At 63.5% G+C, this 112,903-nt stretch carries 103 protein-coding genes, 2 tRNA genes and 2 pseudogenes; 48 read left to right on the top strand and 59 right to left on the bottom strand.

Annotated elements, in window-relative coordinates; genetic code table 11:
• Positions 1 to 19: 19 nt before the first annotated feature.
• From gloA to BGP02_RS19470, 16 genes are all read right to left on the bottom strand, one after another.
• Positions 20 to 421, bottom strand: a complete 402-nt coding sequence (gene gloA / locus BGP02_RS19545; protein WP_026132205.1) for a lactoylglutathione lyase — start codon at positions 419 to 421, stop codon at positions 20 to 22.
• Between the two features lie 111 nt (positions 422 to 532).
• Complete coding sequence (locus BGP02_RS19540; RefSeq protein ID WP_286799046.1) at positions 533 to 1,411, bottom strand: M48 family metallopeptidase; 879 nt, start codon at positions 1,409 to 1,411, stop codon at positions 533 to 535.
• Positions 1,412 to 1,496: 85 nt separating this feature from the next.
• On the bottom strand, positions 1,497 to 2,300 hold the full coding sequence (locus BGP02_RS19535; RefSeq protein ID WP_017235208.1) for a lysophospholipid acyltransferase family protein: 804 nt from the start codon (positions 2,298 to 2,300) through the stop codon (positions 1,497 to 1,499).
• Positions 2,301 to 2,391: 91 nt separating this feature from the next.
• The gene (gmhB, locus tag BGP02_RS19530; protein WP_017235209.1) at positions 2,392 to 2,985 is read right to left on the bottom strand and encodes a D-glycero-beta-D-manno-heptose 1,7-bisphosphate 7-phosphatase; all 594 of its coding nucleotides are present in this window, start codon (positions 2,983 to 2,985) and stop codon (positions 2,392 to 2,394) included.
• A 32-nt stretch (positions 2,986 to 3,017) separates the two neighbouring features.
• A complete protein-coding gene (glyS, locus tag BGP02_RS19525) occupies positions 3,018 to 5,147 on the bottom strand; it encodes a glycine--tRNA ligase subunit beta (RefSeq protein ID WP_017235210.1) in 2,130 nt (709 codons plus the stop codon).
• The gene (gene glyQ, locus BGP02_RS19520) at positions 5,144 to 6,082 is read right to left on the bottom strand and encodes a glycine--tRNA ligase subunit alpha (protein WP_017235211.1); all 939 of its coding nucleotides are present in this window, start codon (positions 6,080 to 6,082) and stop codon (positions 5,144 to 5,146) included. The genes glyS and glyQ overlap by 4 nt, the downstream gene beginning before the upstream one ends.
• Before the next feature lie 205 nt (positions 6,083 to 6,287).
• Entirely contained in the window at positions 6,288 to 7,844 is a 1,557-nt protein-coding gene (gene lnt / locus BGP02_RS19515) for an apolipoprotein N-acyltransferase (protein WP_268566920.1), read from the bottom strand.
• A gap of 48 nt (positions 7,845 to 7,892) precedes the next feature.
• Positions 7,893 to 8,768 (bottom strand): CorC family transporter, encoded by an 876-nt coding sequence (locus BGP02_RS19510; RefSeq protein ID WP_017235213.1) that lies wholly within the window; start codon positions 8,766 to 8,768, stop codon positions 7,893 to 7,895.
• A gap of 152 nt (positions 8,769 to 8,920) precedes the next feature.
• Positions 8,921 to 9,607: a gamma-glutamylcyclotransferase gene (locus tag BGP02_RS19505; RefSeq protein WP_286799045.1), complete on the bottom strand. Its 687-nt coding sequence runs from the start codon at positions 9,605 to 9,607 to the stop codon at positions 8,921 to 8,923.
• Positions 9,608 to 9,618: 11 nt separating this feature from the next.
• Positions 9,619 to 10,146 (bottom strand): rRNA maturation RNase YbeY, encoded by a 528-nt coding sequence (gene ybeY, locus BGP02_RS19500; protein WP_286799044.1) that lies wholly within the window; start codon positions 10,144 to 10,146, stop codon positions 9,619 to 9,621.
• Complete coding sequence (locus tag BGP02_RS19495; protein ID WP_130027980.1) at positions 10,143 to 11,204, bottom strand: PhoH family protein; 1,062 nt, start codon at positions 11,202 to 11,204, stop codon at positions 10,143 to 10,145. Before BGP02_RS19495 ends, ybeY begins: the two co-directional genes overlap by 4 nt.
• A gap of 120 nt (positions 11,205 to 11,324) precedes the next feature.
• The gene (gene miaB / locus BGP02_RS19490; RefSeq protein WP_286799043.1) at positions 11,325 to 12,668 is read right to left on the bottom strand and encodes a tRNA (N6-isopentenyl adenosine(37)-C2)-methylthiotransferase MiaB; all 1,344 of its coding nucleotides are present in this window, start codon (positions 12,666 to 12,668) and stop codon (positions 11,325 to 11,327) included.
• Positions 12,669 to 12,880: 212 nt separating this feature from the next.
• On the bottom strand, positions 12,881 to 13,810 hold the full coding sequence (locus BGP02_RS19485; protein WP_017235218.1) for a metal ABC transporter substrate-binding protein: 930 nt from the start codon (positions 13,808 to 13,810) through the stop codon (positions 12,881 to 12,883).
• Between the two features lie 11 nt (positions 13,811 to 13,821).
• Positions 13,822 to 14,685: a metal ABC transporter permease gene (locus BGP02_RS19480; RefSeq protein WP_268566918.1), complete on the bottom strand. Its 864-nt coding sequence runs from the start codon at positions 14,683 to 14,685 to the stop codon at positions 13,822 to 13,824.
• Positions 14,682 to 15,497, bottom strand: coding sequence for a metal ABC transporter ATP-binding protein (locus tag BGP02_RS19475; RefSeq protein ID WP_286799042.1), 816 nt, complete (start codon positions 15,495 to 15,497; stop codon positions 14,682 to 14,684). The genes BGP02_RS19480 and BGP02_RS19475 overlap by 4 nt, the downstream gene beginning before the upstream one ends.
• Entirely contained in the window at positions 15,494 to 15,616 is a 123-nt protein-coding gene (locus tag BGP02_RS19470; protein ID WP_017232876.1) for a hypothetical protein, read from the bottom strand. Before BGP02_RS19470 ends, BGP02_RS19475 begins: the two co-directional genes overlap by 4 nt.
• Positions 15,617 to 16,674: 1,058 nt before the next feature.
• Here BGP02_RS19470 and BGP02_RS19465 point away from each other — a divergent pair.
• The 4 genes from BGP02_RS19465 to BGP02_RS19450 are packed head-to-tail and all read left to right on the top strand — an operon-like array spanning position 16,675 to position 21,876.
• Positions 16,675 to 18,597: a PrkA family serine protein kinase gene (locus tag BGP02_RS19465; RefSeq protein WP_017232877.1), complete on the top strand. Its 1,923-nt coding sequence runs from the start codon at positions 16,675 to 16,677 to the stop codon at positions 18,595 to 18,597.
• A 15-nt stretch (positions 18,598 to 18,612) separates the two neighbouring features.
• Positions 18,613 to 19,875: a YeaH/YhbH family protein gene (locus BGP02_RS19460; RefSeq protein WP_017232878.1), complete on the top strand. Its 1,263-nt coding sequence runs from the start codon at positions 18,613 to 18,615 to the stop codon at positions 19,873 to 19,875.
• 37 nt (positions 19,876 to 19,912) lie between these two features.
• On the top strand, positions 19,913 to 21,457 hold the full coding sequence (locus BGP02_RS19455; protein WP_017232879.1) for a SpoVR family protein: 1,545 nt from the start codon (positions 19,913 to 19,915) through the stop codon (positions 21,455 to 21,457).
• Complete coding sequence (locus tag BGP02_RS19450) at positions 21,457 to 21,876, top strand: VOC family protein (RefSeq protein ID WP_017232880.1); 420 nt, start codon at positions 21,457 to 21,459, stop codon at positions 21,874 to 21,876. Before BGP02_RS19455 ends, BGP02_RS19450 begins: the two co-directional genes overlap by 1 nt.
• A gap of 13 nt (positions 21,877 to 21,889) precedes the next feature.
• On the opposite strand, the gene BGP02_RS19445 is transcribed toward BGP02_RS19450, so the two are convergent.
• The gene (locus BGP02_RS19445) at positions 21,890 to 23,257 is read right to left on the bottom strand and encodes a GGDEF domain-containing protein (protein WP_286799041.1); all 1,368 of its coding nucleotides are present in this window, start codon (positions 23,255 to 23,257) and stop codon (positions 21,890 to 21,892) included.
• A gap of 888 nt (positions 23,258 to 24,145) precedes the next feature.
• Between BGP02_RS19445 and BGP02_RS19440 the strand changes: the two genes are divergently transcribed.
• From BGP02_RS19440 to BGP02_RS19410, 7 genes are all read left to right on the top strand, one after another.
• The gene (locus tag BGP02_RS19440) at positions 24,146 to 24,880 is read left to right on the top strand and encodes an ABC transporter permease (RefSeq protein ID WP_017232882.1); all 735 of its coding nucleotides are present in this window, start codon (positions 24,146 to 24,148) and stop codon (positions 24,878 to 24,880) included.
• 53 nt (positions 24,881 to 24,933) lie between these two features.
• Positions 24,934 to 25,842, top strand: a complete 909-nt coding sequence (locus BGP02_RS19435; protein ID WP_026131754.1) for a glycine betaine ABC transporter substrate-binding protein — start codon at positions 24,934 to 24,936, stop codon at positions 25,840 to 25,842.
• 48 nt (positions 25,843 to 25,890) lie between these two features.
• Positions 25,891 to 26,538, top strand: coding sequence for an ABC transporter permease (locus BGP02_RS19430; RefSeq protein ID WP_017232884.1), 648 nt, complete (start codon positions 25,891 to 25,893; stop codon positions 26,536 to 26,538).
• Positions 26,535 to 27,734, top strand: a complete 1,200-nt coding sequence (locus BGP02_RS19425) for an osmoprotectant ABC transporter ATP-binding protein OsmV (RefSeq protein ID WP_017232885.1) — start codon at positions 26,535 to 26,537, stop codon at positions 27,732 to 27,734. Before BGP02_RS19430 ends, BGP02_RS19425 begins: the two co-directional genes overlap by 4 nt.
• 166 nt (positions 27,735 to 27,900) lie before the next feature.
• Entirely contained in the window at positions 27,901 to 29,148 is a 1,248-nt protein-coding gene (locus BGP02_RS19420) for a mechanosensitive ion channel family protein (RefSeq protein WP_017232886.1), read from the top strand.
• A gap of 36 nt (positions 29,149 to 29,184) precedes the next feature.
• Positions 29,185 to 29,328 (top strand): hypothetical protein, encoded by a 144-nt coding sequence (locus tag BGP02_RS19415; RefSeq protein ID WP_017232887.1) that lies wholly within the window; start codon positions 29,185 to 29,187, stop codon positions 29,326 to 29,328.
• On the top strand, positions 29,316 to 29,459 hold the full coding sequence (locus tag BGP02_RS19410; RefSeq protein WP_083902231.1) for a type II toxin-antitoxin system PemK/MazF family toxin: 144 nt from the start codon (positions 29,316 to 29,318) through the stop codon (positions 29,457 to 29,459). The genes BGP02_RS19415 and BGP02_RS19410 overlap by 13 nt, the downstream gene beginning before the upstream one ends.
• Before the next feature lie 95 nt (positions 29,460 to 29,554).
• On the opposite strand, the gene BGP02_RS19405 is transcribed toward BGP02_RS19410, so the two are convergent.
• A complete protein-coding gene (locus BGP02_RS19405) occupies positions 29,555 to 30,679 on the bottom strand; it encodes an alkene reductase (RefSeq protein ID WP_017232888.1) in 1,125 nt (374 codons plus the stop codon).
• Between the two features lie 177 nt (positions 30,680 to 30,856).
• Entirely contained in the window at positions 30,857 to 32,143 is a 1,287-nt protein-coding gene (locus BGP02_RS19400; RefSeq protein ID WP_017232889.1) for an MFS transporter, read from the bottom strand.
• 210 nt (positions 32,144 to 32,353) lie between these two features.
• On the opposite strand from BGP02_RS19400, the gene BGP02_RS19395 reads away from it, so the two are divergent.
• Positions 32,354 to 33,121 (top strand): TetR/AcrR family transcriptional regulator, encoded by a 768-nt coding sequence (locus BGP02_RS19395; protein ID WP_261939726.1) that lies wholly within the window; start codon positions 32,354 to 32,356, stop codon positions 33,119 to 33,121.
• 60 nt (positions 33,122 to 33,181) lie between these two features.
• On the opposite strand, the gene BGP02_RS19390 is transcribed toward BGP02_RS19395, so the two are convergent.
• Entirely contained in the window at positions 33,182 to 33,778 is a 597-nt protein-coding gene (locus BGP02_RS19390) for a helix-turn-helix domain-containing protein (RefSeq protein WP_369751557.1), read from the bottom strand.
• 203 nt (positions 33,779 to 33,981) lie between these two features.
• Here BGP02_RS19390 and kbl point away from each other — a divergent pair, with 203 nt between their 5' ends.
• On the top strand, positions 33,982 to 35,199 hold the full coding sequence (gene kbl, locus BGP02_RS19385; protein ID WP_286799099.1) for a glycine C-acetyltransferase: 1,218 nt from the start codon (positions 33,982 to 33,984) through the stop codon (positions 35,197 to 35,199).
• Between the two features lie 2 nt (positions 35,200 to 35,201).
• Complete coding sequence (locus BGP02_RS19380; RefSeq protein WP_261939727.1) at positions 35,202 to 36,167, top strand: NAD-dependent epimerase/dehydratase family protein; 966 nt, start codon at positions 35,202 to 35,204, stop codon at positions 36,165 to 36,167.
• Between the two features lie 157 nt (positions 36,168 to 36,324).
• Here BGP02_RS19380 and BGP02_RS19375 read toward each other — a convergent pair whose 3' ends face one another.
• Complete coding sequence (locus tag BGP02_RS19375; protein WP_017232894.1) at positions 36,325 to 36,468, bottom strand: hypothetical protein; 144 nt, start codon at positions 36,466 to 36,468, stop codon at positions 36,325 to 36,327.
• Between the two features lie 441 nt (positions 36,469 to 36,909).
• Here BGP02_RS19375 and BGP02_RS19370 point away from each other — a divergent pair, with 441 nt between their 5' ends.
• On the top strand, positions 36,910 to 37,794 hold the full coding sequence (locus BGP02_RS19370; protein ID WP_261939728.1) for an outer membrane protein: 885 nt from the start codon (positions 36,910 to 36,912) through the stop codon (positions 37,792 to 37,794).
• Positions 37,795 to 37,865: 71 nt separating this feature from the next.
• Here the strand turns inward: BGP02_RS19370 and BGP02_RS19365 are convergent, their stop codons facing one another.
• Complete coding sequence (locus BGP02_RS19365; protein ID WP_017232896.1) at positions 37,866 to 39,182, bottom strand: ABC transporter ATP-binding protein; 1,317 nt, start codon at positions 39,180 to 39,182, stop codon at positions 37,866 to 37,868.
• A gap of 10 nt (positions 39,183 to 39,192) precedes the next feature.
• On the bottom strand, positions 39,193 to 40,932 hold the full coding sequence (locus tag BGP02_RS19360; protein ID WP_017232897.1) for an ABC transporter permease: 1,740 nt from the start codon (positions 40,930 to 40,932) through the stop codon (positions 39,193 to 39,195).
• Between the two features lie 466 nt (positions 40,933 to 41,398).
• On the opposite strand from BGP02_RS19360, the gene BGP02_RS19355 reads away from it, so the two are divergent.
• A complete protein-coding gene (locus BGP02_RS19355; RefSeq protein ID WP_286799037.1) occupies positions 41,399 to 43,000 on the top strand; it encodes a tetratricopeptide repeat protein in 1,602 nt (533 codons plus the stop codon).
• On the opposite strand, the gene BGP02_RS19350 is transcribed toward BGP02_RS19355, so the two are convergent.
• Positions 42,982 to 44,055: an AI-2E family transporter gene (locus BGP02_RS19350; protein WP_017232900.1), complete on the bottom strand. Its 1,074-nt coding sequence runs from the start codon at positions 44,053 to 44,055 to the stop codon at positions 42,982 to 42,984. The genes BGP02_RS19355 and BGP02_RS19350 overlap by 19 nt on opposite strands.
• Positions 44,042 to 45,007, bottom strand: a complete 966-nt coding sequence (locus tag BGP02_RS19345) for a LysR family transcriptional regulator (RefSeq protein WP_017232901.1) — start codon at positions 45,005 to 45,007, stop codon at positions 44,042 to 44,044. Before BGP02_RS19345 ends, BGP02_RS19350 begins: the two co-directional genes overlap by 14 nt.
• 185 nt (positions 45,008 to 45,192) lie before the next feature.
• On the opposite strand from BGP02_RS19345, the gene BGP02_RS19340 reads away from it, so the two are divergent.
• Positions 45,193 to 45,972 (top strand): TerC family protein, encoded by a 780-nt coding sequence (locus BGP02_RS19340; RefSeq protein WP_017232902.1) that lies wholly within the window; start codon positions 45,193 to 45,195, stop codon positions 45,970 to 45,972.
• Positions 45,973 to 46,145: 173 nt separating this feature from the next.
• Positions 46,146 to 46,466 (top strand): TFIIB-type zinc ribbon-containing protein, encoded by a 321-nt coding sequence (locus BGP02_RS19335; protein ID WP_026131758.1) that lies wholly within the window; start codon positions 46,146 to 46,148, stop codon positions 46,464 to 46,466.
• A gap of 112 nt (positions 46,467 to 46,578) precedes the next feature.
• Here BGP02_RS19335 and BGP02_RS19330 read toward each other — a convergent pair.
• The 4 genes from BGP02_RS19330 to BGP02_RS19315 form a co-directional block, all read right to left on the bottom strand.
• Positions 46,579 to 46,655: transfer RNA gene (locus BGP02_RS19330), tRNA-Met, on the bottom strand.
• 180 nt (positions 46,656 to 46,835) lie between these two features.
• Positions 46,836 to 48,494: an MFS transporter gene (locus tag BGP02_RS19325; RefSeq protein WP_026131762.1), complete on the bottom strand. Its 1,659-nt coding sequence runs from the start codon at positions 48,492 to 48,494 to the stop codon at positions 46,836 to 46,838.
• Between the two features lie 171 nt (positions 48,495 to 48,665).
• A complete protein-coding gene (locus tag BGP02_RS19320; RefSeq protein WP_017232932.1) occupies positions 48,666 to 50,309 on the bottom strand; it encodes a sensor histidine kinase in 1,644 nt (547 codons plus the stop codon).
• 50 nt (positions 50,310 to 50,359) lie between these two features.
• The gene (locus BGP02_RS19315) at positions 50,360 to 51,049 is read right to left on the bottom strand and encodes a response regulator transcription factor (protein WP_017232933.1); all 690 of its coding nucleotides are present in this window, start codon (positions 51,047 to 51,049) and stop codon (positions 50,360 to 50,362) included.
• 202 nt (positions 51,050 to 51,251) lie between these two features.
• Here BGP02_RS19315 and recA point away from each other — a divergent pair, with 202 nt between their 5' ends.
• The 8 genes from recA to BGP02_RS19275 all read left to right on the top strand — a co-directional run bounded on the left by recA (position 51,252) and on the right by BGP02_RS19275 (position 59,813).
• Positions 51,252 to 52,316: a recombinase RecA gene (recA, locus tag BGP02_RS19310; protein WP_017232934.1), complete on the top strand. Its 1,065-nt coding sequence runs from the start codon at positions 51,252 to 51,254 to the stop codon at positions 52,314 to 52,316.
• 99 nt (positions 52,317 to 52,415) lie between these two features.
• The gene (gene recX, locus BGP02_RS19305; RefSeq protein ID WP_286799035.1) at positions 52,416 to 52,961 is read left to right on the top strand and encodes a recombination regulator RecX; all 546 of its coding nucleotides are present in this window, start codon (positions 52,416 to 52,418) and stop codon (positions 52,959 to 52,961) included.
• A gap of 309 nt (positions 52,962 to 53,270) precedes the next feature.
• A complete protein-coding gene (locus BGP02_RS19300) occupies positions 53,271 to 53,957 on the top strand; it encodes a DUF2889 domain-containing protein (protein ID WP_017232936.1) in 687 nt (228 codons plus the stop codon).
• Positions 53,954 to 55,120 (top strand): ADP-forming succinate--CoA ligase subunit beta, encoded by a 1,167-nt coding sequence (sucC, locus tag BGP02_RS19295; protein ID WP_017232937.1) that lies wholly within the window; start codon positions 53,954 to 53,956, stop codon positions 55,118 to 55,120. The genes BGP02_RS19300 and sucC overlap by 4 nt, the downstream gene beginning before the upstream one ends.
• A gap of 82 nt (positions 55,121 to 55,202) precedes the next feature.
• Positions 55,203 to 56,084, top strand: a complete 882-nt coding sequence (sucD, locus tag BGP02_RS19290; protein ID WP_017232938.1) for a succinate--CoA ligase subunit alpha — start codon at positions 55,203 to 55,205, stop codon at positions 56,082 to 56,084.
• Positions 56,085 to 56,239: 155 nt separating this feature from the next.
• Positions 56,240 to 56,968 (top strand): TerC family protein, encoded by a 729-nt coding sequence (locus tag BGP02_RS19285; RefSeq protein WP_026131763.1) that lies wholly within the window; start codon positions 56,240 to 56,242, stop codon positions 56,966 to 56,968.
• Positions 56,969 to 57,197: 229 nt separating this feature from the next.
• Positions 57,198 to 57,722, top strand: a complete 525-nt coding sequence (locus BGP02_RS19280; protein ID WP_017232940.1) for a pilin — start codon at positions 57,198 to 57,200, stop codon at positions 57,720 to 57,722.
• 294 nt (positions 57,723 to 58,016) lie between these two features.
• On the top strand, positions 58,017 to 59,813 hold the full coding sequence (locus BGP02_RS19275; protein ID WP_157211396.1) for a PglL family O-oligosaccharyltransferase: 1,797 nt from the start codon (positions 58,017 to 58,019) through the stop codon (positions 59,811 to 59,813).
• 82 nt (positions 59,814 to 59,895) lie between these two features.
• On the opposite strand, the gene thiD is transcribed toward BGP02_RS19275, so the two are convergent.
• The gene (gene thiD, locus BGP02_RS19270) at positions 59,896 to 60,738 is read right to left on the bottom strand and encodes a bifunctional hydroxymethylpyrimidine kinase/phosphomethylpyrimidine kinase (RefSeq protein WP_017232942.1); all 843 of its coding nucleotides are present in this window, start codon (positions 60,736 to 60,738) and stop codon (positions 59,896 to 59,898) included.
• Positions 60,739 to 60,955: 217 nt separating this feature from the next.
• On the opposite strand from thiD, the gene BGP02_RS19265 reads away from it, so the two are divergent.
• From BGP02_RS19265 to BGP02_RS19235, 7 genes and pseudogenes are all read left to right on the top strand, one after another.
• Positions 60,956 to 61,126, top strand: coding sequence for a rubredoxin (locus tag BGP02_RS19265; RefSeq protein ID WP_006400971.1), 171 nt, complete (start codon positions 60,956 to 60,958; stop codon positions 61,124 to 61,126).
• Between the two features lie 240 nt (positions 61,127 to 61,366).
• Positions 61,367 to 62,755, top strand: a complete 1,389-nt coding sequence (locus BGP02_RS19260; RefSeq protein ID WP_286799017.1) for a hypothetical protein — start codon at positions 61,367 to 61,369, stop codon at positions 62,753 to 62,755.
• A 144-nt stretch (positions 62,756 to 62,899) separates the two neighbouring features.
• Positions 62,900 to 63,469, top strand: a complete 570-nt coding sequence (locus BGP02_RS19255; protein WP_017232134.1) for a YqgE/AlgH family protein — start codon at positions 62,900 to 62,902, stop codon at positions 63,467 to 63,469.
• A complete protein-coding gene (gene ruvX / locus BGP02_RS19250) occupies positions 63,466 to 63,894 on the top strand; it encodes a Holliday junction resolvase RuvX (protein ID WP_017232133.1) in 429 nt (142 codons plus the stop codon). Before BGP02_RS19255 ends, ruvX begins: the two co-directional genes overlap by 4 nt.
• A gap of 98 nt (positions 63,895 to 63,992) precedes the next feature.
• Positions 63,993 to 64,946, top strand: a pseudogene (locus BGP02_RS19245) (aspartate carbamoyltransferase catalytic subunit); the annotation flags it as partial.
• A 7-nt stretch (positions 64,947 to 64,953) separates the two neighbouring features.
• A complete protein-coding gene (locus BGP02_RS19240; RefSeq protein WP_026131631.1) occupies positions 64,954 to 66,222 on the top strand; it encodes a dihydroorotase in 1,269 nt (422 codons plus the stop codon).
• A gap of 12 nt (positions 66,223 to 66,234) precedes the next feature.
• Positions 66,235 to 67,065 carry a lysophospholipid acyltransferase family protein gene (locus BGP02_RS19235; protein WP_017232130.1) on the top strand — a complete coding sequence of 277 codons (831 nt, stop codon included), beginning with the start codon at positions 66,235 to 66,237 and terminating at the stop codon, positions 67,063 to 67,065.
• Positions 67,066 to 67,189: 124 nt separating this feature from the next.
• On the opposite strand, the gene BGP02_RS19230 is transcribed toward BGP02_RS19235, so the two are convergent.
• The 6 genes from BGP02_RS19230 to BGP02_RS19205 form a co-directional block, all read right to left on the bottom strand.
• Positions 67,190 to 68,197, bottom strand: coding sequence for a symmetrical bis(5'-nucleosyl)-tetraphosphatase (locus BGP02_RS19230; protein WP_315973481.1), 1,008 nt, complete (start codon positions 68,195 to 68,197; stop codon positions 67,190 to 67,192).
• A 96-nt stretch (positions 68,198 to 68,293) separates the two neighbouring features.
• Positions 68,294 to 69,385 carry an MraY family glycosyltransferase gene (locus BGP02_RS19225; protein ID WP_286799014.1) on the bottom strand — a complete coding sequence of 364 codons (1,092 nt, stop codon included), beginning with the start codon at positions 69,383 to 69,385 and terminating at the stop codon, positions 68,294 to 68,296.
• Positions 69,379 to 70,521, bottom strand: a complete 1,143-nt coding sequence (locus BGP02_RS19220) for a glycosyltransferase family 4 protein (protein WP_017232127.1) — start codon at positions 70,519 to 70,521, stop codon at positions 69,379 to 69,381. Before BGP02_RS19220 ends, BGP02_RS19225 begins: the two co-directional genes overlap by 7 nt.
• 19 nt (positions 70,522 to 70,540) lie before the next feature.
• Positions 70,541 to 71,671, bottom strand: a complete 1,131-nt coding sequence (locus BGP02_RS19215; RefSeq protein WP_017232126.1) for a glycosyltransferase — start codon at positions 71,669 to 71,671, stop codon at positions 70,541 to 70,543.
• Entirely contained in the window at positions 71,668 to 72,804 is a 1,137-nt protein-coding gene (locus BGP02_RS19210; RefSeq protein ID WP_286799013.1) for a glycosyltransferase family 4 protein, read from the bottom strand. The genes BGP02_RS19215 and BGP02_RS19210 overlap by 4 nt, the downstream gene beginning before the upstream one ends.
• A gap of 4 nt (positions 72,805 to 72,808) precedes the next feature.
• Positions 72,809 to 74,026: an oligosaccharide flippase family protein gene (locus BGP02_RS19205; protein ID WP_017232125.1), complete on the bottom strand. Its 1,218-nt coding sequence runs from the start codon at positions 74,024 to 74,026 to the stop codon at positions 72,809 to 72,811.
• A gap of 357 nt (positions 74,027 to 74,383) precedes the next feature.
• On the opposite strand from BGP02_RS19205, the gene BGP02_RS19200 reads away from it, so the two are divergent.
• The 4 genes from BGP02_RS19200 to waaA all read left to right on the top strand — a co-directional run bounded on the left by BGP02_RS19200 (position 74,384) and on the right by waaA (position 79,206).
• Complete coding sequence (locus tag BGP02_RS19200) at positions 74,384 to 75,781, top strand: phosphomannomutase/phosphoglucomutase (protein ID WP_017232124.1); 1,398 nt, start codon at positions 74,384 to 74,386, stop codon at positions 75,779 to 75,781.
• Between the two features lie 252 nt (positions 75,782 to 76,033).
• Positions 76,034 to 77,002 (top strand): lipopolysaccharide heptosyltransferase I, encoded by a 969-nt coding sequence (gene waaC, locus BGP02_RS19195; RefSeq protein ID WP_232424512.1) that lies wholly within the window; start codon positions 76,034 to 76,036, stop codon positions 77,000 to 77,002.
• 5 nt (positions 77,003 to 77,007) lie between these two features.
• The gene (kdoO, locus tag BGP02_RS19190) at positions 77,008 to 77,895 is read left to right on the top strand and encodes a Kdo hydroxylase KdoO (protein ID WP_026131630.1); all 888 of its coding nucleotides are present in this window, start codon (positions 77,008 to 77,010) and stop codon (positions 77,893 to 77,895) included.
• Positions 77,896 to 77,898: 3 nt separating this feature from the next.
• Positions 77,899 to 79,206, top strand: coding sequence for a lipid IV(A) 3-deoxy-D-manno-octulosonic acid transferase (gene waaA / locus BGP02_RS19185; protein WP_261939834.1), 1,308 nt, complete (start codon positions 77,899 to 77,901; stop codon positions 79,204 to 79,206).
• Positions 79,207 to 79,218: 12 nt separating this feature from the next.
• Here the strand turns inward: waaA and BGP02_RS19180 are convergent, their stop codons facing one another.
• From BGP02_RS19180 to BGP02_RS19170, 3 genes are read right to left on the bottom strand one after another with little or no spacing between them, the layout of a single operon-like run.
• Positions 79,219 to 79,542, bottom strand: a complete 324-nt coding sequence (locus tag BGP02_RS19180; RefSeq protein WP_017232120.1) for a rhodanese-like domain-containing protein — start codon at positions 79,540 to 79,542, stop codon at positions 79,219 to 79,221.
• A gap of 33 nt (positions 79,543 to 79,575) precedes the next feature.
• A complete protein-coding gene (locus tag BGP02_RS19175; RefSeq protein ID WP_026131629.1) occupies positions 79,576 to 80,244 on the bottom strand; it encodes a protein-L-isoaspartate O-methyltransferase family protein in 669 nt (222 codons plus the stop codon).
• Between the two features lie 60 nt (positions 80,245 to 80,304).
• Complete coding sequence (locus tag BGP02_RS19170; RefSeq protein ID WP_017232118.1) at positions 80,305 to 80,991, bottom strand: TetR/AcrR family transcriptional regulator; 687 nt, start codon at positions 80,989 to 80,991, stop codon at positions 80,305 to 80,307.
• 98 nt (positions 80,992 to 81,089) lie between these two features.
• Here BGP02_RS19170 and BGP02_RS19165 point away from each other — a divergent pair, with 98 nt between their 5' ends.
• From BGP02_RS19165 to BGP02_RS19150, 4 genes are all read left to right on the top strand, one after another.
• Positions 81,090 to 81,872, top strand: a complete 783-nt coding sequence (locus tag BGP02_RS19165; protein WP_286799010.1) for an SDR family NAD(P)-dependent oxidoreductase — start codon at positions 81,090 to 81,092, stop codon at positions 81,870 to 81,872.
• 5 nt (positions 81,873 to 81,877) lie between these two features.
• A complete protein-coding gene (locus tag BGP02_RS19160; protein WP_286799009.1) occupies positions 81,878 to 82,141 on the top strand; it encodes a YkgJ family cysteine cluster protein in 264 nt (87 codons plus the stop codon).
• Between the two features lie 68 nt (positions 82,142 to 82,209).
• Positions 82,210 to 82,851, top strand: a complete 642-nt coding sequence (locus BGP02_RS19155) for a DUF1439 domain-containing protein (protein ID WP_286799008.1) — start codon at positions 82,210 to 82,212, stop codon at positions 82,849 to 82,851.
• Positions 82,852 to 82,938: 87 nt separating this feature from the next.
• Positions 82,939 to 83,781, top strand: a complete 843-nt coding sequence (locus tag BGP02_RS19150) for an undecaprenyl-diphosphate phosphatase (protein ID WP_150550599.1) — start codon at positions 82,939 to 82,941, stop codon at positions 83,779 to 83,781.
• Positions 83,782 to 83,829: 48 nt separating this feature from the next.
• On the opposite strand, the gene trmB is transcribed toward BGP02_RS19150, so the two are convergent.
• From trmB to BGP02_RS19115, 7 genes are all read right to left on the bottom strand, one after another.
• Positions 83,830 to 84,630, bottom strand: a complete 801-nt coding sequence (trmB, locus tag BGP02_RS19145) for a tRNA (guanosine(46)-N7)-methyltransferase TrmB (RefSeq protein ID WP_261939738.1) — start codon at positions 84,628 to 84,630, stop codon at positions 83,830 to 83,832.
• A 286-nt stretch (positions 84,631 to 84,916) separates the two neighbouring features.
• The gene (locus BGP02_RS19140; RefSeq protein ID WP_261939739.1) at positions 84,917 to 85,789 is read right to left on the bottom strand and encodes a DUF2894 domain-containing protein; all 873 of its coding nucleotides are present in this window, start codon (positions 85,787 to 85,789) and stop codon (positions 84,917 to 84,919) included.
• On the bottom strand, positions 85,782 to 86,450 hold the full coding sequence (locus BGP02_RS19135; protein WP_017232113.1) for an OmpA family protein: 669 nt from the start codon (positions 86,448 to 86,450) through the stop codon (positions 85,782 to 85,784). Before BGP02_RS19135 ends, BGP02_RS19140 begins: the two co-directional genes overlap by 8 nt.
• The gene (locus tag BGP02_RS19130) at positions 86,447 to 89,473 is read right to left on the bottom strand and encodes a DUF802 domain-containing protein (RefSeq protein ID WP_286799007.1); all 3,027 of its coding nucleotides are present in this window, start codon (positions 89,471 to 89,473) and stop codon (positions 86,447 to 86,449) included. The genes BGP02_RS19135 and BGP02_RS19130 overlap by 4 nt, the downstream gene beginning before the upstream one ends.
• A complete protein-coding gene (locus BGP02_RS19125; protein WP_286799006.1) occupies positions 89,454 to 90,251 on the bottom strand; it encodes a DUF3348 domain-containing protein in 798 nt (265 codons plus the stop codon). Before BGP02_RS19125 ends, BGP02_RS19130 begins: the two co-directional genes overlap by 20 nt.
• Before the next feature lie 73 nt (positions 90,252 to 90,324).
• Positions 90,325 to 91,281: a glycoside hydrolase family 191 protein gene (locus BGP02_RS19120; RefSeq protein ID WP_286799004.1), complete on the bottom strand. Its 957-nt coding sequence runs from the start codon at positions 91,279 to 91,281 to the stop codon at positions 90,325 to 90,327.
• 136 nt (positions 91,282 to 91,417) lie between these two features.
• Positions 91,418 to 91,491, bottom strand: a tRNA-Gly gene (locus BGP02_RS19115).
• Positions 91,492 to 91,907: 416 nt separating this feature from the next.
• Here BGP02_RS19115 and BGP02_RS19110 point away from each other — a divergent pair.
• Positions 91,908 to 93,188 carry a DNA-methyltransferase gene (locus tag BGP02_RS19110; RefSeq protein WP_286799003.1) on the top strand — a complete coding sequence of 427 codons (1,281 nt, stop codon included), beginning with the start codon at positions 91,908 to 91,910 and terminating at the stop codon, positions 93,186 to 93,188.
• On the opposite strand, the gene BGP02_RS22365 is transcribed toward BGP02_RS19110, so the two are convergent.
• The 3 genes from BGP02_RS22365 to BGP02_RS19100 all read right to left on the bottom strand — a co-directional run bounded on the left by BGP02_RS22365 (position 93,106) and on the right by BGP02_RS19100 (position 96,604).
• On the bottom strand, positions 93,106 to 94,338 hold the full coding sequence (locus BGP02_RS22365) for a 5-methylcytosine restriction system specificity protein McrC (protein WP_353744119.1): 1,233 nt from the start codon (positions 94,336 to 94,338) through the stop codon (positions 93,106 to 93,108). The two genes, BGP02_RS19110 and BGP02_RS22365, sit on opposite strands and share 83 nt — an antisense overlap.
• Positions 94,335 to 95,867 carry an AAA family ATPase gene (locus tag BGP02_RS19105; protein ID WP_286799002.1) on the bottom strand — a complete coding sequence of 511 codons (1,533 nt, stop codon included), beginning with the start codon at positions 95,865 to 95,867 and terminating at the stop codon, positions 94,335 to 94,337. The genes BGP02_RS22365 and BGP02_RS19105 overlap by 4 nt, the downstream gene beginning before the upstream one ends.
• A gap of 494 nt (positions 95,868 to 96,361) precedes the next feature.
• Positions 96,362 to 96,604: a helix-turn-helix domain-containing protein gene (locus BGP02_RS19100; protein WP_286799001.1), complete on the bottom strand. Its 243-nt coding sequence runs from the start codon at positions 96,602 to 96,604 to the stop codon at positions 96,362 to 96,364.
• 144 nt (positions 96,605 to 96,748) lie between these two features.
• Here BGP02_RS19100 and BGP02_RS19095 point away from each other — a divergent pair, with 144 nt between their 5' ends.
• Positions 96,749 to 97,315: a hypothetical protein gene (locus tag BGP02_RS19095; protein WP_286799000.1), complete on the top strand. Its 567-nt coding sequence runs from the start codon at positions 96,749 to 96,751 to the stop codon at positions 97,313 to 97,315.
• A gap of 804 nt (positions 97,316 to 98,119) precedes the next feature.
• Here the strand turns inward: BGP02_RS19095 and BGP02_RS19090 are convergent.
• The 4 genes and pseudogenes from BGP02_RS19090 to BGP02_RS19075 all read right to left on the bottom strand — a co-directional run bounded on the left by BGP02_RS19090 (position 98,120) and on the right by BGP02_RS19075 (position 100,545).
• A complete protein-coding gene (locus tag BGP02_RS19090; protein ID WP_261939744.1) occupies positions 98,120 to 98,827 on the bottom strand; it encodes a VIT1/CCC1 transporter family protein in 708 nt (235 codons plus the stop codon).
• Between the two features lie 103 nt (positions 98,828 to 98,930).
• Positions 98,931 to 99,276: pseudogene (locus tag BGP02_RS19085) on the bottom strand (transposase); the annotation flags it as partial.
• Positions 99,277 to 99,367: 91 nt separating this feature from the next.
• Complete coding sequence (locus tag BGP02_RS19080; RefSeq protein ID WP_017234816.1) at positions 99,368 to 99,955, bottom strand: hypothetical protein; 588 nt, start codon at positions 99,953 to 99,955, stop codon at positions 99,368 to 99,370.
• A gap of 29 nt (positions 99,956 to 99,984) precedes the next feature.
• Positions 99,985 to 100,545 (bottom strand): hypothetical protein, encoded by a 561-nt coding sequence (locus BGP02_RS19075; protein ID WP_017234817.1) that lies wholly within the window; start codon positions 100,543 to 100,545, stop codon positions 99,985 to 99,987.
• Positions 100,546 to 100,981: 436 nt separating this feature from the next.
• Between BGP02_RS19075 and BGP02_RS19070 the strand changes: the two genes are divergently transcribed.
• Positions 100,982 to 101,770 carry a deaminated glutathione amidase gene (locus BGP02_RS19070; RefSeq protein WP_017234818.1) on the top strand — a complete coding sequence of 263 codons (789 nt, stop codon included), beginning with the start codon at positions 100,982 to 100,984 and terminating at the stop codon, positions 101,768 to 101,770.
• Between the two features lie 99 nt (positions 101,771 to 101,869).
• Here BGP02_RS19070 and BGP02_RS19065 read toward each other — a convergent pair whose 3' ends face one another.
• From BGP02_RS19065 to BGP02_RS19055, 3 genes are all read right to left on the bottom strand, one after another.
• Entirely contained in the window at positions 101,870 to 103,699 is a 1,830-nt protein-coding gene (locus tag BGP02_RS19065) for an EAL domain-containing protein (RefSeq protein ID WP_261939746.1), read from the bottom strand.
• A 446-nt stretch (positions 103,700 to 104,145) separates the two neighbouring features.
• Positions 104,146 to 104,337 (bottom strand): hypothetical protein, encoded by a 192-nt coding sequence (locus BGP02_RS19060; RefSeq protein WP_017234820.1) that lies wholly within the window; start codon positions 104,335 to 104,337, stop codon positions 104,146 to 104,148.
• A 380-nt stretch (positions 104,338 to 104,717) separates the two neighbouring features.
• The gene (locus BGP02_RS19055) at positions 104,718 to 105,494 is read right to left on the bottom strand and encodes an NAD(P)H-dependent oxidoreductase (RefSeq protein ID WP_286798996.1); all 777 of its coding nucleotides are present in this window, start codon (positions 105,492 to 105,494) and stop codon (positions 104,718 to 104,720) included.
• Between the two features lie 106 nt (positions 105,495 to 105,600).
• On the opposite strand from BGP02_RS19055, the gene BGP02_RS19050 reads away from it, so the two are divergent.
• Complete coding sequence (locus BGP02_RS19050; protein ID WP_017234822.1) at positions 105,601 to 106,494, top strand: LysR family transcriptional regulator; 894 nt, start codon at positions 105,601 to 105,603, stop codon at positions 106,492 to 106,494.
• 3 nt (positions 106,495 to 106,497) lie between these two features.
• Here the strand turns inward: BGP02_RS19050 and zapE are convergent, their stop codons facing one another.
• Positions 106,498 to 107,532 (bottom strand): cell division protein ZapE, encoded by a 1,035-nt coding sequence (gene zapE, locus BGP02_RS19045; RefSeq protein WP_286798995.1) that lies wholly within the window; start codon positions 107,530 to 107,532, stop codon positions 106,498 to 106,500.
• 232 nt (positions 107,533 to 107,764) lie between these two features.
• On the opposite strand from zapE, the gene BGP02_RS19040 reads away from it, so the two are divergent.
• Complete coding sequence (locus BGP02_RS19040; RefSeq protein ID WP_017234824.1) at positions 107,765 to 108,622, top strand: arylamine N-acetyltransferase family protein; 858 nt, start codon at positions 107,765 to 107,767, stop codon at positions 108,620 to 108,622.
• A gap of 108 nt (positions 108,623 to 108,730) precedes the next feature.
• On the opposite strand, the gene BGP02_RS19035 is transcribed toward BGP02_RS19040, so the two are convergent.
• Positions 108,731 to 109,969: an MFS transporter gene (locus tag BGP02_RS19035; RefSeq protein ID WP_268566893.1), complete on the bottom strand. Its 1,239-nt coding sequence runs from the start codon at positions 109,967 to 109,969 to the stop codon at positions 108,731 to 108,733.
• Between the two features lie 98 nt (positions 109,970 to 110,067).
• Here BGP02_RS19035 and BGP02_RS19030 point away from each other — a divergent pair, with 98 nt between their 5' ends.
• A complete protein-coding gene (locus tag BGP02_RS19030) occupies positions 110,068 to 111,048 on the top strand; it encodes a LysR family transcriptional regulator (protein WP_083902361.1) in 981 nt (326 codons plus the stop codon).
• 6 nt (positions 111,049 to 111,054) lie between these two features.
• Here BGP02_RS19030 and BGP02_RS19025 read toward each other — a convergent pair whose 3' ends face one another.
• On the bottom strand, positions 111,055 to 112,032 hold the full coding sequence (locus tag BGP02_RS19025; RefSeq protein WP_017234827.1) for a LysR family transcriptional regulator: 978 nt from the start codon (positions 112,030 to 112,032) through the stop codon (positions 111,055 to 111,057).
• 141 nt (positions 112,033 to 112,173) lie between these two features.
• Here BGP02_RS19025 and BGP02_RS19020 point away from each other — a divergent pair.
• On the top strand, positions 112,174 to 112,903 hold a 730-nt coding region (locus BGP02_RS19020; RefSeq protein ID WP_502688496.1), incomplete at its 3' end, for an ABC transporter substrate-binding protein.

Genomic DNA, 112,903 nt, shown 5'->3' with positions numbered 1-112,903 from the left:
GCGCGCGGACTGGCGGGCTTTACAAGCCGCCCTTGGCCGAATGCTTCTGGATCAATTCGATCTTGTAGCCGTCCGGATCTTCGACGAAGGCGATGACCGTGGTGCCGCCCTTGACGGGCCCGGCTTCGCGGCTGACCTTGCCACCGGCCGCGCGGATCGTGTCGCAGGCGACGTAGGCGTCGTCGACTTCGATCGCCAGATGGCCGAACGCGGTGCCGATTTCGTACTTCTCCACGCCCCAGTTGTAGGTCAGTTCAAGCACCGTGTGTTCCGACTCGGCGCCATAGCCGACAAAAGCCAACGTGTACTTGTACTCGGGGTTCTCGCTCTGACGCAGCAGTTGCATGCCAAGCACACGCGTGTAGAAATCGATCGAGCGCTGCAGGTCGCCGACGCGCAGCATGGTATGGAGCATTCGCATGATGTTTTTAACCGATGGGGACAACGAGAACTCGATTGTACCCGCGCGCATGAAAATGAGCTGCATTCACGCAGCGTTGAGCCATGCTAACGATCAGACGTGACCGTGCGGTCAGAATTCCGGTAGCCACTCGGGCGCATGCGACTTGAGCGTGTCGCGTGCCGACTCGAACTCCGGGAAGATCGACGCCACGGCTTGCCAGAAACGAGGCCCGTGGTTCATCTCCTTCAAATGCGCCAGTTCGTGCGCGACCACGTAATCGATCACACCCAATGGGAAGTGGATCAGCCGCCAGTTCAAGCGGATACGCCCGTCAGCGCTGCAACTGCCCCATCGCGTCGTGGCCGATGACAGCCCCAGCGCCGAATGACGCACGCCGAGCCGCTCGCCATAGACTTCCAGCCGCGTCGTAAAGAGTTTGCGGGCCTCCTGCTGCAGCCAGCCCTGCACGCGGTCGCGCATCTGCTCCGGCGCGGCTTGCGGCGGCAAATCGAGCCACAACGTATGCGTATGGATGTCGTACTGTGCAGCGCGAGCGCTCGCGCCGAGCCGAATCGTCAGCGTGTGGCCGAGGAACGGCAGCGTGGTGGCGTCGGCCCAGATCACACGCGGAATCACACGACGTGCGGCGCGGTCGCGAAATTCGGCGATCTTGTTGAAGATCCAGCGCTTCTTCTCGACCACGGCGGCTTCGACGTCCGCGAGCGTGACCCAGCGCGGGGCCGTGACGGCCAGTCCCGATTCGTCGATCATGAACCCGATGGTGCGTCGTGACGAGCGCTTGAACCGGTAGTAGATGGCATGGCCGTCGAGCACGATCACCCGCTCGCCGGCGGCGGGCAGGCGACGCGGCCCCGAGGCCGCCGACGTGGGTTCATGGCGCGTGCTCGTGTCGCTGGCCGAGGGGCTCTGTGTGACGGAAGGGGCTGGCACGTCCGTGGCCACCCCATTCGCTTCGGCCGCCGGGTTGCCGAACAGATCGAGTTCCATCTGGGGAACAGGTGTCTCATGCCGGGAGCGAGTGTCGCGCATAGCGGATTGGACTTTCGACATGAGACGGTTCCGGGAGATGGCGTCAGGTCCGTGGCGTGGTGTCGGGCTTGTCCGACGAAGCGGGGGAATCCGTCGATTGGGACGCGGTCTTCACCGGCTTTGCCGTATAGGCACTCGGGTCGATACGCACCATCTCGCGCTCGATCCATTCGGTTACGTCGGCGTTGACGGCCTCGGCCGTGCGGCCCGCCGTCTCGATGACCGGCCCGATCGATACGATCACTTCCCCGGGTTTTTTCATGAACGTGTTGCGCGGCCAGACGCGTCCGGCATTGTGCGCGATGGGCACCACAGGCGCGCCGGTCGCCGTTGCGAGACGCGCGCCGCCCGACTTGTACTTGTTGCGCGAGCCCGTCTTCGTGCGGGTGCCTTCCGGGAACATGATGATCCACGATCCTTGGGCCAGGCGCTCGCGACCCTGCGCAACGACCGACTGAAACGCATCGGTGCCTTTGCTGCGATTGATGTGAATCATGCTGAGCAGGCCCAGCGTCCAGCCGAAGAATGGCACGTAAAGCAGCTCGCGCTTGAACACGAAACACAGCGGGCGCGGCATGAGCGCCGGCAGCGCAATCGTCTCCCAGGCCGACTGATGCTTCGACAGCAGGACCGCGGGTGTATCCGGCAGATTCTCCCATCCGATGACCCGGTAGCGCATGCCACACAGCTTGTCGCCCACCCAGATGACCACCTTGCACCAGCCCGCAGCGACCCAGTAGCGTTGCACGCGCGAGAGGAATGGGAAGGAGACGATGCACGCGATGGCGTACGGAATCGTCCAGACGATCTGGAAGATGAAGAAGAGAATCGAACGAAGTTGCAACATCGGATCTTGGCCTGAAATAGGGTGCCGGAGCGATTGTCCTACGCGCGCCGACGCGCGTCCTGGGTAATGTGGCGGGCAAGCGCCGCGCCGCTCACGCGCTCTTGGCGTCCTCTTCGGCGAGCAGGTCGTTCACAAACGCCTGCAGGCTGTCATGCACACGCGTGCCTTCGGGCAGATTACCTGCGGCGAGCGTCTTTTTGCCCTTGCCGGTCAGCACCAGATGCGGGCGTGCGCCGACCGCCGCCGCCGCCTGCAAATCGCGCAGCGAATCGCCCACGGCCGGCACGCCGGTCAGGTCGACTTCGTAGCGGCGCGCGATTTCCTGAAACAGGCCGGGCCTCGGCTTGCGGCAGTCGCAGGCGTCGGCGGCGGTGTGCGGGCAGAAGAACACGGCGTCGATGCGGCCACCGGCGGCGACGGCCAGCTTCGACATCTTCGTGTGCATGGCGCCGAGCGTCGCCATGTCGAACAGCCCGCGCCCCACGCCCGACTGGTTCGTCGCCACGACGACCCGGTAGCTGGCCTGATTCAGGCGGCCGATGGCTTCCAGACTGCCGGGCAACGGTACCCACTCATCCGTCGACTTGATGAACTGATCCGAGTCGGCGTTGATGACGCCGTCGCGGTCGAGAATCACGAGCTTGCGGGCGGCGGGGCCGGGGGTGCGGTCTTTACGCGAATCCATGACGAACAGGCTTCCGGGACATTAAGCCGCAATCAAGCGGCGAGCTTCGAGAGATCGGCCACGAGGTTCATCTTCAGATGCAGATGGCTGAGCAGGGCGAGGCGATTGTTGCGCAGTGTCTCGTCGTCGGCCATCACCATCACGTCGTTGAAGAACGCGTCGACCGCATCGCGCAGGTCGGCCAACGCCGACAGCGCTTGTGCATACTCGTGCGCCCTGAACTTTTCATCCACCACGGGGGTGACCTTGTCCAGTGCGGCGGCAAGTGCTTTCTCGGCCGGCTCGATCAGCAGCGACGCCTCGATGACGCCCTCGGGCGGCGGCGCCGTCTTCTTGAGGATGTTGCCGATACGCTTGTTCGCGGCGGCAAGCGCGTCGGCTTGCGGCAGCGCCGAGAACGTACGCACGGCCTCCAGGCGCTCGATCACATCGCTCAGGTCCAGATAGATCGACGGGGAAACCAGCACCGCCTCGATCTCGTTGGCGGCGTAGCCACGCTCGCGCAAATAGCCACGCAGGCGATCGAGCACGAACTGGTAGACGTCGTTCAGGTACGCGTCGCTGGCGACACCCGACGTAAATTGCTGGTAGGTCACGTTCAGCAGATCCGACAGCATGACCGGCAGGCGCCGCTCGACGAGCATACGCGCGATCCCGAGCGCATGGCGGCGCAGCGCGAACGGGTCTTTCTCCCCGGTCGGTTGCAGGCCGATGCCCCAGATGCCGACGAGCGTCTCGAGCTTGTCGGCCAGCGCCACGAAGAGACCCGTGTCGCTCGCGGGCAGGGCATCGCCCGCGAAGCGCGGCTGATAATGCTCCGAGCAGGCGCGCGCGACGTCTTCGGCTTCGCCATCGTGCCGCGCGTAATACGTGCCCATCGTGCCTTGCAGTTCCGGAAACTCACCGACCATATCGGTCAGCAGGTCGGCCTTGGCCAGCAGGGCGCCGCGCTCGGCCAGCGCCACGGCGTTCTGGTCCGCGCCACGGATCATCTGCGCAATGGCACCGGCCAGTCGCACCAGACGTTGCGTACGCTCGAACTGCGAGCCCAGCTTGTTGTGATAAACGACGTTCGCGAGCTGCGGCACACGGTCCGCGAGCGGCTTCTTCTTGTCCTGCTCGAAGAAGAACTTCGCATCCGCGAGACGCGGGCGCACCACACGCTCGTTACCCGTGACGATCTGCTCGGGCGTGTCGGTGGCGATGTTGGAGACGATCAGGAAACGGTTCGTGAGGCGGCCGCCCTCGGCGAGCGGCTTGTCGGTGAGCGCGAAGTACTTCTGGTTCGTCTGCATCGTGAGAATCAGACATTCCTGCGGCACCGCGAGAAATTCTTCTTCGAAGTGGCAGGCGTAGACCGCCGGCCATTCGACCAGAGCGGTCACTTCGTCGAGCAGTGCGTCGGGCATGATCACATGATCGTTGCCCGCCGCGTCAAGCAACTGCGTGCGAATCGCATCGCGGCGATCCGCGAAACCGGCAAGCACCTTGCCTTCGGAGGCGAGGGTCGAGGCGTAAGCGTCGGCATGCGCGACGACGACGTCGCCGTTCGACAGGAAGCGATGTCCCAGCGTCTGGTTGCCCGAGGCGAGCCCAATCGCCGTGGCAGGCACGACGGTGTCGCCATGCAGCGCGATCAGGCCGTGCACCGGGCGCACGAATTGCACCGTCTCGCCGTCCGGACGCTGGTAGCTCATGACCTTCGGGATCGGCAGTTTGCCGAGCGTCTCGTCGAGCGCCCCTTGCAGCGCGTCGCCCAGTTGGGCGCCCGCCGCCGTGTAGGTGTGGAAAAAGGCCTCGGCCTTGCCATCCATTGCGCGCTCCAGGCGGGCGACCGGCAGGTCGGCAAAGCCCATGGCGGCGAGCTTCTTCGCCAGCGGCGGCGTCGGATTGCCGTCGGCGTCGAGGGCGACGGAGACCGGCAGTACCTTGGCGCGGATGGTCGCGTCAGGGGCGCGCTCGAGCACGTTCGAGATCGAGACGGCCAGGCGTCGCGGCGTGGCGTACGGCGTGACGACGCTCGCGTCCGTGGTGAGGCCGCGCGAGCGCAGGCCGTTGGCAATGCCGTCGGCGAACGCGTCGCCCAGACGCGCCAGCGCCTTCGGCGGCAGTTCTTCGGTCAGCAGTTCGACCAGCAGGGTGCGTTGTGCGGTGCTCATCATGCGGCTTGCGTTTGGGTTGGGGCGGCGGGGGCGTTCAGCATCGGGAAGCCGAGCTTCTCGCGCGAAGCGTAGTAGGCCTGTGCGATCAGGCGCGACAACGCCCGGATACGGCCGATATACGCGGCACGCTCCGTCACCGAGATGGCGCCGCGCGCGTCGAGCAGGTTGAACGTGTGGGCGGCCTTCAAAATCATTTCGTAGGCGGGCAACGCGAGCTCGGCTTCGATGAGGCGCTTGGCTTCGCTCTCATAGTTATCGAAGAAACCGAACAGCATCGGTTGATTCGAATGCTCGAAGTTGTACGTCGACTGTTCGACTTCGTTCTGATGGAACACGTCGCCATAGGTCAGGCGACGCGTGACGGGGCCCTCGGCCGTCTGTTCTTCCCATTCGGTCCACACGAGGTCGTAGACGTTCTCGACCTGTTGCAAATACATGGCCAGACGCTCGATCCCGTACGTGATTTCGCCGAGCACCGGCTTGCAGTCCAGCCCGCCGACTTGCTGGAAATACGTGAACTGGGTCACTTCCATGCCGTTGAGCCACACCTCCCAGCCCAGGCCCCAGGCGCCGAGCGTGGGGTTTTCCCAGTCGTCTTCCACGAAGCGCACGTCGTTTTCGGTCAGATCGAGGCCGAGCGCGCGCAGCGAACCCAGGTACAGGTCGAGAATGTTCTCCGGTGCCGGCTTGAGCACCACCTGGTACTGGTAGTAGTGCTGCATGCGATTCGGATTCTCACCGTAACGGCCATCCTTCGGACGGCGCGACGGCTGCACATAGGCGGCGCGCCACGGCTCCGGGCCGATCGCGCGCAGGAACGTGGCAGTGTGCGAGGTACCGGCGCCGACCTCCATGTCGTAAGGCTGGAGCAACGCACAGCCTTGCTTGTCCCAGTAATCCTGCAAAGTCAGGATGACTTGTTGAAAGGTAAGCATGATGAATTCGCGCGGACGAACAGAAAAAATGCGGATTTTGCGCAGTCTTTTGGCCCGGCCGCGAGCGCGGCCAAAAGACTAAAACATTGAATTTTAGCGGGAATTCGACCCGAACGGGGCGTCGATGCCCTTCGGGTAGCCCGACAGGGGGATTTTCACGGTCCCCCGCGTCATTTCGATGTCGCCGGTGCGACGTCGGCTCGACTCAGCGCGCCCGGCGCGACATGGCCAGTCCGAGGCCCAGCGCGATCAGGGCGAGCCCCAGCGCGGGCAGGTTGCCGAAGCGGACGTATGGCGTGAGGCCGCTGTAGGGCTGTACGCTGCCCGTGAGAGCGCCCGTGGTCATCGTTGGCAGACGGCCCTGTACGCGGCCGTGGGCATCGATGATCGCCGTCGTGCCGGTGTTCGTCGCCCGCAGCATCGGACGTCCCGTTTCGAGCGTGCGCATGCGCGCAATTTGCAGATGCTGGTCGAGCGCGATGGTGTCGCCGAACCACGCGAGGTTGGTCGAGTTGGCGAGCACCGTCGCGGGCTCGGGCATGCTGCGCAGCGTCTGGGCGATTTCCTCGCCAAACAAGTCTTCGTAGCAGATGTCGAGCGCCACGCGCTGGTCGGCGACCGCGAAGCCGCTCGGTGTGGCCGTGCCGCGCAGAAAGTCGCCCAGCGGGATGTGCATCATGTCGACGAACCAGCGAAAACCCCACGGAACGAATTCGCCGAATGGCACGAGATGATGCTTGTCGTAGCGGTGCAGCGTCGCGTCGCGCGGCGTGACGCCGAACAGGCTGTTGGTCAAGTCCGTCGGGCCGCGATCGGTGAGCGTGGCGCCGACGGCCCCGAGCACCACGTGCGAGCCGGTGCGATCGGCGAATTCGCGGATCGGGCCGGCCACATCGGGCGGTATGCCTTGCAGCAACACGGGGAAGGCCGTCTCCGGCGTGATGATGAGGTCCGCCGGTGCGGCCACGATCATGTCGCGATACAAGGCCATCGCGTGATCGATCCCCGCGCGCTCGAATTTCATGTCCTGCGCGATATTGCCTTGCAGCAGCCGAACGGTGAGCGGCTTGCCCGACGGGGTGGTCCAGGCGTGGCGCGCGAGCCCGGCGCCCGCGCCGAGCAGCGCCAGCACACCGACGACCGCCGCCAGCCGCCGGGCGGGCCCAGGCTGTGGTGTCGTGCCGGCGACGGGAAGCACTGCGCGGGCGAGCCAAGCCGCCGCGAGTGCGGCGAGTCCGCCAATGCCGTAGACCCCGATGAGCGGCGCAAAGCCTGCCAGTGGGCCATCGACATGGGCGTAGCCGGGCGACAGCCACGGGAAGCCCGTGAAGACGGTGCCGCGCAGCCATTCCGCGAGCGTCCATGCCCCTGCGAACGCGAGGGTACGCCACAGGCCGCTGGGGGACACCCCACGCGTGATGAACGTCGCCAGCGCCGGATAGATTGCGAGATAGATCGAGAACAGCAGCACGGCTGCACCGGCCATGATGCCGGGCATGCCGCCGTACGTATGCATGCTGATATAGAGCCACCAGATGCCGGACGCGAACGACGCGACGCCGAAACTGCCGCCCAGCCAGAGGGCGTCGCGGCGCGACGCGCTGCGCTCGACGAGCGCGAACAGCCCGGCCATGGCAAGCAGTTGCAGCCACCAGACGTCGCGCGGCGCGAAGGCGAGGGTCTGGGCGATACCGGCCAGGCCGGCGAGCGCGCGGGCACGCCAAGCGGGCCACGAGCGCCGCTCGGGCGCGTGGAGGGTCATTTCCTGCATGGGTCGATGTAGACGTTGATCGGAGCGTGAGTCAAGACGTCAGGCAGTCGGATCGGCGCCAGCCGTTTCCATGCGCCGCAACAGCAGCACGTGAATCTGACGGCCGTCGGCACGCAGCACTTCGAACACGAGATTGCCCAAACGCATGCGCTCGCCACGACGCGGCACTCGGCCGAACTGGTGCGTGATCATACCGCCGATCGTGTCGTTCTCGGCGTCAGTGAACTGCGTGCCGAACGCCTCGTTGAACTGCTCGATCTCGGTGAGGGCACGAATGCGATACGTGCCGTCGGGCGCGGCAATGATGTTGTCTTCTTCCTCGTCGAAGTCGTACTCGTCCTCGATATCGCCGACGATCTGTTCGAGCACGTCTTCAATGGTGATGAGGCCGGCCACGCCGCCATATTCGTCGACGACGATGGCGATGTGATTGCGATTGACGCGGAAATCGTGCAGCAGCACGTTAAGACGCTTCGACTCGGGAATGAACACCGCCGGGCGCAGCATGTCGCGCACGTCGAAGTCGTGATTGGCGTAGTAACGCACCAGATCCTTCGCGAGCAGAATGCCGATGATGTTGTCGCGATTGCCTTCGTACACCGGATAGCGCGAGTGCGCCTGTTCCAGCACGAAGGGGACGAACTCGTCGGGTGTCTGTTCGATGTTGATGGCGTCCATTTGCGCGCGCGGCACCATGATGTCGCGGGCACACAGGTCGGCCACCTGGAATACGCCCTCGATCATCGCCAGCGAATCGGCGTCCATCAGGTTGCGGGCGTGGGCGTCTTGCAGAATTTCAAGCAGCTCCGCACGCGACTCCGGTTCCGGGGAAATCAGATCGGTGAGGCGTTCGAGCAGCGAGCGGGGTTTATCGGTGTTTTTTCGACCGGGTCGACTGGGATATGGGTCGTTCATGACGGCGCGTCCAAGGTGGGCGGACGCCGAGCTGTTACAGGAAGCTCAAGGATACACCAGATGTACGGCAACTCTGCGTCAGTACCGCCGCGTCGCGTGGCGCCGACGTCGTGTCCACGCGATGCGGCGGATTTCAGGACGCACAGACGATCTCAGCGCGCACCGCAGCGGTGCAGCACGGCTTCCAGCGCCGGATCGGGCATGCCGGCGTCGCGCAGCGCCTTGACCGTGCGGGCAACGTAATCGTGCGTTGTGCCGTAGCGACCCTGCGCCTGATCGAAGACCTTGCGGATGATGTCGTCGGGCAGGCGGCCGGCGTAGCTCTTTACATCGCGTCGCATGACAAATGCGAGCGCGGGCGCGCTGCGGCCGTCGGCGAGGGCGCAATTGAGCCATGCCGGACGATACGAGCCCATCGCCATCTCGCGATACCAGAGCGTTTCGAGTTCGGCGCGCGCCCTGGCGGCCGAGAGCCGCAGCGCCACCCCTGCACACGAGCCGCCACGGTCGAGGGCCAGCACGAGTCCCGGTTGCTCGGGGGTGCCTCGATTGACGCGCGACCACAGATACAGACCTCGGTGATAACCGAAGACGCGAGCGTGCAGGCTCTCCTCGACGGGCAGGCCCGGATTCCAGATGAGCGAGCCGTACGCGAAGATCCACAGATCCTCGCGACCATCCCAGTGGGCGAGCGCGGTATCCAGCGAGCCCGCGAGTTCTTGCTGGCTCAGATGACGGGCGTCGCCGAGATCCGGCGGGTACTGGTTGCACCCAGGACCGCTCGACACACTGGCCGGTGGCGTCTCGGGGGCCGTCGGGCGATTGGGGAAGCGGTCCATGCGGTATCGGTTCAGGCGCGGCGCGTGTTGGCCGGTGTGCGGGACTGCGGGGACTTTTCGACCAAGTAAGGGTCGGCGTAGCCGAGACCAGTGAGAATCTCAGTTTCGAGGCCTTCCATCTCCTGTGCCTCATCGTCCGCTTCGTGGTCGTAACCTTGCGCATGAAGCACGCCGTGCACGATCAGATGGGCGTAATGCGCTTCGAGCGTAATGCCCTGTTCGTTCGCTTCGCGCTCGACCACCGGGCAGCACAACACGATGTCGCCCGTTACTGGGTCGCTGTCGTGCTGCGCATAGGCAAACGTGAGCACGTTGGTCGCGTAGTCTTTGCCGCGATAGCCGCGGTTCAGCGTCTGTCCTTCTTCCGCGCCGACGAAGCGCAGGGTCAGTTCGGCGTCGGCGAGCAGCGCGGCCTGCACCCAGCGGCGCAGCGTGGTGCGCGTGAGCAATGCCTTGTGCGTGGCGAACGCCGGACCGGCCACGAACTGGTGCGTCAGCGTGAGTGCATGACGCGGCGAACGCGAGGCTCGCTCGCTCATGCCTTGCCTCGCGATGCGCGGGCGGCGCGCGGGGCGCGTTCGGCCGACACGCGCGCCTCGAGGCTGGCTTCGTCAAGCTGCGCGTGGGCGTCGTATGCATCGACGATGCGGGCGACCAACGGGTGACGCACCACGTCCACGCTGGTAAAGCGGGTCACGGCGATGCCGCGAACGTTCTTCAGGATCACCTGCGCTTCCATCAGGCCGCTCTTCTGGCCGCGTGGCAGGTCGACCTGCGTGGTGTCGCCGGTCACGACCGCCTTGCTGCCGAAGCCAATGCGCGTCAGGAACATCTTCATCTGCTCGGGCGTAGTGTTCTGCGCCTCGTCAAGAATGATGAACGCGTGGTTGAGCGTGCGCCCGCGCATGTACGCGAGCGGCGCGATCTCGATCATCTGCTTCTCGAAATACTTTTGTGTCTTGTCGAAGCCGAGCAGATCGTAGAGTGCGTCGTAGAGCGGGCGCAGGTACGGGTCGACCTTCTGGGCCAGATCGCCGGGGAGAAAGCCCAGGCGCTCGCCCGCTTCCACGGCGGGGCGCGTCAGGACGATGCGCTTGACGGCGTCGCGCTCCAGGGCGTCGACGGCGCAGGCCACGGCCAGATAGGTCTTTCCGGTGCCCGCCGGGCCGATGCCGAATGTCACGTCGTGCGACAGGATCTGCTTGAGATAGTCGCGCTGCGCCGGCGTACGACCGTGCAGATCGCTGCGGCGCGTGTGCAGTACGGGCGATCCGTCTTCCGTCTCGCCGGCGGCAAACGGGTTGTCGTCGCCGTGACGCACGCTCGGAACGAGCCCCTGACGCGACTCCACGAGGCCCAACTGGATATCGTCGACCGACAGCGGCTCGGTCGCGCGGTTGTAAAAGCTCTCGATGGCCTGGGTGGCGATCGCGGCGCTCTTGCCGCGAACGGCGAAGCGATGGCCGCGGCGGGAAATGGAGACGTCGAGCGCCTGTTCAATCTGACGCAGGTTCTCGTCGAGCGGGCCGCAGAGGTTGGCCAGACGGCGGTTGTCGTCGCGCGGTGCGGTGAATTCTTGGACGGGTGCTTTCAAGATGATCCGGTCGGGTGCCTGTTCAGATCGTTCGATGGAGTCGCCGGGGGCAGGCTCGGGCACGCGATGCATGAGGTGGGTGCGCCCGAATCTGCCGGATCCGATCATAGTCGCAAATTTCGGTCAGTGCGTGGTGAGCAATTCACCACGCAGCGAGTGCGGGTAGGCGAGCGTGATCACGACGTCGGTCATCTGGCCGATCAGGTGGGCGCGCTGGGCTTCGGTTGCCGGGAAGTTCACCACGCGGTTGTTCTCCGTGCGGCCTTGCAGCTCGTTGGGGTCCTTGCGCGACACGCCTTCGACGAGAATACGCTGACGCGAGCCGACCATGCGCTGGCTGATGTGCGCGGCGTTCTCCTCGATCACCGCCTGCAAATGTTGCAGACGGCGCAGCTTGACCTCGCGCGGCGTGTCGTCCGGCAGGTTGGCGGCCGGCGTGCCCGGGCGCGGGCTGTAGATGAACGAGAAGCTCGTGTCGTAGCCGATCTCGTGAATCATCGCCATGAGCTTGTCGAAATCCTCTTCCGTCTCGCCGGGGAAGCCGACGATGAAGTCCGACGACATCGACATGTCCGGGCGCACCTGACGCAGGCGGCGGATGATCGACTTGTATTCCAGCGCGGTATAGCCGCGCTTCATCGCCGAGAGTACGCGGTCGGCGCCGTGCTGCACGGGCAGGTGCAGATGGCTCACGAGCTTGGGCACCTTGGCGTAGGTGTCGATCAGGCGTTGCGTGAATTCCTTCGGATGGCTGGTCGTGTAGCGAATGCGCTCGACGCCAGGCACCTCGGCCACGTATTCGATGAGCAGCGCGAAGTCGGCGATCTCGCCGTCGGCCATCGACCCGCGATAGGCGTTCACGTTCTGACCCAGCAGCGTGATTTCGCGCACGCCTTGCTCGGCCAGGCCGGCAATCTCGGTGAGCACGTCTTCGAATGGGCGCGAGACTTCGTCCCCTCGCGTGTAGGGCACCACGCAATAGCTGCAGTACTTCGAGCAGCCTTCCATGATCGAGACGAAGGCGGTCGCTCCCTCGACCTTGGCGGGCGGGAGGTGATCGAACTTCTCGATTTCCGGGAACGAGATGTCGACCTGCGAGCGCCCGGTGGCGCGACGCGCTTCGAGCATCTGCGGCAGACGGTGCAGGGTCTGCGGGCCGAACACCACGTCCACATAGGGGGCGCGCTGCACGATGGCGGCGCCTTCCTGGCTGGCGACGCAGCCGCCGACACCGATGACCAGGTCCGGCTTGATTTCCTTGAGCGCGCGCATGCGGCCCAGATCCGAGAACACCTTTTCCTGCGCCTTTTCGCGTACGGAGCAAGTGTTGAACAGGATGACGTCGGCGTCTTCGGGCGTGTCCGTCTTTTCCAGCCCTTCGGCGGCGCCCAGTACGTCCGCCATCTTGTCGGAGTCATACTCGTTCATCTGACAGCCGAACGTCTTGATATAAATCTTCTTTGCCATTGAGTGTGCGCCGTTCGCAGTGGTTGACCTGGGGGCGTCCGTAATGAATGTTTCAGGGGTTCAGTCTTGCCCGGCCGCGAGAGAGAAGCGGCGGCCCAAACGCAAAAGCCGGCGTGGCCGGCCTGTCCGGACCTCCCTAGCGGGGCCGGTGTGTGGTGCACGCATTATAGCGCGTATGGCGCGTGCACCGCGGAAGGCGGGGCGGTGACCGACTAGCGGTTGTCCTTCATCGCGGCGGCGATGGCGCGCACGTTGTGCTGGAACAACTGAAGGTAGGTCGTGGCTTCCGGATTCTGCGACAGGGCGTCGGAATACAGTTTGCCGTCGACCGTCACCTTGGCGTCGCGGGCGATGCGCTGGATCAGGCGCGGATTGGAGATGTTTTCCATGAAAACGGCCTTGATACCCGTGCGGCGAATCACGCGGATCAGGTTCGCCACGTCCCGGGCGCTGGCTTCGCTTTCGGTCGACACGCCTTCCGGGGCAAGGAACCTGACGCCGAAGCGCTGACCGAGGTAGCCGAAGGCGTCGTGCGACGTGAGGACAACGCGGCGGGCCGGCGGAATCGGCGCGAACTGCTTGTTGGCCCAGGTGATCAGATCATCGAGTGCGCCGCGGTAGTTCCTGGCGCGTTCCGCGTAATAGGCGCTGCCGGACGGGTCCGCTTGCGACAGGGCGGCGGCGATGTTATCGACCATCGTTTTGACACGTTCGGGATCCTGGAACATGTGCGGGTCGGGCACGGTCCTTCCCTCGTCGACCATCGTGCGCGCTTTGAGGCCTTGGGTGACGGTGACGAGCTTGCCGGGATAGTGGCTCGCCTTCATCAAGCGAGGCATCCAGCCTTCGAAGCCCAGGCCATTGACGAAGAAGAGCTTGGTCCCCGAAATCTTGGCGACATCCGCCGGCGTGGGCTCGTAGACATGCGTGTCCTGATCGGGACCGACGAGCGTCGTCACGTCGACCCGGTCGCCACCGACGGACTTGACGATGTCGGACAGGATGCTGAAGCTTGCGGCAACGGGCAGGTGCGTGTCCTGCGCGCGTGCCGGGCTGGCGAGCGCCAGCGCCATGGCGAGCAGTGCGGCGAGGCGCGCCGCGCCAAACCACGATTTGCCAGCCGATTGACCCAATCCGAACATGTTTTCCTCTCTCAAAGCGCCGGGGCCTTGGCCGCATTGGCGTGGCCCGGCGTGGCAAGCAGCGCGCCCAGGTAGGCGATGCCCGCCGTCAGAATGATGGCCGGTCCCGAAGGGCAGGCCAGGTAATACGAAAGCAGCAATCCGATGGCGCTTGACGCGCTCGCGACCAGCCAGGCCACGAGCAGCATGCCCGGCAGCGTGCGGGCGACGAGCCGGGCGGTGGCCGCCGGCAGCATCATCAGTCCCACGGCCATGAGCGTGCCCATCGCCTGAAACCCCGCGACGAGGTTCATCACCGTGAGCACCGTAAAGCCCAGGTGATAGCGCATGACGCCCCTGCCGTGGTCGTGACCGAGAAACGCCGGATCGGCGCTGTCGAGCACGAGACCGCGATAATGCCATCCGAACCATAGGAGCGTCACGGATGCTATCGCGGCCACGAGAATCAGCGACGGATCGTCCACCGCGAGCACCGAGCCGAAGAGCAGGTGCATCAGGTCGACGCTGTTGCCCCATTTCGAGACAATCACCACGCCACCGGCCAGCGCCAATAAATAGAAGCCCGCGAACGAGGCCCCCTCGTCCAGCCGCGTGCGGCGGCTCGACAGTCCGGCGAGCAGGGCCACCAGCAAGCCCGCCACCATCCCGCCGCCCGCCATCCAGGGCAGCGACAGGCCGCCAATCAGGTAGCCGATGGCGGCGCCCGGCAACACCGCATGCGAGAGCGAATCGCCCATCAGGCTCATGCGCCGCAGCAGCAGGAAAACCCCTACCGGCGCGCAGCCGACCGACAGCGCGAGACTGCCGACCAACGCGTGGCGCATGAAGTCGAACTCCGAGAACGGGCCGACGATCAGATCGAGAACCCCGCTCATCGGTGGCCTCCCCCCGAGGTCGTGATCGCGCCCGGCGCGCGCGAACCCCCGTGGGGCGGCAAGCCATAGGCTGCCGACGCGGGGCCGGCAACGCGGGCGGTGTAGCCGCCCGCGCCGGACAAGCCCGCATGCGCGCCGCCAGCCGCACTGTCGGCAGACGGCAGCCCGCCGTGCAGACACTCGGCCGGCGTGCCCGTCGACACCAGCCGACCGGCCATCACGGCGACGTGCGCGAAGCGCTCGCGCACGAGCGGCAGATCATGGAGCACCGCCACCACCGTGCGTCCCTCGCTGCGCCATTGATCCAGCAAGGTGAGCAACAGTTCCGCCGAAGGCAAGTCGATGCCGGTAAGGGGTTCATCCAATAAAACGATCGGGGCGTCTTCCACAATCAGCCGCGCGAAGCGGGCGCGCTGCCATTGCCCGCCGGACAAGGCCTCCAGCGCTTGCGTCCGTTTGTCGGCAAGACCGACGCGTGCAAGGGCCTCGTGAGCGCGCTCGACTTCGTCGCGCCCGAGACGTCGTGCGTCGCCCGTGCGCCGCCATGTGCCGGTCAGCACGTACTCTTCGACGCACATGGGGAATCGGTGGTCAGTCTCGGGCCGTTGCGACAGGTAGGCGACCGGCCCGTCGCAGACGATCTTGCCCGTCGAGGGCTTTTGAAGGCCCGCGAGTGCGCGCAGCAGTGTGGTCTTGCCGCCGCCATTGGGGCCGACGACCGCGCAGAGCACGCCGGGCGCAAAGGTTGCGCTGACGCGATCGAGCGCCACGTTCGGCCCGAAGTGAACCGAGAGATCCTGGCAGCCGATCACGGGGCGACCCCCTGCAGAGCCCAGTACACGAGTGCCCAAAGCGGCAGGAGCACCAGCAACGACAGGACGGTGCGTTCCCAGCCAGCCAGGCGGTAGAGCCAAACGGAAAAACGAATCATGGACGACGCGTGGATGGATTAGGCGTCGGCGCGGCGACGCTCAGACACAGTTTGCAACTGTGTAATAAATGCAACAAGGTTGCATTATGGCACGAATCGATGCGTGTCGCTGTGCTCATGGATCGTCGGGGCCCTTGGGCTCGAGCGGTCTGCGAGGCGTGCCGGGACACAGCACGTTACATATCGGCGCAGCAGAGTCGGGCGAACCGGCGTAACATGGGTTCAAGCTCGGGTCACTGGCACGCTGTTCGCTTCATTCCAGGGATCGGCAATTTGCAAGGCATTGATGAGACGGTGGCATGGTGGGGTGCAACGGCCTGGGTCGGAACTTTCCGACCGACGGTAGGGCAAGCGCCGCAGGCATGCCGAAATCGCCCAGGAGGTTCGCTCGTTCAGACATCCGGCCGTCGTCGACTTTCCGCTCGCGACACCATGCTTCGCAGCATGACGATCGCACGACCTTCGCGACTTCGCGCAGTCGCGTCGCCTCGACAGGAAAGCACTCCATCACGCGCCCACGTCTTCGCGTTCGTCGACGTCGTCGGGCCGCCCACTTTTTTCTGCAAACGCGTGCGCACGGCGCGCTGAATGTGCGTGGAAAAATCTATCGGATAGATAGCATTCCTTAGTAAACGCCGACGAATTCAAACACGGTCGAATGCAGATAAACCCGAGTGCGCAATGCGTGGGAAATTTGCCGAAAAATCGCGCGGTTTGTGAGGCGGATCCGCTGACGTGCGCAATGCGTAGATGAGGCGCAAACCCGCGTGGAATATGGCGGATAGACGATGCTTAGCGCTGCGGAAAATATCTAGCGACAGTTTTTTTGTTTTGTGCATATGATGAGGTAACGGTTGCAATTTTCAGCGACAAGTTTAAAGTCAACCTAAACCTATTTTGAGTCGTTCATGTGAGGGAGGGGACCGTGCGAAAGGTTTCGCGACAGTCGCTCCGGCATGCAGTGAGCCAGGTCGAAACCTTTGCGCAGTCATCCAGGTCTTAGGCAACAGAGCGGACATCGCGTCGCGATGTTTTCCGATGAGGCGGGGGTGAGGCATATGGATATTTTCAGCCACTACACGACACGTTTCGAAGCACGGAAGGAAGAGGAATACAGCATCCAGGAGTATCTGGAAATCTGTAAGAAGGACGCGACGGCTTACGCATCGGCTTCCGAGCGGATGCTGCGCGCCATCGGTGAGCCTGAGCTCATCGACACGCACCACGACCCGCGCCTTTCGCGGTTGTTCTCGAACAAGATCATCAAGATCTATCCCGCCTTCCGTGACTTCTACGGCATGGAAGACACGATCGAGCAGATCGTGTCGTTCTTCAAACACGCCGCGCAAGGGCTCGAAGAGCGCAAACAGATCCTGTACCTGCTGGGCCCCCCGGGCGGCGGCAAGTCGTCGCTGGCAGAGAAGCTCAAGGCGTTGATGGAAGACGTGCCCATCTATTGCCTGAAGGGATCGCCGGTGCACGAATCGCCCCTGGGCCTGTTCTCGCCCGACGAAGACGGCAAGATTCTGGAGGAGGACTTCGGCATACCGCTGCGGTATCTCAATACGATCCCGTCGCCGTGGGCCACCAAGCGCATGAACGAATTCAACGGCGACATCACCAAGTTCCGTGTGGTCAAGGTGCGCCCGTCGGTGCTGCAACAGATCGCCATTGCCAAGACCGAACCGGGCGATGAAAACAACCAGGACATTTCGTCGCTGGTCGGCAAGGTCGACATCCGCAAGCTCGAGGAATTTCCGCAGGACGACCCGGATGCCTACTCGTATTCGGGGGGCTTGTGCCTGGCCAACCGCGGCCTGCTCGAGTTCGTGGAAATGTTCAAGGCGCCGATCAAGGTGCTCCACCCGCTGCTGACCGCCACGCAGGAGGGCAACTACAAGGGCACGGAAGGTTTCGGTGCGATTCCGTTCGACGGTATCGTGCTGGCGCACTCGAACGAGGCCGAGTGGCAAAGCTTCAAGGGCAACCGCAACAATGAGGCTTTCCTCGACCGGATCTACATCGTGAAGGTGCCTTACTGCCTGCGGGTGACCGACGAGGTGAAGATCTACGAGAAGCTCGTCAAGAACAGCTCGCTCTCCAACGCACCACGCGCGCCGAATGTGCTCAAGATGCTCGCCCAGTTCGCGGTGCTCACGCGTCTGAAAGAGCCCGAAAACTCCAACATCTTCTCCAAGGTCCGAGTCTACGACGGTGAGAACCTCAAGGACATCGACCCGAAGGCCAAGTCGTACCAGGAGTATCGCGACTACGCCGGGGTGGACGAGGGGATGACGGGGATGTCCACGCGCTTCGCCTTCAAGGTGCTCTCCAAGGTCTTCAACTTCGACAACACGGAAGTGGCCGCCAACCCGGTGCACATGCTGTATGTGCTTGAGCAGCAAATCGAGCGCGAACAGTACCCGGGAGAAGTCGAGAAGCGGTATCTCGCCTACATCAAGGAGTATCTGACGGCACCGTTCGTGGAGTTCATCGGCAAGGAGATTCAGACGGCGTACCTGGAGTCGTATTCGGAGTACGGTCAGAACATTTTCGATCGCTATGTGAACTTTGCGGATCTCTGGATTCAGGATCAGGAATATCGCGATCCGAACACCGGCGAGATCCTCGATCGCACCGCGCTCAACGACGAACTGGAGAAGGTCGAGAAGCCGGCTGGGATCACGAATCCGAAAGACTTCCGCAACGAGATCGTCAACTTCGTCCTGCGCGCGCGTGCCAACAACGCGGGCAAGAATCCGCTCTGGACGAGTTACGAGAAGCTGCGCGCGGTCATCGAAAAGCGCATGTTCTCGACCACCGAGGACTTGCTGCCGGTGATCTCGTTCAACGCGAAGTCGTCCAAGGAGGATCAGGAAAAACACGCCAACTTCGTCAACCGTATGGTGGAAAAAGGCTATACCCCGAAGCAGGTCCGCCTGCTCGTGGAATGGTATCTGCGCGTGCGCAAATCCTCGTAAGCAATCGGGGCCACTATGTCAGCAATCATCGACAGACGGCAAAACGGCAAGAACAAAAGCGCCATCAACCAACAGCGCTTCATCAAGCGCTATCGCGATCAGATTCGACGCGCGGTAGCGAAGGCGGTGGCTGGGCGCAAGATTACCGATATCGATGGCAGCGGACAGGTCTCGATCCCGGTCAAGGACATTTCGGAGCCGTTGTTCCACCATGGACCCGGCGGGCGGCGGGAGATGATTCATCCCGGCAATCGCGAGTTCGTGGTGGGCGACAATTTCGAGCGTCCGCCGTCGGGCGCGGGGGGCGGCGGCAGCCGCGCCAGCGACTCGGGAGAGGGCGAGGACGATTTCGTCTTCAACCTCTCGCGCGAGGAGTTCCTGAAATTCTTCTTCGAGGACATGGCCCTGCCGGACCTCGCGAAACGCCGGCTCGCGCAGATTCCGGAATTCCGCAAGGTTCGCGCGGGCTATTCCGTCGACGGCACGCCGTCGAACCTCAACGTCATTCGTACGATGCGCAGCTCGCTGGGTCGCCGCATCGCGCTCACGGCGCCGTACCGCAAGCAGTTGCGTGAGCTGGAGGCCGCGTACGCGGACATTGTCTCGCGTGAGGGCGACACGTCGCCGCGCGCGCTGGCGATGTTGCCGGAGATGTCGCGACTTCGCACGCGCATCGAAGCCATTCCGTACATCGAGAAGCTCGACCTGCGTTATTCGAATCGGATCATGCAGCCTCGGCCGCAGGCGCAGGCTGTCATGTTCTGCCTGATGGATGTCTCCGGGTCGATGGACCAGAGCCGCAAGGAGTTGGCCAAGCGCTTCTTCATGCTGCTCTATCTGTTCCTGCGGCATAACTACGAGCGCATCGATCTGGTGCTCATCCGGCACCACACGACGGCGAAGGAAGTCAACGAAGACGACTTCTTCTATGCCCGCGAGTCCGGAGGGACCGTCGTCTCCAGCGCACTCAAGCTGATGACGGAAATCATCGCGGATCGTTATTCGCCGAGCGATTGGAATATCTACGGGGCGCAGGTGTCCGACGGCGATAACTGGGACGGCGATTCGCCCATCTGCCGCGATATTCTGATGCAGTCGATCATGCCTGCCGTGCAGTACTTCGCGTACGTGGAGGTGGCCAGCGCCGAGCCGCAGAACCTGTGGAACGAATACTTGTCGGTCAAGCAGCGGCATCCGAATTTCGCGATGCAGCGCATCATGGAGGCGGCCGAGATCTATCCGGTGCTGCACGACCTGTTCAAGAAGAAGGCGGCCTGAAAACCGCCCGGCGTCGGCCCCGCAACGAGGACGCATCATGGCGTATATATCCACCGGATCGGAATGGACGTTCGAGCTGATTCAGCGCTACGAGCATGAGATCGCGCGCATCGCGGCGAACTTCAGACTCGACACGTATCCCAACCAGATCGAGATCATCACCGCCGAGCAAATGCTCGACGCCTATGCGACCGTGGGGCTGCCCATCGGCTATCACCACTGGTCGTACGGCAAGCACTTCCTGTCGTCCGAGCGCGGCTACAAGCGCGGACAGATGGGGTTGGCGTATGAGATCGTCATCAATTCGAACCCCTGCATCGCGTATCTGATGGAGGAGAACAGCATGACCATGCAGGCGCTAACCATCGCGCACGCCAGCTACGGTCATAACTCGTTCTTCAAGGGCAATTATCTGTTCCGCACCTGGACGAGCGCCGACGCCATCGTCGACTACCTGCTGTTTGCGCGCAACTACATCACCGAGTGCGAGCAGCGCTACGGCGAACAATCGGTCGAACTGCTGCTCGACTCCTGCCATGCGCTCATGAACTATGGCGTCGACCGCTACAAGCGACCAAAACGCCTGTCGCTGGCGCAGGAACAGGCGCGCCAGAAAGAGCGCGAGAACTATCTGCAAATGCAGATCAACGATCTGTGGCGCACGTTGCCTCATCACCCCCTGCACGATGACGACGAGGACGACGGGCTCGATCCCACCGAGTCCGAAGAGGCACCGTTCCCGGGGGAGCCGCAGGAAAACCTGCTGTATTTCTTCGAGAAGAACGCCCCCAAGCTGGCCCCCTGGCAGCGCGAGATCGTGCGCATCGTGCGCAAGCTCGCGCAGTACTTCTATCCGCAGCGTCAGACCAAGGTGATGAACGAGGGCTGGGCAACGTTCTGGCACTACACGATTCTGCAGCAGCTCTACCAGGAGAAGCTCGTCAACGACGCGTTCATGATGGAGTTCCTGCATGCGCACACGAACGTGGTGTACCAGCCGTCCTTCGATAGCCCGTACTACAGCGGTCTGAATCCGTATGCGCTGGGCTTTGCGATGTTTCAGGACATTCGCCGCATGTGCGAAGCGCCGACCGAGGAAGATCGCCAATGGGCGCCGGACATCGCCGGCACCGACTGGTTGACGACGCTCGACTTCGCCATGCGCAACTTCAAGGACGAGAGCTTCATCCAGCAGTTCCTGTCGCCCAAGGTCATTCGCGATCTCAAGCTGTTCTCCGTGCTCGACGACGACCGCGACAGCCGCCTGCGCGTGACGGCCATTCATAACGACGCCGGCTATCGTGAAATTCGCGAGATGCTCGCGCAGCAATACAACCTCAGCCAGTTGGAGCCGAACATCCAGGTCTCGCACGTCGATCTGCATGGCGATCGATCGCTCACGCTGCGCCATGTGCAGAGCGAACGCAAGCCGCTCGACGATAGCTTCGAAGAGGTGCTCAAGCACGTGGCGCGCCTCTGGGGCTTCACGGTGCGGTTGGAGACGGTGTTCGAGGATGGCCGCAACGAGATGACGCATGAGACCAAGGTCGAGAAGCGGCGGCGCTATGCGCTGAGTGCCTGATGAGGATTCCGTTCGTTGCGCTCGATCACGTGGTGCTGCGCACCAACGACGTCGAGCGGCTCCAGCACTTCTATATCGACGTCCTGGGCTGCACGCTGGAGAAGGTGCAGGCCGACATTGGGCTGGTGCAACTTCGTGCGGGCGACGCGTTGATCGATCTGGTCGACGTCGCCGGCGAAATCGGCCGCCGGGGCGGGGCGGCACCCGGCCCCGAGGGGCGCAATCTCGATCACTTCTGTCTGCGGGTCGAACCGTTCGACGCGGTGGCCATCCGTCAGGAACTGGCCTCGCATGGGGTGACGCTCGGTGAGGTCGTGCCGCGCTATGGGGCGCACGGCGAAGGGCCGTCGTGCTACGTCGACGATCCAGACGGCAATACCGTCGAACTCAAGGGGCCGCCGTTCCGTCCGCTTCGTTGAGTCGGGCGTGGCATCAGGCCGCCAACTGCCCCAGCACGCTTTGATCGCGTCCCTTGTGCTTGGCTTGATAGAGCGCCCTGTCGGCACGCTCGAGCATCGCGCTGATGACGAGCGGCTCGCCGGGTTGCCACGTTGCAATGCCCACGCTGATCGTGATGGCCTCGCCTCTGTCGCGCGCCTTCTCGGGAAGTAGCTCGGTGCTCGCGCGCTTGACCGATTCGCGAATACGGTCGGCCACGCGCAGGGCGGCCTGTTGATCTATTTCCGGCAACACCACCGCAAACTCCTCGCCGCCCAGGCGCACCGCGAAATCGCTCGGCAGCCGAATGCAGTGCTGGATCGTGCTGGCGATACGTTGCAGCACGGTGTCGCCGAACGGATGCCCGTAGCGGTCGTTGACCTGTTTGAAGAAGTCGATGTCGATCAGCAGCAACGACAGGGGTATCGCACGTTGCTGAACCCGGTCGGCAACGAGGCGGATGCGATTGTCGAAATAGCGGCGATTGTAGATGTGCGTGAGCGGATCGACGAAGACCTTCTCGACCAGGTCCGTGTTCGTGAGCGCGAGCGACTGATACTGGCGCGTGATTTCCCAGACCAGGGCAAGCGTTGCCACACCGGGCGATGCCAACGCCAGCAGGCGTGCGGCATACCATTGATACGACGCGTCGTTGGGCGCTGTGAGCGAAAGCAGCAACTGGCACAGCGAGATGGTGACGACCACCCACACGAGCAGAAACAGCTTGTGAGACAGGCGCGTGACGGCCGCGACACGCCACCATAGCGCGACATAAGCGACGAAAAGCCCGTATAGGGCGAGCGTCTCGACGTCGATGCCACCGACCGGAGGCGCCACGATGAGCGGGCGGCCGGTGCCGATCAGCGCCAGTGACACCGTCGCCCAGATGACGAGCACGGTGGCGCCATACCACGCGGCTTCCTTATAGCCGGGACGGATGTGCGGATCGCTGCGCGTGCGTGTATAACTGTGCACGCTCAGCATCACGTACGCTGCGAAGCTCGCTTCGGCCATGAACCAAAGCCAGAAGGGCGCGTGCGTGACATGCGTTGCAATGCCGGCGAGCTGGTTCGCGAGCAACACCCCCTCGGTAAACATGAAGAGTCCGCGCAGCAGGAAGGCGCATCCGAATTGCGCGAAATATCGCTTGCCGTTGTAGAGGTACTGCACGCCGAGCAGACACGCGGTCGACAGGTTAAGAATGCCGCCGGCCGAGACGAGGAAGAACGTCAGTAAGGGGTTGACCTCGCCCTGGATGGCGCGCGCGAAAAATCCGGCGAGCGTGAGTGCGGCGCACGCGACCAGGATAGTGGTTGCGGCGACACGATTGCCGGGTTCGGTACGGCTGATGGTAGTTTTCATAGTTCTTATTCGCCAATCAACGACCTCGTGCTTCGCGCACGATCGCCCTTTTGCCGTTCAACCATCGCGCCCGAGACTGGCCGCAAGATCGTTGCCTCACGTGACAGTCCCGTTTCCCCGATTCTTCGCTAAATAGTTGAAAACTAAGATAAACGTCGGAGAATACACGAGTTTCTTCGGGTTGGCATCCGTTTCGAATGGCGCGCGTTGCATTCCCGTTCGACCCTCGCCGAGGCGCGGATTTCGGACCGCCTGCGCAACGTTTTCGGGCGCGCGAAAGCGCGATGCCGTCGTCGCGGAAAATAAATCGGCGCGGCACGCTGATCCGCTGTGCGGAACTTGGCGTCGACGAAATTCGGAGCGCGCGCGGGGGAATTCCCGCAACGCCAGTGATGACGGTGAATTGAAGCGCGTGCAATTGATTTGTAATCCGACGCATTGTGCGCGATAAGAGCGGATGTTGCACAGAAATGCATGGGATTTCACTCGTAAGGTGGGCGGCGGCTTGGCAGCGACGCACTATCTGTACTAGAATAAAAAAAGCCAATCGCCGCGATTGGCCCATAGAAGCAGAAGTCAGAGGGTTGTCGGTGTTCCTCGTTGCGCCGACATTCCGTTCCATCACGCAATGAGTTTGTGCCGTAGAACATTCGCGCGTTTTCAATAAGCGTGCACCGAGAGGCCCAGGCGCTCATGGCGTCGAAAGCTTGTCTCTCATGTCGCATTTCGCGACGCCTGGTTCGTCACCGTCGTCTTCCACAGACCCTCGGAGCGAACACTTCACAATTCGCAAGGCAGCTAACAGTTGTCATGCTTGTTTGACCGCGTTGTCACGCGGGGCGATTGCTATTGCCCTGCGCCAGCGCTGCCAACCCATTCAAAGGGAGCATGAACGTGGCGAAGCAGTACCGCATTTTCTATTTGGCAGGCTTCGGACTGCTCGGCGTTGCCGTCGCAGTCACCGGTCTGCTGTATTGGCTGGGCGTCGATGCGCTCGTCAAATACCGGGGCGACCTGGTCTATTACACCCAGCAGCACCTCAAACTCGTAGCGATCTCGATGACGATGGCAATCGTGGTCGGCGTGCCCGCGGGCATGCTGATCTCGCGCCCGACGTTCGAGAAGCACGCCGAGCGCGCGGTGCAGATCTTCAATATCGGCAACACGCTGCCGTCGCTCGCCGTGCTGGCGTTGTCGATGGCCGTGCTGGGTATCGGCGATCGGCCCGCCATTCTCGCGCTTTGGCTCGCTTCGCTGCTTCCCATCGTGAGAAATGCGTACGAGGGCCTGCGGCAGGTGCCGCCCGCATTGCGGGAATCGGCGCGCGGTATGGGCATGACGCCCGCGCAAGTGCTGTTCCGCGTCGATCTGCCCAACGCTATGCCGGTCATTGTCGGCGGCATTCGCACCGCGCTTGCGATCAACGTCGGCACCGCGCCGCTCGCGTTCCTGATCGGCGCGGACAGTCTGGGACAGCTGATCTTCCCCGGCATCTATCTGAACGACCCGACGAAGCTGCTGCTCGGCGCCGGCGGGACCGCAGTGCTTGCGCTCGTGCTCGACGGCATCGTCGCCTTCGCCAGCGGCCTCTGGTTCGCGCGCCACGGCGCCCCTGCCCGCTAAGGCAAAGGAGACCCCTACTTATGCAAGTTTCATTTTCTCGTCCGCGCAAGGGCATGGCGCCGCGCTGGTTAAAACGCCTCGGTGCGGCCTGTCTGGCGCTTGGCGTGATCGTCGCGGGCGCCGCGAGCGGCACCGCGCATGCCGAGACCCTCACGGTCGGCGGCAAGAACTTCACCGAGCAGTTGATCCTCTCGGAAATGACGACCCAGTATCTGCGCAGCCTGGGGTACGACGTCGAACTCAAGAATGGTCTGGGCAGTGTCGTCATGCGTCAGGGCATGGAGAGCGATCAGCTCGACATCGTCTGGGAGTACACCGGTACCTCACTGATCGTCTACAACAAGGTCACCGAGAAGCTCGATCCGCAGCAGACCTATGCGCGCGTGAAGGAACTCGACGACAAGATCGGCCTCGTCTGGCTCAACCCGTCGGCGCTCAACAATACGTATGCGTTTGCCATGCCCGGCAATATCGCGCGCGAAGCGGGCATCGAGACGGTGTCGCAACTCGTGGACCGATTCCGAGCCAATCCGAAGATGCAGTTCGCCTTCGATTTTGAGTTTGTCGGCCGCTCGGACGGGCTTGTACCGATGGAGAAGCTCTACGACTTTCATCTCGCGCGACGCAACATCAAGCAGATGGATCCGGGCCTCGTTTATACGGCGCTCAAGAACGCGCAGATCGACGCCGGCCTCGTCTACACGAGCGACGGACGCAACAAGGGGTTCGATCTGAAGGTGCTGGCCGACGACAAGGGCTTCTTCCCGGCGTATGCGGCCACGCCCGTGGTGCGTCAGGCGGTGCTCGACGCCCATCCCGACCTCGCCGACGAACTCAACGCGCTGTCCGCGAAGATCAACAACGAGAACATGCGCGACATGAATGCGATGGTCGACATCGATCATCGTGCCGTTTCGCGTGTGGCGAGTGACTTCCTCAAGCAGGAAGGACTGGTGCAGTGACGGCGATCGCCCGTTGCTTGCCCTGAAAGTGACTGACCGAGGAGTCCCATGATTGAATTTCTCACCTATAACTGGCACCGTATTCTGATTCTCACCGGTCAGCATGCGTGGCTGGTGGCCGCGTCGGTAGGGGCGGCCATTGTGGTTGGCGTACCTCTGGGTGTGCTGGTCACGCGTTTTCGCTGGCTGTCGGGCGCCGTGCTTGGCCTGGCTACCGTCGTGCTCACCATTCCGTCGATCGCGCTGTTCGGCCTGATGATTCCGGTGCTGTCGGTCTATGGCATGGGGATCGGGCCAGCGCCGGCCGTTGCCGCCGTGTTCCTGTATTCGCTGCTGCCGATCATGCGCAACACGAGCCTCGCGTTGCAGCAGATCGACCCGAGCATTCGCGAAGCGGGCATCGGCATCGGCATGACCTTCTGGCAGCGCCTGCGTCTGGTTGAATTGCCGCTCGCCGTGCCGGTCGTGCTGGGCGGCGTGCGCACGGCCGTCGTCATGAATATCGGCGTGATGGCCATTGGCGCCATCGTCGGGGCCGGCGGTCTCGGGGTGTTGATCACCCAGGGAATCAGTCAGAGCGATACCCGGCAGCTTGTCGCGGGTGCGGTCATGGTGAGCCTGCTCGCCATCGTCGCCGACACCCTGTTGCACCGCCTGCAGCGCGTGCTGACCCCCAAAGGAATCCGAACCGTATGATTACACTCGACAATCTCACCAAGCACTTCGTCCAGAAGGACGGCACGCCCATGACCGCCGTGAATTCGGTCAGCCTTGACGTGCCGCCGGGCGAGATCTGCGTCTTCCTCGGCCCGTCGGGCTGCGGCAAGACGACCACGCTTAAGATGATCAACCGGCTCATCAAGCCGACGTCCGGGCGCGTTCTGCTCAACGGCGAAGACACCGGCAACATCAACGAAATCGAACTGCGTCGCCACATCGGCTATGTGATCCAGCAGATCGGCCTGTTCCCCAATATGACCATCGAGGAGAACATCACCGTCGTGCCGCGTTTGCTCGGCTGGGACAAGACACGTTGCCGTGCCCGCGCAACCGAGCTGATGGCGATGGTGGCGCTCGATCCGAAGCGCTATTTGTCGCGTTACCCGCGCGAGCTGTCGGGCGGTCAGCAGCAGCGTATCGGCGTGATTCGCGCGCTGGCCGCCGATCCGCCCGTGTTGCTGATGGACGAACCGTTCGGTGCGGTCGATCCGATCAACCGCGAATCGATTCAGAACGAGTTCCTGCAGATGCAGCGTCAACTGGGCAAGACCGTCATCATGGTCAGCCACGATATCGACGAAGCGATCAAGCTGGCGGACCGCATCGCGATCTTCCGTCAGGGGCGTCTGGTGCAGTGCGCGCAACCCGATGCGTTGCTGGCGCGTCCGGTCGACGAGTTCGTGGCGAGCTTCGTGGGACATGACCGAATTCTCAAGCGCCTGTTGCTGGTGCGCGCAGAAGACGCGGCCACGCCGCAGCCGACCGTCAAGCCGCAGACAACGCTGGCCGAGGCCTACGGCATGATGGACGAACTCGACACGCGCTCGTTGGTTGTCGTTGACGAGAATGCGCGCGCGTTGGGTTACGTTGCGCGTCGCGACACGCGTCATGCGCTCGGGGCGTGCGGTGAGCGGGTGCGCGAATTCAAGGCGTCGGCGGTGGCGGGCGACAACCTCCGGGTGCTGCTCTCGCGCATGTATGAGCACAATCTGGCGTCGTTGCCGGTGCTGGGCGACGACAACCAGTACCTCGGCGAGGTCACGCAGGATTCCATCGCGGACTATCTGAGTTCAGGCAGGTCGCGTGGCAACGGGGGCGGAACGATCACGGTGCCGCCGCCGTCAGGTGCGCCGCATGTGATCGCGAGTGTTCCGTTCGGTGCGACGGTGTAACCTGGCGCCTGATTCGAGACGATGGCTTGCGCGGTCGTCGACGGGTGAGCGTCACTGACATTCGCCCGGCAAGTCAACGAATGACGGCCCGATGTCTGGCCGTCTTTTTTTGTATTCACCTGCGCGGCGCAACGCTCGGGACAATCAGCAGGCAAGGAGTTGCAGGATGACGTGGGAAGCAATGATGGCATGGTTCGACAACGCGCCATGGGCACGGTTGGCCGGGGCGTTGGCGATACTGCTCATGGTGGCGCTGTTGGTGCAAGCGGTGGCGCGGTGCCTGATCGTTCGCGTGGTGCGCATCGTCGTACAGCGTACGGCGAATCGTTGGGACGACGCCTTGCTCGCACATCGCGTTTTTCACCGCGCGGCGCGGATCTTGCCGTACCTCGTGATTCAGTTCGGCATCGCGTGGGTGCCGGATCTGCCGGCGAAGGCGCTCATGATCATCGGCAACGTCGCGCTTGCGATGACGCTGCTCTACGCCACGCTGGCCATCGCAGGCATTCTCGACGCCGCACAAACGGTCTACGCGCTCTCGGAGCACGCGCGCACGCGCTCGATCAAGGGATATGTGCAGTTAGGCAAGATCGCGCTGTATGTGGTCGCGGCGATCGCGATCGTGGCGACGATCATCGACCGTTCGCCATGGCTGCTGCTCTCCGGTCTGGGGGCGATGTCGGCGGTGCTGCTGCTGGTGTTCAAGGACACGATCATGTCGTTCGTCGCCAGCGTGCAACTTACGTCGAACGACATGCTGCGCGTGGGCGACTGGATCGAAATGCCGCAAGTGGGTGCCGACGGCGATGTGGTCGACATCGCCCTGCATACCGTGAAGGTGCAGAACTGGGACAAGACGATCACCACGATCCCGACCTGGCGGTTGATTGCCGAGAGCTTTCGCAATTGGCGCGGCATGCAGCAGTCGGGCGGCCGCCGCATCAAGCGCACGCTGTGTGTCGATGCGGGTAGCGTCGGGTTTCTCGACGAAGCGGAGATTGCGCGCCTGTCGCGGCTGCATCTGCTTGGGTCGTATCTGACGGATAAGCAGCGTTCGTTGGCCGATGCGAATGCGGCGCTGGGCGCGCTGGGCATTGCCGCGGCGGTGCCGGCCAACACCCGGCGGCTGACGAACATCGGCACCTTCCGCGCGTATGCGTTGGCGTATCTGAAGGCGCATCCGAACATTCACGAGGGCATGACGTGCATGGTGCGCTCGCTCGAGCCGTCCGCCACGGGCATCCCGGTCGAACTGTATTGCTTCACCAACACCACGGTGTGGGCCGAGTACGAACGCGTGCAGGGCGATGTCTTCGATCATCTGCTCGCGATCCTGCCCGAGTTCGGCTTGCGCATGTACCAGAATCCGGCGGGTGCGGATCTGGTGCGTTGGCAAGGGCAGCGGGCGGCGTAACCGCGCAGTGACGGGGGAATGACATCGGAGTGGGATATGGATGAACGAGACGAACCGGGTTGTGTGGGGAGTGAACAGAGCGAAATGCCGCCGATTGAACTGGGCGACATGGTCAACGACGAGGAGCGGCAGTTGTGGAGTTTCGGCAACGACTTCGATGAGGAGGAGTGGACGCGGTGAAACGAGGCGAAGTGTGGGCCGTTTCACTGGACCCCGCCATTGGGTGTGAGATCAGGAAGACGCGGCCATGTGTCGTGATTCTTCTCGTACGACTCGCACGACGCATGACGCACGACGCACGACGCGATTGATATTGCACTCGCCAGACAGAAAGGGCTCCCGCAGGAGCCCTTTCTGACGTAGCGCAACGATCCGACGCGAGGGCGTTGCGAGGCGCTACGGCGCGTTATGCCGCCGATTCGTCAAGCGTCGGATAGTCGAGATAGCCGTGCGCGTCGCCGCCGTAAAGCGTGGCGCGATCCAGGTCGTTGAACGGGCCGCCGCGCTGGAGGCGCTCCACCAGATCCGGATTGGCGATGAACGGTTTGCCGAACGCGATGAGATCAGCGCGGTTCTCCTTGCGCGCCTCGATCGCCAGCGCGAGGTCGTAACCGTTGTTGGCCATGAAGGTGCCAGTGAAGCGTTGACGAAGCTTCTGCAGATCGAAACCGTTCTCGACCTCACGGGGACCGCCCGTCGCGCCTTCGACGATGTGCAGATATACGAGGCCGAAACGGTTGAGCTGTTCAACCGCGTACGTGAATACCGGTTCCGGATGGCTGTCGCCGCAATCGTTCGCCGGGCTGACCGGCGAGAGGCGAATGCCGACGCGATCGGCGCCCCACACATCGACGACGGCCTGCGTGACTTCCAGGGTCAGACGCACGCGATTCTCGATGCTGCCGCCGTATTGATCGGTGCGGTGGTTCGTCTTGTCGCGCATGAACTGATCGAGCAGATAGCCGTTCGCCGCGTGGATTTCCACACCATCGAAACCGGCGCGCTTCGCGCACTCGGCAGCATGACGATACTGCTCGACGATGCCCGGGATCTCGGCGGTCTCCAGCGCGCGCGGCGTCGGGTGCGGCTCGAAACCGTGCTCCGTGAAGGCCTTGCCCGCCGGTTGAATCGCCGAAGGCGCGACCGGCAGCGCACCGTCAGGCTGCAGCGACGTGTGCGAGATACGGCCGACGTGCCAGAGCTGGCAGAAGATCTTTCCGCCCTTGGCGTGGAGCGCGTCCGTCACCCCTTTCCAGCCGGCGATCTGCGCTTCGGTGTAGATGCCCGGCGTGAAGGCATAGCCCTTGCCTTGCTGCGAGATGTTGGTGGCTTCGCTGATGATGAGTCCGGCCGACGCGCGTTGCACATAGTACTCGGCGTTCATCGAGCCCGGCACGTCGCCGGCACCGGCGCGGCTGCGCGTAAGCGGTGCCATCACGATACGGTTGCGCAGTTCGAGCGGACCCAGCCGGTACGGCGAGAAAAGGTCCGTGTCGAGCGCGGTGAGTTGAGGGTGTTGCGAGTCCGTCATTGTTCAGGGTCCTGTGAAAATGGGGGATGCTGTCCTGCACAAAACTTGAATAGGTTACGGCAATTGCTGAAATCTCGCCGACGTCACCAAAGGCGACGCCTGTCGATGCAAAAACGCGTCTCGATGCTCGGCAATACGTGTACCGGTGCGAGGCATCACGGCGGCCCGATGGCGGGATTACGCGCCGGCCGGGACGGGCTGACTCGGTGCGCGCCGGTTAATGCGCAGCACCATGAGCGCGCCGATAATGCACACGCCGCCCGAGAGCATCGATGCCATTGTGTAGTTGCCGAGCGTGGCGCGCAGCGAGCCGGCGACCAGGGCGGCCGTTGCTGCACCGAGCTGGTGCCCCGCCACGATCCAGCCGAACACGATGGGGGCCGCGGTTTTGCCGAACACATCGGTCGTCAGGCGCACGGTCGGCGGCACGGTCGCGATCCAGTCCAGGCCGTAGAACAGCGCAAAGAGCGGCAGGCCGAAGAAATCGAAGCCGAACGCATACGGCAGGTAAATCAGCGACAGCCCGCGCAACCCGTAATACCAGAACAGCAACACGCGACTGTTGTATCGATCGGAGAGCCAGCCAGAAAGCGTGGTGCCCACGAGATCGAGCATGCCCATCGCCGCGAGAATGCCGGCTCCCTTGACTTCGGAGAGCCCGTAATCGCTGCACATCGCGATGAAGTGCGTGCCGATGTAGCCGTTGGTGCTCGCGCCGCAGATGAAGAAGCTGAAGAACAAGAGCCAGAAGTCACGCTTGCCGGCCGCCACGCGCAGTACCGACAACGCGTGGGTCAGCGGATTGCCTTGCGCGAGCGGGATATCCGGCGCGTCTTCAGGGGCGCCGACCGGGCGCAGGCCAACCGACCCCGGACGCTCCGGCAGGAGGAACGCGACGAGCGGCAGCACCAGCGCCGCGACGATCGCCACGATCAGCACCACCGGTCGCCAGCCGTGACGCTCGATGATCGCGGCCATCATCGGCAGAAAGACCATCTGACCGGTGGCCGAACTCGCCGTCAGGATGCCCATCGCCAGACCGCGATGCGTGTGGAACCAGCGGTTCGCCACGGTGGCGGCCAACGTGATGGCCGCCACACCCGTGCCGCCGCCGACCATCACGCCCCAGATCAACACCATCTGCCAGGGGGCGGTCATCAGCGACGAAAGGGCCGTGCCAGAGGCGAGCAGCAGCAACGCCACCATGACGGTCGGGCGAATGCCAAAACGCTGCATTGCAGCGGCGGCGAACGGGCCGGTCAACCCGTATAGCGCCAGATTCACCGAAATGGCCAGCGAGATGGTCGCGCGGCTCCAGCCGAAGTCGTGCTCGAGCGGCACCATCATCACGCTGGGCGTCGCGCGAATGCCCGCCGATGCGAGCAGAACCAGGAATATCACCCCGACCACGATCCAGCCGTAGTGGAAGTGACCGTTGATGCGCCTTGCGATGGCTGCCTTCATGGCGGAAATCCTTGCGGGGGATCGGTCTCGTCAGCCGTCCCGGGAACGTTTGCGGGAACCGCGCTGTCTATGGTCAATCGTTAGCATGTGACAGATCGGTAACATTAGGTTGCCATGGTATGAACCGATCGGTAACATGTCAAGTATTCGTTTGCGACGTCCGGGTGCTGCCCGACATCGCGAATCACCGCTTTAGGGGAGTGCCGGATCATGGCCAAATCGACAACGCCTGTCATGCCCGATGTGCCTGGGACGCCGGATCCGGCGACATCAGGGGGAGAAACGACCGCGGTCGCGAAGGCCACGAAGGACGCCAAGCGCAAAGGCACGGTTGTCCCTGCGCGCCGAGGCCGAACGGCGCCGCGCTCGGGCAAGACCGAGCGGCATGTGACGCCAGCGTCCGTCGCGCATCAGTATCTGCTCAATGCGGCCGTGGAACTGTTCCACACTGAAGGGGTGCGCGCCGTGGGCGTGGACGCCGTCGTCAAACGCGCCGGCGTCAACAAGATGTGCCTCTATCGCCAGTTCGCGTCGAAGGACGAGCTGATTCTGGCGTATCTCGATCACATGCAGACGGCGAGTCTGGCGCGTATCGACGAAAGTATCGCAAAACGGCGCGGCGAGCCGCGCGCACAATTGCTGCAAATCTTCGTGGATCTCTCCGAGCGGGCGAGTCGGCCCGGCTATCGCGGGTGCCCGTTCGTGAACGTGGCCGCTGAATTCCCCGACCCGGCGCATCCCGCGCGCCAGTCGGTGGTGAATTACAAGGCGGAAATGGTGCGGCGTTTCACCGAACTCGTCACGGCCGCGGGTTTGCGGGAGCCGGCGCCGTTGGTCGATGCGCTCTCGCTGATTCTCGAAGGCGCTTATGCAGCGAGTCAAACCTTCGGACCCGGTTCGCCGCCGCTCCGCATTTTGCCGACGGTGGCGCGTCAGATCATCGACGCCGGCATGTCGGGTGCGCTGGCCGCCGACTGAGTGCCTTCAGGCCGCTGCTGCCGTAGCGGCCTGCGCCACGCGCGGGTGTTCCGCCCGCGCTTATCCGTGGATCACCACGAGCAGACCACGTGCGACGGATTTGCCGACATTGCGGATCGCGTGGGCGCGGTCGGCGGGATAGCGGGCGGTCTCGCCCGGCTTGGCGCGTCGCGCGAAGTGTTCGACCTCGATGTCGACCTGGCCGTCGAACACCGTGAAGTGTTCGCGCGTGCCCGGATCGTGCGGCTCGGAGACGAGTGCGGCGCCGGGTTGCAGCGTCAGTTCATACCACTCGTATTTGCCCGCCAGCTCCATCGGTCCCAGGATCTTGAGCTGATACGCGTGCTCAGCGCCCGCCAGTGTCGGAATTTCATGCTTGCCGATCACGCGTACCGGCTCGGGGTCGCCCGCCGGGGCGCCCAGCAGTTGGTCGAGGCGCACACCCAACGCATTGGCCAGCCGCCATGCCACGGCAATGGTCGGATTGGCCTTGTCGCGCTCGATCTGCGACAGCATCGATTTGGAGACGCCGGACGCGCGTGAGAGCGTCTCCAGCGTCATGCCGCGCTCTTTGCGCAGTTGCTGAATCATGTCGCCGACCGGCGGCGGGGCGACCGGTGACATCGCCGATGCTGCGGGAGTACTTGCCATATGCATTCCGGGATATTAGAATTTTTCAATATATTGAAATTAGTTCAATATAAAGTATAGTTTCCGATAAGGTGAATGGCTGCATGGTAGCAGAGCAAGCGCTCGATGCCGGCTGCCCTTCGCGACCGGCCGGTACCCACCGATGCCGCTGGATTCCCGCGACGGCGCTGCGCAATGGCGCCGTCGCCCGCACCAAGGAGAGGCGCACGATGACCGCACATACCCCGAAAGCCCGCGAGGGCTTCTACCGTCAACTGACCGAACGACTCGAAGACACGCGCCGGCAGGGCCTTTTCAAACAGGAACGCGTGCTGATGTCGCGGCAGGGGCCGGAGGTCATGTGCGACGACGGGCAGGCGCGTATCAACCTGTGCGCCAACAACTACCTCGGGCTTTCGGGCAGTGAAACGCTCGTCAAGGCCGCGCAGCAAGCGCTGGAAGACTTTGGTTTCGGTTTGTCGTCGGTGCGCTTCATCTGCGGCACGCAAGGTCCGCACAAGGCGCTTGAGGCTCGCATCGCCGCGTACCTCGGCACGGAAGACGCCATCCTGTACGCCGCAGCGTTCGACGCCAATGGCGGCGTCTTCGAACCGCTGTTCGACGAGCAGGACGCGATCATCTCCGACGCCCTCAATCACGCCTCGATCATCGACGGTGTGCGTCTTTGCAAGGCGCAGCGTCTACGCTATGCCCACAACGACATGGACGACCTGGAGCGCCAGTTGCAGTCGGCGATGGGGGCGCGTCATCGCATCATCGTGACCGACGGTGTGTTCTCGATGGACGGCACGATTGCTCAGCTCGATCGCATCGTGGCGCTGGCCGAGCAATACGGTGCGCTCATCATGATCGACGAGTGTCACGCGACCGGCTTCATGGGGCCGACGGGGCGCGGCACGCACGAGCATCACGGTGTGCTCGGCAAGATCGACATCATCACCGGCACGCTGGGCAAGGCGCTCGGCGGTGCGATGGGGGGCTTCACGGCCGGGCGACGCGAGGTCATCGAAACGCTGCGTCAGCGCTCGCGCCCGTACCTGTTTTCGAACAGCCTGGCGCCCGCCATTGTCGGCACGTCGCTCGCTGTGTTCGACGAACTCGAACACTCATCGGCGCGACGTGAGCAATTGCACGAGAACACCGCGTTCTTCCGCCGCGAAGTGGCGGCGCTGGGCTTCACCATCAAGCCCGGCACGCACCCGATCGTGCCGGTCATGCTCTTCGACGCGACGCTCGCGCAGCGTTTCGCGCAGCGGCTTTATGAGCTGGGCGTGATCGCCACCGGCTTCTTCTATCCGGTGGTGCCGCACGGACAGGCGCGCGTGCGCGTGCAACTCTCGGCGGCCCACACGCGCGATCAACTGAACCGGGCGCTGACGGCGTTCGCCCAGGCCGGCAACGAACTCGGCATTCTCAAGCAAGGTTGAACATGGAACGCATCCTCATCATCGGCGCCAACGGTCAAATCGGCAGCGAACTCGTCGACGCGCTGGCCGCGCAGTATGGCAACGAGAACGTCATCGCCACGGACATCGCACCCGGACCGTCACGTCACGCGGTGCATTACGAGACGCTCGACGTGCTCGACGGCGCACGACTGGCCGCGCTGGTCGAGCGCTTCGGCATTACCCAGATCTTCCATTTGGCGGCGCTGCTCTCCGCAACGGGCGAGACCCGGCCGCTCCAGGCCTGGACGCTCAACATGAACGGCTTGCTCAATGTGCTCGAACTGGCGCGCGAACGCCAGGGACTGCGCGTGTTCTGGCCGTCGTCGATTGCCGCATTCGGTCCGCATACGCCGGCCGTCGAAACACCCCAGCTCGCCATCATGGATCCGACCACGATGTACGGCATCAGCAAGCAGGCGGGCGAGCGGCTGTGCGAGTACTACTTCACGAAGTTCGGCGTAGACGTGCGCAGCCTGCGCTATCCCGGCGTGATCAGCTACAAGACGCCCCCGGGCGGCGGCACGACCGATTACGCCATTGAGATCTTCCAGGCGGCGCGTCGCGGCGAGACGTACACGTGTTTCCTGAAGGAAGACGCGACGCTGCCGATGATCCACATGCCCGATGCGGTGCGTGCCACGCTGGCGTTGATGAATGCCGACGCCTCGCGCCTGCGCGTGCGTTCCTCGTACAACGTGGCGGGGGTGAGCTTCGACCCGGCCACGCTGGCGGCGGCAATTGCACGTCGTGTGCCGAGCTTCACGGTGAAATACGCCCCGGACTTCCGCCAGGCGATTGCCGAGACCTGGCCGCATACGCTTGACGATACCCATGCCCGCTACGATTGGGACTGGCAGCCGGCCTTCGGACTGGACGCGATGGTCGACGACATGCTCGCCAACGTGCCACTCGACTGGCATGCGCCGGTCCTGGGCAACGCGGCTTGATCGGGAGCGGGGAGGTGACGGCGGCGCTGAGGAGGAGGTGATGGCGCCGAAAGGCGAGCCGGTGACTGCGAGGGAGATCAGGACAAGCCGAGCAAGGCGCGTGCGATATCGAGTCGTACGCGCCTTGTTGCGTTGCGCGCGGGGATTGCCGTGAACCTTACTTCGGGTGGTGCACGGCGTAGTACGCCAGTGCGGCGATGACCGCACAGGTCACAGCAAAGGCACGTCGGCGCCAGCGGTACGCGGGGGTCAAGCTGATGGCCCGCCCGCGGACGGCTTCTTTCGAATGGTAATAGCTCATATTGCGTCTTCTCGGGTCTGATGCACGGTCTTCGCCGCGGAAAGAACCTGCATGACTGCGCGTCGCTGCGCCCCCCGGTGCATGACCAGCAGGTTCCGCATTCATTATGCGACCGCATAAAAACGACCGCGAATCAGTATCTATACCGATACGTGTGGCCTTTTTGACACGGTCGGATCGCTCGATTCTCCTCAGCGACGACCGCTTCGGCCGGGGAAAATTTCCCGCCGTTTGCCCATCTGCCAATCGTCACGGCCATGCAGCCGATTTTCCCGTCTCGATCGCTCGAGCCGCGTGAATCTCAATTGGCTAAGGATCCGAAGAATCCACATTTCTCCGCTTGCATGCCACCTCACGCGCTGAAACAATGCCGAAAAACGGTGGCCACGCCGATGGCCATCTTCGAGTCGTCTTAGAGAACACGCCTGGGAGGGACGTGCAATGACGCCTAGCACCCGCCGCACCATCGCTTGCGGCCATCGCGGAAGCGCCATCAAGTGCGCCGCGTTCGTCTTCGTTGCCGCCAGCGTGTGTGCGGCCAACGTCTCCGCGCAGGAAGCCATGCTGCGCGCCAACAATCAGGTCTGGGTCGACGCGGGTGCCCAGCAATTGCATTACTGGGAAAATATCGCGCCCGGCAAGAGCGACTCCGAACGGGGAACGATCGCCGCGTTCGCGCTGGGGGCATCGACCCAGCGAGAGCTGTTCAGCGTGTCCAACCTCTATTTCGCTGGCTCGGTGCGTGTCTCGCACGGCAACGTCGATTACGGCGGTTATCTGCAAGATCTGGCGGGCCGCGTTGTCCAGCCGAACTATCAGATGAGCACGCGCTCGACCGCGACGGACGTCACGCTCAAGGCCGGCAAGGCGATTCCATTCCAACTCGGCACCTGGCATGCGCAGGTGATTCCTTACCTGAGCTATAGCTACCGGGACTGGATTCGTGACAGCAGTCGCGACCCGAACGGCTTTTACGAGCGCTATCGCCATCATGTGGTCGGCGGCGGCCTGATGGGGCAGCTCGAAGTCACACCGAAGCTCGTGGCGACCGCAGACGTTCGCGCGGGCGCGATGGTGGGCGCCTCGATGACGCTGGCGGGCTCGCAGAACACGTTCAGCCTCGGCAACAAGCCGGTCGTCGTGGCTGGCTTCGGGCTCGACTATGCGATCGCGCGCAACTTCCACGTGAACGCGAGCTACGAGTGGTCTCGCTTCCAATATGGGCGCTCCAGCGTCACGCAGGTCGCGCCGGGCACGAACGCCTACGAACCCGATTCGAAGACGATCAACCAGACCTGGATGGTCGGCGCGGGCTACGCCTTCTAAAAATGACAACGCCGCGCGCTCAGTCGAGTCGCGCGGCGTTGGATTTCCGGCCGGACGCCGGCGGACGATGATCAGGTCGCGCCTTCCACGTCTTCCAGACTGAACGTCTCCGTGTGGTCGTTGTACGAGAAGATCTCGGCGTAACGTCCCCAGTTGATGGCGGTATCGAGCGTTTCCTGCGCGAGATCGTCCGACATCGAATCTTCCAGCTCCTGCTCGAACCGTACGCGCGGGGCGCGTTGCCCGCGGCGTTCCTGCAGCACGGCGCGAATCTTCGCGGCGAGCGGCACGTGACGCAGCAGATGCTCGGCAAACAGCACCTTGCGTTCCTGCGTGCTCACGTCCACGAAACGTTTGCCGGCGACGGTCAGCAGGATGTCGCCCTCCTTGAGTTCCGCAAAGCCCAAATGGTCGAGGATTTCGGCCACGGGGAAGAGGTCGTCGACCTCGAGCAGCAGCGTCTGTGCGATTTCCGGCAAGTCGGCGCGGCCGTTGTAGGGCGGGCCGGCCAGCGCTTCGAGCAGACCGGCCATCAGGTTGGTCGACACTTCGTGCAGCGGGCTCGACAACTCCAGCGTCATCTTCTGCGTGGTGTGCGCGCTGCGACGCGACGTCATCAGCGCATAGATGTCGTCGACCATCTTGCGGAAGGCCGGGTCGAGACGGTTGCGTCGATGTGGGAACGGTACCTTGATCTCGGCGACCACGCGGCCGGGATTCGACGACAGCACCAGAATCCGGTCGCACATGAACACGGCTTCTTCAATATTGTGTGTGACGATCAGGATCGACTTGATCGGCAACTGCCGCTGGCTCCACAGGTCGAGCAAGTCAGTACGCAGCGTCTCGGCGGTGAGCACGTCGAGCGCGGAAAACGGCTCGTCCATGAGCAGCAGCGTGGGATTGACCACGAGCGCCCGCGCAAAGCCCACCCGCTGGCGCATGCCGCCCGAGAGTTCGCGCGGATAGGCGTTCTCGAAGCCGTCCAAACCGATCAGGTCGATGGCGGCGAGGGCACGGCGGCGACGCTCCTTCGGCTCGACGCCAAGCGCTTCCAGTCCGGCTTCCACGTTTTGCAGCACGGTCAGCCACGGAAACAGCGCGAAGGTCTGGAACACCATCGCCACCCCCTCGGGCGGCCCTTCGAGCGGTTCGCCGAGATAGCGGATGTCGCCCGCGCTCGGCTGAATCAGGCCGGCGATGATACGCAGCAGCGTCGACTTGCCCGAGCCCGAGCGGCCGAGCAGGCCGACGATTTCGCCTTCGTGCAGTTGCAGATTCACACCGTCGAGCACTTGCCGCTCGTCGCTGCCCTTGCGGAAGCCGCGGCCGACGTTGGCGAGCGAGAAGATCTCTTTTCCGGCAATCGGTTGGGTATCGTTCGGCATCACGGTCCCTTTAATTCAGGCGAAGCTTGTTTTCAGCAATGGCGTACATCGGACGCCACAGCAAGCGGTTGAACAGTACAACGAACAGTGCCATCACGGCGATGCCCAGCAAAATGCGCGGATAGTCGCCCGCTTCCGTCATTTGCGCGATGTACGCGCCCAGGCCGTGCGCGGCAACCTTGTCGTTGCCCCACTGCACATATTCCGAGACGATCGACGCGTTCCACGCGCCGCCCGACGCCGTGATCGCGCCCGTCACGTAGTAGGGGAAGATGCCCGGCAGCATGATCTGACGCCACCACTGCCAGCCGCGAATGCGGAAGTTGGTGGCGGCTTCCTTGAAGTCGTTGGGAAACGTCGTCGCACCGGCGATGACGTTGAACAGGATGTACCACTGCGTGCCCAGCACGATGAGCGGCGAGAGCCAGATGTCCGGATTAGCGTGGAAATGGACGATCGCCACCACGAAGACCGGGAACAACAGGTTGGCCGGGAAGGCCGCGAGGAACTGGGCAACCGGCTGGATGCGTTCGGCAAGCTTCGGGCGTAGCCCGATCAGCACGCCCAGCGGCACCCACACCACCGAGGCGATGCCAATGAGCACTACCACGCGAACCAACGTGACCAGACCCAGGCCGAACACGCGAAGCACTTCGGCGACGCCGACTTCGGCCGTCACGAAGGCGCAGATCTTCCAGGCGGCGACCCCGCCCAGCACTACCAGCAGCGCGGCCCACACCCAATCGATCACGCGCGAGAGCGGGGTCTTCGATTCGGAATGGATCGCGGCGGGCAGCGAGAGCGGCATGCGTGCACGCGCGAGCGTACGCAGCAGCTTGCCGAACGGGCGGAGCAGAAACTGAATCGCTCGGGTGCGTTGAATCAGGTTGAGCACCCACGACTCGGGCGCGGCCTGCGAGACGGTGTCTTCCAGACGGAATTTGTCGGACCAGGCGACCATTGGCCGGAACAGGAACTGGTCGTAGATCACAATGACGACGACCATCGCCAGAATCACCCAGCCCACGGCATGCAGATCGCGCTGCACGATCGCCGTGGCGAGATACGCGCCGATGCCCGGCAGCGTCACCGTCTTGTCGCCCACGGTGATCGCCTCGGACGCCACCACGAAGAACCAGCCGCCCGACATGCTCATCATCATGTTCCAGATGAGGCCCGGCATCGAGTACGGTACGTCGAGTTTCCAGAAGCGCTGCCACGGCGAGAGCCGCAGATTCACCGCTACTTCCGAGAGATCGCGCGGCTGGGTGCGCATCGACTGGTAGAACGAAAACGTCATGTTCCACGCCTGGCTCGTGAAGATCGCGAAGATCGCGGCGCATTCGGCGCCGAGCACGCGTCCCGGGAACAGGGCGAGGAAGAAGGTGACCGTGAACGAGATGTAACCCAGCACCGGCACCGACTGGAGGATGTCGAGCATCGGCACGAGCAGCTTCTCGGCCCGGCGGCTCTTGGCCGCAAGCGTCCCATAGACGAGCGTGAAGACGAGCGAGGCGACCATCGCTGCGAGCATGCGCAGCGTGGTGCGCAACGCGTACTCGGGCAGGTTGGCCGGATCGAGCGAGATGACCTCGGTCTGCAGGTTGGCCAGCGGGGCCAACGTCTGACGAATGCCCGACGAGCTGACCATCAGGAAACCGATGATGATCGGGAACGCAATGAAATCCCAGCGGTTGGGAAGCAGGCGTCGCGCAGTGGCGGGGATGAACGGACGGGCTACGCGCGTCATCAAGACCTCTTGAGGATGAGGGGTCGGACGGATAACAGGATTTGGCGTCGGCATGCAGCGCGGCAGCGACGTTGCGCGCGCGCAGGGACGGCAGCGGATGCTACCAGATTGCCCCGTAAAAATATGTTAAAGCGCGTGTCATACGCTGGCAAACCGGATCTTCCAAGAGGAATTGTGGTTTTTATGTTGCACTGCGGGAAAACAAGATTTCGACAGATGATACCCGAGGTGTGTGCGGAGACCGTTTGCGCCGACGCCGGGCCGCAAAATGAGGCTGGGATGATGTGAACTTTATGGGCGTTGCGCGGACCAATTCCCGCGGCTTGCTTCGCGCCGTGCGGTCGTGTAGTGTGCACCGCTCGATCGGGCCACGGCGCCAGTGGCCGGTGGCGCAAGGCGCCCCCGGTGGTCGTGTTGCTTGCCGGCCCGACTCCCTCTCATTCCAAGACAAGCAAGGATGCGCCGCATGACGACGCCATTAGACGCGCGTTGCGAGCGTGCACGACAACTGAGTGCCGCCGGCCGGCTCGACGAGGCGATCGCCGAGTTGCGCCAAGTACTGAAACAATCCCCCGAATTCCTGCCGGCCCTCGAGGGCCTCGCCTACGTCTCGTTGCGCACCAACGCCTTCGAGTCGGCCGCCGACGCCTTCGACCGCCTGATCGCGCTCGTGCCGCAGCCGGGCGCGCAGGCGAGTTTCGACGCCGCGATGGCCAGCCTCCAGGCCGGGCGTCAGATGCGTGCCGAGGCGCTGTTCGACGCCACCGTGCAGCAGTCGCCGGACGTCATCGGCACGATGCACACCATTGGCCTGACCTGGGCGCAGGCGGGCGACAACGCGCGTGCGCTCGGCTGGTTCGAGCGCACGTCGGCCAAGGCGCCGGCGTTGTGGCAGGCGCACTTCAACCGTGGCCGCGCGCTCGGTGCCTTGGGCCGCTACGACGAAGAGATCGACGCATACCGGCTGGCCAACGCCATCGCCCCGCAGCAACCCGATCCGCTGGTGAACCTGGGGGTGGCGCTGCGTGAGCAACACGCGTTCGGCGAAGCGCTGCAATGCTTGCGCGAGGCGGTAAAGCTCGCGCCGGACCATGCGGGCGCGCGCACTAACCGGGCGCAGACAAATCTGCTGCTGGGCGACTTCGAGCATGGCTGGCATGACTACGAGTGGCGCTGGCAGGAAGGCGGTCAGCGGCGGCGCTTCAGCGACCGGCTCTGGGACGGCCGCGCGCCGCTCGCGGGCAAGACGGTGTTCGTCCATAGCGAACCGGGCCTGGGCAATACGTTGCAGTTCGTGCGGTTTGTGCCGCGTCTGGTCGAGAGGGGGGCGAACGTCGTGCTGTCGGTGCAAGCGCCGCTTGTCACGTTGCTGGGCGGCTTCGCGCGCGGGGTGACGGTGCTTGCCGAGCACATACCGGTGCCGTCGTTCGACTGGCAGCTGCCGCTGCTCAGCCTGCCGCATCTGTTGAAAGCGGGGGGCGATGTGGCAACCGTTTTGCCCTACGTGCGCTCGAGCGCAGGGCGGGAGATGATCTGGCGGTCGATGCTGGGCAAGCCGCCGGAAGGCGCGTTGCGGGTGGGCTTCGTGTGGCGCACCGGGCCGTTTCCGCCGCATCGCGACGTGGCGCTTGCGCATTGGGCGCCGGTCTTCGGTGCCGACGCGCATTTCTACGCGTTGCAGGTCGATGTGACCGACGACGAGCGCGCCGAACTGGCCCGGTATGCCAATGTGCATGACATCGGCGCGAAGCTCAGCGATTTTGCCGAGACGGCGGCCGTCATGGCGCAGATGGATCTCGTGATCTCAGTGGACACGGCGGCGCTGCACTTGGCCGGAGCGCTGGGAAAACCGGTCTGGGGACTCGTCGGCTTTACGCCGGACTGGCGCTGGCAGTTATCGCGTCGGGACAGCGACTGGTATCGGTCGCTCACGCTTTATCGCCAGTCGCCGCGCGGCGACTGGGATGGCCTGATGGCGCAGGTCGGGGCTGATCTCGCTACCCTCGTGCATGAAGCGCGGGCGGCTGTGCCGATGGCGGCCCACGGATATCACCCGGCGTCGGCCTGATCGCTGTCGTCGTCGCGCAGGCGCGTATAGATATTCCAGCTGGAGATGAACAGGGCGGCGATGAGCGGTCCGATCACGAAGCCCGTCAGGCCGAAGAGCGACATCCCGCCGAGGGTGGCGATCAGCACGACCCAGTCGGGCAGCTTCGTGTCCTTGCCCACGAGAATCGGACGCAGCACGTTGTCGACCAGGCTCACAATGGTGCCGCAGAACGCAAACAGCACCACGCCCTTCCAGACTTCCCCGGAGAGCAACAGCCAGGTCCCCACGGGCACCCACACGACGGCTGCGCCCACGGCGGGTAATAGCGACAGGAAGGCCATCACCACGGCGGCGAGCACGTAGCCCTGGATGCCGAGGACGGCGAAGATGAAGCCGCCGAGTACGCCTTGCACCACGGCGACGGCGATGTTGCCCTTGACGGTGGCGCGCACGACCGTGGTGAACTGCCGGATCAGTTGGGTTTTGTGACGTTCTTCGAGCGGCAGGGCGCGTCGGACCATCACGCCGAGCACGGTACCGTCGCGCAGCAGAAAGAACAGCAGGTAGAGCATTACGCCGAAGCTCACGAGCAGTTGCGCCGTGTTCTGACCGATGCTCACCAGATAGACCGCGACCAGGCGGCCGATTTGCGCGGCGCCGTCGCCCAGCTTTTGCTGGATCGCGGCGACGTCCTGCACACCGGCCAGATCCATCACTCTATGCACACTCGCGGGCATCCGGTCGAGCAATTGCTGGAAGGCTACCGTGAGTTGGGGAAGATCGGCGCGAAAACGCACGAGTGCCGTGCTGATTTCCTGCGTCAGCATGCCGATCACGAGCGTGAGCGGCAGGATCACGATGAGCAGGATCAGCGCCAGCGTGGCGAGGGCGGCCAGATTCGGCCGGCCGCGCAGACGAGTGAGGATGCGGCGCTGCACTGGCTGGAACAGCACGGCGAGAATCGTGCCCCAGAAGACGGCGCCGAATAGCGGAAACAGAATCCACCCGAACACGATCGTCACGACGAACAGCATGAGGTGGAAGAACTTGCGCTGATCGCTACGACTCGACATGAGGTTTCCTCGCAGATGACGGCGGCGCAGACGGAGACGGCGTGCCAGTCGTTCTTATAGCAGAACCGGCCGTCGGGCCGATTTCACGGATGATTTGTGTCACGAGCGGATGGCCTTCGCCACGTCGCGAGCGAATGGCGTGGATGTCCTCGAAAACCTCGCTAGGGCGGCCCAGCCAGCGCAGGCCGCGCAGCAGCGAGACGTCGCCCGCGCCCGCCTCGCTCAGCGGAAAGACGCCCATGCCGCGTGTGGCAAAGACGGCCATGAGCGCGCTGTCTTCGAATTCGCCGACGATATTCGGGCGAATGCTCTGTGCCTCAAACCATTGATCGAGCCGGGCGCGCAGGGCCGAGTGACCGGTTGGCAGCACGACGGGGAGGTCTGCCAGGCATTGAGGAAACGCGGCTCGCGCGGATTGGCGTACCAGCGATGCCGGCCCATACCAGTCGACCGGCGACGCGACCAGACGTTCGCTTGAGAGTCGCAGCGTAGGGTTATACGGGGCGGGCTGGCTCGCGAGCACGAGGTCGAGCTTGTGTAGCGCAAGTTCGGCGAGCAACTGCTCGTGTTCGCCTTCATGGCAGACGAGCCGCAGCGAGGGCGTGTCGAGCACCGGCGCGAGAATCGCGTGCGCGGCCAGTTTGGAGATACCGTCGGCCAGCCCGATGGCAAGCCTTGCCACACGACCGCTGGCGGCCTCGCGAACGTCGTCGGGGATCGACTGGCCGAGGCGAAAAATCTCTTCTGCACGCCGAAACGCCGCCTGCCCCGGGTCGGTCATTGCGACGCCGCGTCCGGCGGGCTTGAGCAACTGGTGGCCGAGTGATTTCTCGAGCTCGCGCACCTGGGCGCTGATCGTCTGCACGGCCATGTCGAGACGCTCCGCCGCGCGAGCAAAGCCCCCTTCCTTGACGACGACCCAAAAATAGTAAAGATGACGGTAATTCAACATATCGAATGGACTTCGGAAAAACCGAACTATTTTGAAGTATATAACTGGTTTTTGCGAAACATGAGTTCGGGGATCATGCTGTCCTGGACCCGCACCTCGCGTTAGGTGCGGGATAACGAAGGGGCATGGCCGCTGTCGACTGGCGGTGAATGTTCCGATAACCCTAGGGAATCTCTGGCGCACATATGGACTATCTGCTTGCTTTGACGGTTGACCCGGCGGTATGGGCGGCGCTTGTCACGTTGGTGGTCATGGAAGTCGTGCTTGGCATCGACAACCTGATCTTCATCTCTATCCTGACCAACAAGTTGCCGTTGTCGATGCGGGCGCGCGCGCAGCGTATGGGCATTGGTCTGGCGCTGGTCATGCGTCTGGCGCTGCTGGGTACGGTGGCATGGATCGCCAAGCTGACGACACCGCTCTTCGAGTTGTTCGGTCACGGCTTTTCGTGGCGCGACCTGATTCTGATCTCCGGTGGTCTGTTCCTCGTGTGGAAGGCGACGAAGGAGATGCATCAGCATGTGGCGTCGGACACGGACGATGCCGAACACGGCGAGGGCGCATCGACGGCGGGAACGATGGCGACGATCACTGCGCGTGCCGCCGTGGTTCAGATCCTGATGCTGGACCTCGTGTTCTCGATCGACAGCATCGTGACGGCCGTGGGCATGACCGAGCACATCCCGATCATGTTCGTTGCGGTGATTGCCGCCGTGACGGCAATGTTGTTCATGGCGGGGCCGCTCTCGCGATTCATCGAGGCGAATCCGACGGTCGTGATGCTGGCGCTGGGCTTTCTGCTTGTGATTGGCATGACGCTGATCGCGGAAGGTTTCGGGTCACATATCCCGAAGGGTTACATCTACGCGGCGATGGCATTCTCGGCCTTCGTGGAGGGGCTGAACATGTTGACGCGTCGTGCCAAGGCGCGCCGTAAGGCAGAGCAGGGGCGCGTGCTTCACTAGGGGGTGCGGTAACGAAAGCGTAAGTGAGGCGGCGGCGGTCACCACCGCCGTCACTTTTTTTGTCTGACCGCTTCGGTTTTTACGAACATGGATGAACGGAAAAGCAGGTTTTTCCGTGGTGCGACAGCCGATACATTAAGGGCGTTGTCTCATTTACGTGATGGAGCGAAACGATGAAATGTCCTGTATGCGGTACCCCGGATTTGCTGATGGCGGAGCGTCAGGGGGTGGAGATCGACTATTGCCCGAGCTGTCGTGGTGTGTGGCTCGATCGTGGGGAGCTGGACAAGCTGATCGAGCGAACGGAGGGAGGTGGGGCGAGGCCGGCACCTGCGGCGCTCGGCGGCGATGATCAAGGGAATCGTCGCGACTCCCAAGCGTCTTGGCGCGATCATGCTCATCGCGATAGATCTCGTGGGGACGATGACCGAAGTCGCCAGTACGACCAGCCACGCAAGAAGAAGTCGCTGTTCGAGATGTTCGACTTTGACTGACGCCGGCGGGTAACTGACGTTTGCGCCCTTTGGCGTGGGATGCAAAACGTCAGCAGCGCTTTTGTGCGAACCCAAAAAAAACGGCTCCCATCGCTGGGAGCCGTTTTAAATTTGGTGGCGAATCAGGGACTCGAACCCCGGACCTGCGGATTATGATTCCGTCGCTCTAACCAACTGAGCTAATTCGCCGTAGAAGAAAGAGTATAGGTAAGCCCCCATGGGCTGTCAACATATTTTTGCGGAACAACGCAAATAGTCGCCACGACCGCTCGTCCCGCGTCGCCGCCCCGGGTTCCGGAAACGACAACGCCGAGACCCGAAGGCCCCGGCGTTGTTGATCCGTTTCAACCTGTCGGGCAGGTCACCCCATCAATCGTTGGCGTAGATGTCGACGTCCTTGGTTTCCTTGATGAAGAGCATGCCGATCACAAAGGTCGCCAGGGCGATGATGATCGGGTACCACAGGCCGGAGTAAATGTCGCCCTTGGCGGCCACGATCGCGAACGCCGTGGCCGGCAGGAAGCCGCCGAACCAGCCGTTACCGATGTGATACGGCAGCGACATCGACGTGTAGCGAATGCGCGTCGGGAACATTTCCACCAGCATCGCGGCAATCGGCCCGTACACCATCGTCACGAAGATCACCAGAATCGTGAGCAGTACCACGACCATCGGCTTGTTCATCTGCGCCGGGTCAGCCTTCGGCGGATATCCGTCGGCCTTGAGCGTACCGGACATGTCGGCCTCGAACGCCGCAGTCTTTTCCTTCGCATCCGCCGCTTTGCCGTCGACCGACGAAATCACCTTGTCGCCGATCTTCACCGTGGTCATCGTGCCCGCCGGCGCTGCCTGGTTCTCATAGTTCAGGCCGGAGCGCGACAGGTAGCTCTTCGCGATGTCGCACGAACTCGTGAACTTCGACGTGCCCACCGGGTTGAACTGGAACGAGCACTCGTTCGGATCGGCGATCACCGTGATCGGCGAGCGAGCGGTTGCCGCCTCCAGGGCCGGGTTGGCGTAGTGCGTGAGTGCCTTGAAGATCGGGAAGTACAGCAGCGCGGCGATCAGACAGCCCCCCATGATGATCGGCTTGCGCCCGATCTTGTCCGAGAGCGCGCCGAAGAACACGAAGAACGGACTGCCGATAAGCAAGGCCACCGCGATCATGATGTTCGCGGTATTGCCATCGACCTTCAGCACCTGCGTCATGAAGAACAGCGCATAGAACTGGCCGGTGTACCACACGACCGCCTGACCGGCCGTCAGGCCGACGAGCGCCAGGATCACGATCTTCAGGTTCTTCCACTCACCGAACGACTCCCTGAGCGGCGCCTTGGAGGCCTTGCCCTCGGCCTTCATGCGCTGGAACGCCGGCGATTCGCTCAATTGCATGCGGATCCACAGCGACACCAGCAACAGCAGGAGCGACAGAACGAACGGCACGCGCCAGCCCCAGTTGGCAAACGCTTCTTCGCCAATCACCGTGCGGGTGCCAAGAATCACCAGCAGCGAGAGGAAGAGACCCAGCGTGGCGGTCGTCTGAATCCACGACGTGTAGAACCCGCGGCGGCCATGCGGCGCGTGTTCGGCAACGTACGTGGCGGCACCACCGTATTCGCCACCGAGCGCCAGACCTTGCAACAAACGCATGGCGATGAAGATCACCGGGGCGGCGATCCCCCACGACGCGTAGCCCGGCAGCAAACCGACAACCAGCGTCGACAGCCCCATCAGCGTGATGGTTACCAGGAACGTGTATTTGCGACCGACCAGGTCACCGATGCGGCCGAACACGATGGCGCCGAACGGACGCACCGCGAAGCCTGCAGCGAATGACAACAATGTGAAGATGAAAGCGGCCGTCGGGTTGATCCCCGAGAAGAACTGCCGGCTGATGAAAACGGCCAACGACCCGGCCAGGTAGAAGTCGTACCATTCGAACACCGTGCCCAGCGACGACGCGAAGATGACCTTTCTTTCTTCGGCGGTCATCGGCGCATGGGAGGTGGCTGTCGTTGTAGTAGCCATGCGGTTGTCTCCTGTAATGTAAGCACGCCCCTGGGTCGTGCCCGGGCCGCTGCCACTGATTATTGGAGGACAACCTTACCGACGTCTGACGCCAAACTGACTCGAAGCTTACGTTGCTAGGGACTTACCCTCGACTTTGGCTCGATATTGAACGTATTTCGCGTGAATTCGTCACGCATGCGGGTTTTCGATAGGCGCATCGGCGAGGGGGAACGTGACACGAATGAGCGTGCCGGTTGCTTCGGGGTGCTGCGCGTCAACATGGTCGAGCACGCTCACGTCGCCGCGATGGATCTGCACGATCTCGCGCACGATGGCCAAACCCAGGCCGCTGCCGTCGCTGTCACTGCCGAGAATGCGATAAAAGCGCTCGAACACCCGTGGACGCTCAGACGCCGGAATGCCCGGCCCGGTGTCTTCGACTTCGAGATGAACGAAGCCGTCGGACGCCTCATGCCGCAGACGTACCGTCACCTTCCCACCCGTCGGCGTATACCGGATCGCGTTATCGATCAGGTTGTTGAGCAATTCGCGAAGCATCACCGGTTGACCCGACAGATGCACCGAAAACGGCGGCTCCTCGAAGCCCAGATCGATCCGCTTGGCGAAGGCGGCCTGGAACCAGTCCTGCATGGCGCTTCGGGCAAGCACGCTGAGATTGACCGGCGTGAAGGCGGCGGCGTCGTTCGCGCTGTTCTCCGCGCGGGCCAGCGCCAGCAACTGGTTGACGAGGCGCGCCGCCTGCTCGGAACTTACGGCGATCTGCGACAGCGAACGGCGTAATTCGTCGGGAGACGTCTGGCGCAAGGCAAGTTCGGCCTGCATGCGCAGCCCCGCGAGCGGTGTTTTCAGCTGGTGCGCGGCATCGGCGATGAAACGCTGTTGAAGTTTCATATTCTGCTCCAGCCGACTGAGCAGATCGTTCAGCGAACCCACGAGCGGTGCAATCTCTGGCGGGGCCTGGCGCGCTTCGAGCGGCGATAGATCGTCGGGACGCCGCGCGCGGATGTGTTCCTGCAACGCATGCAGCGGCGCGAGGCCGCGCGACAGGCCGAACCACACGAGCACGATAGCCAGCGGCAGGATCACGAACTGCGGCAGGATTACGCCCTTGATGATTTCGTTCGCCAGTTGGCTGCGCTTGTCGAGCGTCTCCGCGACCTGCACGAGCGCCATGCTGCCGGCGGGCGTCACCCGCGGCAAGTCGACGTAGGTGAACGCCACGCGGATGTCGTTGCCGCCCACGGTTTCGTCGCGAAACTGTACGACGCCGGGTTGCGGACGGTCGTCTTCGTGCGGTAGCGGCAGGTCGGGCGTGCCGCCGACGAGTTCGCCCTTCGCCCCCAGCACCTGGAAATAGACGTTGTCGGTGGCGTCGGCGCGCAGCAGATCGCGTGCGGGCATGGGCAGCGTCAGGGTGACTTGGCCGCGGTCCGAATGGACTTGCTGGGCGAGAACATAAGCGTTGGTCTCGAGCGCCCGGTCGAAGGGGCCGTTGGCAATGGATTTCGCGACGAGGTACGTCACGGCAATGCTCATCGGCCAAAGCAGCAGCAGTGGCGCGAGCATCCAGTCGAGGATTTCGCCGAAGAGCGAGCGCGGGGGCGGCTCCGCCTCGTGCTCGAGCGGCGCGCCAAAGCCGGGCCGTACGAACGGATCGGTGTAAGGGTCGAGCCGGTCGAACGGTTCGTCGGCACCGGGCGGCGAGGGAGTGTGCCGTCGTGAGGGGGCGCCCTCAGGTGATGAGGGCGAGTGCGACGACGCGTCCGGGTCCGCAGGCGTGGCGCGATGATGGTGGCGAAAGCTCAGACGCATCGGACGGAGAGGCTAAAGAGGCAGGGGCGGCCGCGGCCGCATTCGGCGGACTATGCCGCATTGGCAGGCGCGGCGGCCGGCTTCTCCAGACAATACCCCAACCCGCGGATCGTGGCGATGCGCACCCCGCTCGGCTCGATCTTCTTGCGCAGCCGGTGCATGTACACCTCGATGGCGTTGTTGCTCACCTCTTCGCCCCAGCCGCACAAGTGGTCTACGAGCTGCTCCTTGGAAACGAGCCGCCCGGTACGCAGCAGCAGGACTTCGAGCAATTCCAGTTCGCGGGCGGACAGGTCGAGCATCTGCTCATTGATATAGGCGGTTCGTCCGACCTGGTCGAAGCTGAGCGGGCCGTGACGGATGACCGTCGAGCCGCCGCCCGCGCCGCGCCGCGTCAGCGCCCGCACGCGCGCTTCGAGCTCGGCCAGCGCGAACGGCTTGGCCATATAGTCGTCGGCACCGAGATCGAGCCCCTTGACGCGGGCGTCGACGCTGTCCGATGCGGTCAGGATCAGTACGGGCAGATGGGAATTGCGCGCGCGCAAGCGGCGCAGGACCTCGTGACCGGGCAGGCGCGGCAGGCCGAGGTCGAGAATCAGCAGGTCGAACGTCTGGGCGCAGAGCGCGGAATCGGCTTCGAGCCCCGTCTTGACGTGATCGACGGCATAGCCCCCCTGGCGCAGCGAGCGGGTCAGGGCGTCGGCCAGAATGCTGTCATCCTCTGCGATGAGAATTCGCATGGGCGTGATAGGCTCGTATTGGCACCGTCGCCTGACGGCTGCGGTGTGTCTCCTGTGATGTTGCGGCGCGTGGTTCGCGGCTTTTTTTGTCGTTTCGGCGCTTTCGGACAACAGGCACTTGCAAACAGCACTGGTTTTTTATACAGTACTGGCATTCACGCCTCACCCGAGCCGTCTCGCTCATCATATCAAAGGACGATTCATGGAAGAAAGCAAGAAAGGGTCTGCCAATCTGTCGGCCGAGAAAGGCAAGGCGCTGGCCGCCGCCCTCGCGCAGATCGAAAAGCAATTCGGCAAGGGCTCGATCATGCGTCTGGGCGACAGCGAGGTCGAAGCGGACATCCAGGTCGTCTCGACCGGCTCGCTGGGCCTGGACATCGCGCTGGGCGTGGGTGGCTTGCCGCGTGGGCGCGTGATCGAAATCTACGGTCCGGAATCGTCGGGTAAGACCACGCTCACGCTGCAAGTCGTGGCGGAAATGCAGAAGGTCGGTGGCACTTGCGCGTTTATCGACGCCGAGCACGCCCTCGATGTCGGCTACGCCAACAAACTGGGCGTGTCGGTGCCGGAACTGCTGATCTCGCAGCCGGACACGGGCGAACAAGCCCTCGAAATCGCCGACGCGCTGGTGCGCTCGGGCTCGATCGACCTCATCGTCATCGACTCGGTGGCGGCGCTGGTGCCGAAGGCCGAAATCGAAGGGGAAATGGGCGATTCGCTGCCGGGTCTGCAGGCGCGTCTGATGTCCCAGGCCCTGCGCAAGCTGACCGGTACCATCAAGCGCACGAACTGCACGGTGATCTTCATCAACCAGATTCGGATGAAGATCGGTGTGATGTTCGGTAACCCGGAAACCACGACGGGCGGTAATGCACTGAAGTTCTACTCGTCGGTGCGTCTGGACATTCGCCGGATCGGCTCGATCAAGAAGGGTGACGAGGTCGTCGGCAACGAAACCCGCGTCAAGGTCGTCAAGAACAAGGTGTCGCCGCCGTTCCGCGAAGCGATTTTCGACATCCTTTACGGCCAGGGGATTTCGCGCGAAGGCGAAATCATCGATCTGGGCGTGAACGCGAAGATCGTTGAGAAGGCTGGCGCCTGGTACAGCTACAACGGCGAGAAGATCGGCCAGGGCAAGGACAACGCGCGTGAATTCCTGCGCGAAAATCCGGATATCGCCCACGAGATCGAAAATAAGGTACGCGCATCGCTCGGCGTCACGGCAATCAACGAGACCGGCGAGATCGAAGCAGACGACGAGGTCTGAGGACCTCCCGCCTGTTCCGGAGCGGCAACGCGAAGCCAGTCGGCGCCGCGTTGCCGTTTTGCTTTCCGGCCCCCGCTTTGATGGCATCACGATGACGTCATGATCACTCGCCGTCCTCCCCGAGATCCGAACGCGCCGCCACCTCCGCCGGGTGACGCCGCCGTTGCGGTCAAGCCGTCGCGCAAACCCGTGCTGAGCCTCAAGGCGCGCGCGCTGTCCTATCTCGCGCGTCGCGAACACAGCCGAGCCGAGCTGCGTCGCAAGCTTGCGCCGTTCGCCGACGCCGACGATCCCGAAGCGCTCGATCGCGTGCTCGACAGTCTTGAGCAGGACCGCTGGCTGTCCAATGAGCGATTTGCGCAAAGCGTCGTGCATCGGCGCGCGTCGCGCATGGGGACGACGCGTATCGTCAACGAACTCAAGCAGCATCAGGTCGACGCCGATACCGTGACGGCCCTCGCGACACAACTGCGCGAAACGGAACTCGTTCGGGCCCGCGCCGTATGGCAGAAGAAGTTCGGCGAGATTGCCACGACGCCCGAGGCGCGCGCCAAACAGATGCGTTTTCTCGCCTCGCGCGGTTTCTCGCGTACCGTTATCAGCAAAATCGTGTGGGGTGCCGACGAATACTCGGACGACTTTTGACGCGACTTCCATCATTTTCCTGATGGATGTCGCACCATTCATCGGGGAAGGGCGGGTGACGCGCGTGGGCTCGCAAGCCGCATGAATACTGGCGTGACATGGCGCGGTATCTCGCGTGTCGCGTCATGCCACAGTTATCGCGATATGGCGTTGCACCATACGCCCAGCACCTGCGGAATTTTGATAACCCGACCCATTGGTCGGGTAATTCGACCTTATGCGGCGGGCTTCTGTTGCGCTGCGGCAATCGCCGTCGCTGCCTATGCTAGAATTCAGATCTTTCCGCGTTCATGCATTGCACACTCTCGCATGCCGCTCTCTGAGCCCGCCTCTCGTACCCTGCGTCACCGCCGCGCGATCGCTGTCGAAGCGTTTTCGCGCGACGATGGCCTATGGGACATCGAAGCCTGTCTAACCGATCACAAGGATCGCGATTTTGCATTGGCAACGGGCCTTCGAAAGGAGGGCACGCCGATTCACTCGCTGTGGCTGCGTCTGACGATCGACGAGAGTTTCGAGGTGCGTGACGCCGAGGCCGTCTCCGACTGGGTGCCTTATCCCGGCATTTGCGACCAGATTGGCCCAGACTACCGTCAATTGATCGGACTTAACCTGCGGCGCGGGTTCCGCCATGCGGTGCGCGAGCGCCTCGGCGGCGCGGCGGGCTGTACCCATCTGACCGAACTTTGCAGTGTCCTGCCCACGGCAGCGATTCAGGCCTTCGCCGGCGAGGTGATCCACACCCCCGACACGGCGCTCAAGGCCGCCCACGAGGCCGATGTTTCGGCGCCTCCTTTCCAACTCGGACATTGTCACGCCCTGCGGTTTGATGGCGAGGCGGTGCGCCGGTTTTACCCGCGCTGGTTCAACGGCCGCGCAAACGATCGAGCGAACGAGCCCACGACGCCCGCCACAACCGAAGCGGTGCGCGATGGTGCCTCGACTCGCCAGCTCGAACCCAAACTTCCAACTCAGCAAGAAGGGAATCACGCATGAAGATTCATGAGTATCAAGGCAAGGAAATCCTCCGAAAATTCGGAGTCGCGGTGCCCCGCGGCATTCCGGCGTTTTCCGTGGACGAGGCCGTGAAGGCAGCCGAAGAACTCGGCGGTCCGGTTTGGGTGGTCAAGGCCCAGATTCACGCAGGCGGTCGCGGTAAGGGCGGCGGCGTGAAGGTTGCCAAGTCGATCGAGCAAGTGCGCGAATACGCCGGCCAGATCCTCGGCATGCAACTGATCACGCACCAGACCGGTCCGGAAGGTCAAAAGGTCAACCGCCTGCTGATCGAAGACGGCGCCGACATCAAGAACGAACTCTATGTCAGCCTCGTGGTCGACCGCATCACGCAGAAGATTGTGCTGATGGGTTCGAGCGAAGGCGGCATGGACATCGAAGAAGTCGCCGAAACGCATCCGGAACTGATCCACAAGGTCATCGTTGAGCCGTCCGTCGGTCTGACCGACGCGCAAGCCGACGATCTGGCCAAGAAGATCGGCGTTCCCGACGCTTCGATCGCTCAAGCCCGCGCGATTCTGCAAGGTCTGTACAAGGCGTTCTGGGAAACCGATGCGTCGCTGGCCGAAATCAACCCGCTGAACGTGAGCAGCAACGGCACGGTCACCGCGCTGGACGCCAAGTTCAACTTCGACTCGAACGCCCTGTTCCGTCACCCGGAAATCGTCGCTTACCGCGACCTGGACGAAGAAGATCCGGCAGAAGTCGAAGCCTCGAAGTTCGATCTGGCCTACATCTCGCTCGACGGTAACATCGGCTGCCTGGTGAACGGTGCCGGTCTGGCCATGGCCACGATGGACACCATCAAGCTCTTCGGCGGCGAGCCGGCGAACTTCCTGGACGTGGGCGGTGGCGCCACGACCGAGAAGGTCACCGAAGCGTTCAAGATCATGCTGAAGAACCCGAACCTGACCGCCATTCTGGTCAACATCTTCGGTGGCATCATGCGTTGCGACGTGATCGCCGAAGGCGTGATCGCAGCCTCGAAGGCCGTCTCGCTGAAGGTGCCGCTGGTCGTGCGCATGAAGGGCACGAACGAAGACCTGGGCAAGAAGATGCTCGCCGAATCGGGTCTGCCGATCATCTCGGCGGACAGCATGGAAGAAGCTGCCCAGAAGGTTGTCGCGGCTGCCGCAGGCAAGTAACCAGAACAGTCGAAGCCGCAGCGGCGCGACCCCAAAGGGGTGTGCGAACGCTGCCCGGCAACCGGATGAAGGAAATCAAGCAATGTCGATTCTGATCAACAAAGATACAAAGGTCATCACCCAAGGTATCACTGGCAAGACCGGCCAGTTCCATACCCGCATGTGCCGCGAATACGCGAATGGCAAGAACGCGTTCGTCGCCGGCGTGAACCCGAAGAAGGCTGGCGAAGACTTCGAGGGCATTCCCATTTTCGGTTCGGTCAAGGACGCGAAGGCACAGACCGGCGCGACCGTGTCGGTGATCTACGTGCCGCCCGCAGGCGCGGCCGCCGCGATCTGGGAAGCCGTCGAAGCCGATCTGGACTTGGCGATCTGTATCACGGAAGGGATCCCCGTTCGTGACATGATCGAAGTGAAGGACCGTATGCGTCGCGAAGGTCGCAAGACCCTGCTGCTCGGCCCGAACTGCCCGGGCGTGATCACGCCGGACGAACTGAAGATCGGCATCATGCCGGGTCACATCCACAAGAAGGGTCGCATTGGCGTGGTGTCGCGCTCGGGTACCCTGACGTATGAAGCCGTGGGTCAACTGACCGCCCTGGGCCTGGGCCAATCGACCGCCGTCGGTATCGGTGGCGATCCGATCAATGGTCTGAAGCACATCGACGTCATGCAAATGTTCAACGACGATCCGGATACGGACGCCGTGATCATGATCGGTGAAATCGGTGGCCCGGACGAAGCCATGGCGGCCGAGTGGATCAAGGGCAACATGAAGAAGCCGGTCGTCGGCTTCATCGCGGGCGTGACGGCGCCCCCGGGCAAGCGCATGGGCCACGCCGGCGCGCTGATCTCGGGCGGTGCCGATACGGCTGAAGCCAAGCTGGAAATCATGGACGCCTGCGGTATCAAGGTGACCAAGAACCCGTCGGAAATGGGCCGTCTGCTCAAGTCGGTGCTGTAATTCCCGTCGGACGACCGGCTCGTGCGCGCCGGAACTGGCGCGCACGAGCGAGGTCATGAAAAGGGAGCCCGGGACATCGGGCTCCCTTTTTTGCTATGGCGTTTTACAAGCCATTCGTTTCCATCGTTGCATTCGTTCCCGAGGATATTCCCGCCATGCTTGCGTTTTTTGCCGAGCTGAACTGGGCTGCGGTTCTGCAGATCATCATGATCGACATCCTGCTGGGTGGCGACAATGCCGTGGTGATCGCGCTCGCCTGCCGCAACTTGCCGGCCAAACAACGTTTGCAGGGCGTCGTATGGGGCACGATCGGCGCCATCGTGCTGCGCGTGATTCTGATCGCGTTCGCCGTGACGTTGCTCGCGGTGCCGTATCTCAAGGCGGTGGGCGGCGCGTTGTTGCTCTGGATTGGGATCAAGCTGCTGGTGCCCGATCATGAGGCTCACGATAGCGTACAGCCGGCCGACAAGCTCTGGACGGCGGTCAAGACCATCATCATTGCGGACCTGGTGATGAGCATCGATAACGTCATCGCCATTGCCGGCGCCGCGGAAGGGGCCGCCAAAGACCATCAGTTGCCGCTCGTCATCTTCGGTCTGCTCGTGAGCATTCCGCTGATCGTCTGGGGCTCGCAACTGGTGCTCAAGGCCCTGGACCGGTTCCCATTCATCGTGATGGCCGGGGCGGCGTTGCTCGGCTGGATTGCGGGCGGGCTGATCGCGTCGGATCCGGGCATCGGCGATTGGTTGCATCTGCCGGGCGCCGTGGCCGAATATACGCATTACGTAGCGGCTGTGATCGGCGCACTGCTCGTCGTGGTGGTGGGGCGCGTGCTCAAGCGTCGGGCCGATGCACGTCAAATGCGTGCAACCTCTTCGGAATGATCGGGTCCATTCCCGGGGCCGATGTCGTCGGTCCGCGGTGGTTTTTCCAGGAGCCACCGTGCTGTTCGGCTGAATCGTCCCGCCTCTGACTAGGACGATTCTCCTCACCCACACGGCCCCGCCCGATTTTGATCTACGGCAGGGCGCTGGCCGAGGGGGGTATGGCATACTCCGCCCACTTCCCCCCGATGTCCCTTTTGTTTTCATTGCTTTCGCAGGGAGTTACACAATGCGTCGTTTCGGCCACCGGACCTCCGGTATTGCCAAGTCTCGGGGTTTCACCCTGATCGAGTTGATGATCGTGTTGGCGATCATCGGTGTGCTGGTCATGGCAGGGGTTCCGTATCTGCAGAGTTATCTGGTACGTGCACGTGTTGTCGAAGGGCTGGGGGCTGCGGCGTCCGCCAAGGCACTCGTGAGCGAGAACGCCATGCACGGCGCGCCGTTCAACAGCGGCTGGCAAGCGCCGAGCGCGACGGACAACGTGAATGCGGTGAGTATCGATGCCGTGAGCGGCAACGTGACGGTCGCCTATACGCAACGTGCAGGCGACGGTGCCCTTGTGCTGGTGCCGACGAGCGCCGCTGCCGATGGCTCGCCCAAGGCGCTGACGGTCGGCAAGGCCCCCGAAGGCCAGATCGTCTGGACGTGTTACGCCCAAGGCCGCGAAGGGGCTCCGAATGGTGCGACGTTGCCGGGTAAGCTGGCGCCGCCGGAGTGCCGTGCGGCGGCGGCCACCGGCAAGTCGGGCTGAGGCCGGCGCTCGGCCGGACGGACTGTGTCGAGCTGTATCGGCGCGACATCCACGCAACGTCTGCCGACGCGGGCCCGGCGCGTGCGTAACGTCGAGCTTGCGTTGATTTGGGGGCGACCTGGCGTTGACGCACCGGCGGCGCAACCTTGACGTGCCCCTCCGCGTGGCGTGCCGAGATGGCGGATTTGTCGACGGCGCAGTCATACGCGTCCGCCGTGAAATGGCTGCCCCTGGGGCAGCCATTTTTCGTTATGCTTGCGCATCTTCCAACGGGTGCATTGCACGGCGGCAATCTTGTTTCCTCCTCTGCTTCTCTCAATGATCGGGCTCACGCTGGCCCTGATCTGGGCCTTGCCCTATAACCTCGTCAGGCACACGTATCCGATTTCCACCTTCTATGCGGAAGCGCTGACATTCTCGCTGTTCGCGTTGCTCGGTGCGCTCTCGATGATCGCCGTGTGGCAACGCGACGCACGCGCGCTACGGATGCCTCGCGTCACCTGGATGCCGCTCGCTTTTGTGGCGGTCATCCTTGTGCAGCGTGCCACGATGCCGACCGAGCTGCCGCAACTGATGATGACTGCGCTGCTCTACGGCGTGGCGATGATCGTGGCCGTGAATGCCGGGTTCTGGCTGGCACAACTCGGGTGGCGCGACGTGCTCATGCGATGGAGTGCGATGGCGCTCACGCTGGGGGGGCTGTACGCCGTGGGCGCGCAGGTCTTGCAAGCGTTTCATCTGGAAGCCGACGTACCCTGGCTGGTGGCCAAGTACTCCGTGACGGTCGCGCGCCGACTGTTCGGCAATATGTATCAGCCGAATCACTTGGCAACATATTTGTCGCTTGCCAGCGCGGGGGCGTTCTATCTCTGGTATCAGCGCAAGCTGCCCGCCTGGCTGTGGCTTGTGGTGTGTGCGGCTTTCGATATCGGTATCTGCCTGACCGGCTCGCGTACACCGTGGCTGCAACTGGCGCTATTGTCGGCATTCGGGGCGTGGCTCGTGTGGGTGGCGCGTGCCGAGACGGCGCGCAACATGCGCCGGTCGACGCGCTGGTTCGTGCCCGTTGCCATCCTTCCGTTGCTCGCCCTGATGACGATGTTCGTCGGTTGGGCGAACGTTGCCTGGGGGTTGCAGCTCGACGGCAGTGCCGTGGCCCGCATGCAGCAGGCCGGCCAAGTGGCGGGGCGCTTGAACCTGTGGGAGTACGGTCTGGCGATCTTCCGTGAGCATTGGTGGTTCGGCGCGGGCTGGTCGAACTACATCGACGCACAGTTTGCCTTGGTCGACAAGCTCGGTCCCGTTGAGATGGCCGACAACGCCCATAACGTGCTGCTCGATCTGCTCGCGAAGACCGGCATCATCGGTGCGTTGGCGGTACTGGCGCCGCTGGCGTTCTGGTTCGCGCGCGCGGTGCGCGGCATCAAGGTGGCGTCTGTCGCGCTCGCCTTCGTTCTGCTGGGTATGCTCGCGGTCCACGCCATGCTGGAGTATCCGCAGCACTACGCATTCTTCCTCTTGCCCGCGCTGTTCCTGCTCGGTTTGTGCGAGACAAAAGCGATCGATAGCGTGTCACCCACCGCCGCCGGTGCCATCAATGGCGTGATCGTGCTGTTTGCATGCGTGGCGATTCCTTGGCTCTACCACGATTACCAACGCGTCGAAGTGGCTTATCGCGCCGGCAAGATCGAAGCCTATCGCACGGATCCGGCACTCTTCTTCACCCCGTATGGCGACTACGCGGTCACGGGGGCGTTGTTCCTGAATCGCGATCAGCTCGACGAAAAGCTGGCGGCGCATCGTGAAGCGCTGGCGCTGGGTGCCGGGCCGACCATGATCAAGCGTTATATCGTGCTGCTCGCCCTCGCAGGGCGCGACGACGAAGCGCTCGAAGACATTCAGCGCCTGAAGAATTACAACTCGGCGATTTTCGATGGGCAGTACGCTGCGCTCGTCCGGATGTTGCGTGAGCAGGGCGATACGCTGAAGCCGTTCGTCAAACGGGTCATCGAGGCGTGGGGGCGGCCGAAGGGCGAGGCCGACGAGGACGCGAGCGCCGCACCGCAAGAGAAGACGTCATCGATGTCATAAAGGCAGTGGCGACTCTGCCCATGAAACACAACGCCCGTGAATTTCACGGGCGTTGTGTTTTGCGGCGCTGTCGCACAACGGCTCAAGCCTTGGGGGTATCGCCTTCGTCGTCTTGATCGGTCTCTTCGCTACGCGCCCAGAAGAAACGGTCGGGGAAATGGCGTCCCATGCCCGGGCGGAATGCGTTCTCCAGGACCTGCTGCAGATACTCTTGCGCTTCACTGACGGCTTCTGGCACGGCGAGGCCGTTGGCGAGCATCGCGGTGACGGCGGCCGCCAACGTGTCGATGGCGCCGGCGACGTTGTGCGGCGGCCGGTCCCACGCGTCCTCGCGCACGACGCCACCCTCGGTGTAGAGCGTGTGCGTGAATTGCGGTGCGTTATTGTCGCTCACCAGAATGAACTCGCAGCCGTTTTCCAACAGGATGGCAACCGCGTCGTCGAGCGAAAGGTTTTCGTTCTCCGTGACGGTCTGTGCCAGCGCGATGGCATTGGCTGGGCTCACCACGAGCACGCTGGCCTGCGGCACGAGCAGACTGGCCGTGGCCTCGCGCAACTCGTCGGCCGAGAGCAGGTGCTCGCCGGCCAGGCCGAAGTCGGGCGCGACCACCAGGGGCGTCTCGTCGTAATCGGCCACGATCTCGGCAATGGCCGCGACGTTCTCCGCATTGACAGCGCTTCCGACCTTGAAGGCGGCGACCGGCATGTCTTCGAGCAGCATGCGGGCCTGATCGACGACCCAGTCCGGGTCGACCGGCTGTACGTCGTTGCACGTGCGCGAGTCCTGGGCGGAATAGCCGGTGAGCACCGACACGCCGTAGCCGCCCATGCTCGCGAACGTGAGCAGGTCAGCCTGGACGCCGGTTGCCGAAGTCGGGTCGGAGAGTCCGAAGGTCAGGAGAATGGGAGGGGATTCAGTTTGCATGGAGGCAGGATAGACGGCGATCTGGTCACGCCTTGGGTTCGTTGGTACCATCACGCCTTAAATGCCCGTTTCGGAGCGCTGGAAAGCGTCGTGGGCATCGCCCGCCGGAGAACGAATGCACCGGCAGGTTTCCACGCCACCGTACGACAATTTTGTCCGCGGGGCCCGAAGCGGTTGACAAAGCCATTGTAACGGAACGCTCGTCGCTGAAGAAAGCATGGAATACAAGAGCTGGATGTGCCTCATTTGCGGTTGGATTTACGACGAAGAGGCAGGTTTGCCCGATGAGGGCATTGCGCCCGGCACGCGCTGGGAAGACGTGCCCATCAATTGGACCTGCCCCGAGTGCGGCGCGCGCAAGGAAGATTTCGAGATGGTGCAGATCTGAGGACGGGCGGCCCAGCCGCCGCCTGCTCCTCAAGGTCCTTGCGCGTCCGCCGCATCCACTGCGGTTGTCGCGCGCTCCGAAGTATCGGATGCCCTCGATGCCTCTGATGTACCCGATCGCCGTTTCGCCGTCGTTACGGCATGGCGCTCGACGATCTGCCCGGCCTTTGGCCGGGACGGTCACGCAGCGGACTTCCCGCCCAAATTCACGAAGACCGGCCGTATGGCCAGGAGATGGCCTATGGTGACGCCGCAAACGCCTTCCGACACCACCATCAACACGCCCCAAACGTCCGCGCGCGAGACTCGCGACACGCCCTTGTGGCGTTTGCCCGAAGTGGCAGACGCGCTGACCGAGGCATCCGACGCCTGGTCGAACGGTCCGGCGGCCTCGCTCGGCCCGCTGCGACGGGCCAACCGTTTGCTCCAGTCGAGCGGCCACGCCGATTGGGCGCTGCACGGCGAGCGCCTTGTGCAGGCGATCGCCGAAGCGGCCTATGGGCAGCCGGCCAGCCAGGACACCCAGCGCAATGCCCTGCGTCAGTTCGAACGCGACATCTGGCAGGCGGGGACGGCATCGGGTTCATCCCCTGTGGCGGCCGATGATGCCCCTCGCGCTTCCGAGCATTGGCCAGGCGCGCCGTCGCTGGGTGAGCTTCGTATGGCAGGCTGGCCGGCCGCGCACCCACGCCTGGACGGTCTGCCGGCGGGCACGGCACCGTTGCGAGCGGACGTCGAGCGCGTGCTGTTGCGACTGCTGCGTCCCGACGCGCAGGCCACCGACACCACGGCGGCCCTCGGTGAACTGGCTGATCTGGCGGCCGATCTCCACCGTGCGGGGGGTACGGCGCCGCTCGACTACTGGCGTCTGGCGGCTGCATGGCTGCGATTTGCCCGTGCGCCGTTGAGTCTGGCCGACAAGCGCCAGATTGGCCGGATGAATATGGCGTTACGCAAGCAATTGACACGTGCTGTTGTGCCGGAGGGCGGGGCCCCTGCCGCAACGCCTTCGTCTGCCACGGCGGGCGTCGGCGCAAAGGGCGTGAACGAGGCCATTCCCGGCCACGATCTGCTCGAGGCGCTCGCCACGTGGCATGCACAAGCCCCGGATCGCTGGCTGGGCGCGCTGCTGACCGATTTCGGCGTACTGCGACATCCCGGCCATCTGCCCGAACCGCTGGTCGATGCCGCACAGGTCGGGCAGAAGCAGGGCACGGGAAGCAGTTCGCGCGATTGGCTGCGCATTGGGCCGCTGGCGGTACGGCAGGACGTCTGCCAGACGTTCCTGAGCCTGGCGGACGAGGCGCTGCCCAATCTGAACGATCCGGCGGTGGCGGCGAAGGTGGCGCAATACTCGGCGGGCATCGGGCTGGCACCGGTCGCGCGGCTCGCGGCGGCGGTGGCGGCCACCGGCGAGCGGCTTGCCGCCTCGCCGCCGGCGGAGCCAGGGGGGCCGGCGGCGCTGGCGATGACGGTCAAGGCGTTGCGCGGCATGCTGCATCAGTTTGCCGCCGATACTTATCCGGAGTCGCGGCCCGACCTGATCGCGGAAATGGCGATGTGGCGCGAGCGTGCGCTGGACGCCAGCGTATTCGGACAGCGGCTCGTCACCGGGCGCAACGTTCCGTGATAAAGTCGGCGCAAAGGCTGCCATTGGCAGCTGATGGCCGTATCACGATGCGGAAAAAGTTCGTCTGCTGACCCGCAGCACCCGCTGCGCAAGGCAACACCCGGGCAGCAGACCGTCAAACAGCTTCCGATAAACTTTGGCCCTATGCCGAACGACCGTATCAACCTCACGAATCAATTCCTCATCGCCATGCCGGGCATGGCCGATCCGACGTTTTCCGGTACCGTCGTGTACCTGTGTGAACACAGCGAAAAAGGGGCGATCGGGCTGGTCATCAATCGTCCCACCGACATCGATCTGCAGTCGCTCTTCGAGCGGCTCGATCTCAAGCTGGAAATCGATCCCCTCGCGCATCAGCCAGTGTTTTTCGGCGGGCCGGTGCAGACCGAGCGCGGCTTCGTGCTGCATGAGTCGACCGGCGCGCCCTATAGCTCCTCGCTGTCGGTGCCGGGCGGTCTCGAAATGACAACCTCGAAAGACGTGCTCGAAGCCGTCGCGAATGGTCAGGGACCGCATCGTTTCCTGCTGACGCTGGGACATTCGGGTTGGGGCGCCGGGCAGCTGGAAGACGAGATCGGCCGCAACGGCTGGCTGACGGTCGCAGCGGATCCGGGCATCGTGTTCGACGTGCCGCCGGCCGAGCGCTTCGATGCTGCGTTGGCGTTGCTGGGCGTTACCTCGTCGATGCTGTCCGCCGACGCGGGTCACGCATGACGGCTGGCAGTGCCACGGTCCTCGCCTTCGATTACGGCGAGCGCCGAATCGGGGTCGCCATCGGCAATCTGATGTTGCGCGAGGCCAGCGCATTGACCGTCGTGGCCAATCTCAATCGTGAAGTCCGGTTCGCCGAGACCGGTAGGCTCATCGCCGAATGGGAACCCGAACTCATCGTCGTCGGGCTGCCGTGCCATCCGGACGGCACGCCGCACGAGATGACCCAGCAAGCCAAGCGCTTCGGCAACCAACTCAACGGACGATTCAACGTGCCGGTCGTGTGGGTCGACGAGCGTTACTCATCGGTCGCTGCCGCCGCGGCGCTGGCCGAGGCGGGCGTCAAGGTTTCGCAAAAGACATCGCTCGACGCCGAGGCCGCTCGCATCATCCTTCAGCAATATTTCGACGAGCATGTTCCTGTCTGATATCCCGAGCGGCATTCCGCCCGCGCGCCGCCAATGCGACGCCACGCAACGCCGACTCGCCCCGGAGCCCCTGCATGGCTAACGGAATCCTGGGCCGGCGCGGCCACCCGCAGCTAAACCGCAACGGTGAGCTGAAGCATTTGCTGACGGTGGAAGGGCTGCCGCGCGCCGTATTGATGCACATTCTCGACACCGCCACGCAGTTCGTCGGCGTGAACGATGCCGATGTGAAGAAGGTGCCGCTGCTACGCGGCAAGTCGGTCTTCAATCTCTTCTTCGAGAATTCGACACGTACGCGCACGACGTTCGAGATTGCCGCTGCGCGTCTGTCGGCCGATGTGCTGAATCTGAATATCAATGCGTCCTCGACGAGCAAGGGCGAAACGCTGCTCGACACCATCGGCAACCTGTCGGCCATGCACGCGGATCTGTTCGTCGTGCGTCACGCCCAATCGGGCGCACCTTACCTGATCGCGGAGCATTGTGCGCCGCACGTGCATGTCATCAACGCCGGCGACGGGCGTCACGCGCACCCGACGCAAGGCTTGCTCGACATGTACACGATTCGTCATCACAAGGGCGAATTTCAGAATCTGACGGTAGCGATCGTCGGTGACATTCTGCATTCGCGCGTGGCGCGCTCCGACATTCACGCGCTCACCACGCTGGGCGTGCCGGAAGTGCGCGCCATCGGGCCGCGCACGCTGTTGCCCGAGGGCCTAGAGCAACTCGGCGTGCGCGTATTCCACGACATGGATGAAGGGCTGCGCGACGTCGACGTCATCATCATGCTGCGGCTACAAAACGAGCGAATGAGCGGCGCGTTGCTGCCGTCGGCGGCCGAGTATTTCAAATATTACGGCTTGACGCCAGCGCGTCTCGCTTTGGCCAAACCCGACGCCATCGTCATGCATCCCGGACCGATGAACCGCGGTGTGGAAATCGATTCGGCGGTTGCGGACGGTCCGCAGTCGGTCATTCTCGAACAAGTATCGTTCGGCATTGCCGTGCGCATGGCGGCGATGAGTATCGTTGCCGCAACGCACGGGTGAGGGCGCCATGAAACTGCATCTGAAGGGCGGCCGCGTCATCGATCCCTCGACCCGAACCGATCGTGTCCAGGACGTCTTCATCGCGGCGGGCAGCATTGCTGCGCTGGGCATGCCGCCGGCCGACTTCGTCGCTGACCGAACCTTCGACGTGACGGGGCTGGCGGTCATGCCCGGGCTGGTCGATTTGGCGGCACGTCGCATGACGGCGGCCAGCGAAGCCGCGGCGGCGCTGGCTGGCGGGGTCACGCGCGTCGTTTGCCCACCCGATACCAACCCTGTGCTCGACGCGCCGGATCTCGTCGAAATGCTACAGTTGCGCGCCCGTGCCGTGCACCATGCGCAGGTGCATCCGCTGGGCGCCTTGACGGTGGGACTTGCCGGCCGAGAACTCACGGAAATGGCGCAGTTGGCGCGAGCGGGCTGCATCGGACTGTCGCAGGCCAACGCGTCGATCACGGACAACCGCACCTTGTTGCGCGCGATGCAGTACGCGGGCACGTTTGGGCTGACTGTCTGGTTGCGCCCGCAGGACGCCGCGCTGGCGGCCGGCGGCGTGGCGGCCAGCGGTGCCGTTGCCTCTCGTCTCGGACTGGCGGGCATTCCGGTGGCGGCCGAGACCATCGCGTTGCACACGATTCTGGAACTCGTACGTGTGACGGGCACGCGCGTGCATCTGTGCCGTCTGTCGTCCGCGGCGGGGCTGGCGCTCGTGCGCTCGGCCAAGGCCGAAGGGTTGCCGGTGACGTGCGACGTCGCCGCGCATCATCTCCATCTGAGCGATATGGACATCGGCTATTTTGATGCTCAGTATCGACTCGATCCGCCACTGCGAGGGCAACGTGACCGAGAGGCCATCCGCGACGCCGCGCGCGACGGCACGGTCGATGCCATTTGCTCGGACCATACGCCGCTGGCGGTCGACGCACGCCTCGTCCCGTTTGCCGAAGCCGAGCCGGGCGCGAGCGGCGTGGAGTTGCTCCTGTCGCTGGTGTTGAAGTGGGCCGACGAGTCGCGCGTGCCGCTGGTCGATGCGCTGGCGCGGGTGACGTACGGGCCGGGACAGCGGGTTGCGACGGTGGCCCCGGGGGCGGGCCGGCTTGCGCCGGGACAACCGGCAGACCTATGTGTGTTTGCACCGTCGGCACACTGGACGGTGTCCGCGCAGCAGATGCGCAGTGCCGGCCACAACACGCCGTTTCTGGGTTACGAAGTGCCGGGTCGTGTAGGTCTCACGCTGGTGGGTGGCCACGTGGCGCACGAAACCCTCGCCGTCTAGGATGCGATTGTCGTGCTGCTAATCAAAAAAATTCGTCTTGGCTTGCACCTCACACGCGGTCTGCTGACCGCGCTGCTGTTTTTCCCGTTCCTGTCGGAAGCGGCGAAGCATCGTCGCATACGCGCATGGTCGCAAAAGCTGTTGAAGCTGTGCGGCATGCGTCTCGAAGTCGAGCAGCGGGCACCGTTGCCGGACAGCGGCGTGATGCTGCTGTGCAACCACGTGTCGTGGATCGACATCTTCGCGATCAATGCGTGGCAGCCGGTGCGGTTTGTCGCCAAGGCCGAGATTCGCCACTGGCCGTTGGTCGGCTGGCTGTGCGTGCAGACGCGCACCATCTTCCTGCAACGTGAGCGCCGTGCCGACGCCCGCCGCATCATGCATTACCTGTCCGATTGCCTGCGCGATGGGGACATCATCACCGTCTTCCCCGAAGGCACGACCACGGACGGTCGAAGCTTGTTGCCGTTCCACGCCAATCTGCTGCAAGCGCCGGTGGCTACTTCCAGGCCGGTGCAGCCGCTGTGTCTGTTCTATACCGATGCCGAGAGCGGGCGCCATACGATGGCGCCGGCGTATATCGGCGAAACGAGTCTGATCGAGTCCATCGACATGATTCTGCGCGCGCCGCCCATGACGGTGCGCTTGTCGGTGGGCGAACCGCAGCATCCGCAAGACGGTCAGCACCGTCGCGAGTTTGCGCTCGGCGCGCAGCGGGCGGTTGGCGATGCCTTGCAAGGGTTTCTGCCCGAGGCAGTGTTGCCGCAGAGCGGCTCGGTCGGCTCGCGTGACTCGGCATTGGGTGACGAAGACGACGATACGGTGCGGGCCGTTCAGGTCTGACGCGTGTCGCGCGACACAAAAAACGGCGCCCGTGGGCGCCGTTATCGTTCGTCAGGGCGATGACCGTAGCGACGCAGACGTCACTCACGAGACGGGCCGCAAGACGTCGCCCACGCGCGATCAATCAATGGCCTTTGCGCTTCTCAGCTTTGTCCGCTTTCGCCGATTTCCCAGCCCTCTCCACCTTTCCAACCTTTCCGATTTTGCCTACGGCGCCTCTATCGGACTTCTCGGCTTTCGCGGCCTTGGGCGCGTCTTGGGTCCTGTCCACCTTTTTGACCTTGTCGCGCGTCTTGTCGTCAGCCAGTGCAAGCGGATCGCGAATCTGCGGGCAGTCGACCTGAACCAGCTCGCGCGCGGCGGGCGCGCTGGCGAGCTTCACCGCGGATAACTGCCCGCCCCAGACGCAGCCCGTATCGAGCGCGAGCAGATTGTCGCGCATGACCAGTCCGAGCGCGGACCAGTGACCGAACGCCACCGTGACATTGGCTGTGCGACGGTTCGGCGTGTCGAACCAGGGCTTCAACTCGTCCGTGGCCGCGTCGGCCCCTTCCTTGATCTTGAAGTCGATGCGCCCGTCCGCTGTGCAAAAGCGCATGCGTGTGAGGGCGTTGATCGTGAGACGTTGACGGTCTTCGTCGCTCAGATCGTCTTGCCACCGATCGGGCTGATTGCCGAACATGCGCGACAGGAACGTTCTCCAGTCCGGGCCACGCAACTGCCGCTCCACGTCGCGAGCGAGCGTGATGACCTGCGCGGCGTCCCATTGTGGGAGCACGCCGGCATGCACCATCAGATGACCCTGTGCGAAATGCGCGAGCGGTCGATGGCGTACCCAGTCGATGAGGGCGTCGCGGTCGGGGGCCTTGAGAATGTCGTCGAGGGTGTCGCTGCCGTGGGTCTGGCGCACACCGGCCGCCACGGCCAGCAGATGAAGATCGTGATTGCCGAGCACGGCCGTGACGCGATCGCCCAGCGCGATGACCTGGCGCAACGTATCGAGCGAGCGCGGCCCGCGATTGACGAGGTCGCCTGCCAGCCAGAGATCCGCGTCCTGAGGCAGGTGCGCGAGCAGTTGTTCAAACGACGTCTGGCAACCCTGCAGGTCGCCGATAGCATAGATGTCACGCATGGCGGAGGTGGCGCTGTCTCGTCTGTCTAGTTGTCCCGATCATGGGGATGGCGGGTGCCGCGGCTTCGCGTCTGCGATGCGTTGCCCTTGGGGCGTTCACTTTTTGAAAATCAGCCAGCGGGGTGCTTTGAAGCGAACGATGCGCAGATACAGCCAGACATACGTCACCATGAAGGCGACGCAGCACAGTGCGAGCACCAGACTGTGTCGCCAGAACACCGTCGCCGGGATCACTGCCAGCAAGCATAGCAGCCAGAGGTACGGAGACGTCAAGGAGTTGCGTTGCGTCAGCGCGCTTGCCGTGCGGGCGCCGACGGCCCAACGCATCAGCCGCTTGTAGACGAGCATGTGCAGGTGCACGCCATCGGGAATGCCGGGCGACATACCGCGCACGAAGCGCTTGCGATAGATTGAGAAACAGACCTCAAAGGCGGGGTAAATCACCATCAGTGCCGGGTACCACGGCGACACCTGCGGGTTGCGCATGACCAACAACACGGCAATTTCGGCCAGCATGAAGCCGATGAAATACGCACCGCCATCGCCGAGAAAGATCAGTCCGCCGGGAAAATTGAAGATGAAGAACCCGAGGATCGCGCCCACCATGATCATTGAGGTAGTGAGCACAACGGGGTCTTGCACCTGAAACCCGACATAGCCGAGCGAGGCGAACATGATCATCGCGACCATTGCGGCGAGCCCGTTGAACCCGTCGATGATGTTGACGGCATTGGCCATGCCGGCCACGCATAGCACGGTGAGTGGTACCGACACGGCGGCGAGCATCAGCGCGCGGTCGGCCAAGCCGATGTCGATGCGCGTGATATGGATGTCGAGCAGAAGCCAGGCCAGCAGCGCGGCGAACATCGTGCAGATGAGACGCACCGTCGGCGTCACTTTCTTGGTCAGGTCTTCGACAAAGCCGGAGAAGAATGCGGGCAGGCCGCAGGCAACGAGCAGGAGGATATTGCGCGAGACGACGGGATACGAGAAACCGAGCGCCGTGGCGGCCACGATCAGGCCCGCCAGAATGCCGACGCCGCCGATGCGCGGCACCGGACGCACGTGAAACTTCTGCACGCCGGCAACATCGCTATCGCCGGAGAAGCGGGCGTGAACGTGCGCATAGCGGACGATCAGGAGCGTCGCGATGAACGACACGAGCAGGGCGATGGCGAGACTCAGCATGATGCGGGGAGGGATCCGAGAATCCGAAAATACTCTGCAATGACGACATGTTCGTCGAATTCGCGCGCTACTTTAGCACGCCCGGCATCGCCCATCCGGACGAGCTGGCGCGCGGGTATCTGGGCCATGTCCCGCAGGCAGGCGGTCAGTGCGGCGGCGTCGCGTGCACGCACGAGCCGGCCGGTCACCCCATCGTTGATCACGTCGCGGCAACCCGGCACATCGCTCGCGACGAGCGGTCGCCCCATCGCGCTGGCTTCGAGTAAGGTGCGCGAGAGGCCCTCACGGTACGACGGCAGTACCACGCAATGCGCATTCGCAATGATGGGCCGGACGTCGCGGGTCGTGCCGAGATACTCGACGACGCCTTCGCGCTGCCAAGCGTCGACCTCGCTGCGTGTGACGGCCGAGGGATTCTCGACATCGGTCGCGCCGAGCATTTGAAAGGTCAGGTGCGGCATCTCGGCGCGTAGGGCACGCGCGGCCTCCACATACTCCAGCACGCCCTTGTCGCGAAGCAGACGGGCGATGAGGAGAAAGCGCATTGGTTCGGGCGGAGCGTCGGCGGGCGAGTTCGATGTCGGCCACGGCGCCTTGGCGAAGTGAGCGAGATCGACACCCTCTCCCGGCAGCAACCGGGTTTTGCCGATCGCAACAAGTCCGCCTTCGACAAACGCCCGATGGTCTTCGGCGTTGAGAAACCAATTCTCGAGCGTATGACGAAACGCGACGCGGTAGAGCTGTCGCGCCAGCCTCGTGGTCAGCGATTCGCGAATGAAGACGTATCCGAGCCCCGTGGTCATCGACACGCACGGAATATGGGCAAGGCGTGCGGCGATCGATCCGTAGATGTTCGGTTTGATCGTGTAGTGGAAGATCACCGCCGGACGAACTTGCCGGTAAAGACAAAAGAGCCGCCACATCAGCCCGAGATCCTGCAGCGGATTTTGTCCCTTGGCGGCCATCGGGACGCGATGGACGACGCAGCCCATTTCGGCGAGCTGCGTGGCGAACGCATCGTCTGGCGCCGCGACGTGCACCGGATGACCCGCCGCCAGCAGCGCGGCAATCGGGCCACGCCGGAAGTTGTAGATCGACCAGAAGGTGTTGGAGCAGAGCAGGACGGGCGATGTCATTGACAGGGTCGTGGTGTAATCAGGAGCGGTTGCGACGCGTTTCGCGCAGACGCGCATAGACCGCGATCCAGCGCGCCACGACCGCATCGAGGGAGTAATGGGTGATGATGCGCTCGCGATTGGCGACGCCGGTCGCGTGACGCGCGCTCGCGCCGGCGCGCAGGTGGCGAATCAGGGCGTCGCCGAGCGCCTGCGCATTGCCTACTGGCACGAGCGTGTTGCCCGAAACGGTGCCGAGGAGTTCACGCACCCCCCCGCAGTCAGTCGACACGACGGGCAAGCCGCTGGCCATCGCCTCGCCAATCACGAGCGGCAATCCTTCCCAGGCGGACGACATCGCGTAGACGTCCGCGGCACACATCCATTGCGCGATGTCGTTGCTACGCCCGAGCAGCGTAATCGCATGGGCCAGCCCGCGTGCGTCCACGAGCGCCTGCATAGCACCGCGTAGCGGCCCGTCTCCGGCGATCGCGAGGCGTGCTTCGGGCACCGCCAGGCGCACGTGCGAGAACGCGTCGATCAGCGTCGGATAGTCCTTCGCTTCCACCATCCGGCCCGCCGCGAAGACGATGAGCGTCGCCGTCGAGGGCAACGTGGGCATGGCCGCGCGCCACTGCGACCGAACCTGCTCATCGGGACGGTAGCGATCCGTGTCGATGCCATTGGGCACGCTCACGATACGTTCCGCCGGCGCGGCGCGTTGCGCAACGAAGGCGGCCACCGCGTCGTCGCTGACGTTCGTCGTCAAATCCGTCCACCGATCCGTCAGCCGATAGGCCAGCATCCGCAGACGTCCGCCTTCATTGCGGCTGTGCGCGCTCGTCACCAGCACCGGCACCGGGGCAAACCACCGAGCCATGCGAGCCAACAGGTTGGCATGCACCATGTGGGCGTGCACGACGTCGGGCTGCCACGCGCGCAGGTGCGCGACGAGGCTTCGCAACGCACACGCGAGGGACCACGGCGTCTTGCCCGCCTTCAATTCAATGAGCGTGAGCCGCGGCGATTCCGGCAAGGCGATGGCACACGTGCCCGTGAGCGAGATGAGTGCGACATCATGCCCGCGCGCGAGGAAACCCCGGGCGAGATCGGCCACCTGCGTTTCCGCTCCCCCCAATTGCAGACCGGTGACGAACAGGACAATCTTCATCGCGCGCTCCGCGGTGTCGAATCGCCCTCGGCCCATAGCGCTTCCCAATGCGCCGCAATGGCATCCGCGCCGAAGTCCCGCGCGTGGGCGTAGCCCGCCAGGCCAAGTCTGCGTCGCAGGGAGGCGTCGCCGATCAGCCGTTTGAGCCCGCCAGCCAACCCCTCGATATCGCCGTCGTCAATGATCAGACTGTCGACCTGGTCATGCAACAGCGCGCGGGGCCCCGCATCGGCAGCGTAGGCCACGATGGGCACCGCATACGCCTTGGCTTCAATTAACACGAGTCCGAAACTTTCACGTCGCGACGGGAGACAGTAGATCGCCGCCCGCGCATAGTGCTGCGCGATGTCGGCCACGGCGGGCAGCACCTGCACGCTGTCGCCGACCCCGGTGTCGCGCGCTTGCGCGAGCAGCGCGTCGCGCAGCGGGCCATCGCCCACAATACGCACCTGCCAGCCCGGGGCGTCGCGGGCGATACGCGCCCAAGCGTCGATCAGGCGGTCGAAGCCCTTCTCCGGAACCAGGCGCCCGACGGCGAGAATGCCGCCCTCGCTGCTGGGCTCGGGAGGCGCGTCCGGGATCGCAAGGCCCAGCGGATTGGGAAGCGTGACGAACTGCGCCCGGGCGTGGGGATGATGCATTCGCCACGCGTCGCGGTCGGCGTCAGTGAGCACGACCACGGCGTCGTACCGACGTGCCGCCAGCGCACGCGCCCATCGGCGGGCGCGTCGGCCGAGGTCGCTGGCATAGGTGCTGTGCTCCCAGGCGATGCGTTGCAGCGGCAGTCCGATCGTGGCGGGCACGGTGTAGAGCGCGAGCATCGGGTCGACGTCGATCAGCACATCGATGGCTTGCTCGCGCACGTAGCGCCGCACCTGCCGAACGATGGACATGTAGTGATGCTTGAACGCCAAGCGCTCGGCGAACATCGCGTGGTGCGCGACACCGGGCGCCAACGGGAAGACGGGCGTATGGCCCCACAACGACAGCACGTGCACGCGATGCCCGCGCGCCGCAAGCGCGTTCGCGAGCGTGGCCGTCGCGCGTTCGGCGCCGGCGAAGGCCGCGAGCGTACCCGTGAACAGGCAGAGGGTACGGTCGACGTGGTTGTTCGGGGAATGAGACGGCGTCATCGCATCAGTCTCGCCGGAGCAACCAGACGCCGAGCACCAGCGCGGCCGCATACCCCGCGCCGTAGCCAAATGCGCCGGCGAGCGCTCCGAAATGCGGGGCCAGGCCGCGCACGACTGTAAAGGCCACCACGGCCGCACATAGCCACTTCGCGATGACCCAGCGTCCGGCGCCGCGACGAATCAGCGTGAGGTTCAGGGCGGCGTCGGCGAACACCAGAATCCCCATGAGCGCCGAGACGCGAAGAATTTGCGCCGACTCCGCGAACCCGGCGCCATAGATCAGGTGCACGATCCAGGGCGCCAGCAGCGCTATCGGCATCGCCAGGCAAGCGCCGGCGGCGACCATCAGCCACACGGCACGCACGGTATTGCGTCTCGCGGTGGCGTTGTCGAACGTCTGAAAGATCAGTTGCGGCGCGAGCGAATTCGCGATGATCGGCGCCACGAGCACGAAGTTTTCCGTGATCTGCATGGCGGCGGCATACGCGCCGAGTTCCGCGAGCGGGATGAGCGGCTTGAGCACAAGCTGGTCGATACGCTTGAAGAGGATCATGAGCATCAGGCCGCCCCAGAACGTCATGCCGCTCGAGAGCAGGTCGACCAGCAACGTGCGCCGCCAGATCACAGGCGTCTTCGGCGAATGCTTGAAGTAATACCGAACCAGCAACGCGGCGGCCACGACGGCCTCGACAGCGTAGACGACCGCGAACGCGGCAACGCCCGCGTGCGTCACGAACAGGAGCGCCACGAGGGCGAGTTTGACGCCGAGCCCGCAGAGGTTGGCCGCGACGCTCGGCCGGTTGAACGTGCGTGCCTGCAACCATGCGATGACAATGCCCGCAGGCTCGCGGAACCAGAGCGCCACGCCGAGCCAGAGGGCAATGGCGACCAGCTCGGACTCGGCAAACCCGATGACGTAGATGGCCAACGCTGCGTAGGCGACGGCCGCAGCGGCCAGGCGCAGCACGAAAGCATGGGCGATGACCGTGCGTTGCTCCGCCTCGGTCTTGCCGACCAGTCGCGGCACCACGACCTCGCTGCCGCACAACAGCGTGAGGGACGCGGCGAGGAACACGAGCGATTGCGCGTACTGAAACAGGCCGAACTGCGCGGCGCCGAGACTGCGTGCCAGTAGGCCGGAGACGGCGATGCCACCGACGATCTGCGCGCCGCGCTCGGTCAGCATCCAGAGGATGTTGCGAATGATGGTGCGATAGGGCATGTGGCGCTCGCGCGGCTCACTCGTTCTCAAGTCAAGATAAGCAAAACCGGCCTCGCAAGGCCGGTGCTGGGGGCGTCACACGCTTGTCACGATGCGCGGACACTGATTGTAGGCGATCGCTGACAAGGGTTTGGAGGGAAATGCCGCAGTGCGGCGAAGTCCCGTATAATTTTAGCGTAATGCAGCCGATCCCGGCCGGTCTTCCTGCCGGGATTTCGCGTTTGCTGCGCGCTCGGCGCTGGCTTTCCGGCCGACGCCCCTCGACATTTCCGTTACGTATGGGTTCGCCCAGGCGATACGCCCGGCCCCTCGCGTCGGATGACGACTTTTTCCCTCGCTTCCGAGAGATCCTCCCCCATGACGCAAACCACGCAAGTTTCACCTGCGATTTTCAAGGCATACGACATCCGCGGTATCGTCGGCAAGACCCTGGATGCCAACGTCGCGCACCTGATCGGACGCGCGTTCGGCACGGCGGTGCGTCGCGAAGGCGGCAACGCGGTCGTGGTCGGTCGCGACGGCCGTCTGTCCGGACCCGAACTGGTCGGCGCGCTCTCAGACGGCCTGCGCGCCGCCGGTGTCGATGTGGTCGATATCGGCGTCGTCGTTACGCCGATGGTGTATTTCGCGACGAACGTCACACTGCATGGCCGCATCGTCGACTCCGGCATCATGGTCACGGGTAGCCACAACCCGCCCGACTACAACGGTTTCAAGATGGTCTTGCGCGGTCGGGCGATCTACGGCGATGCCATTCAGGACCTCGCCACGCTGATCGGCCAGCAGGACTTCGAGACGGGGCAGGGCACGTACACGGCCGACGAGATCGGTGAGTCGTATCGCGCGCGCATCGCGGGCGACGTGCATCTGGCGCGTCCGATGAAGATCGCGGTGGACTGCGGCAACGGTGTGGCGGGCGCTTACGCCCCGGCGCTGTTCCAGATGCTCGGCTGCGATGTCATCGAGCTGTTCTGCGAGGTCGACGGCACGTTCCCGAACCATCACCCGGATCCCGCCCATCCGGAGAACCTCCAGGATCTGATCCGCACGCTGCAGACGACCGATGCCGAGATCGGCCTCGCGTTCGACGGCGACGGCGACCGTCTCGGCGTAGTCACCAAGGACGGTCAGATCATCTATCCGGATCGCCAGTTGATGCTCTTCGCCGCCGAGGTGCTGAGCCGCCATCCGGGCGAGAAGATCATCTACGACGTGAAGTGCACCCGCAACCTCGCGGATTGGGTGCAAAAGCACGGCGGCGAGCCGCTGATGTGGAAGACAGGGCACTCGCTGGTCAAGGCCAAGCTCAAGGAGACGGGCGCACCGCTCGCGGGCGAGATGAGCGGCCACGTGTTCTTCAAGGACCGCTGGTACGGTTTCGACGACGGCCTGTACACGGGCGCGCGTCTGCTTGAAATCCTGTCGAAGGCAGCCGATCCGAGCGCGGTGCTCAATGCGCTGCCCAACTCGATTTCGACGCCCGAGCTGCAGATCCCGCTGGCCGAAGGCGAGAACTTCGCGTTGATCGACAAGCTGCGCGAGACCGCCAAGTTCGACGGAGCGCGGGACATCGTCAAGATCGACGGCGTGCGTGTCGAATATGCGGATGGTTTCGGTCTGGCCCGTTCGTCGAACACCACGCCGGTCGTCGTGCTGCGCTTCGAGGCCGACAGCGATGCGGCCATCGCGCGCATTCAAGACGACTTCCGCCGCGCCATCCTGGCCGTGAAACCCGACGCCAAGCTGCCGTTCTGAGGCGAGGCCTGGGGGTCCCAGCGCCGGGCAACCGGCGCGGGACGTCTTAAGGGATACCTGATGGGCGTCGAGTGGACGCCACAAGATACGCCGTAAGGGGACCGCTGCAAGAACGGCGCAATCAACGCTGTTCGGCGGGCCGGGTCGGGGTAAAATCGCGGTTTTGCTCACGAGGCCCGGCCGAACCGCCGGGGCGTGCGGTTGCAGGTTCTGATCGTCAAAGTCTCGTCGCTCGGCGACGTCGTCCATAACATGCCCGTGGTGCAGGACATTGTGCGCCACCATCCCGACGCCCAGATCGACTGGGTGGTGGAAGAGGGCTTCGTCGACCTCGTCAAACTCGTGCGCGGGGTGCGCCGGGTCATTCCTTTCGCGTTGCGCCGCTGGCGCAAGCAGCCGCTCGCCGCACGCACGTGGCAGGAGATCGGCGCCTTTCGCCGCGCCTTGCGCGAAACCCCTTACGACTACGTGATCGACACGCAGGGTCTGATCAAGACTGGCTGGATCGCGCGCACGGCACGCGGCGCCGTGTGGGGGTTGGGCAACCGGACCGAAGGGGCCAGCTACGAGTGGCCGGTGCGTTACCTCTACCGGCATACCGTGCGCATCGAGCCGCACACGCATGTGGTTACGCGCTCGCGGCTGCTGGTGGCCGAAGCGATGGGGTTCAAGGTAACCGACGAGATCGACTTCGGCATTGCCACCGAGCGCGCCGACCACAGCCAGTGTCCGGACTATCCGTATGCGGTGTTCGTGCACGCCACGTCGCGCGACGACAAAACGTGGCCGGAAGACGACTGGATTGCGCTGGGTCGCGATCTGGCGTCGCAAGGGTTGCGGATCGTATTGCCGTGGGGCAGTGCGGCGGAGCGCGAGGTCTCGCTGCGACTGGCCACCGCGCTGGGTGACGACGCCTGGGTGCCGCCGAAGATGAATCTGTCGCAGGTCGTTGGCCTCATCGATCGCGGCGCGATCACCGTTGGCGTGGATACGGGGCTGGTGCATATTGCCGCAGCACTGAACCGTCCCACCATCGAGTTATACAATTTCAGCACCGCGTGGCGCACCGGCGGATTCTGGTCGCCGCGCATTGTCAATCTTGGCGACGCCGCGCACAAGCCAACGCTCGCGCAAGTCCGCGACGCCGTGCGCCAGCTCGCACCGTCGCTGCGGCCTGTGCCGAGCGGCGACGGCGCGCCCCGGGAGGACCGAAGCGCATGAGCCAAATGAATGAAAGCGGCCAGATCGTTACCGTGGAATCCGGCGACTGGCAGGCAGGGCAACTGTCGGTGCCGCGCGAGACGCTGGTGGCCGATGTCGAGGCCGGCAAGGTGCTGTATTTCCCGCACCTGGCCTTCGCGATCGATGCCGCGGAGCAGCGCCTGCTCGATCCGGCCATTGCCGATCCGAAGCGCAAGAACATCAGCCTCGATCCCAAGTCCGACGTGCTGGTCGGCGTGGCCGCCGACGACAGCACGCAGCGCGCCGTCCATGCGCTGGTCAAGCGTTACTACACGCAGGCGTGCAGCCTGATCGACGGTCTGTTGCCCGAGTATCGCGGCAAGTTGCGCGCGGCGCCCACGAGCCTGCGTCTGCATCGCGTTGAAACGCGCCAGACGTCGTGGCGCAAGGACGACAGCCGACTGCACGTCGACGCCTTTCCGTCGCGCCCGAACTACGGCGAGCGCATTCTGCGCGTGTTCACCAATGTCAACCCGGCAGGGCAGCCGCGCGTCTGGCGTGTGGGCGAGCCGTTCGAAACGGTGGCCAAACGCTTCCTGCCGAAAGTGCCTACCCAATGGCCGGGCTCCGCTTGGTTGCAGAACGCGGTAGGCATCACCAAGCGTGAACGCAGCGGCTACGACCACATCATGCTGCATCTGCACGACGGCATGAAAGCCGACATGGACTACCAGCGCGACGCCGAACAGCAGACCATGCCGTTCCCGCCGGGCAGTGTGTGGATCTGCTTCTCGGACCAGACGTCGCATGCGGTGATGTCGGGCCAGTTCATGATGGAGCAGACCTTCTTCCTTCCCGCCGAAGCGATGGTGCACCCCGAGTGCTCGCCGCTGGCGGTTTTGCAACGTCTCACGCATCGGGCGCTCATCTGAATGTTGCTGCGTCTCGTCTATCGCGCGCTCTGGTGGATCGTCGCGCCGCTGGCCGTGGTGCGGCTATGGTGGCGCGGCCGCTTCGAGCCCGGATACCGTCGTCACATCGGCGAACGCTTCGGGTTTTACGACGCGCCGCCCTACACCGGTCGCCCGCTGATCTGGGTGCACGCCGTCTCCGTTGGCGAGACGCGCGCCGCGCAGCCGCTCATCGATGCACTGCTCGAGCGCTATCCATCGCACGGCATCCTGCTCACGCACATGACGCCCACCGGACGCGCGACCGGGGAGACGCTGTTCGGCGATCGCGTGCTGCGCTGCTATCTGCCGTACGACATGGTCGGGCCGATCCAACGCTTCCTGAAGCAATGGCGGCCGAGTGTCGGCGTGGTCATGGAGACGGAAGTCTGGCCGAATCTGATCTTCACCTGCCGCGAGCGCGGCGTGCCGCTGGTGCTGACCAACGCGCGGATGTCGGCGCGCTCGTTCCGGCGTGCAGCGCGCTTCGGCGATGCGGCCAAGCCTGTCTTCGGCGGATTCAGCCGCGTGTTTGCGCAGAGCGATGCCGATGCCGAACGTTTGCGCATGCTGGGCGCGAACGACGTCGACGTGATGGGCAACCTCAAGTTCGACATGACGCCACCGCCCGCGCAGCTTGCGCTGGGGGCGCGCTGGCGCGAGCGTTTCGGCGAGCGCAAGGTCTGGCTGGCCGCGAGTACGCGCGACGGCGAGGAGTCGCTGGTGCTTCAGGCGCGCGCCATGTTGGCGGCGTCCTCGGAGGTGGGGCGGCGTTCGTTGCTGGTGCTCGTGCCGCGACATCCACAGCGCTTCGACGAGGTGGCCGAGATGCTGGATCGAGTGCGAATTCACTACGTTCGTCGCAGCACATGGGCTGACGACGACACGTCGCTGCCCGCGGATGTCGATGTGGTTCTCGGCGATTCGATGGGGGAGATGGCCGCGTATTTCTCGGCGGCGGACGTCGCGTTCATTGGCGGCAGCCTGCTGCCGCTGGGCGGTCAGAACCTGATCGAAGCCTGTGCGGCGGGCACGCCGGTCGTCTTCGGTCCGCACATGTTCAATTTCACGCAGGCCAGCGAGAACGCATTGACGGCGGGCGCCGCGCGACGGGTGAGCGACGCCGGTGACCTTGCGACGGCACTGGCCGAGTTGCTGGTCGACGACGACCGGCGGCTCGCGATGCGCACGGCCGCCATGTTGTTCGCGAAACAGCATCAGGGCGCGACCGCGCGTACCGTCACCGCGCTGGGGCGTTGGCTCGACGCGGGCCTTGCCGTCCCGCAGGACTGACGTCGCGCAGGTTCAGTAGGTCGGCATCGACGGGTCGACCTGGCGCGCCCAGGCATCGATTCCGCCGTCCAGATTAAACAGTTGGGTAAAGCCTTGTTGTTCCAGGAACATCGCGGCGCGAGCGCTGCGCATGCCGTGATGGCAGATGCACACGATCGGCGCTTCGGCGTCGAGTTCCGTCAGACGGGCGGGCACGTCGCCAAGCGGTACGTTCCGGCTCTCGGCGATGCGGCAGGTCTGCACCTCCCAATCTTCACGCACGTCGAGAAGCGTGGGTTGGCCGCGCTCCCCGTCAGCGAGCCACTGGGCCAATTGCGCCGGTGTAATGTTTTGCATGATGGTCGTGTGTCGTTTGGGTCGCGACCCGGCTCAGAACTTGAAGCTCGACGGCTTCGTCGCGACCAGATAGGCCACTTGCGTCTCGAACAGGTTTTCGCGGCGGTATTCGGTCTCGGACACGCGCGTGATGAGCACGGCTTCCATGACCGGGCTACCCCCGATGAACGCTGCCAGACGGCCGCCCACCTTGAGTTGATCGAGGAACGCCTGCGGCAGCTCGACCAGCGCGCCCGAAATGGCGATCACGTCGTAGGGCGCGGCGGCGCTCCAGCCTTGCGCGCCGTCGGCGTTGACGACTTCCACGTTGGTCACGCCATTGGCGCGCAGCGTCTGCTGGGCCGTCTGGGCGAGATTGGCGTCGAACTCGACGCTCGTCACGTGGTGCGCATTGTAGGCCAGCAGTGCGGCCATATAGCCCGACCCCGTGCCGATTTCAAGCACGTTCTCGTGCTTCTTCGGCGCGAGCGCTTGCAGAATGCGCGCTTCCACACGCGGAAACATCATGTGCTGGCTCTTGTCGGCAATCGCTGCGCCCGGCAGCGGCAGTTCGACGTCGGTGAACGCGAGTGCGCGCTGGGCCGTCGGCACGAATTCCTCGCGCTTGACGAGCTTGAGCAGATTGAGCACTTCTTGGTCGAGCACATCCCAAGGACGGATCTGCTGCTCGATCATGTTAAAGCGGGCCTGTTCGTAATTCATTTCGATTACCGTGGGTAGTAGGCAAACACAACCCGGCATTTTACCAGTTCCGGGCGGTAGTCATGTGACTGCGTGAACTTTTGTCGCCTCGGCGTCGTCAGCCGCCCTGGCCACGCGATGCAGATAGGCGCCGCACATCGTCGCCATCTGGTCGGCGATCTGGCTGGCGAGCGTCGCATAACAGGTACCTGCGGGCGCGCGATTCTCCAGAATCGCCTTGATGGGCCCGGTCATCGAGTTCAGGAACACGAACGCGACGGTCTCGGGATCGTCGAAATGCGCGTTTTGCGCTGTTTTCAGCATAGCGACGACGGCCACGTGCATGCGCGTGGACGCCCCCGCAAACACTTCCCGCCCATCGAGATCTTCCGAGAGCCGGTACAGCGCCTGGGCTTCTTCGATGTCCGTCATCTTCGCGCCGACATACGCCTTGGCGAGCGTCTGCGCCATCGTTTCCAGCGGCTGGGCGTGCGAGGCCAGACAGGTCGCCTCCACCGTCTCGACGATCCGGTCGATGTGCCGCCCGAGCACCGCATAGAGCAGTACCTGTTTGTTCTGGAAATACTGGTACAGCGTGCCCACCGACACGCCCGCCCGTTCGGCCACACGCGTCGTGGTCAATTGACGCCCGCCATCGAGCAGCAAAACCTGAAGCGCCGCTTCGAAAATGGCGTCGATGGTGACCCGCGAACGCGCCTGCTGCGGCGTCTTACGGGGCGTTGCGGGGCCTCGGCTGTCAGCTTTCATATGCGAATGGAAAAACTGAAGGATTCTTCATAAACTCGATGCTAACAAATTTGCGTGCGGCCGGGCGCAACACAACAGGTCAATCGACGGGAGCAGGGATGAAACGGGACGCCATCGAGAATACGGTGCGCGCGGATGCCGAACGCCATCTGGGACGTGTGGCGCTGGTCACGGGCGCGACCCGGGGTATTGGGCAGGAAGTCGCGCGCGGGCTGGCCGAGGTGGGCATGACGGTGCTGGTGGGCGCGCGCGAGCCCGCGAAGGGCGACGAGGTGGTCGAGCCGTTGCGCAAGGCGGGTTTTCAGGCAGAGACGCTCGTGATCGACCTGCTGCAGCCCGAGACGTTGCATGCGGCGGCCTATCGGATTGGCCGCTACTACGGTCGACTTGACCTGCTGATAAACAACGCGGCCGTGACCGATCCGCGCGACGACACGCCTGAGAAAGCCTCCATCGAAGCCGTCGAGCGGGTGTTCGCGACCAATTTCTTCGGCACCTTGCGCGTTACGCAAGCCATGCTGCCGTGGCTCGCGCGCTCCGCGCGGGCGCATATCGTCAATGTGTCGAGCGGTCTGGGCTCGCTGGCGCACAACAACGATCCGGCGTGGGAGCATGCGGCGTTCCGGCAGATCGGATTCAATGCATCGAAGGCGGCCTTGAACATGCTGACGGTGCAGCTCGCGCAAACCTTGCGTGAGACGTCGATCACGGTGAACTCGGTCGATCCGGGCGCGCCCGCCGATCTGACCGTCGACGCGGCCGGCAAGCGTGCGCGGCAGGGGGTGGCTCAAGGCGCGCGCAGTGTGCTGATGCTGGCGCTCGGCGAGCGCGGGCCGGTAACGGGCGGCTTCTTCGACGGCGCGGGCCGCTTGCCGTGGTGAGCGTCATGCAGTGTCGTCCTCACTGCGCGGCCTGCTGTATCGCGCCTTCCATCTCGACGCCCATTCCCGGCATGCCGAACGGCAAGCCGGCGAACACCCGTTGCGTGCAACTGGACGACGAAGACCGTTGCCGGATCTTCGGCAGCCCGCTGCGTCCGGCGGTCTGTGCATCGTTGCAGCCCTCGGCCGAGATGTGCGGGAACGATCGTGCGCAGGCCATCGCCTGGCTAACGCAGCTCGAAACGATGACCGCGCCGGCGACGCCGTAGTGGCGCGCCGCATGCGAATGCTATAGTCGCGCGTGTCGGGCGCCGGGCGCCCAGTCGCGGACTTTGTCATGCCGGGTAGTGCTCATCCAGATCAGCAAATTCGTCAGCAGTGCGACGGGCTTGCGTCGCAGGACGCCGCGCCCCTCACGCGTCGCCTCGCGCGCCGTCGTTGGCTGGCGCTGGCTGGCGCGACGGCGCTCGCCGCGGGACTGAGCGCCTGCGCGGGGTTGCCTTTCGGCAACGACTACACCTTCTCCGAAAGCCAGTTGCAGCGCGCGCTCGACCGGAAATTTCCGGTCGACCGTCGCGTGCTGGCGGTGCTCGACGTGAACCTCTCGCATCCGCGTCTGACCTTGTTGCCGGCGCGAAATCGCCTGGCGGTGTCCGTCGACGCGACGGTGACGCACCCGTTCGGTGGTGCGCCGCTCACCGGCACGCTCGCCATCGAGAGTGCGCTCGCGTACGACCCGGCGACGATGTCGGTCGTGCTGCGCGATCCGGAGGTGGAGACGTTCACCATCGACGGTTTGCCCGAGCGCTGGTCGCGTCAATTGAACGCCGCCGGGGCATTGATCGCGACGCAATGGCTGCAGGGCGCGCCGCTCTACACGTTCAAGCCCGAGCAACTGAACATCGGCGGCGTGGCGCGACAGCCGGGCGCGATCACCGTGCGCTCACATGGCGTGAACGTCAAACTCGATGCGCGTTGACGCGGTTCGTCCGACGCGGCCTGGCGCATCGCTCTCGCTTCCCGTATTTCCCTATTCGCAATTCGCAACTTCTCAGGAACTCATTGCATGGACTTGTTGCTGGCGTTCAAAGCCCTCATTCTCGGTGTCGTCGAAGGTCTGACCGAATTTTTGCCGATCTCCTCGACCGGGCACCTGATTCTGGCGGGCAGCCTGCTCGACTTCAACGACGAGAAGGGCAAGGTCTTCGAGATCGTGATTCAGTTCGGCGCCATTCTCGCGGTGTGCTGGGAGTATCGCGAGAAGATCGCACAGGTCGTGGCCGGCCTCGGCAGCGATGCCAAGGCGCGCCGCTTCGCGGTGAACGTGATCGTCGCGTGCCTGCCCGCCATCGGTCTCGGGCTGTGGCTCGGCAAGCACATCAAGGCCGCGCTGTTCAACCCCACCGTCGTCGCCACGGCGTTTATCGTTGGTGGCGTGGTCATCCTGCTGGTGGAGCGGCATAACCGTCGCAACACCGAAGCGGGCAAGCGCCCGCGCGTGAATTCGATGGACGACCTGTCAGTCGTCGACGCCCTGAAAGTCGGCCTCGCGCAATGTCTCGCGCTCGTGCCGGGCACGTCGCGCTCTGGGGCGACGATCATCGGCGGCATGATGTTCGGGCTTGAGCGCAAGGTGGCGACCGAGTTCTCGTTCTTCCTCGCCATCCCGATCCTGTTCGGCGCGACCGTCTACGAACTCTACAAGGCGCGCGCGACGCTCTCGGTCGACGACTTCAGCCTGTTCGGCATTGGCTTCATTGCCGCCTTCATCAGCGCCTTCATTTGTGTGCGCTGGCTGCTGCGCTACATCGCGTCGCACGACTTCACGGCGTTCGCGTGGTATCGCATCGTGTTCGGTCTCGTGGTGCTGGCGACGGGCTACAGCGGATGGGTGGTCTGGGCCGACTAAAAAAATGGGGCACCGCGTGGTGCCCCTTGTCGTCTCTGGCGACGCGTCTCAGCCGCGTTTGCGGAACACGAGATCCCACACGCCGTGACCGAGGCGCAGGCCGCGATTCTCGAACTTCGTCACTGGACGATAGTCGGGACGCGGTGCATAGTCGGCCGCCGTGTTTTCAAGCGTGGGTTCGCCGCCGAGCACTTCGAGCATCTGCTCGGCATATTCCTGCCAGTCCGTTGCGCAGTGCAGGTAGCCGCCTGGCTTCAGGCGCGACGCGAGCAGCGCCACGAACGGCGGCTGCAGCAGGCGGCGCTTGTGGTGGCGCTTCTTGTGCCACGGATCGGGGAAGAAAACGTGCACGCCGTCCAGCGAGCCTTCGGGCAGCATGTGCTGAACGACTTCCACGGCATCGTGCGCAATGATGCGTACGTTCGACAAGGGCGTTTCGCCGATGCGCTTGAGCAATGCGCCCACGCCCGGCTCGTGCACCTCGACGCCAAGGAAATCGTCTTCCGGACGCAGCTTGGCAATGTACGCCGTGCCGTCTCCCATGCCGAAGCCGATCTCGAGAATGCGAGGCGCATCGGCGCGCGCGAAGGCGGCGGGCCAGTCGAGCGGCTCAGGCGCGTAGGGCAGCAGGAACTGCGGGCCGAGGACGTCGAACGCGCGCTTTTGCGCCTCCGAGCTGCGCCCTGCGCGACGCACGAAGCTGCGAATGCGGCGCGGGTGCGCCACGTCGTTCGGATCGACGTGCGTGGCGTCGTTGCCCGTGGCATTGGATTGCGACGCGCCCAAGTCGGCGTCGTCGTCGTGGGCCGGTGGCGCGTCGTCAGCCGGCGGTTGTCCGTGGTTCGTCATGGAAACAAAAAGCCGTCTGGGCGACGGCTTGTCGAGGAATGCTGCGGCGGGCGGCACATCCGGCATTGCGGCCTGAGTCGGCACCCAACACGATGATTTTTCGAAAGTTTTTCCCGTGCCATGGCGGCGGGAACGGGCCCGATTATCTCCCGGAACGTCCTTCACTGGCAAGTTGACGTCGTGCACAAGCCAGGCAAGCGGCCCGCAATGAGCGTAGACGCATGGCACGAGGGCCCGGAATCTGTGCCTGCGAGGGCAACCGACGCGGGCTATGTCCGCGCAGGCGTTAGCGCGTCTTCGTGCGCGACGGCTTGGCCGCCACGCGAGCCGCCGGCTTGTTGCCAAGCACGCCGGTGGTCTCCATATCTTCGAGCCAGGAGAGCGCGTCGGCGTGGCGCAGGAAGTGCCGCAGATAGTCGGGCGAGATGTCGTGCATCAGCGACAGTGCGCGGTGCACCAGATGACTGGAGTTGAGCGGTCCGGCGTTCTCCGGCACCTGGGCAAGCGACTGACGCAGATTGCCGTCGGTGCTCACTTTCGACCACGTCTCGCGGAAATATTCGAGGACGTCGAGGTCGTCGAAGGCATCTTCAGTGGCGATGACCGTCGGTGTAAGCGCCACGGGGGCGGGCGGCGCGACGGGGCGTTTCGGCAGTGCGGTGGTCCCGCTGACCGGCTGAACGGTATCGGTGGTGCTGGTGCTGGAGCCATCGCGCAGCGTCTGGCCTGGCGGCGTTGCGGCTTTAACGGTGTGAGACGTCGTCGGCGGCGCGGACCGTTCACGGGTGGGGGCCACGCGTTGCGCAATGCTCGCCGTCAATTCCGCAAGCGGTGAGGCGAGACATTGTGTCGTCGGGGCGGCCGCATCGGCGGATGCGGGCGATGCGGGTGATGCGTCAGATGCGTCAGATTCGGCGCCGGCCGCGCCAAGCGACTGCGTAAACGCGTCGACGAGTGCCGTCAAACGTTCGTCGAGCACGCGTCGCACGTCGCCACGAAAGGCACGGCTGCGCAGCGCCAACGCTTCGATGCGATGAAAGCGCACCGGGTCGCGTTTGTCGGCCCCGTGCGCCCGCCATGCGGCGAGTTGCTCGGACAACGTGTCCGTTGCCTCGTGCGCTTGCGCGGCGCCAGCCTCGGCGGGCATCGCGTCACGCATGGGGCTTGCCCGCGTTGCTGGCGCTGCTGCGTGGCATCGGCGCGATCTCCACGCGGCGGTTCTTCGCGCGACCGGCCTCGTCGCGGTTCGACGTAACGGGCTGTTCCGAACCAAACGCCGCGGAGAAGACCGACGATGGCGGCACACCCGCGGCGATCAATTCGCGCGTCACGGTGAGCGCACGCTGGGCCGACAACTCCCAGTTATCGGCAAATCGCCGGTTCGTTTCGCGCACCTGTTGATCGTCGGTGAAGCCGCTGACCATGAGAATCTCGTCGCTCGCTCGGAGATAGGCGGCCAGCGGGGTGGCCAGGCTACGCAGCACTTCACGCCCCTGCGGTTGCAACTGGTCCGAGTTCAGCGCGAAAAGCACATTGCCGCTGATGCCGATACGACCGTTCACCAGTGTGACGCGCCCGCCTGCGAGGGGGCCGGCCAGCGCTTTCTCGAGCGTCTCGCGGCGTTGCGTTTCGGCCCGGCGCTCCTTCACTTCACGATCGAGCTTGGCGGAGAGTTCGATCTGCACGCCGATCACACCGAGCATGATGAGCACGAACGCGCCGAGCATCACCGACATCAGGTCGCCGAAGACGGCCCATGTCGGCGCTGCCGCACCGACCTCGCCGCTGTCCCCGATGTCCGCGTCGAAATCGTCTCTCATGCTGCCGCGCTACCCGGTTGTGAGCGCGTTTGCGCCAGTTCCTGAAGGTTTTCGAGGATCTGCTTTTGCGACATCACGCTCAGCTCCACGACTTCGCGTGCCTGCGCAACGTAGTAGCCGAGTTGTTCGTCGCTGCGCGCCATCGACTTGTCGAGCGCGGCTTCGATGCGTTGCAGATGGTCGAGCAGTTGCGCGTTCGATTCGCCGAACGATTGCACGGCGGCGCCGAAAGCGTCGCCCAGGCTCGCGATTTCCACCGCGCTGCCGGTGACCTGCGCCGACGCGGCGGTGAGCTTCTCCGTTTGCGCGGCGATGGCGTCGCCCAGATGCGTGCCGGCACGTTCGAGCAGTTGTGCGGACGTCGTCACCAGGTCGTCGACCGCGGCGCGTTGCTCGTTGCCCGCGTGCTTGACGGTGTCGAGCAGCGTGCCCAGCGTGTCGAGCAGACGCGAGCGCTCTTCGAGCATGGCATTGTCGCGCACCATGCTGTCCGAGAGTTTCTGGCGCAGCTCGCCAATGATCTCGGCGGCGGCCTTCGGCGCCTCGGACGCGGTCTGCACCAGACGCGAAATTTCGGCGAGCGTGTCGCTGGCGTGGGCGCGCGTCTGTTCGGACATCTCCAGTGCGGTGCGCGCGAGCGTGTCGCAGATGGCCTGTTGCTGGCTGGCGCTGTGCTCACCGACCTGCTGCCATTCCGAGCGCAGCGTGGCGAGCGTGCCTTCGAGCGTTTGCGTCCACGCCGACAGGCGTTGCGTTTCGCGCTCGGCCGTGGCGTCGTGATGGGCCGCGTTGGCTTCCTGAAGCGCTTGCAGCAATGACGCGCTGTGGTCCGTGAAGACGCTGGTCGTCGCGGCCACGAGTTGCTGGTTGCCGTCGGCCAGCCGTTCGCTCGTGCGCGCGTGCTCCGCGATCGCGTCGCGCCACGTTTGCGCGACGTGGGTCGACGTTGCATCCATCTGCGCCGAGACGCTTTGCAGCAATTGCGACGCGCGTGCCTCGAAGGTGTCCGCAAAGCGGGCAAGCGCGCTTGCCAGATCGCGGGCGAGTGCGTCATTGGCGGACTGTTGCGCGGTGAGGGCTTGCTTCCACTCGCCGGACACGACGCTTGCCGTCTCCGACACGCTGTGCATCGCGCCTTCCGTGCGCAGGCTCACGCCATCGATCAGGTGCGCCGAGCGTTGCTCGAAGGTGTCGGTGAAGCGCGCGAGTGCGGCGCCGAGTTCGGTATTCAGGGCGGCGTTGGCTTGCTGTTGCAGCGCGATCGATTGATCCCACGCCTGGGCGACGCGTTCGTGCGCGCCGCTGACGTTTCCGCTGGCGGCGTTGAGCTTGGCGGCCACGTCGCCGAGCAAGGCCGTGGAGCGGGCTTCGAACGTCTGGGCGAAGCTTTCCAGCGCGGTGCCGAGGTCTTGCGTCAGGGCGTTGTGCGAGCGCTGCTGCTGGGCGAGGGCTTGCTCCCATGCCTGGGCGACGGTCGTCTGCGCCGTGGCGATGCTGCCGGTCGCATTGTCGAGACGCGAGGCGACATTGGCCAGCAGGTCGGTGGAGCGGGTCTCGAAGGTCTGGGCGAATTGCGCAAGCGTGGCGCCGAGATCCCTGGCGAGCGCATCGTTGGTCTGTTGCTGTGCCGCGAGCGAGGTTTCCCACGTTTGCGCAACGCCGGCGTGCGAGGCGCTCACTTGCCCGGCTGTGGTTTCGAGACGCGTGGCGACTTCTTCGACGAGTTTGGCCGAACGGGCCTCGAAGGTTTGTGCGAACTGGGCCAGTGCGCTGCCGAGTTCCTTGGCGAGGGCATCGTTGGTGCGCTGCTGCGCGGCGAGCGACGTCTCCCACGTTTGCGCAACACCCGCATGCGCGGCGCTGACGCGTCCGGTCACGGTTTCGAGCCGGGCGGCGACGTCGTCGACCAGTCGGGATGAGCGCGTCTCGAAGGTTTGCGTGAATTCGCCCAGCGCGGCGCGCAGATCGGTGGCAAGCGATGCGTTGGTGCGCAACTGAGCGTCGAGCGAATCCGTCCAGACATTTGCCACGCGGGCGGTGGTGGCCTCGAAGCGATCCGACAGACCGTCCATTCGATCCTGCATGGCGGTGGACACGGTCTGGTGCCACGAGGCCGACTCGCGCGCGAGGCTGGCCATCGTCGCCTCGACCTCGGGGCGGATGGCGGCACTGGCCGCGTTGGCCGTCGTTGCCACGCTGTCCTTCAGGTACTGCTGCATGGCGTTGGTGAGTTGCGCGTACGAGGCGTCGGTCTTGGCGTGCAGGGCGTCTTGATTCGCGACGAGCCGTTCGCCAAGCGACTGACTCTGGCGCTCCATGGCGGCCATCATGTCTTGCAGACGGTCGACGAGGGCGGGCATGACCGTCGCCTGCTGTTGAAGCAATTGCAGCGTGGTGTCGCGCTGATGCTGTCGCGAGAAGCCGCGCAGCGTCGTGACGATGCGCGCGTCGAGCGATTGCACGACCTGGGCGCGTTGCTTGCGGGCGAGCGCGGCGAGCAGGCCGAGCATCGCGGACGTGGCGACCCCGGCCACCGACGTACCGAACGCAAAGCCGAGGCCTCGGACGGGCGATGCGAGCGAGGCGCGGATGGCTTCGAGATCGGTGGCGCCTTCGAGCGCGAGACCGGTGCCGCGCAAGGTGGCGGCCATGCCGAGGAAGGTGCCGAGCATACCGAGCAGCACGAGCAAGCCGACCAGATAGGGCGTGAGGGCGGGGCCGGGCAGGCCGACGCGTTCCCCTTCGACGCGCAGACGCACGGCGGTGCGCAGGCCGGCGGGCAGCGTGTCGAGCCACGACGGCAGCGACGCGGGGGGGGAATTCAGGCCGGAGACGGCGTTGGCGAGAGCATCCGTCGCTTGATGGAAGCGTTTGAGTTCGAGGGCGCCGAAGAGATAGACGGCGGCGATGAGCAGGGCGACGGCCAGCGCGAGCGGGTTGGTGCCTGCATAGCCGATGGCGATCCAGCCGACGACGGCCAGGCCTGCGACAAAGGCGACGAGATCAACGAGGTAACGGGTCATGTTGTCCGGGTTCACTAACGTTTTCGCCGGGGGGCACCGAGGCGAGGGCGGCGATCAGCCCTTCGATCGGTTCGAGGCGTATATCCAGTTCTGCGAGCAAAATGCTCTGCATGTCCCGGTGAAAGGTGTCGAGCCATGTGCCGGCGGGCGCGAGAGGCGGCGCGCCGGGCACGCGCGGGGCGGCCATGGCGGCTTGTTCCGTATCGCGCAGTCGCACGAAGTGCCCTTCGAGCAGATTCGGTACACCGGCGAGAAGTGTGCGCTCACGGCCGGCCATCACACGTTCCATGACGGCGTCGACGCTGGCGAGTCGGGCGGTGTGCGGCACGCGGCGTGCCAACTGTGCGCGCAGGCGGGTGCGCAGGGCGCTGATCGCCGTATCCATCGTCTGTTGCGAGGTCGCGTAGCGCTGACGATAGGCGGGAAATTCCGCGAAGGACGCGGCTCGTTGACGCTCGGCGGCGCTCAGGGCGCGGATCTGCCCGCCGGGCGCGGCGGCCAGGCCGCAATCGCGGGCGATGGCGGCGGCGAGGTCTGCACGCACGCGTGCCAGTTCGCTGGCCGGATCGTGCGCAGCCGCGTGCGCGCCGGGCGTTGCGGCCGGCGGGGCGGATTTGAGGGCCGACGACAGGGCGATGGCGTCAGTCCAGCCCAGCCACTGGCTCATGCGGTCCGAGAGCGACGGCGCGGCCTCAGGTGGCGCGAACGTGCTCAGACGGGCCAGCGAGCGTATGAGTGTCGGGGCGCTGATAACGGGACGCCGGGGCACTTGCACCATTTCACTGGGGGGTCGAAAACCCAGCAGTTTACACTGCGCGCGCCCTTCGCTTGCCCTTTGCCCGTCCGTTGCCTCAGAAGCCCCAGTAGCACACCACGTTCTGGCCTGCGCTGGCGTCGCTCACGGACGGGCTGAAGCCATGCGTCCGGCTGCGGGCGAAGACGATTTTCGCCTGGCGCGCGTTGCCGCATCCACCGACGTAGTCGAGCGTGCCGATCCAGAGCTTGCGACCTCGCACGCCGGGGTGCTCCCGTGACCACGTCAGCAATTCGCGCTCGACGGCGGCGTCGTACGTTGGCGCGTAGACCTCCTCGTGCGCAATGCCGTCGAGCAGCGACGTGAAGGCGACGCCGCCGGTGATGCCCTGACGCGTTGCGGGGCCGGTGGCGTTCTGCATGACGAGGATCTTGTCGGGGAAGGCGTTGCGAAGTTCGCGCACCAGATCGAGCGCGCCTTGCTGGCAAGTGGCGTCGCAGGGGCCGTTGCGGGTTCGCACGCCATGCTCGATCAGTTCGAGATTGTCGAGATAGAAACCGTCGACGCCCTGCGCAATCAACCGCGGCGCGACGTACGACACGATGAGCTTGCGGTACGCCGGGTCGGACGGGTTCATCCAGGTTTCATCACGGTAGCCGTCATAGCGGCCCAGATGCGCGCGGCGGTCGCGGCCGCAGGGGAGGAAGCCGGCGGGGGCGTGCTGCCAGTACGAACGAAAGCGCTCGCAGGCGCCGAGATTGAGATAACTGATGACGCGGTTCGTGCCGTCGGCCTTGAGTGTGGCGATTTGTGCGGGCGTGACGTTGCCTTGATCAGGGTCGGCGTCGATATCGATGAGCCGGAAGGTGCTCGCCACGCGGGCGAGGTCGAGGTGGGCGACGTTGCCGTAGTAGCTGACCCATGGGGCACCGATGCCGATATCGCGCCCGGTCGGAAGGGGGGCTGCGACGGGGGCTCGCGTGTGGGGTTGCGCGGACGACACGAGGGCCGTGAGCGCGAGGAGAAAGCACAGAACGCAGCGCAGCCATGACATCGGGGCTCGCGCGCGCTGTGGGAATCCGTGTAGATTGACCTGCCGGGCGTGAGTCGTCATGGATGCGATGGACGCAAAAAAGCCGTCTGCAAGACGGCTGATCGATGAGTGCTACGAATGCTGCTGAAGAATTCAGTGGAGCGGGCGATGGGAATCGAACCCACGGCTCTAGCTTGGGAAGCTAGGGTATTACCATTATACGACGCCCGCGCAGCCCCACATTCTACGCGGAGTTTGCGGCGTTTGGCAATCGCTGGATCCGGTGAGTGGGGTGAAAAGTGTATCCACTCGGGATGAGATTGCTGGCTTCGCTGCGTAACGTCTGTCTTTTTCGAGTGCGCAATGGGCGCTCGGGTTTGACTGCGTCATCAAACCTATGCCGCTGCTGGGGATGTTGTTGCTGGCATTGCGGTGGTTCCAACACGGCCGAAAACTAATGTCGAGACAGGCCAGAAGTATTTCCAGTCCGACAATAAGTGGGGGAAATTGCGATGGTTCCGCGAATCCGCCGTATAAGGACAGCTTGGGGCGTGTCAGATGTGGTGTGCGTTGTGGGCGGTACCTTTCCGGAGGATAATCACGCCTTAAATTGCCGATTTCGGTGATAGCTGACTGATGCTCATTCCATGGCATACGAGATAAAAGATATCAAACCGGCCACGCCGATAGCAGTTCTCGATCGCGAGGCTCTCTTGCGCGCTAATGCAATTTACGCCTTGCAAAGCGTGGCGTTGGTGACCGGCATGTCTCCGACGTATATCCGCAAGTGCCTAGGCCACAATTCCAAGGCTATCAATACGCGTGAGTTGCTGGCGTTGCTTGACCTAGATGCCTACTCCGAGACGTTTGTCCCACGCAGCATGATTCCTGCTTTCCTTGAGAGAGAGGCATCCTCTGCTGGCGAGATTCTGACGTTAGGGGATGAAGCACTTGTCGAAGGGTGTTCCCTCGACCTGATTGGCCGGCTGCCGCCGAAGTCAATCAGCTGCGTCGTCACATCGACACCGTATTGGGCAATGCGTCTTTATGAAGATATGAAGGAGGTGAGTTGGTCCGACGGGGAGAGGTGCCCGTTTGGTATGGAGCAGACACCCGAGGGATTCGTTCGCCACTCGGTCGAGATGCTCGCGCGCATTATGCCCGCGCTGACCGAGGACGGCTCTGTCTGGTGGAATTTGATGGACACTTACAACACGCGTACGCAAGTCCGAGGGAATGCGGCTGAGGCGCTACGCGCAATGCAAGGCAAAGACGAGCGGGGATGGAACGACCATGAGTGCCGCCGTTATAGCGCGGGGCATTCGTATCTCAAGGACGGGGAGCAGTGCATGATTCCGTTCCTGATAGCCGAACGTGCGTCGCGCCTTGGTTACTATGTCAAGAGCGTCATTTCGTGGACGAAGACGAGCTCGATGCCGGAGCCCCAAAACTCACGGGTGAGTCGCAACGTAGAATATGTGCTGCATCTAACCAAGCAGCGTACTCCGATGTTTGACAAGGAAGCTTACAGACGTATTCCTGCCCGGTTAGGTGGCCGCAATGGTTCGCTAGAATCTGACAAACTATCTGACTTCTGGCATCTGCCGACCTCATCCGGGAGAGATGGTCACGGCGCGCAATTTCCGCTCGCCTTGCCTGGCCGTTGCATAGCGATCTCGACGAAGCCAGGTGATCTCGTTTTGGATCCATTTCTTGGCGCCGGGACGACTGCGGTTGCGGCCCGGCTCCTCGGTCGGAGGATCGTGGGCTTCGATGTCAGCAAAGAATACCTCGGAATCGCTCGCAAGCGCCTTGATGCGCTGGACTCTGGGTGCGCGGAGATCGCTACGTCGTCGGGAATGGAAGTGTCCGATGGAGGTCGCCAAGCAGTGTTTCCGCTGCATCGAGATCCCGCAGAGGTAATCTGACCTCCACAACAGTGCGCCCGTCTGCGGTGCGCCTACGGAGCATAGGCTCCCGCGCGTCGTCCCCGTAGTCTGGGCATAGCAAGAACGCGGTCGGAACGCTGTACGCTCGCATGTAGGTAGCCATCTGGTAATGGTCACCTGCATCAGGATCTTTGTATTTTGCGTCTCCGAGTACTAGTGTGGCCAAGCCACGGGAAATGCGGATGTCTGGAACCAGTCCAAAGGATCCGTCGTCGTAGAGAAATTGGACCGGTGAGCCACCTTTCGATACGGTTAGGCCAAGCGGCGCGCAAGCCTGCGTCAGCACTGCCCGGACGTAATCCTCGAATAGAGACGCACTATTCAGCAGCAGTGCATCTCCCATTACTCGCGTACGTCCTTCCTGGGATAGCCCTGCTTGGCCCAAAATCAGGCGGGCGAGCGTTAGAGCGTGCACATAGCGTCCACGGGGACCTCCATACGCTCCGTTTGCCAAGCCGATGGCTGTATGAGCCAAGTCGCTGGCCAGCATGTCGGGGCGATGGTAGGCCTTGCGCCATTTGAACGCTAGGGAAGACTGCCACGGCTCAAGCCTACCGCGCTCGGAGACGAGCCCTGCCGCTACCCACGCTGCGGAGGCGAGCACTCGGTTCTCTGCGATGTCGAAGTCCCGGATATTCCGGTCGCATACGAACGGAGTCGGAGAGCGCAGGCGAAGGCGTCGGACTGTTTGCCGGAGCAATATTTTGCCTGAGGCACTTTCGCGATTCGTGCGCTCGGAGGTCCGACCGAACCGCGGACCATCCGCATCCACCAGAGCAAGCTCGTCTAGGAATTTGCGCGCGAGTAAATTTGGAACCGAGTCAAGCGAGTCATCGGAGCCCCAAGTGGCGAAGCCCTCGAAGTCTCGGCTCATTCGATTGCCTAAGCCTTCCGCAGTCAGTAGCATGCGGAAAAAATTGGTTGGACCGACCTTCGGAACAATATGCAGCGTATCCCCGTTGAGCAGCGAAACTGCACCGATAACGCCACCAACCTCAAGGCCGACTTCCGCTCCACGGGTGACGACGCGGGCCTGGGATTCCAGCGCGGAAGGAATCGCGCCGAGCGGGAAACCCGTCAGCCAGGTGGTCGAGCACTCGGCTGCCGTCCATATTCGCGGATTGCTCATTGGACTCCGAACACTTCATCGACGAGGTTGTCGATCATGCTAAGAGCTGTATCGTTATGGCCTTCGAGATGATTAGCTAGCACTGGGCGGATCCGCGTCTTGTAATAGAGCAGCGGGTCGGTGTCTGGTTTGAATCCCGCGAAGTAACCATGCCCGAGCGGATAGACGTCTTGGATTTGGCTGAATAGCCGGCAAACTTTATCTCTCTGGGCAATCTCGACGCCTTTGGCGTCAAGCATTTCGGACAAATCCTCCACCCGCGCCGGAAACTCAATACATGCGAACCGCCCGATCAGAGCGTCGTCGACGTCCTCCGTGGATTTGTCAATCGTATTCATGGTCATCACAAATACAACGTCTTCCGGAATATTAAATCTCGAACCGTCGCGAAGAAGTATTCCGTTATCTTCGCCACGATAACCATCCTCGATGAGCGAGAACACTTCGCCCAAGGATTGACTGATAAGTGTCCGATTGATCTCCTCAAGGATGATGAATTTCTTCCCATCCGCGACGGACTGTGCTAGCCGACCTAGGCGGTATTCGAACGTGTTATCCGGTTTGGGAAACAGACCTTGAACAAGGTGTTCGTAGTCCCATCCGTCGTGGATTTGGATTGTTACGCGAGTCGAATCGGTGCGAGACTTGATTTGGTCGATCGCCCGTGTCTTTCCCGTACGCGGGGGGCCATATAGAAGGATTGCCTTTGCGCCCGATTGAAGTGTGGCCTGAAGTGTCTCGCCGGGATCGGAGTTGAGCCACGTAGGCCGCCCATTAACTGTTTGCACGGTCTGAATCCTTTCTCTGTTTTGTTCGGGCGTGTCCGTCAATGCAACGTTCCTTACGGCGCTCGTGATGGACCCATTGCAAACTGAATCCAACTGAGCATCCGTCAGTGGGGTGCTAGCAAAGGAAATCTCAATCGGCTTGGTGACAAACACGGCCGCCGCTTCGGCGGGAGAAATATGAAGCGATTGTTTCATGTGTTGGATCAGAAAGTCCAACGGGTCGACCTCATCAGGTATCTCAGTTCTGCGCCCTACCCACAAGGCAAGCGCAGCGACGGGAACACTCACTCGTGTTCCATCGCGGACCGCAAAGCCAGTGGCGTTCAGACCGAGTCCGACCGGGTAATTATCCTCTGCCCTGACAATCAGGGGCTTGCTTCCTGCTGACCGCGTACCCATCGAGCGGTCCTTTTCCCGCACGTCCAGGAACGGAGGATTTTTGGTCCCAGTCTTGTCGGCCCACTGCCTAACGTTAGTCTGGATGATCGAGCGCCCGCCATCGATCTTCATCCTCCAATCAGACGGTGTTTCGGTGAACGGAGTGAATAGGTAGGAGCGGTCGCCGTAACCGAACATTTCGAGTAGCGGTTCGTCGCAGTTCACGGTCGTTACTTCTACGGAACTGTCCTTGGTGAAGCCCATACGCTTGAGCAATAGCCAGATTCTAAAGAATACATTCGCCGTACCCTTCAATTGACTGACCGCCAGCGACAGCGTCCGCTGGTCAACGTACTTTGTCATCGCTAATCCTTCTTCTTATTGTGTACGCGAAAGCCCTCGCTTTGCCTTCTCGGCAGGTCTAGATTGTTTCATGAAATCGGGACTTGGTCGACCCGAGCGGCGGCACCCGGGGCGAACTGCCTGAATACGTTCGGCAACCTGTTGATTCGATTAGGTACCGAACTGTCACGTGATTTCGTGATGAGTTTGAATTGCGATGCGAAAGAGGTGCTCGCGCAAGATGTGTCGGTCACCCGCGCTTCTCGTGGGCGTAACGATACTCAGCGAGAGCCGTAATCGGCTTCTTACCATCCCCATGTGTTTGGGGGGATACGGGCGAGAACAGCTGTGCCTTGCTCAAGTACTCTTCGTACGACTTCGAAGATAACAGCGCTGCGTAGTACACCCATCGGGGGTCGTCATTCTCACTTGCTCGGCGTTGGAGGTTCACGGGGTCCACAATGATGTATCGCATGGTCGATCCTTCATGGGACAACGTCGAAATTTCGTAAGAATTACTCTATCGACTTCCGATACCCGTCGATGAAGTCGATCGGATCAATCTCCAGCGCAGCGACGACCTCGATAAACTCGCAAAAATCGAGGCGTCTTTCCCCTCGTTCGTACTTCGACACGAACGACTGGGTCTTCCCAAGCCTCTCCGCAACGTCGACCTGCTGTAGCCCCTTCTCCTTGCGGGCATTGAGCAACATCTGACGGAACACTTGGTACTTCGGATCATGAATGGGATTCGGCATTTGGTCATTCTTGAACCGGATATAGACTATGCCATAACCTGTTGTGGATTATCCCAGGTTGGACTATGATCACCTGCGAAGAATATCAATCGGCTCGCGGGTGGAGTGCGGGCCGACAACAAAAAACTAATATTGGGGCCGTCGATGATGTTCGTAGTGAACCGTGCATCGAAGTTGTTGGTTGCATCCGGGGCGCTCGTTGCATTTTGCTGCGCGAGAGCCCATGCGGCTGAAAACTTTGCCGGGCTAGTTGAGCGGCTTCAAAAAATCGTCGCATGTGACGTGTCCACCTTTCCCACCAACGCTACGGACAAGTCGTCACTCAGCAGCTTTCTGAGAAAACTCAAGGCAGCAGGGGCGACGGAACGGCATATCGGCGCAGCACCTGAGGACAAGATCGAGTACCGCTTGCCGTCTAGCATTTCGATATTCGGCCAATCGATCAGCAAGATCGACAATTTCTCACCGCCGTTCGTGATGATCGAATTCAACATGCCGGTTTCTGTGCTGCTGTCAGCCGTCGCGAAGGCAAACCGTGAGTCGCTTCGAATGACGTCAGATGGCGTCTATGAACTGGCAAACAAGAAGCTGGTGCAAGCCGCTGGGGCCAAGTATCCATTCGAGCGAAACATCGTCGTCTACGGAACGGGCAGCAAGTCAGTCTATATCTGCCGGTACGACGACACAGACCCGGAGGCAGGTGACGTATGACGCGAGTCCCCGTTCTTATGCTGTGCGCATCGATTTTCTGTACGACCGTGGCCTATGGGGGCGAGAAGGAGAGCGCTGCCGAAGGTCTGCCCAAAGAATGCGACGACGCGCTGGCGATGCTGCGTGTGTGCCTGGGCAATCGAGCGAAATGGCAGGAATTCTACAAAAACCCGAGACGAGCGGCGGAAATCCTGTCCCACGTTGATTCTGAGATTAAGAACACCGCGAAGGGCTATAAGGTTTACTCGCTCAGCGGACAAGTTTGGGCCTGTCATAGAACGGCACAGGCGCTACGGGGCCAGGATCAATGTTATCCGCCGCCCGCAAAATAGCGGCATATATCGGTTCTCGGTAAGGTCAGTCTATATAGCCGATACAACGAACACAGCCCCCGCTGCGGGCGGTGTCTGACTTGCGTCACACCAACGTGGACCGACCGGCCTTTCGTAGACATCTTCGAGCCATAATTTATGGCATCCGATGAGGTCAGCATGAATGTAATGACCCAGCGAAACCTGCACAGGTTAAGCGGCTAATGCAAATGCCTCAGCCGGGGGTTTCATCCCAAGCGCCTGATGTGGGCGCCAGTGGTTGGAGAAGCGTATTGACGTCCCCTCAAAAAAACGAAGCGGCGAGAATTGCCTTTTTCCTTCCATCGCGTCCGCCATCGGAAAGTCAACACGCGCGTCAACGGATTCGTTCACGGTCTTGCGAGATATCCTCGGGACAGGATGGGGAATGTATCCACACGACAAGTCGCACGGATACACCGGCCCCCAATTCCTGGCCGCCGCTGCTCTGAGATCAAACAGTGGTCCCGAACACGGCCCCCACGCCCGCTGTCACTGCCATCGCAAAGGTGCCCCAGAAAGCCACGCGCAGCGCACTTTTGAAGAGAGGAGTTCCGCCAACGGCAGCAGCGGCAGCGCCGAGCAGGGCCAGGAAGATAATCGCCGTCGCCACGATCCAATAGAGCAGGCTCTGCTCCGGCGCCAGCAAAACCACGGCTAGCGGCATGGCCGCGCCCACGGCGAAGCTCCCAGCAGACGCCATTGCGGCTTGCAGCGGGCGCGCGCTCAACGTTTCCGAGATGCCCAGTTCATCGCGCGCATGCGCGCCCAGCGCATCGTGCGCCATCAACTGCGTGGCGACTTGATCCGCGAGCTGCTGATCCAGGCCACGCCGCACGTAGATGGCCGTCAGTTCCCGATGCTCTGCCTCCGGGCTGTGCCTCAGTTCCTCACGCTCCCGCATCAAATCCGCCGTTTCTGTGTCGGCCTGTGAATAGACCGATACGAACTCGCCGGCAGCCATGGACATGGCGCCTGCCACCAATCCCGCCACGGCCGTGGTCAGGATGCTGGCGTGGCTTGCATGGGCCGCGGCCACACCGGCGACCAGACTGGCCGTGGAAATGATGCCGTCATTGGCCCCAAGGACGGCGGCGCGCAGCCAGCCGATATGTTCAGTGCGGTGTCTTTCAGGATGGGCACGATGGTGAAACTTTGTCATTGAAGATTCCGATCCATGTGAAGTAGCTTTGGGCAATCCGTTCAGGCGCGACGCCTCGGGAATCCTACGAACCCGTGTGCTGTCGCGCATGACGTCGTCGGCAATGCCAGCGCCCCTGAGCCCATAAATACGTAATGTCGCCGCACCAGACTTGATTCGACGCCACCACATTGAACTCGCAATTTAATACGTTCGGAATGTCGATGCGCTCCAGCGTAGCGCGCATGTATGCGTGGTTGCCAGGTTGCTTTCATCATGGCCAGCAGATATCTACTGCGCGGCGTGATGCCTCGGCGTTCCTGGTGCAGTTGTTGAACCCGGCGGCGCAGAACCGACTCCGCGCCGCCGACCGACCGGCTGGCATTGACGTGACTATAGTGCTGGTCGAGGACTAGAGACGCAGCACTGTGCTTGAACTCAGGGGGAAACGTACGACGTTGCTTGCTTATCAGACACCTCTCCATGGCGAGTATTCTCGCCTAAATGGGTGTCCGGAGGCGATTAGACCGCTACAATCGACCACCACGACCCGCCAGCGATTTAGCGCAGTTCCGGCATTTTCAGCAGGGTGTCCTGTAGCTTGAGCATCGCGTCTGCGGCAGCTCGACGACCGGAGAGCGAAAAGTCGCTCTTGAATTCGCTGAAGTCTGCATGGCCGGTGCCGGTCACGGTCCGCGTGGCGAAAATCGTGCCATCCAGGTTGCGAATTTCGCACTTCAGATTCACCGTGAAATCCGTTGCGGGCCACGTGACCAAGCTTGCCGACGAGGAATCCGTCGTTATCGTCGGCACAATGACGTAGGCGAGCGCGCTTTCCTTCGTCGAGGCAGCGACATCGACAGACTTCAGGCGTGTCACGTTCGTGAATACGTTCGAAAGCACCTTGTAGAAGGCGGTTTCGGCATCAGCGTACGGCTTGTAGCGGACCTTGTCGCCACCACCGCCGGGGGTCGTCACGATCAGTGCACGTGACTGATCGGTGATCACGTAGCCGACGTGCTTTTCAATGCGCGTGGCGCCTTCCGGTGCATCGATCGCCGCAATGTCGGGACTCATGCTGACCTGATGAGCGCAACCCGACGCCAGTGTCACGGCAAATACGACGCCCAACCATTTGAAAAATTTCATCTTTCATCTTCCCCAGTAGCTTGGCTTGTTTATTGGAGTGCTTTCAGAAACGCATCATCATCGAGCAATGACGTGAGCAGCTTCTGCACAAGCTTGGGGTAGGCCTCGGTGGCTCGCGGAATGGCAATGGCCGCAACGAAGTTCGACGACCACTCCGTCTCCACCGACTTTACCTGGTCGTAGCGCGTTTGATCGCCACGCGTCACGACAAAGCGTGCTTGGATGGTGCCCTTGCCTGTGGCGAGGCCGGCGTCGATGTCGTTCTCCAGCAAGGTGCCGGTAATGCGAACAGGCGAATCGGGTGAGAGCTTGCCCGCCAACGACAGCTCCTGCTTGATCGCTTCGGCGAGATACTGACTATAGGAGTCGCCATAAGGCGACGACATCGTCATCGCTCTCAGTGAAATACCGGTTTCGGTCTTCAAGCCGGGCGCCGGCGTGAATTTCCCGACTGCGGCCTTGTAGTCGCCGCCGATCTTCAGCTTGTCGACGTTATCCAATGACGCGCTGTAGTTCGGTGCAGTAGTGGAACATGCGCACAACATTGCGGTGAAGATCACCGCAACGGCAACTCCGATCTTCTTGAACATGAATCTCCCCGAAATACTGACGAACGCCCGAATACCTTGATGTGGCATCGTGGCGAGTTTTTAATTTATTTGTAATGCGAACAAATAATATTGGCTTGAATAATGTGGTGTCAATGGCATTTCACATGAAAACAGATCGATATGCGAACGATGCAACAAGCGACAATAGCGTGTGCTGTCAACCTGTGCCTGATGGATAGCACCTGGGGCGATCGAGACGCTTGAGGGGGGGCTTGGCATTAGACTCGTGCAACGCCAGGCCCGCCGTAGGCGATGCCGAGCGAGTGCCCCGTTTGCGTGCGAGGTGCAAACTGTCGAACTGGCATACTTAAGCAAAGTTGAGCTACGTCCCCCGTTTCCACGCTCTGGAATTCAACCGAGCCACGCCCCATCCTCCGATTGGGCCTGAGTCGCATCCGTCTTGAGAGAGAAAGTCATGAAAGCAGCCATTGGACAATTCGCCGTTGCCGCAGATGCGTCTATCAACGCGCAGACCTGCCTGCAATGGATGGCCAAGGCACGCGCCGCCGGTGCAGACCTGCTGGTACTCCCCGAGGGCGTGCTGGCGCGCGACATCGCCGACCCTGACCTGGTGCGCCGCGCCGCGCAACCGTTGGACGGCGAGTTCGTGACCGCCTTGCGCGAAGCAAGTCGAGGCAACAACCTCACGACGATGATGACGGTGCACGTGCCCGCGACCGCCGACGGCAAGGTGTGGAATGTCCTGATCGCACTGCGCGACGGCGAAATCATCGCCGAGTACAAGAAGATCCACCTTTACGATGCGTTTTCGGTGAAGGAGTCGACGAACGTGGTCCCCGGTAACGAGGTACCGCCGCTGGTCGACGTCTGCGGCCTCAAGGTTGGCCTGATGACGTGTTACGACGTGCGCTTCCCCGAGCTGGCGCGACGCCTCACGCTTGATGGCGCGGACGTGTTGGTGTTGCCGGCCGCGTGGGTGAGGGGGCCGCTCAAGGAGGCGCATTGGGAAACCCTGTGCACCGCGCGTGCGCTGGAGAACACGTGTTATCTGGTGGCGTCGGGGGAATGCGGGCCCCGCAATATCGGCGCAAGCATGGTCGTTGACCCGTTGGGCGTGATTGTCGCGCGCGCGGCGGAAGCGCCCGCATTCCTGCTTGTCGACCTCGATCCGGCCCGCATCGCCGAAGCGCGTCGCGTGCTGCCTTGCAACGAGAATCGTCGCTTCGCGGCGCCGCAACTTTAGGGCGTGTCGGCCCGGCTCAGCGCATGGCAGAACGGCTGACGTGCCGGGCAAGCCGAGTGACGATGTCGGCCATGTCGGCCATGTCGGACGAAGCCACCATTACATCAACCGATTGCGCGCTTCGAGCAGCAACTGCGCCGCCAACTTGCCCAGCACGGTACTTGGCGCGTGTGTGTCGGGCACGCTCGGCACGCACGCCATCCATTCGGTCAACGCTTCGGCCGGCATCGGGCGCGCAATCGCATACCCTTGGGCGATATCGGCGCCGAGAATCACGACCGCCTCGAGCATGCCCTCGTCTTCGATGCCCTCCACCACGACGGCCTTGTTCAACGAGTGTCCCAACTGGATCAGCTGATAGGTGAAGCGCAGGGTCTCCAGGGGATCCCGACCGACAGCGCTCACGATGTCCCGGTCGATCTTGACCAGGTCGAACGGCACTTCGCGCAGGCGCGTCAGACTGCTATAGCCCGAACCCAGATCGTCCTCTGCCAACTGGATTCCCAAGGCTTTGAATTTCGCCAGTTCCTGCGATACGTCCACGCCGAGCGGGAAGGCATCGGTTTCCAGCACTTCCAGCGTCAACTGGTTTGGCGCGGCACCGCTCTTTTTGAGCGCCCGCTCCGTGACTTTGAAATAGCGGATGTCGCCAAGTGCACTCGATGGCAAGTTCACGGAGACGCTCAGCGGGAAACCCGCCCGCAGCCAGAGGCGGCGCTGCGACAGTGCTTGCTCGAGCCCGCGCTTGTACAGCGTCAGGAAGTCCTCGGACGACAGTGCCGGGAAGAATTCGCCAGGTGCCAGAAGGCGATCGCCATCCTGCAAGCGGGCCAATGCCTCCACCTTGGTCACTTGCCCCGTTTTGAGATCGAGCAGCGGTTGATAGTGGATCTTCAGCGCGTCAGTCCCGAGAAGCTTGGACCAACGCTGCCGAACGGTATAAGGCACGGTGCGGGTATGGCCGGCCAGGCGCTCGGTGCCGGCAATGGCGAAGCCCAGAATCGTCTGCAACAGGGAAACGAAGGCAATCTGATCGGCGCCGGTCAGTGCGCCGGGTAAGGGGCTGTACAGGTTCAGGATGGCGGCCGTGGGTTCGCCCGGCTGGTGCAGGGGAATCGCAATGCAGGAATGAAAACCGACCGGCAAGGCCGCGGCCCGCCACGGCACCATCTTCGGATCGTTCGCAATATTGAGCGAGCGCACCACATGGCCGCTGCGCCAGGCACGCCCCGTGGGCCCCTGACTGCCGGACGAATTGCCCACCGTGATGGGCGCCGTTTTTTCGATCCCGGCGAGATAGCGCTCGATGGTGCCGCCAGCCGCCAATTCGAAGCGAAACACCCCCTGACGATCCGGCCGGCCCACCGCACAGCCGGCGATCTCGTCGTGTTCACCCAGAATCTGGACCACCTGGCTAATCAGGTCGGTATAACTTTCCGTTCTCCACGCCAGCAACGTGACGCGCTGCAATACTGCATGACGGGAGATCTGCAGGCGCTGATAGGCCTCGGCCTGCCAGGCGAGATCCTGGTTCATGCGCCGGCTCAGCAGACATAGCGCCTCGCCATGCGCCGCTGTATCGATGTATTTGACGATGGCTTCGCCAAGGACCCCTCGGGCGCGAACCAGATCTTCCCAGTTGAGCCCGACAATGGCATGCGTACGCCCGGCCCTGATGGCTTGCGCACGATGATCGGCAGCCGTCAGCGAAGGCGCCGAAAGCGCGCATAGTCGCTGGGTTTGGCGCGATTTGGCGTACCGCATTTCCGCTGGCGTCAGGTGATTCAGAATACGCTGGGACGCCGGCAGGCATGCAAGTCCATCGTGGAACTGGCTGACGATCGCTGCGGCGTGGCGTTGCACCTCGGCGAAGAGCGCCGCGAGTTGTGGCGTCCCGGCCATGCCGTACATCTCTCGTCCCTCGCTCACGGACGCAGGATCCTGAAGCGGGTGCCAGAACTTTTCGACGTTCGCTGAAACACCGGGAGATTGCATCTCGTCGTCTTGCGTGACCATGAACGTCGGCGGATCTGTGGTTTGCCTTGAAGGAATTAACGACCGGCAGTTGGAAATCCGCAGGCCGCGTCCAGCGACGAGCATACTGCACGGCCGGCCGCCATGCTACCGTGGTTTCACCTGACGATCCCAGCGGGGATCGTCGACAAATAGATAGCGCACGGAGATGGATTGGCGAGAGCGCATCGGGCATGGAGCGCTGATGGCCGCGGAGAGAGGGTGCCGACAAAGGGTGCCGACAGAGCGCGCAGACACCTCGACACGCCGGCACGCTGACGTGCGGCAAGTCCTGGAGGCCGGCCGCGGCGATGAGCGGCCGCATTGTCGCGGTAAGGCGCTAACGCGTTACCGCGTTTCGATCAGCACCAGGCGGGGACGTAGGCGGACCGGCAGTACGATCTGCCATACGGCGTCAATTCGAGACGCTCGCCCACTCGGCAGACCAGTTCACGCGCCAGCAGCGCGTTAATGATGGCATCCGACGGGGGGTCGTCATTGCGAATGACGCGATAAATGGCAGCGACTATGGCCTGCTTCGACAGCGTGAGCATTCGTGCTCCTGACATGGATGAGATAACTGCGAGCCGCGTTGACCGACGCACATTTCGCGTCGGGCCTGAGATACCCGCACATGGCTCACGAACAAGATCGGTCGCGTAGCGATGGGCTATTGAGTTGGGTTGGTTTGTCGATGCCTGCAACGCTTTTGGACCGTGCACCCCATCAAACGACGTAGGTCGGTTCTCGCGAAGTGATCGAATTCGCTTCGATCGACTGATTGGATCTCGCAAGGATCGAGGAGATTGACGCGGTGTGGACTAGCGTCAGACTTGAGATTCTCTTTGTCACTTATACGCGTGTTCCGCGCATCGCGCAATGCTTTGTGCCGCCGAACGCCCGCCGACTGTGGCATCCGACGACACGCCCCCTGTCAGCCGATATGCGCGGCAAACCCCGTCTGTCCGGTGGCGACGTTGTCCTTGAGCGTGAGCGCCGGAATGTCGTATGCGCCGTGGTTCTGCTGCCGATAGGGAATCGGCGCCGTCGTGGCGAGTGTATCGAGACGCTCGCCCAGCTCGCGCTGAATCTGTGCAAAGCGCTCGGCGTCGATGCGTCCCGTACGGAAGGCGACGTAGGGCGGCAACACGTCGAACCCCGGGTAGAACAACATGCCGTGCTGAATCGGGAACAGCACATCGTCAATGGGACCGTTGATGCCGCGATCGCTGTAGTGCGAGTCCCAGCCGCCGGTCGTCACCACGAGCATTGCGCGCTTGCCCGCCATCGACCCTTCGCCGTAGCGGTCGCCCCAATGCGTATTCGAGTGCTCGCCAACGCCATACGCGAAGCCGTAGGCATACACGCGATCAAACCATCCCTTCATGATCGCGGGCATCGAGAACCACCACAGCGGGAATTGCAGGATCACCGTGTCCGCCCAGCGCAGCTTCGCCTGCTCGCGGGCGATGTCGGCGCGCTGCGTGCCGCTCGCGAACGCATGCTTCGAGTCGAGCGACGCATGGAACAGCTCGCTCGCATTGCGTTGCGGCGCGTCGTCCTCGTCGATGGTGCTCTTCCACTGCATTGCATACAGATCCGAGACTTGCACGTGGTGCCCGGCCGCTTCGAGTCGCTGCACAGCAAAGTCGCGTAATGCGCCGTTGAGCGAGCGCGGTTGCGGGTGGGCATAAACGATCAATACATTCATTTTTCAAACTCCGTTGCGATTGGGTTCATTCGACTCAGGGAACACAGGCAGGTTAGGCGCACGCAAGGTATATTGGAAATGAATTCCTGATATGCCAGGTATAACCATGAATAATTTGCGACGAATCGATTTGAATCTGCTGGTCACGCTCGATGTCCTGCTTACCGAACAAAACGTGACGCGTGCCGCCGAGCGGCTGTATATGTCTCAGCCGGCGGTCAGTGTGCATCTTGCGAAGTTGCGCGATTTGCTCGGCGATCCACTTTTGCTGCCGGGGCCGCGCGGCATGCGCCCCACCGCGCGCGCAGAGGCGCTGCGCGGGCCGTTGCGCGATGCGCTTGAATCGCTGTCACGTGCCGTCTCACCCGCTGCGGCTTTCGATCCGGCCAACGCCGACTTGACCTGGCGTATCGCCGCCACCGATTACACGGAGTCGACCCTGGTACTGCCGGTGCTTCAGCGCCTGCGAGCGGCGGCGCCACGCACGCGGCTGGCGGTGTTCGATCTGTCGCCGTCGCGCGTTGCCCGGCAGGCGGAGCAGGGTATCGTCGATATCGCGTTTCACACAACGGATGGCGCACCACAGGGCTTGCGTCGCAAGGCCCTGTTCGCGGAGCGCTATGTTCTGGTGGGACGGCGTGGGCATCCGAAGCTCAAACGACGGCCCACGCTCAAGCAGTTTTGCGAGCTGGAGCACGTCATTGTGTCGCAGGACGGAGGCGGCTTTCATGCGAGCACTGACGATGCTCTCGCGGGGCTAGGGGCATCGCGGCGCGTCGTCCTGTCCGTGCCGCATTTTCTCTTCCTGCGATCCGCGCTCGCCAGCACGGATCTGGTGGCGATGGCCCCCGAACGCCTCGTTCGCGACGATCCGGCGTTGCAGGTGACGACGCCGCCCGTCGACCTGCGGGGCTTCGAGATCTCGATGTACTGGCACGAGCGTGTGCATCGCGATCCGTCGCATCAATGGCTGCGGGAATGCATCGCTAGCGTTGTGTGACCTTCAGCTCGGGCGAACGAGCGTGCGGCGCTCGTAGTCGCGCGATCCCATCTCGGCCAGTCGGCTGATCGTGCGCGACAGATCGCGCCAGTCGCGCAGCGCATCGAGCGCGGGAATGAGCGGCATGTCGGACGCGATCAGCAACGTGCGTTGGCGGTCATAACAAATGTCGATCAGCCACAGGAATCGTTGCAGGGTGTCGGGGCGCTGGAGCCGTTCGACGTGCAGATCGCCCACGATCAAGGAGGGCCAGCGCTCGGCGAGCGCGAGGTAATCCAGATGCGAGCGATGTGCGACGCAAAGGTCGTCGAAATTGGCCCACAGCACGCGCGCGCCTGCGCTTTGTGCCGGCAGTGCACGGCCGGCGATCGTCACCGTCGACGGATTTGACGCGGGTCGCCCCTCCAATTCGGCATAACGCAGCGGCAAGAGCTCGCGGGCGTCGTCGGGGGGCGCGATCCAGCGTGGTAGCTGTGCCGCTTCGCCGCCCATGCGGTAGTCGGTGGCGCCGTCGAAATGCACGACCGCGATGCGTTGCAGAATCACGGCGATGGTCGGTTCGAAACGCTCGTGAAACTCGGGGTCCGGCAGCAACTGCTGCGGCGCATAGTTCGACGTCAGCACCAGCCGCACACCCCGCGCCAGCGCGATGTCGAGAAATCGCCCGATCAGGAAAGCATCGGCAATGTCGTGGACGTGAAATTCGTCGAAACACAGTAACGCAACGCCGTGGAGCCAGCGATTCGCCACCGCCGCGAGTCGGTCGTCGCATGCCGGCTCGCGCACGAGTTGCCGATGGATGTCGCGCAGGAATTCGTGAAAGTGCACGCGCCGCTTCTCGCACTCGGCGACGGCGAAGGCGGCGTCCACGACGAGGCTCTTGCCGCGCCCGGGGAGTCCGTAGCAGTAAACGCCGTCGAAGGGCGGCTTGGCACGCCCCAGCAGCGCCGTGAGGGCGGCAAGGGCGTCGCGTTGACGAAGGTCGGGACGGACGTGGCGCTCAGCCAGCGCCCGCGTCACGCGCGCAATGTCGATCATGTAAAGCAGACTCCGGATAGCAGCAGCCGGCGTACCCGGCCGGCCAATGGGGGCCACTATACCGACGCTGCGCGGTTCCGGCTAATTTGGACTGCGGTGCGAAATCCGCGCATTTCGGCGTCGCCCGATCGCCCGCTCACCTCGTCGCCGCGATGGCATTGCGCAAAGACGCGGCGGATGCGCTAACGTATGGACTCTGCGTAGGTCCGCATCCCTCAAGAGGACGTCAGGCATGTCTCACCCCTTCGATCCGGAACGCTATTTTCAGCGCATCGGTTACACCGGCCCGCGTGAAGCAACGCTCGATGTTCTGCGCGCCATCCACTCGCTCCATCCGCTGGCCATTCCGTTCGAGAATCTCGATCCGATTCGTGGCCAGCCGGTCGACGTCGAGCTGCCGTCGGTCGTTGCCAAGTTGCTCGATGGCGGACGCGGCGGCTACTGCTTCGAGCAGAACGCGCTGTTCGCCAACGCGCTGACCCATCTCGGGTTTGTCGTCACCCCGTTGATCGGACGCGTCGTGTGGGGGCGCTCGTTTGATGGGGAAGCGCCACTCACGCACATGCTGCTGCGCGTCGATCTCGACGGCGAGGCCTGGCTGGCCGATGTGGGTTTCGGCTCCGTCACGCTCACCGCGCCGCTGCGCCTGCATTCGGCGCAACCCCAGTCGACCCTGCTGGAAACGTTCCGACTGGAGACGGTTCGCACGGAGGACGGCGGGCCACCCAGCGAGTACCGCCTGAGCGTGCGCTCCGCCGACAAGTGGTTGCCTGTTTATCGCTTCGCGCCGAAACCCGCCGAGTGGATCGACTACAAGCTGGGCAATTGGTACACGTCGAGCGCGCCCGATTCCATCTTCCGAAATCAGCTCATCGTCTGCCGTGTGCTGCCGCTCGGACGCATTTCGCTACTCAACACAACGCTGACGGAGCGCTCGGCGCAAGGCGACGTCGTGGCGGAAACCGACATTGCGTCGGCGGCGCAACTCGCGCAAGTGCTGCGGGAACGCTTCGGCCTGAAGCTCGACGGCATCGACATCGATGCTTTGTACGACCAGGTGCGCGCCTGTGCCGCCAAGGCTGCTGGCTGAACGTTGTGGGCGCCATGCACTTGCCCGGCGTGTCAAACGACAAGGCCGCCTCCCGAGGGAGGCGGCCTGCGTGTCGTTGTCCTGTCGTCGTCAGCGGCAGGCTACGCATCAGTGCGCCGACGTCGTGCCGGGCCACAGTCGCACAGCGAGCGCGGCGAGGGCCGCCAGCGTGGCGAGCGACGCGACGCCCGTCCAGCCCCAGTGCGCCAATGCCTGAGCACCGAGTGCCGCGCCGATCGACATGCCGATGAAGACGCCGACGAAAAGCACGGCATTCAGACGGCTGCGGGCGGCGGGTTCGATGCCGTACACGATGGTTTGATGCGAGACCAGCGCGACCTGCACGCCCAGGTCGAAGCCGATGGCGGCCAGACCGATCAGCCACAGTTGGGCATGGGCGCCGAGCATGGGCGCGAACAGCATCGCGGCGAAGGACACGGCCACCAGGCTCGCCCCAAGACGGGTGACGATCTGCGGCCCCTTGCGATCCGCAATGCGACCGGCCAGCGGTGCGCCGAGTGCCCCGGCCGCGCCTGCCAGACCGAATGCCCCCGCCGCCGCCGCGCCCAGATGGAACGGGGCGTCGTGCAGCATGACGGCGAGCGTCGACCAGAAGGCGCTGAAGCCGACCGACAGCAGGCCCTGCGCCAATGCCGCCCGGCGCAGCGCCGGATGACGACGCCACAGGCCGACCACCGAGCCGAGCAATTGGCGATAGGTCATCTGCGTCGTCGGATGAAACGACGGCAGGCCGCGCCACGCCACCACGCCGAAACCGGCCACGCTGATAGCGGCGACGACATACATCGCTCGCCACCCGAAGTTCTGGGCCACGAAGCCGGACACGACGCGCGAGAGCAGAATGCCCAACAACAGTCCGGTCATCACGGTGCCGACGACTCGGCCCCGGATCGATTCGGGCGCGATCGCGGCCGCGGCGGGCACGATGTCCTGTGCCATCGTCGCGGTCAGCCCGATGGCCAGACTCGCGGCGAGCAGCGTGCCAATGCCCGGCGCAAAGGCGGCCAGCAGCAGCGCGAGCGTGAGAATCGCGCCCTTGACGAGCACGATACGACGCCGGTCGATAATGTCGCCGAGCGGCACCAGCAGCAGAATGCCCAGCGCGTAGCCGAGCTGGGTGAGCGTCGGGACCCAGCCGACCGTCGTGTTGGCGGCGTGGATGTCGTCGGTCATGATGCCGAGCATCGGCTGGGCGTAGTACAGCGAGGCGACCGTCAGGCCGGTGCCCGTCGCGAGCAGCAGGATCAGCCGGGCAGACAACTCGGGCTGCGGCCGTGCGGTGGCTTGACTCGCGCCGGCGGCGTTGGAAATCTGAGCAGAACTCATAAGGTGAGGCTCCAATAGCAAGGTACGGGGCGTAGTGTCGCGCTTGGTGCAGTGCGGTGGTAGGCCTATAATCCGTACAACCTTTATACGTGCTGCGTATGACAGAGCCCCCTCATCCCCCTGCCTTTGGTACCGATGCGCCCGCCGGCCGAGGCGGCGGCGCCGACCGCGTCGAGCTGATGCAGACGTTCGTGCGCATCGTTGAGGCTGGCAGTCTGTCGGCCGCCGCAGCGCTGCTCGGCACCACGCAGCCGACTGTCAGCCGGCGTTTGCAGATGCTCGAACGCTCGCTGGGACTTCGCTTGCTGCAACGCTCGACGCATCGCATGAAGCTCACCGAGGACGGTGAGCGTTGCTTCGTCCGGGCGAAGGAACTGGTGACGAGCTGGGAGGCGTTCGAAGCCGATCTGCGCGGCACCGGCGACGACCCGGAGGGCACCTTGCGCGTGCTCGTGCCCCACGCGTTCGGTCAGGAAATGATGATCGGCCCGCTCGCGGACTTTCTAGAGCGCTATGCCGGGATGAAGGTGCATTGGTTCTTGCAGGACCGCGAGCCCGATTTCATTGCGGAAGGCATCGACTGCGCGATTCACGTGGGCGAACTGCGCGACCCGTCGAATGTGGCGATTTCATTGACCGACGTGCCGCGCATCGTCGTGGCGTCGCCCGACCTGCTGCGCGGACGTGCGTTGCCTTCGCACCCCTCGGACCTGGCCTCGTTGCCGTGGCTCTCGCTCACCACGTTCTACCGCAACGACATCACGCTCACGCACGAGCAAACGCACGAGACGGCCCGCGTCACATTCGATCCGCGCATGAGCACGGACAACCTCTACGCATTGCGCAGTGCCGCATTACGCGGGTTGGGTGTGGCAGTCTGTTCGGCGTGGTTGATGGCCGAGGACGTGGCGCAGGGGCGCCTGATCCAGCTCATGCCGCCATGGCGCTCGACGGCCTTGCCGATGTACCTCCTCTACCCGTACGCAAAGTACTATCCTGCCCGGCTGCGCCGTTTCATCGAAGCGATGCGCGCGGCCATTCCCGCCGTGATCGACGCCGAGCAACGCAAGATTCGCTGATCGCGATCAGACCAGCCGCAGTTGTCCCGATTGGCCTTGCAACAGGGCGTCATTGCGCTGGGCGGCGTCGCGTAAATAATCCCACAGCACCGTAATGCGCTTGAGCGAGCGCAGTTCCTCGTGGCAATAGATCCAGAAACTGCGCGTGACGACCACGTCGTCGACGAGCAGAGGTACCAGCCGGGCGTCCTGCGCGGCCATGAAGCACGGGAGGATTGCCAGCGCCTCGCCCTGCAATGCCGCCTGATACTGGGCGATGACGCTCGTGCTGCGCAGCACGACATTGCCCCCGGGCACGATGTCCTCCAGATAACGCAACTCGTTGCTGAACGTCAGTTCGTCGACATAGCTGATGAACCGGCGTCCGGACAGATCCGCGAACGTCGCGACGTCGCCGTATTGCGCGAGATAACCGGGCGTTGCATACAACTGCAGACGGTAGTCGCACAGCTTGCTGCACACATACGGCCCGCGCTGGGGGCGTTCGATGGTGATCGCCAGATCGGCCTCGCGTTTCGACAGGCTCACGAAGCGCGGCACGGGCAGCACGTCGAAGGCGATCGCCGGGTATTCGCGCTGAAAGCGTGAGAGGACCGGCGTGACGAAGTACGTGCCGAACGCTTCCGTCGAGCCGATACGAACGTGGCCCGAGAGCGTTTGCCCGAGCCCCGCCACCTGCTCGCACGCCGATTGCAGCGTGGTCTCCATTTGCTCCGCGTAGACGAGGAGCTGCTGCCCCTCGGGCGTCAGGGCAAAGCCCGCGTTGCGCGATTTGTCGAACAACAGCGTGCCGAGCGAGTGCTCCAGCGCGCGCACCCGTCGCGAAACCGTCGTGTGATCGACCCCCAGGCGTTGCGCCGCCGCACTCACGCGCTGTGTGCGCGCGACCTCCAGGAAGTAGCGCAAGTCGTCCCAGTCGGGACGCGGCTCCGCCCCCGAAGCGCCAGCGATGCCCGACGGTCGTGCCGCGGCGGTGCGAACCATTACGCTCTCTCCTATGTGTATTTGTGCACAAAGTAGATGCATATATTCGCTATGTAAAGCAAATTCGCACAAATACAATTCATGAGCGCCGCGCATAGACGGCGACGACGAACGCATACAAGACCTGAAGGAGACAAAGCGATGAAGATCAAGCCGTGGTTGCTCGCGCTGGGATTCGGCGCGAGCTTGGGGTTGATGTCGATGGCCGGGATGGCGCAGTTGCCGGACCGCCCGGTGAAGGTGGGCGTGCTCACCGACATGTCGGGACCGTATTCGGCGATGGGCGGTGCCGGCTCGGTCGCGGCCGCGCAAATGGCGATCGACGATTGTCTGGCGGCCGAGTGCAAGGGCATGAAGATTGCGCTGGTGTCGGCCGACAACCAGAACAAGGCCGACGTCGCCGCCAACAAGGCCCGGGAATGGTTTGATCGCGACAATGTCGATGCGATTGCCGATCTCACGAACTCGGCGGCCGCCCTGGCGGTGCAGAAGATCGCCATGGACAAGCAACGCGTGACGTTGTTCTCGGGGCCGGCGACCACGCGACTGACGAACGAAGACTGTTCGCCCACGGGCTTTCACTGGATGTTCGACACCTACTCGCAGTCGGCGGCAACCGCGCGCGCCGTGGTCGGTGACGGTGGCAAATCGTGGTACTTCATCACCGTCGACTATGCCTTCGGGCACTCCCTGGAGAAAGACGCCGCCGACATCGTGAAGACACTCGGCGGCACGGTCCTGGGACGGTCGCGACATCCGCTCAATGCGTCCGACTATGCGTCGTTCCTGTTGCAGGCGCAAAGCTCGAAGGCACAGGTCGTGGCGCTCGCCAACGGCGGGCAGGACACCGTCAACGCGCTCAAGCAGGCAC

This window comes from Pandoraea sp. 64-18 (genome assembly GCF_001899225.1).
Lineage (GTDB): Bacteria > Pseudomonadota > Gammaproteobacteria > Burkholderiales > Burkholderiaceae > Pandoraea > Pandoraea cepalis.
This window is presented reverse-complemented; position numbering and strand designations above follow the sequence as displayed.

What these genes read in the sequence shown, in the direction of transcription:
- gloA (WP_026132205.1), bottom strand. Translation starts at nt 421, where the DNA reads ATGCGAATGCTCCATACCATGCTGCGCGTCGGCGACCTGCAGCGCTCG.
- BGP02_RS19540 (WP_286799046.1), bottom strand. Translation starts at nt 1,411, where the DNA reads ATGGAACTCGATCTGTTCGGCAACCCGGCGGCCGAAGCGAATGGGGTG.
- BGP02_RS19535 (WP_017235208.1), bottom strand. Translation starts at nt 2,300, where the DNA reads ATGTTGCAACTTCGTTCGATTCTCTTCTTCATCTTCCAGATCGTCTGG.
- gmhB (WP_017235209.1), bottom strand. Translation starts at nt 2,985, where the DNA reads ATGGATTCGCGTAAAGACCGCACCCCCGGCCCCGCCGCCCGCAAGCTC.
- glyS (WP_017235210.1), bottom strand. Translation starts at nt 5,147, where the DNA reads ATGATGAGCACCGCACAACGCACCCTGCTGGTCGAACTGCTGACCGAA.
- glyQ (WP_017235211.1), bottom strand. Translation starts at nt 6,082, where the DNA reads ATGCTTACCTTTCAACAAGTCATCCTGACTTTGCAGGATTACTGGGAC.
- lnt (WP_268566920.1), bottom strand. Translation starts at nt 7,844, where the DNA reads ATGACCCTCCACGCGCCCGAGCGGCGCTCGTGGCCCGCTTGGCGTGCC.
- BGP02_RS19510 (WP_017235213.1), bottom strand. Translation starts at nt 8,768, where the DNA reads ATGAACGACCCATATCCCAGTCGACCCGGTCGAAAAAACACCGATAAA.
- BGP02_RS19505 (WP_286799045.1), bottom strand. Translation starts at nt 9,607, where the DNA reads ATGGACCGCTTCCCCAATCGCCCGACGGCCCCCGAGACGCCACCGGCC.
- ybeY (WP_286799044.1), bottom strand. Translation starts at nt 10,146, where the DNA reads ATGAGCGAGCGAGCCTCGCGTTCGCCGCGTCATGCACTCACGCTGACG.
- miaB (WP_286799043.1), bottom strand. Translation starts at nt 12,668, where the DNA reads ATGGCAAAGAAGATTTATATCAAGACGTTCGGCTGTCAGATGAACGAG.
- BGP02_RS19485 (WP_017235218.1), bottom strand. Translation starts at nt 13,810, where the DNA reads ATGTTCGGATTGGGTCAATCGGCTGGCAAATCGTGGTTTGGCGCGGCG.
- BGP02_RS19480 (WP_268566918.1), bottom strand. Translation starts at nt 14,685, where the DNA reads ATGAGCGGGGTTCTCGATCTGATCGTCGGCCCGTTCTCGGAGTTCGAC.
- BGP02_RS19470 (WP_017232876.1), bottom strand. Translation starts at nt 15,616, where the DNA reads ATGATTCGTTTTTCCGTTTGGCTCTACCGCCTGGCTGGCTGGGAACGC.
- BGP02_RS19465 (WP_017232877.1), top strand. Translation starts at nt 16,675, where the DNA reads ATGGATATTTTCAGCCACTACACGACACGTTTCGAAGCACGGAAGGAA.
- BGP02_RS19460 (WP_017232878.1), top strand. Translation starts at nt 18,613, where the DNA reads ATGTCAGCAATCATCGACAGACGGCAAAACGGCAAGAACAAAAGCGCC.
- BGP02_RS19455 (WP_017232879.1), top strand. Translation starts at nt 19,913, where the DNA reads ATGGCGTATATATCCACCGGATCGGAATGGACGTTCGAGCTGATTCAG.
- BGP02_RS19450 (WP_017232880.1), top strand. Translation starts at nt 21,457, where the DNA reads ATGAGGATTCCGTTCGTTGCGCTCGATCACGTGGTGCTGCGCACCAAC.
- BGP02_RS19445 (WP_286799041.1), bottom strand. Translation starts at nt 23,257, where the DNA reads ATGAAAACTACCATCAGCCGTACCGAACCCGGCAATCGTGTCGCCGCA.
- BGP02_RS19440 (WP_017232882.1), top strand. Translation starts at nt 24,146, where the DNA reads ATGAACGTGGCGAAGCAGTACCGCATTTTCTATTTGGCAGGCTTCGGA.
- BGP02_RS19435 (WP_026131754.1), top strand. Translation starts at nt 24,934, where the DNA reads ATGGCGCCGCGCTGGTTAAAACGCCTCGGTGCGGCCTGTCTGGCGCTT.
- BGP02_RS19430 (WP_017232884.1), top strand. Translation starts at nt 25,891, where the DNA reads ATGATTGAATTTCTCACCTATAACTGGCACCGTATTCTGATTCTCACC.
- BGP02_RS19425 (WP_017232885.1), top strand. Translation starts at nt 26,535, where the DNA reads ATGATTACACTCGACAATCTCACCAAGCACTTCGTCCAGAAGGACGGC.
- BGP02_RS19420 (WP_017232886.1), top strand. Translation starts at nt 27,901, where the DNA reads ATGACGTGGGAAGCAATGATGGCATGGTTCGACAACGCGCCATGGGCA.
- BGP02_RS19415 (WP_017232887.1), top strand. Translation starts at nt 29,185, where the DNA reads ATGGATGAACGAGACGAACCGGGTTGTGTGGGGAGTGAACAGAGCGAA.
- BGP02_RS19405 (WP_017232888.1), bottom strand. Translation starts at nt 30,679, where the DNA reads ATGACGGACTCGCAACACCCTCAACTCACCGCGCTCGACACGGACCTT.
- BGP02_RS19400 (WP_017232889.1), bottom strand. Translation starts at nt 32,143, where the DNA reads ATGAAGGCAGCCATCGCAAGGCGCATCAACGGTCACTTCCACTACGGC.
- BGP02_RS19395 (WP_261939726.1), top strand. Translation starts at nt 32,354, where the DNA reads ATGGCCAAATCGACAACGCCTGTCATGCCCGATGTGCCTGGGACGCCG.
- BGP02_RS19390 (WP_369751557.1), bottom strand. Translation starts at nt 33,778, where the DNA reads ATGCATATGGCAAGTACTCCCGCAGCATCGGCGATGTCACCGGTCGCC.
- kbl (WP_286799099.1), top strand. Translation starts at nt 33,982, where the DNA reads ATGACCGCACATACCCCGAAAGCCCGCGAGGGCTTCTACCGTCAACTG.
- BGP02_RS19380 (WP_261939727.1), top strand. Translation starts at nt 35,202, where the DNA reads ATGGAACGCATCCTCATCATCGGCGCCAACGGTCAAATCGGCAGCGAA.
- BGP02_RS19375 (WP_017232894.1), bottom strand. Translation starts at nt 36,468, where the DNA reads ATGAGCTATTACCATTCGAAAGAAGCCGTCCGCGGGCGGGCCATCAGC.
- BGP02_RS19370 (WP_261939728.1), top strand. Translation starts at nt 36,910, where the DNA reads ATGACGCCTAGCACCCGCCGCACCATCGCTTGCGGCCATCGCGGAAGC.
- BGP02_RS19365 (WP_017232896.1), bottom strand. Translation starts at nt 39,182, where the DNA reads ATGCCGAACGATACCCAACCGATTGCCGGAAAAGAGATCTTCTCGCTC.
- BGP02_RS19360 (WP_017232897.1), bottom strand. Translation starts at nt 40,932, where the DNA reads ATGACGCGCGTAGCCCGTCCGTTCATCCCCGCCACTGCGCGACGCCTG.
- BGP02_RS19355 (WP_286799037.1), top strand. Translation starts at nt 41,399, where the DNA reads ATGACGACGCCATTAGACGCGCGTTGCGAGCGTGCACGACAACTGAGT.
- BGP02_RS19350 (WP_017232900.1), bottom strand. Translation starts at nt 44,055, where the DNA reads ATGTCGAGTCGTAGCGATCAGCGCAAGTTCTTCCACCTCATGCTGTTC.
- BGP02_RS19345 (WP_017232901.1), bottom strand. Translation starts at nt 45,007, where the DNA reads ATGTTGAATTACCGTCATCTTTACTATTTTTGGGTCGTCGTCAAGGAA.
- BGP02_RS19340 (WP_017232902.1), top strand. Translation starts at nt 45,193, where the DNA reads ATGGACTATCTGCTTGCTTTGACGGTTGACCCGGCGGTATGGGCGGCG.
- BGP02_RS19335 (WP_026131758.1), top strand. Translation starts at nt 46,146, where the DNA reads ATGAAATGTCCTGTATGCGGTACCCCGGATTTGCTGATGGCGGAGCGT.
- BGP02_RS19325 (WP_026131762.1), bottom strand. Translation starts at nt 48,494, where the DNA reads ATGGCTACTACAACGACAGCCACCTCCCATGCGCCGATGACCGCCGAA.
- BGP02_RS19320 (WP_017232932.1), bottom strand. Translation starts at nt 50,309, where the DNA reads ATGCGTCTGAGCTTTCGCCACCATCATCGCGCCACGCCTGCGGACCCG.
- BGP02_RS19315 (WP_017232933.1), bottom strand. Translation starts at nt 51,049, where the DNA reads ATGCGAATTCTCATCGCAGAGGATGACAGCATTCTGGCCGACGCCCTG.
- recA (WP_017232934.1), top strand. Translation starts at nt 51,252, where the DNA reads ATGGAAGAAAGCAAGAAAGGGTCTGCCAATCTGTCGGCCGAGAAAGGC.
- recX (WP_286799035.1), top strand. Translation starts at nt 52,416, where the DNA reads ATGATCACTCGCCGTCCTCCCCGAGATCCGAACGCGCCGCCACCTCCG.
- BGP02_RS19300 (WP_017232936.1), top strand. Translation starts at nt 53,271, where the DNA reads ATGCCGCTCTCTGAGCCCGCCTCTCGTACCCTGCGTCACCGCCGCGCG.
- sucC (WP_017232937.1), top strand. Translation starts at nt 53,954, where the DNA reads ATGAAGATTCATGAGTATCAAGGCAAGGAAATCCTCCGAAAATTCGGA.
- sucD (WP_017232938.1), top strand. Translation starts at nt 55,203, where the DNA reads ATGTCGATTCTGATCAACAAAGATACAAAGGTCATCACCCAAGGTATC.
- BGP02_RS19285 (WP_026131763.1), top strand. Translation starts at nt 56,240, where the DNA reads ATGCTTGCGTTTTTTGCCGAGCTGAACTGGGCTGCGGTTCTGCAGATC.
- BGP02_RS19280 (WP_017232940.1), top strand. Translation starts at nt 57,198, where the DNA reads ATGCGTCGTTTCGGCCACCGGACCTCCGGTATTGCCAAGTCTCGGGGT.
- thiD (WP_017232942.1), bottom strand. Translation starts at nt 60,738, where the DNA reads ATGCAAACTGAATCCCCTCCCATTCTCCTGACCTTCGGACTCTCCGAC.
- BGP02_RS19265 (WP_006400971.1), top strand. Translation starts at nt 60,956, where the DNA reads ATGGAATACAAGAGCTGGATGTGCCTCATTTGCGGTTGGATTTACGAC.
- BGP02_RS19260 (WP_286799017.1), top strand. Translation starts at nt 61,367, where the DNA reads ATGGTGACGCCGCAAACGCCTTCCGACACCACCATCAACACGCCCCAA.
- BGP02_RS19255 (WP_017232134.1), top strand. Translation starts at nt 62,900, where the DNA reads ATGCCGAACGACCGTATCAACCTCACGAATCAATTCCTCATCGCCATG.
- ruvX (WP_017232133.1), top strand. Translation starts at nt 63,466, where the DNA reads ATGACGGCTGGCAGTGCCACGGTCCTCGCCTTCGATTACGGCGAGCGC.
- BGP02_RS19240 (WP_026131631.1), top strand. Translation starts at nt 64,954, where the DNA reads ATGAAACTGCATCTGAAGGGCGGCCGCGTCATCGATCCCTCGACCCGA.
- BGP02_RS19230 (WP_315973481.1), bottom strand. Translation starts at nt 68,197, where the DNA reads ATGCGTGACATCTATGCTATCGGCGACCTGCAGGGTTGCCAGACGTCG.
- BGP02_RS19225 (WP_286799014.1), bottom strand. Translation starts at nt 69,385, where the DNA reads ATGCTGAGTCTCGCCATCGCCCTGCTCGTGTCGTTCATCGCGACGCTC.
- BGP02_RS19220 (WP_017232127.1), bottom strand. Translation starts at nt 70,521, where the DNA reads ATGACATCGCCCGTCCTGCTCTGCTCCAACACCTTCTGGTCGATCTAC.
- BGP02_RS19215 (WP_017232126.1), bottom strand. Translation starts at nt 71,671, where the DNA reads ATGAAGATTGTCCTGTTCGTCACCGGTCTGCAATTGGGGGGAGCGGAA.
- BGP02_RS19210 (WP_286799013.1), bottom strand. Translation starts at nt 72,804, where the DNA reads ATGACGCCGTCTCATTCCCCGAACAACCACGTCGACCGTACCCTCTGC.
- BGP02_RS19205 (WP_017232125.1), bottom strand. Translation starts at nt 74,026, where the DNA reads ATGCCCTATCGCACCATCATTCGCAACATCCTCTGGATGCTGACCGAG.
- BGP02_RS19200 (WP_017232124.1), top strand. Translation starts at nt 74,384, where the DNA reads ATGACGCAAACCACGCAAGTTTCACCTGCGATTTTCAAGGCATACGAC.
- waaC (WP_232424512.1), top strand. Translation starts at nt 76,034, where the DNA reads ATGCCCGTGGTGCAGGACATTGTGCGCCACCATCCCGACGCCCAGATC.
- kdoO (WP_026131630.1), top strand. Translation starts at nt 77,008, where the DNA reads ATGAATGAAAGCGGCCAGATCGTTACCGTGGAATCCGGCGACTGGCAG.
- BGP02_RS19180 (WP_017232120.1), bottom strand. Translation starts at nt 79,542, where the DNA reads ATGCAAAACATTACACCGGCGCAATTGGCCCAGTGGCTCGCTGACGGG.
- BGP02_RS19175 (WP_026131629.1), bottom strand. Translation starts at nt 80,244, where the DNA reads ATGAATTACGAACAGGCCCGCTTTAACATGATCGAGCAGCAGATCCGT.
- BGP02_RS19170 (WP_017232118.1), bottom strand. Translation starts at nt 80,991, where the DNA reads ATGAAAGCTGACAGCCGAGGCCCCGCAACGCCCCGTAAGACGCCGCAG.
- BGP02_RS19165 (WP_286799010.1), top strand. Translation starts at nt 81,090, where the DNA reads ATGAAACGGGACGCCATCGAGAATACGGTGCGCGCGGATGCCGAACGC.
- BGP02_RS19160 (WP_286799009.1), top strand. Translation starts at nt 81,878, where the DNA reads ATGCAGTGTCGTCCTCACTGCGCGGCCTGCTGTATCGCGCCTTCCATC.
- BGP02_RS19155 (WP_286799008.1), top strand. Translation starts at nt 82,210, where the DNA reads ATGCCGGGTAGTGCTCATCCAGATCAGCAAATTCGTCAGCAGTGCGAC.
- BGP02_RS19150 (WP_150550599.1), top strand. Translation starts at nt 82,939, where the DNA reads ATGGACTTGTTGCTGGCGTTCAAAGCCCTCATTCTCGGTGTCGTCGAA.
- trmB (WP_261939738.1), bottom strand. Translation starts at nt 84,630, where the DNA reads ATGACGAACCACGGACAACCGCCGGCTGACGACGCGCCACCGGCCCAC.
- BGP02_RS19140 (WP_261939739.1), bottom strand. Translation starts at nt 85,789, where the DNA reads ATGCGTGACGCGATGCCCGCCGAGGCTGGCGCCGCGCAAGCGCACGAG.
- BGP02_RS19135 (WP_017232113.1), bottom strand. Translation starts at nt 86,450, where the DNA reads ATGAGAGACGATTTCGACGCGGACATCGGGGACAGCGGCGAGGTCGGT.
- BGP02_RS19130 (WP_286799007.1), bottom strand. Translation starts at nt 89,473, where the DNA reads ATGACCCGTTACCTCGTTGATCTCGTCGCCTTTGTCGCAGGCCTGGCC.
- BGP02_RS19125 (WP_286799006.1), bottom strand. Translation starts at nt 90,251, where the DNA reads ATGGTGCAAGTGCCCCGGCGTCCCGTTATCAGCGCCCCGACACTCATA.
- BGP02_RS19120 (WP_286799004.1), bottom strand. Translation starts at nt 91,281, where the DNA reads ATGTCATGGCTGCGCTGCGTTCTGTGCTTTCTCCTCGCGCTCACGGCC.
- BGP02_RS19110 (WP_286799003.1), top strand. Translation starts at nt 91,908, where the DNA reads ATGGCATACGAGATAAAAGATATCAAACCGGCCACGCCGATAGCAGTT.
- BGP02_RS22365 (WP_353744119.1), bottom strand. Translation starts at nt 94,338, where the DNA reads ATGAGCAATCCGCGAATATGGACGGCAGCCGAGTGCTCGACCACCTGG.
- BGP02_RS19105 (WP_286799002.1), bottom strand. Translation starts at nt 95,867, where the DNA reads ATGACAAAGTACGTTGACCAGCGGACGCTGTCGCTGGCGGTCAGTCAA.
- BGP02_RS19100 (WP_286799001.1), bottom strand. Translation starts at nt 96,604, where the DNA reads ATGCCGAATCCCATTCATGATCCGAAGTACCAAGTGTTCCGTCAGATG.
- BGP02_RS19095 (WP_286799000.1), top strand. Translation starts at nt 96,749, where the DNA reads ATGATGTTCGTAGTGAACCGTGCATCGAAGTTGTTGGTTGCATCCGGG.
- BGP02_RS19090 (WP_261939744.1), bottom strand. Translation starts at nt 98,827, where the DNA reads ATGACAAAGTTTCACCATCGTGCCCATCCTGAAAGACACCGCACTGAA.
- BGP02_RS19080 (WP_017234816.1), bottom strand. Translation starts at nt 99,955, where the DNA reads ATGAAATTTTTCAAATGGTTGGGCGTCGTATTTGCCGTGACACTGGCG.
- BGP02_RS19075 (WP_017234817.1), bottom strand. Translation starts at nt 100,545, where the DNA reads ATGTTCAAGAAGATCGGAGTTGCCGTTGCGGTGATCTTCACCGCAATG.
- BGP02_RS19070 (WP_017234818.1), top strand. Translation starts at nt 100,982, where the DNA reads ATGAAAGCAGCCATTGGACAATTCGCCGTTGCCGCAGATGCGTCTATC.
- BGP02_RS19060 (WP_017234820.1), bottom strand. Translation starts at nt 104,337, where the DNA reads ATGCTCACGCTGTCGAAGCAGGCCATAGTCGCTGCCATTTATCGCGTC.
- BGP02_RS19055 (WP_286798996.1), bottom strand. Translation starts at nt 105,494, where the DNA reads ATGAATGTATTGATCGTTTATGCCCACCCGCAACCGCGCTCGCTCAAC.
- BGP02_RS19050 (WP_017234822.1), top strand. Translation starts at nt 105,601, where the DNA reads ATGAATAATTTGCGACGAATCGATTTGAATCTGCTGGTCACGCTCGAT.
- zapE (WP_286798995.1), bottom strand. Translation starts at nt 107,532, where the DNA reads ATGATCGACATTGCGCGCGTGACGCGGGCGCTGGCTGAGCGCCACGTC.
- BGP02_RS19040 (WP_017234824.1), top strand. Translation starts at nt 107,765, where the DNA reads ATGTCTCACCCCTTCGATCCGGAACGCTATTTTCAGCGCATCGGTTAC.
- BGP02_RS19035 (WP_268566893.1), bottom strand. Translation starts at nt 109,969, where the DNA reads ATGAGTTCTGCTCAGATTTCCAACGCCGCCGGCGCGAGTCAAGCCACC.
- BGP02_RS19030 (WP_083902361.1), top strand. Translation starts at nt 110,068, where the DNA reads ATGACAGAGCCCCCTCATCCCCCTGCCTTTGGTACCGATGCGCCCGCC.
- BGP02_RS19025 (WP_017234827.1), bottom strand. Translation starts at nt 112,032, where the DNA reads ATGGTTCGCACCGCCGCGGCACGACCGTCGGGCATCGCTGGCGCTTCG.